The sequence below is a fragment of the Pseudomonas sp. 18173 genome (assembly GCF_050432945.1).
Taxonomy (GTDB): domain Bacteria; phylum Pseudomonadota; class Gammaproteobacteria; order Pseudomonadales; family Pseudomonadaceae; genus Aquipseudomonas.
Genome location: NZ_JBKFTN010000010.1, coordinates 112,885 through 210,090 on the forward strand (window position 1 = coordinate 112,885; position 97,206 = coordinate 210,090).

Annotated in this window: 79 protein-coding genes and 3 pseudogenes (1 of these 82 only partly in view); 42 read left to right on the plus strand and 40 right to left on the minus strand. The window is 61.2% G+C overall.

What is annotated here, in order from left to right; all coding sequences use genetic code 11:
• Nucleotides 1-3,102, plus strand: partial view of a hypothetical protein gene (locus ACLD1X_RS13615; RefSeq protein WP_429368362.1) — the 3' portion only. It extends 477 nt beyond the left edge of the window; 3,102 of the gene's 3,579 nt are visible here — the last part of the coding sequence; its start codon lies beyond the left edge, outside the window; its stop codon occupies nt 3,100-3,102.
• A 250-nt stretch (nt 3,103-3,352) separates the two neighbouring features.
• Nucleotides 3,353-4,684 carry an IS4 family transposase gene (locus tag ACLD1X_RS13620; protein WP_429368364.1) on the plus strand — a complete coding sequence of 444 codons (1,332 nt, stop codon included), beginning with the start codon at nt 3,353-3,355 and terminating at the stop codon, nt 4,682-4,684.
• A 45-nt stretch (nt 4,685-4,729) separates the two neighbouring features.
• Here the strand turns inward: ACLD1X_RS13620 and ACLD1X_RS13625 are convergent, their stop codons facing one another.
• Together ACLD1X_RS13625 and ACLD1X_RS13630 are read right to left on the minus strand one after the other, a co-directional pair.
• Complete coding sequence (locus ACLD1X_RS13625; protein ID WP_429368366.1) at nt 4,730-5,497, minus strand: SDR family oxidoreductase; 768 nt, start codon at nt 5,495-5,497, stop codon at nt 4,730-4,732.
• A gap of 125 nt (nt 5,498-5,622) precedes the next feature.
• A complete protein-coding gene (locus ACLD1X_RS13630) occupies nt 5,623-6,690 on the minus strand; it encodes a phosphotransferase family protein (RefSeq protein ID WP_429368368.1) in 1,068 nt (355 codons plus the stop codon).
• A gap of 190 nt (nt 6,691-6,880) precedes the next feature.
• Between ACLD1X_RS13630 and ACLD1X_RS13635 the strand changes: the two genes are divergently transcribed.
• Entirely contained in the window at nt 6,881-7,276 is a 396-nt protein-coding gene (locus ACLD1X_RS13635) for a DUF4280 domain-containing protein (RefSeq protein ID WP_429368370.1), read from the plus strand.
• An 81-nt stretch (nt 7,277-7,357) separates the two neighbouring features.
• Here ACLD1X_RS13635 and ACLD1X_RS13640 read toward each other — a convergent pair whose 3' ends face one another.
• The 11 genes from ACLD1X_RS13640 to tssB all read right to left on the minus strand — a co-directional run bounded on the left by ACLD1X_RS13640 (nt 7,358) and on the right by tssB (nt 19,720).
• Nucleotides 7,358-7,900 (minus strand): toxin-antitoxin system YwqK family antitoxin, encoded by a 543-nt coding sequence (locus tag ACLD1X_RS13640; RefSeq protein WP_429368372.1) that lies wholly within the window; start codon nt 7,898-7,900, stop codon nt 7,358-7,360.
• A 13-nt stretch (nt 7,901-7,913) separates the two neighbouring features.
• Nucleotides 7,914-9,923, minus strand: a complete 2,010-nt coding sequence (gene tssI / locus ACLD1X_RS13645) for a type VI secretion system tip protein TssI/VgrG (RefSeq protein ID WP_429368374.1) — start codon at nt 9,921-9,923, stop codon at nt 7,914-7,916.
• A gap of 85 nt (nt 9,924-10,008) precedes the next feature.
• Nucleotides 10,009-10,677 (minus strand): hypothetical protein, encoded by a 669-nt coding sequence (locus ACLD1X_RS13650; RefSeq protein ID WP_429368376.1) that lies wholly within the window; start codon nt 10,675-10,677, stop codon nt 10,009-10,011.
• A gap of 81 nt (nt 10,678-10,758) precedes the next feature.
• Nucleotides 10,759-11,235, minus strand: a complete 477-nt coding sequence (locus ACLD1X_RS13655; RefSeq protein WP_429368378.1) for a hypothetical protein — start codon at nt 11,233-11,235, stop codon at nt 10,759-10,761.
• 86 nt (nt 11,236-11,321) lie between these two features.
• Nucleotides 11,322-13,865, minus strand: a complete 2,544-nt coding sequence (gene tssH / locus ACLD1X_RS13660; protein WP_429368380.1) for a type VI secretion system ATPase TssH — start codon at nt 13,863-13,865, stop codon at nt 11,322-11,324.
• Between the two features lie 2 nt (nt 13,866-13,867).
• Nucleotides 13,868-14,893 carry a type VI secretion system baseplate subunit TssG gene (tssG, locus tag ACLD1X_RS13665; protein ID WP_429368382.1) on the minus strand — a complete coding sequence of 342 codons (1,026 nt, stop codon included), beginning with the start codon at nt 14,891-14,893 and terminating at the stop codon, nt 13,868-13,870.
• Nucleotides 14,857-16,650: a type VI secretion system baseplate subunit TssF gene (gene tssF, locus ACLD1X_RS13670; RefSeq protein ID WP_429368384.1), complete on the minus strand. Its 1,794-nt coding sequence runs from the start codon at nt 16,648-16,650 to the stop codon at nt 14,857-14,859. Before tssF ends, tssG begins: the two co-directional genes overlap by 37 nt.
• Nucleotides 16,634-17,077: a type VI secretion system baseplate subunit TssE gene (tssE, locus tag ACLD1X_RS13675; RefSeq protein ID WP_429368386.1), complete on the minus strand. Its 444-nt coding sequence runs from the start codon at nt 17,075-17,077 to the stop codon at nt 16,634-16,636. The genes tssF and tssE overlap by 17 nt, the downstream gene beginning before the upstream one ends.
• Before the next feature lie 15 nt (nt 17,078-17,092).
• Nucleotides 17,093-17,590 (minus strand): Hcp family type VI secretion system effector, encoded by a 498-nt coding sequence (locus ACLD1X_RS13680; protein WP_007906301.1) that lies wholly within the window; start codon nt 17,588-17,590, stop codon nt 17,093-17,095.
• Between the two features lie 77 nt (nt 17,591-17,667).
• Nucleotides 17,668-19,149: a type VI secretion system contractile sheath large subunit gene (tssC, locus tag ACLD1X_RS13685; RefSeq protein ID WP_046037251.1), complete on the minus strand. Its 1,482-nt coding sequence runs from the start codon at nt 19,147-19,149 to the stop codon at nt 17,668-17,670.
• 28 nt (nt 19,150-19,177) lie between these two features.
• Nucleotides 19,178-19,720 (minus strand): type VI secretion system contractile sheath small subunit, encoded by a 543-nt coding sequence (gene tssB / locus ACLD1X_RS13690; RefSeq protein ID WP_429368390.1) that lies wholly within the window; start codon nt 19,718-19,720, stop codon nt 19,178-19,180.
• Between the two features lie 226 nt (nt 19,721-19,946).
• Between tssB and ACLD1X_RS13695 the strand changes: the two genes are divergently transcribed.
• The 5 genes from ACLD1X_RS13695 to tssA are packed head-to-tail and all read left to right on the plus strand — an operon-like array spanning nt 19,947 to nt 27,471.
• Nucleotides 19,947-20,396: a type VI secretion protein gene (locus ACLD1X_RS13695; protein WP_429368392.1), complete on the plus strand. Its 450-nt coding sequence runs from the start codon at nt 19,947-19,949 to the stop codon at nt 20,394-20,396.
• Between the two features lie 54 nt (nt 20,397-20,450).
• Entirely contained in the window at nt 20,451-21,782 is a 1,332-nt protein-coding gene (tssK, locus tag ACLD1X_RS13700) for a type VI secretion system baseplate subunit TssK (RefSeq protein ID WP_429368394.1), read from the plus strand.
• 18 nt (nt 21,783-21,800) lie between these two features.
• On the plus strand, nt 21,801-22,568 hold the full coding sequence (locus tag ACLD1X_RS13705) for a DotU family type IV/VI secretion system protein (protein ID WP_429368396.1): 768 nt from the start codon (nt 21,801-21,803) through the stop codon (nt 22,566-22,568).
• Nucleotides 22,565-26,386: a type VI secretion system protein gene (locus tag ACLD1X_RS13710; protein WP_429368398.1), complete on the plus strand. Its 3,822-nt coding sequence runs from the start codon at nt 22,565-22,567 to the stop codon at nt 26,384-26,386. The genes ACLD1X_RS13705 and ACLD1X_RS13710 overlap by 4 nt, the downstream gene beginning before the upstream one ends.
• Nucleotides 26,383-27,471: a type VI secretion system protein TssA gene (gene tssA / locus ACLD1X_RS13715; protein ID WP_429368400.1), complete on the plus strand. Its 1,089-nt coding sequence runs from the start codon at nt 26,383-26,385 to the stop codon at nt 27,469-27,471. Before ACLD1X_RS13710 ends, tssA begins: the two co-directional genes overlap by 4 nt.
• Here the strand turns inward: tssA and ACLD1X_RS13720 are convergent.
• From ACLD1X_RS13720 to ACLD1X_RS13730, 3 genes are all read right to left on the minus strand, one after another.
• Nucleotides 27,468-28,439 carry a 2-hydroxyacid dehydrogenase gene (locus tag ACLD1X_RS13720; RefSeq protein WP_429368402.1) on the minus strand — a complete coding sequence of 324 codons (972 nt, stop codon included), beginning with the start codon at nt 28,437-28,439 and terminating at the stop codon, nt 27,468-27,470. The genes tssA and ACLD1X_RS13720 overlap by 4 nt on opposite strands.
• 187 nt (nt 28,440-28,626) lie before the next feature.
• The gene (locus ACLD1X_RS13725; RefSeq protein WP_429368404.1) at nt 28,627-29,214 is read right to left on the minus strand and encodes a TetR/AcrR family transcriptional regulator; all 588 of its coding nucleotides are present in this window, start codon (nt 29,212-29,214) and stop codon (nt 28,627-28,629) included.
• Nucleotides 29,215-29,243: 29 nt separating this feature from the next.
• Nucleotides 29,244-29,627 (minus strand): tautomerase family protein, encoded by a 384-nt coding sequence (locus ACLD1X_RS13730; RefSeq protein ID WP_429368406.1) that lies wholly within the window; start codon nt 29,625-29,627, stop codon nt 29,244-29,246.
• A 382-nt stretch (nt 29,628-30,009) separates the two neighbouring features.
• Here ACLD1X_RS13730 and ACLD1X_RS13735 point away from each other — a divergent pair, with 382 nt between their 5' ends.
• Entirely contained in the window at nt 30,010-31,290 is a 1,281-nt protein-coding gene (locus ACLD1X_RS13735; protein WP_429368408.1) for a serine/threonine transporter, read from the plus strand.
• Nucleotides 31,291-31,624: 334 nt separating this feature from the next.
• On the plus strand, nt 31,625-33,268 hold the full coding sequence (locus tag ACLD1X_RS13740) for a SulP family inorganic anion transporter (RefSeq protein WP_429368410.1): 1,644 nt from the start codon (nt 31,625-31,627) through the stop codon (nt 33,266-33,268).
• A gap of 369 nt (nt 33,269-33,637) precedes the next feature.
• Here the strand turns inward: ACLD1X_RS13740 and acnB are convergent, their stop codons facing one another.
• Complete coding sequence (gene acnB, locus ACLD1X_RS13745; protein WP_429368506.1) at nt 33,638-36,238, minus strand: bifunctional aconitate hydratase 2/2-methylisocitrate dehydratase; 2,601 nt, start codon at nt 36,236-36,238, stop codon at nt 33,638-33,640.
• Nucleotides 36,239-36,695: 457 nt separating this feature from the next.
• Here acnB and ACLD1X_RS13750 point away from each other — a divergent pair, with 457 nt between their 5' ends.
• Entirely contained in the window at nt 36,696-37,166 is a 471-nt protein-coding gene (locus tag ACLD1X_RS13750; RefSeq protein ID WP_429368412.1) for a DUF1289 domain-containing protein, read from the plus strand.
• Between the two features lie 254 nt (nt 37,167-37,420).
• Here the strand turns inward: ACLD1X_RS13750 and ACLD1X_RS13755 are convergent, their stop codons facing one another.
• Nucleotides 37,421-38,284 (minus strand): universal stress protein, encoded by an 864-nt coding sequence (locus tag ACLD1X_RS13755; protein WP_429368414.1) that lies wholly within the window; start codon nt 38,282-38,284, stop codon nt 37,421-37,423.
• A 160-nt stretch (nt 38,285-38,444) separates the two neighbouring features.
• Between ACLD1X_RS13755 and ACLD1X_RS13760 the strand changes: the two genes are divergently transcribed.
• Complete coding sequence (locus ACLD1X_RS13760; RefSeq protein ID WP_008017540.1) at nt 38,445-39,053, plus strand: tRNA-(ms[2]io[6]A)-hydroxylase; 609 nt, start codon at nt 38,445-38,447, stop codon at nt 39,051-39,053.
• A gap of 39 nt (nt 39,054-39,092) precedes the next feature.
• Here the strand turns inward: ACLD1X_RS13760 and ACLD1X_RS13765 are convergent.
• Nucleotides 39,093-39,230: pseudogene (locus tag ACLD1X_RS13765) on the minus strand (GFA family protein); the annotation flags it as partial.
• A 230-nt stretch (nt 39,231-39,460) separates the two neighbouring features.
• Between ACLD1X_RS13765 and ACLD1X_RS13770 the strand changes: the two are divergent.
• From ACLD1X_RS13770 to ACLD1X_RS13780, 3 genes are all read left to right on the plus strand, one after another.
• Complete coding sequence (locus ACLD1X_RS13770) at nt 39,461-40,345, plus strand: LysR substrate-binding domain-containing protein (RefSeq protein WP_429368416.1); 885 nt, start codon at nt 39,461-39,463, stop codon at nt 40,343-40,345.
• 100 nt (nt 40,346-40,445) lie between these two features.
• The gene (aguA, locus tag ACLD1X_RS13775) at nt 40,446-41,570 is read left to right on the plus strand and encodes an agmatine deiminase (protein WP_429368418.1); all 1,125 of its coding nucleotides are present in this window, start codon (nt 40,446-40,448) and stop codon (nt 41,568-41,570) included.
• A gap of 2 nt (nt 41,571-41,572) precedes the next feature.
• On the plus strand, nt 41,573-42,670 hold the full coding sequence (locus tag ACLD1X_RS13780) for an extracellular solute-binding protein (protein ID WP_429368420.1): 1,098 nt from the start codon (nt 41,573-41,575) through the stop codon (nt 42,668-42,670).
• A 114-nt stretch (nt 42,671-42,784) separates the two neighbouring features.
• Here ACLD1X_RS13780 and ACLD1X_RS13785 read toward each other — a convergent pair whose 3' ends face one another.
• From ACLD1X_RS13785 to ACLD1X_RS13805, 5 genes are all read right to left on the minus strand, one after another.
• On the minus strand, nt 42,785-43,402 hold the full coding sequence (locus ACLD1X_RS13785; RefSeq protein WP_429368422.1) for a DNA-3-methyladenine glycosylase family protein: 618 nt from the start codon (nt 43,400-43,402) through the stop codon (nt 42,785-42,787).
• A 4-nt stretch (nt 43,403-43,406) separates the two neighbouring features.
• Nucleotides 43,407-44,219 carry an isocitrate lyase/PEP mutase family protein gene (locus tag ACLD1X_RS13790; RefSeq protein ID WP_429368424.1) on the minus strand — a complete coding sequence of 271 codons (813 nt, stop codon included), beginning with the start codon at nt 44,217-44,219 and terminating at the stop codon, nt 43,407-43,409.
• Nucleotides 44,220-44,253: 34 nt separating this feature from the next.
• The gene (locus ACLD1X_RS13795) at nt 44,254-45,336 is read right to left on the minus strand and encodes a bifunctional transcriptional activator/DNA repair enzyme AdaA (RefSeq protein WP_429368426.1); all 1,083 of its coding nucleotides are present in this window, start codon (nt 45,334-45,336) and stop codon (nt 44,254-44,256) included.
• A 187-nt stretch (nt 45,337-45,523) separates the two neighbouring features.
• Complete coding sequence (locus tag ACLD1X_RS13800; RefSeq protein WP_429368428.1) at nt 45,524-46,144, minus strand: LysE family translocator; 621 nt, start codon at nt 46,142-46,144, stop codon at nt 45,524-45,526.
• Between the two features lie 91 nt (nt 46,145-46,235).
• The gene (locus ACLD1X_RS13805) at nt 46,236-47,132 is read right to left on the minus strand and encodes a DMT family transporter (RefSeq protein ID WP_429368430.1); all 897 of its coding nucleotides are present in this window, start codon (nt 47,130-47,132) and stop codon (nt 46,236-46,238) included.
• Nucleotides 47,133-47,221: 89 nt separating this feature from the next.
• Here ACLD1X_RS13805 and ACLD1X_RS13810 point away from each other — a divergent pair, with 89 nt between their 5' ends.
• Together ACLD1X_RS13810 and ACLD1X_RS13815 are read left to right on the plus strand one after the other, a co-directional pair.
• Nucleotides 47,222-48,553 carry a PLP-dependent aminotransferase family protein gene (locus ACLD1X_RS13810; RefSeq protein ID WP_429368432.1) on the plus strand — a complete coding sequence of 444 codons (1,332 nt, stop codon included), beginning with the start codon at nt 47,222-47,224 and terminating at the stop codon, nt 48,551-48,553.
• A 91-nt stretch (nt 48,554-48,644) separates the two neighbouring features.
• Nucleotides 48,645-49,232, plus strand: a complete 588-nt coding sequence (locus ACLD1X_RS13815) for a LysE family translocator (protein ID WP_429368434.1) — start codon at nt 48,645-48,647, stop codon at nt 49,230-49,232.
• An 8-nt stretch (nt 49,233-49,240) separates the two neighbouring features.
• On the opposite strand, the gene ACLD1X_RS13820 is transcribed toward ACLD1X_RS13815, so the two are convergent.
• Together ACLD1X_RS13820 and ACLD1X_RS13825 are read right to left on the minus strand one after the other, a co-directional pair.
• The gene (locus tag ACLD1X_RS13820) at nt 49,241-50,074 is read right to left on the minus strand and encodes a helix-turn-helix domain-containing protein (protein ID WP_429368436.1); all 834 of its coding nucleotides are present in this window, start codon (nt 50,072-50,074) and stop codon (nt 49,241-49,243) included.
• A 33-nt stretch (nt 50,075-50,107) separates the two neighbouring features.
• Nucleotides 50,108-50,611, minus strand: a complete 504-nt coding sequence (locus ACLD1X_RS13825) for a VOC family protein (protein WP_429368438.1) — start codon at nt 50,609-50,611, stop codon at nt 50,108-50,110.
• Nucleotides 50,612-50,963: 352 nt separating this feature from the next.
• On the opposite strand from ACLD1X_RS13825, the gene ACLD1X_RS13830 reads away from it, so the two are divergent.
• The 6 genes from ACLD1X_RS13830 to ACLD1X_RS13855 all read left to right on the plus strand — a co-directional run bounded on the left by ACLD1X_RS13830 (nt 50,964) and on the right by ACLD1X_RS13855 (nt 57,640).
• On the plus strand, nt 50,964-52,118 hold the full coding sequence (locus ACLD1X_RS13830) for an NnrS family protein (RefSeq protein ID WP_429368440.1): 1,155 nt from the start codon (nt 50,964-50,966) through the stop codon (nt 52,116-52,118).
• A gap of 245 nt (nt 52,119-52,363) precedes the next feature.
• Nucleotides 52,364-52,819 (plus strand): (2Fe-2S)-binding protein, encoded by a 456-nt coding sequence (locus ACLD1X_RS13835; RefSeq protein ID WP_429368442.1) that lies wholly within the window; start codon nt 52,364-52,366, stop codon nt 52,817-52,819.
• A gap of 7 nt (nt 52,820-52,826) precedes the next feature.
• On the plus strand, nt 52,827-54,995 hold the full coding sequence (locus tag ACLD1X_RS13840; protein ID WP_429368444.1) for a molybdopterin cofactor-binding domain-containing protein: 2,169 nt from the start codon (nt 52,827-52,829) through the stop codon (nt 54,993-54,995).
• Nucleotide 54,996: 1 nt separating this feature from the next.
• Nucleotides 54,997-55,578 carry a hypothetical protein gene (locus tag ACLD1X_RS13845; RefSeq protein WP_429368446.1) on the plus strand — a complete coding sequence of 194 codons (582 nt, stop codon included), beginning with the start codon at nt 54,997-54,999 and terminating at the stop codon, nt 55,576-55,578.
• A gap of 74 nt (nt 55,579-55,652) precedes the next feature.
• A complete protein-coding gene (locus ACLD1X_RS13850) occupies nt 55,653-56,234 on the plus strand; it encodes a GGDEF domain-containing protein (RefSeq protein ID WP_429368448.1) in 582 nt (193 codons plus the stop codon).
• Nucleotides 56,235-56,401: 167 nt separating this feature from the next.
• Complete coding sequence (locus ACLD1X_RS13855; RefSeq protein ID WP_429368450.1) at nt 56,402-57,640, plus strand: hypothetical protein; 1,239 nt, start codon at nt 56,402-56,404, stop codon at nt 57,638-57,640.
• 68 nt (nt 57,641-57,708) lie between these two features.
• Here the strand turns inward: ACLD1X_RS13855 and fabI are convergent, their stop codons facing one another.
• From fabI to gloB, 8 genes are all read right to left on the minus strand, one after another.
• Complete coding sequence (gene fabI / locus ACLD1X_RS13860; RefSeq protein ID WP_057715039.1) at nt 57,709-58,503, minus strand: enoyl-ACP reductase FabI; 795 nt, start codon at nt 58,501-58,503, stop codon at nt 57,709-57,711.
• Between the two features lie 19 nt (nt 58,504-58,522).
• Nucleotides 58,523-60,133, minus strand: coding sequence for an ABC transporter ATP-binding protein (locus ACLD1X_RS13865; RefSeq protein WP_429368452.1), 1,611 nt, complete (start codon nt 60,131-60,133; stop codon nt 58,523-58,525).
• A gap of 1 nt (nt 60,134) precedes the next feature.
• Entirely contained in the window at nt 60,135-61,154 is a 1,020-nt protein-coding gene (locus ACLD1X_RS13870; RefSeq protein WP_223461820.1) for an ABC transporter permease, read from the minus strand.
• Between the two features lies 1 nt (nt 61,155).
• A complete protein-coding gene (locus tag ACLD1X_RS13875) occupies nt 61,156-62,229 on the minus strand; it encodes a microcin C ABC transporter permease YejB (RefSeq protein ID WP_429368455.1) in 1,074 nt (357 codons plus the stop codon).
• Nucleotides 62,230-62,233: 4 nt separating this feature from the next.
• Nucleotides 62,234-64,075, minus strand: coding sequence for an extracellular solute-binding protein (locus tag ACLD1X_RS13880; RefSeq protein WP_429368457.1), 1,842 nt, complete (start codon nt 64,073-64,075; stop codon nt 62,234-62,236).
• A complete protein-coding gene (locus tag ACLD1X_RS13885) occupies nt 64,072-65,892 on the minus strand; it encodes an extracellular solute-binding protein (protein ID WP_429368508.1) in 1,821 nt (606 codons plus the stop codon). Before ACLD1X_RS13885 ends, ACLD1X_RS13880 begins: the two co-directional genes overlap by 4 nt.
• Nucleotides 65,893-66,167: 275 nt before the next feature.
• On the minus strand, nt 66,168-67,598 hold the full coding sequence (locus ACLD1X_RS13890) for a transglycosylase SLT domain-containing protein (protein WP_429368458.1): 1,431 nt from the start codon (nt 67,596-67,598) through the stop codon (nt 66,168-66,170).
• Between the two features lie 99 nt (nt 67,599-67,697).
• Nucleotides 67,698-68,465 carry a hydroxyacylglutathione hydrolase gene (gene gloB, locus ACLD1X_RS13895; protein WP_429368510.1) on the minus strand — a complete coding sequence of 256 codons (768 nt, stop codon included), beginning with the start codon at nt 68,463-68,465 and terminating at the stop codon, nt 67,698-67,700.
• A gap of 65 nt (nt 68,466-68,530) precedes the next feature.
• Between gloB and ACLD1X_RS13900 the strand changes: the two genes are divergently transcribed.
• From ACLD1X_RS13900 to ACLD1X_RS13920, 5 genes are all read left to right on the plus strand, one after another.
• Nucleotides 68,531-69,289, plus strand: coding sequence for a methyltransferase domain-containing protein (locus tag ACLD1X_RS13900; protein WP_429368460.1), 759 nt, complete (start codon nt 68,531-68,533; stop codon nt 69,287-69,289).
• Between the two features lie 92 nt (nt 69,290-69,381).
• A complete protein-coding gene (rnhA, locus tag ACLD1X_RS13905) occupies nt 69,382-69,834 on the plus strand; it encodes a ribonuclease HI (RefSeq protein WP_108215886.1) in 453 nt (150 codons plus the stop codon).
• Nucleotides 69,835-70,047: 213 nt separating this feature from the next.
• A complete protein-coding gene (gene dnaQ, locus ACLD1X_RS13910) occupies nt 70,048-70,806 on the plus strand; it encodes a DNA polymerase III subunit epsilon (RefSeq protein ID WP_429368462.1) in 759 nt (252 codons plus the stop codon).
• 123 nt (nt 70,807-70,929) lie between these two features.
• Nucleotides 70,930-73,185 carry an Orn/Lys/Arg decarboxylase N-terminal domain-containing protein gene (locus tag ACLD1X_RS13915; protein WP_429368464.1) on the plus strand — a complete coding sequence of 752 codons (2,256 nt, stop codon included), beginning with the start codon at nt 70,930-70,932 and terminating at the stop codon, nt 73,183-73,185.
• A 14-nt stretch (nt 73,186-73,199) separates the two neighbouring features.
• Complete coding sequence (locus ACLD1X_RS13920) at nt 73,200-73,814, plus strand: GNAT family N-acetyltransferase (protein WP_429368466.1); 615 nt, start codon at nt 73,200-73,202, stop codon at nt 73,812-73,814.
• Here ACLD1X_RS13920 and ACLD1X_RS13925 read toward each other — a convergent pair.
• Entirely contained in the window at nt 73,780-74,673 is an 894-nt protein-coding gene (locus tag ACLD1X_RS13925; protein WP_429368468.1) for a LysR substrate-binding domain-containing protein, read from the minus strand. The two genes, ACLD1X_RS13920 and ACLD1X_RS13925, sit on opposite strands and share 35 nt — an antisense overlap.
• An 88-nt stretch (nt 74,674-74,761) precedes the next feature.
• Nucleotides 74,762-74,989 carry a hypothetical protein gene (locus ACLD1X_RS13930; protein ID WP_429368470.1) on the minus strand — a complete coding sequence of 76 codons (228 nt, stop codon included), beginning with the start codon at nt 74,987-74,989 and terminating at the stop codon, nt 74,762-74,764.
• A gap of 175 nt (nt 74,990-75,164) precedes the next feature.
• On the opposite strand from ACLD1X_RS13930, the gene ACLD1X_RS13935 reads away from it, so the two are divergent.
• Entirely contained in the window at nt 75,165-75,725 is a 561-nt protein-coding gene (locus ACLD1X_RS13935; protein WP_429368472.1) for an NADPH-dependent FMN reductase, read from the plus strand.
• Nucleotides 75,726-75,750: 25 nt separating this feature from the next.
• On the opposite strand, the gene ACLD1X_RS13940 is transcribed toward ACLD1X_RS13935, so the two are convergent.
• Complete coding sequence (locus ACLD1X_RS13940) at nt 75,751-76,410, minus strand: TetR/AcrR family transcriptional regulator (RefSeq protein ID WP_429368474.1); 660 nt, start codon at nt 76,408-76,410, stop codon at nt 75,751-75,753.
• 54 nt (nt 76,411-76,464) lie between these two features.
• On the opposite strand from ACLD1X_RS13940, the gene ACLD1X_RS13945 reads away from it, so the two are divergent.
• On the plus strand, nt 76,465-77,568 hold the full coding sequence (locus ACLD1X_RS13945) for a DUF2855 family protein (RefSeq protein ID WP_429368476.1): 1,104 nt from the start codon (nt 76,465-76,467) through the stop codon (nt 77,566-77,568).
• A gap of 169 nt (nt 77,569-77,737) precedes the next feature.
• Here ACLD1X_RS13945 and ACLD1X_RS13950 read toward each other — a convergent pair whose 3' ends face one another.
• Nucleotides 77,738-78,688, minus strand: coding sequence for a DUF1853 family protein (locus ACLD1X_RS13950; protein WP_429368478.1), 951 nt, complete (start codon nt 78,686-78,688; stop codon nt 77,738-77,740).
• Between the two features lie 117 nt (nt 78,689-78,805).
• On the opposite strand from ACLD1X_RS13950, the gene ACLD1X_RS13955 reads away from it, so the two are divergent.
• The 8 genes from ACLD1X_RS13955 (at nt 78,806) to ACLD1X_RS13990 (ending at nt 90,071) form a co-directional block, all read left to right on the plus strand.
• A complete protein-coding gene (locus ACLD1X_RS13955; RefSeq protein ID WP_008016128.1) occupies nt 78,806-79,696 on the plus strand; it encodes an NAD(+) kinase in 891 nt (296 codons plus the stop codon).
• Nucleotides 79,696-80,667 (plus strand): metallophosphoesterase, encoded by a 972-nt coding sequence (locus tag ACLD1X_RS13960; RefSeq protein WP_429368480.1) that lies wholly within the window; start codon nt 79,696-79,698, stop codon nt 80,665-80,667. Before ACLD1X_RS13955 ends, ACLD1X_RS13960 begins: the two co-directional genes overlap by 1 nt.
• Nucleotides 80,664-81,533 (plus strand): rhomboid family intramembrane serine protease, encoded by an 870-nt coding sequence (locus tag ACLD1X_RS13965; RefSeq protein ID WP_429368482.1) that lies wholly within the window; start codon nt 80,664-80,666, stop codon nt 81,531-81,533. Before ACLD1X_RS13960 ends, ACLD1X_RS13965 begins: the two co-directional genes overlap by 4 nt.
• 32 nt (nt 81,534-81,565) lie before the next feature.
• The gene (locus ACLD1X_RS13970) at nt 81,566-81,826 is read left to right on the plus strand and encodes a YeaC family protein (protein WP_060540507.1); all 261 of its coding nucleotides are present in this window, start codon (nt 81,566-81,568) and stop codon (nt 81,824-81,826) included.
• A complete protein-coding gene (locus ACLD1X_RS13975; protein ID WP_429368485.1) occupies nt 81,823-82,653 on the plus strand; it encodes a DUF2797 domain-containing protein in 831 nt (276 codons plus the stop codon). Before ACLD1X_RS13970 ends, ACLD1X_RS13975 begins: the two co-directional genes overlap by 4 nt.
• Nucleotides 82,654-82,663: 10 nt before the next feature.
• Complete coding sequence (gene pepN, locus ACLD1X_RS13980; protein WP_429368487.1) at nt 82,664-85,321, plus strand: aminopeptidase N; 2,658 nt, start codon at nt 82,664-82,666, stop codon at nt 85,319-85,321.
• Nucleotides 85,322-86,605: 1,284 nt separating this feature from the next.
• Entirely contained in the window at nt 86,606-87,658 is a 1,053-nt protein-coding gene (locus ACLD1X_RS13985) for a WD40/YVTN/BNR-like repeat-containing protein (RefSeq protein WP_429368489.1), read from the plus strand.
• A 28-nt stretch (nt 87,659-87,686) separates the two neighbouring features.
• The gene (locus ACLD1X_RS13990; protein WP_429368491.1) at nt 87,687-90,071 is read left to right on the plus strand and encodes an efflux RND transporter permease subunit; all 2,385 of its coding nucleotides are present in this window, start codon (nt 87,687-87,689) and stop codon (nt 90,069-90,071) included.
• A 90-nt stretch (nt 90,072-90,161) separates the two neighbouring features.
• Here the strand turns inward: ACLD1X_RS13990 and ACLD1X_RS13995 are convergent, their stop codons facing one another.
• Together ACLD1X_RS13995 and ACLD1X_RS14000 are read right to left on the minus strand one after the other, a co-directional pair.
• A complete protein-coding gene (locus ACLD1X_RS13995; RefSeq protein ID WP_429368512.1) occupies nt 90,162-90,881 on the minus strand; it encodes a FadR/GntR family transcriptional regulator in 720 nt (239 codons plus the stop codon).
• A 177-nt stretch (nt 90,882-91,058) separates the two neighbouring features.
• On the minus strand, nt 91,059-92,795 hold the full coding sequence (locus ACLD1X_RS14000) for an IlvD/Edd family dehydratase (protein WP_429368493.1): 1,737 nt from the start codon (nt 92,793-92,795) through the stop codon (nt 91,059-91,061).
• A 193-nt stretch (nt 92,796-92,988) separates the two neighbouring features.
• On the opposite strand from ACLD1X_RS14000, the gene ACLD1X_RS14005 reads away from it, so the two are divergent.
• From ACLD1X_RS14005 to ACLD1X_RS14020, 4 genes and pseudogenes are all read left to right on the plus strand, one after another.
• Nucleotides 92,989-94,311, plus strand: coding sequence for an MFS transporter (locus ACLD1X_RS14005; RefSeq protein WP_429368495.1), 1,323 nt, complete (start codon nt 92,989-92,991; stop codon nt 94,309-94,311).
• Nucleotides 94,312-94,470: 159 nt separating this feature from the next.
• Entirely contained in the window at nt 94,471-95,463 is a 993-nt protein-coding gene (gene araD1 / locus ACLD1X_RS14010; protein ID WP_429368497.1) for an AraD1 family protein, read from the plus strand.
• A gap of 10 nt (nt 95,464-95,473) precedes the next feature.
• Nucleotides 95,474-96,394, plus strand: a pseudogene (locus tag ACLD1X_RS14015) (aldehyde dehydrogenase family protein); the annotation flags it as partial.
• Nucleotides 96,395-96,511: 117 nt separating this feature from the next.
• Nucleotides 96,512-97,177 (plus strand): annotated as a pseudogene (locus tag ACLD1X_RS14020) (aldehyde dehydrogenase (NADP(+))); the annotation flags it as partial.
• Nucleotides 97,178-97,206: the final 29 nt, after the last annotated feature.

Here is a 97,206-nt window from a genome sequence, read left to right on the forward strand (position 1 = left end):
GATCCTGATGCAACAGGTTGGGTCACACCTTACAACTTCAAGCCAACAAAGGCCGGGACTCACCTCATCAACGTCACTGTGCCGAGCCTCTATTATGAGCAAGGCTACTTCCGTAAAGAGATTCCGGTTCATGCCTTGGCGCTCACCCCGTGGGGCAATGACGCGCTGGTACAGGTCAACGGCAAGACTGAATCCGATGTGCTTGAGCGAGGCGTGGTCTGCACGCGTGGGAAACCGCTGTCACTGAAATTGCTGAATGCAAACCAGTTGCTCAAAGGGGCATCCGTGTCTGTGAAATCTGCAGATGCCAAAGCCCTGGGGCTTACGTTCAGTCCGGATTTGAATGTCGAACGCCTAATAGAGGGCACCGAGCTGACATGGAATCTGACCTCACCCCTCACTGCCAACAGCGGTTTGTTCAAGCTGCAAATGCACTGCTCGAAACTCAAGCGCGACTGGGAAATCACCGGGCATCTGCTTTCTGCGAACCTGAAGGATGAAGTCGCAAAAATCGAGGTGAGCGGACGTGAAGTTTCAGACTTCGGCGCGGTGTTCTTCAGCAAGGAAACGCGTCCGCTCAACATAACCTTTGCAGAGTCCATGCGTGGGCTGAGCGTGGCGCTGGAGGAAACCGGCAACCCGGGCATGACCTATGACCCGCCCCTCAAAACGCTTCGAAAAGTCCCGGATAATCTGAAGCTGCAGTGGCAGGTGACCGGCGGTGATCGTAGTAGTGTGTTTACGTTGCGGGTCGTCTGTGCCGATGTCGAAACACCGTTAACCATCGAAAGTCGGGTGCTGTCGAAAATCACTGCCGATGAAATTCAATCGCTCAAGATCAATGGTCAGCCTGTCGACCTGGCTCGACCTGAGCTGCTGTTCTTTCGTGCAGGCACTTACACAGTAGAACTCGTCCCCAAGGCTGCCAGCTCATTGATTGGGCTGAATGTCGCGTTGAAAAAAGGCAGTGGCGCAGAGTTGGGCATGACGTATAACCCTGCGTTGAACCAGGCACGACCGCTCACACAGGCAGGTTTGCAGTGGACGGTAACCGGTGGGCGAACCCAAAGCGGTTTGTTTGAGTTGCTTGTTGACATTCCCCAAGTGGAGCAGTCGTTGCCGCTGGGGTGTCGGTTGCTGTCGAGCAATCTGGCGGATGAGGCCGACGTGAAGATTGACGGCGTCGCCGTGCCTGCCGGGGGCAATTGGTTTTTCCGGGACAAGCCGCAAACGGTGACGTTGACCCCCAAAACCGGTAGCCCGTTGGCCGGCCTGCCGGTCAAGCTGACCTGCACCATCAGAAGCGGACTGGATAGCACCAACGTGGTGAGCGCACCGGCCTTCGGCAGTGAGCAAACCACGAATTATAGCTGGGCAGTGACCGGGAAAATCAAAAGCGGCACCTTCCAGCTGGCGTTGGCGGGCCAGGGCATGACCACACCGATTACCCTGGCTGACAGCAAGTTGCTGTCGAACAATCTGGCGGATGAGGCCGACGTGAAGATTGACGGCGTTGCCGTGCCTGCCGAGGGCAATTGGTTTTTCCGGGACAAGCGGCAAACCGTGACGTTGACCCCCAAAACCGGTAGCCCACTGGCCGGCCTGCCGGTCAAGCTGACCTGCACCATCAGAAGCGGACTGGATATCGCCAACGTGGTGAGCACACCGGCCTTCGGCATTGAGCAAACCACCTATAGCTGGGCAGTAACGGGGAGGACAAAAAGCGGAAAGTTCCAGCTGGCGTTGGCGGGCCAGGGCATGACCACACCGATTACCATGGCTGACAGCAAGTTGCTGTCGAACAATCTGGCGGATGAGGCTGACGTGAAGATTGACGGCGTTGCCGTGCCTGCCGAGGGCAATTGGTTTTTCCGGGACAAGCGGCAAACCGTGACGTTGACCCCCAAAACCGGTAGCCCACTGGCCGGCCTGCCGGTCAAGCTGACCTGCACCATCAGAAGCGGACTGGATATCGCCAACGTGGTGAGCACACCGGCCTTCGGCATTGAGCAAACCACCTATAGCTGGGCAGTAACGGGGAGGACAAAAAGCGGAAAGTTCCAGCTGGCGTTGGCGGGCCAGGGCATGACCACACCGATTACCATGGCTGACAGCAAGTTGCTGTCGAACAATCTGGCGGATGAGGCTGACGTAAAAATTGGGGGCGTCGACCCAACCATTGGAGGCAGTTGGTTTTTTCACGATAAAACAGAATGGATTACATTGACGCCAAAACCAGGTAGTCCGCTTAAAGGATTACCGATTTCGCTGAACTGTACGATCAAAAGTGGTCTCGATATAGACAACTTGTCGTGTGAGCCGCCTTTCGGTAGTGACATAACAATCTTTGCCTACCTGTGGAAGGTGACGGGGAGAGTAAAACGCGGAACTTTTCAGCTGGAGTTGAAAGCGCAAGGGATGACTAGTCCATTTACTTTTGCGATCAGCAAGTTGCTTTCCAGTAATCTCGATGAAGAAGTAACTATCTTGCTGGATGGCGATCCTATGCCGCAGCATGGGGGGGATTTCATCGCGGGACAGGCTCGAACCCTGACGCTGGGTTACAAAAACTCTGACCTTCTGGTTGGCGCTCCTTTGGCGCTCGAACTAATTCATAAATCAGGACCGCATATAGGTGTTACTTGTGAAAGAGCTTTTCTACAGTTATCCACGGCGCACAGATGGATAGTCACTGGCCAAAATAGCTCACTGGAGCTGGCTGGGAGCTTTATACTTGGCTTGTTTAGTGCTCAAAAAAAAGCGATGCTAAGAACTCCGAGCAACCGATTAGGGCACCACATTTTCAGATTCTGCGATGCGTCGGGTAACTACCTACCCCTACCGTTGGAAGAAGTTCGGTATTCTGTTAACGAGCAGTTCGTTCTTGGCGTTGTGGTGAAATATTCAGATGGAACACCGATAATTAATGCAGATATGCGTTTCGTTGCGCCGGAGCACGAGACCAGAATTATCAAAACAGATTCTAATGGGAAGGCGTCCGTTTCCTTCATTTACAGAACGCCTGGTCTGCGTGACTTTTTCGCGTGGTTATATGTTCCAGAAGGCAGTGCAAGAGTGGATTTAAAGGTGCGCATTAATTGAGTTGAAAGATTGGAGAAGCGTATAATTCACTGTTTCTCTACAACGAAGTGCAACTTTACTGATGTTTGAGTAGTTAGGGAAGTTGGCGTTAAAAACTACAAGATAATTCTGATGCGCAGGAAGCTATCGGGTCAGCCATTCACTGAAAAAAAGGCAGTCAAGGACTAATGCCGATCAGTTAAGCCCTCTCGCTTGACCTTTGGCCGCAAGAAATCAAAATCCGATGCCTGTACTGGCATCGGATTTTTTTATGCGTCTCGCTCGGGCACTGGAACTGACCCACAACATCGCCTCCACCCCCAACTCAATCGAGGGATTGGACTCCTTGCTCGATCCTTCTTTGGTCGAACAGGCGCTGGAGCAGGCAGGCGTAGCGACCCTGCGCAAGCGGCGCTTGCCGTTGGAAATGATGCTCTGGTGCGTGATTTCCATGGCGTTCTTTCGACGCATGTCGGCGTGGGATGTGGTCAGCCGCATGAACATCATACTGCCAGGGCAACGCCCATTGGTGGCGCCCAGTGCTGTGGTTCAAGCCCGTCAGCGGTTGGGCAGCGAGGCTGTCCGACAGGTCTTCCATTTGACTCAACAAAGTTGGCGTGACGCAGCCAGTCATCCGACCTGGGCCGGTTTGCGCTTGCTGGGCGTCGACGGTGTCGTCTGGCGAACGCCCGATACACCGGAAAACCGCGCACGTTACGACTCCGCCAGCAACCAGCATGGCGATACGGGTTTCCCTCAGGTACGCATGGTCTGCCAGATGGAGTTGACCAGCCACTTGCTGATTGGCAGTGCGTTTGACGGTTACCGCAGCAACGAAATGAAACTGGCGGAACAACTGATTGATACCACGCCCGATCACTCGCTGACGTTGTTCGACCGCGGCTTTTACTCCCTGGGTTTGCTGCATCAGTGGCAGCAAGCAGGCACCGAGCGCCATTGGCTGATGCCACTGCGCAAAGGGGCGCAGTACGAAGTAATTCAACGCTTGGGCCGCCAGGATGCTGTGGTCTCGTTGAGCACTTCGCCGCAGGCCCGCAAGCAATGGCCAGGGCTGCCGGAGCGCCTGACTGCGCGGCTCCTGAGCAAAACCGTCAAGGGCAAGGTGTGTCAGATCCTGACCTCGATGGCCGATCCGCTGCGCTTCCCATCCGATGAAATCGTCGACCTGTACAGCCAGCGATGGGAGATCGAATTAGGCTTTCGGGAGATGAAACAGACGTTGCTCAACAGCAGCTGTACGCTGCGCAGCAAGACACCCGAGATGATCGAGCAGGAACTGTGGGGAGTGTTGCTGGGCTACAACCTGTTGCGCTACCAGATGGTGGAAATGAGCCGCCACTGTTCGGGTATATACCCGTGCGAAATGAGCTTTACCGCATGTACGTGGGCAATTTTATGGTTTATCAACGGCGTCTCGGCCGACCGTTCCGGGAACATCCCCAAGTACCTGGCCGAGCTGCATGCCTCAGCCTCGCACTATGTCCTGCCTCATCGGAGAGAGGAGCGTGTTTATCCCCGAGCCATCCGACTCAAATCCCCGAAGTATCCGATTAGAAAGAAAAATGCCAGTCAGCTTAACTGACTGGCATTAGTCAATAGACTGCCTTTCTTTCATTCGGAAACCATGTCAGGACAAGAACCCACCATCCACATTCAACGAAATCCCAGTGGTGTAACTCGACGCATCACTTGCCAAATAGAGCACCGCCCCCGCCATCTCGCTCGGATCCGCCACCCGCTTGAGCGGAATCTGCTGCAACGCAGTATTCAAAATCGCCTCGTTCTTCACCAGCGCCGAAGCAAACTTGGTGTCGGTCAGACCCGGCAACAGGGCATTGCAACGAATCCCGAACTGCGCGCACTCCTTGGCGAACACTTTGGTCATGTTGATCACCGCCGCCTTGGTCACCGAGTAGATGCCCTGGAAGATACCCGGCGAAACACCGTTGATCGACGCCACGTTGATGATGCTGCCGCCACCGTTTTCGCGCATCAGCTTGCCGGCTTCGACCGACATGAAGAAGTAGCCGCGGATGTTCACGTCGACGGTTTTCTGAAAGGCACCGAGGTCGGTGTCCAGCACGTTGCAGAACTGCGGGTTGGTCGCGGCGTTGTTGACCAGGATGTCGAGGCGGCCGAACTGTTCCTTGATGCCGGCGAAGACCTGGCTGATCTGTTCCATTTCGCCGATGTGGCAGGCGACGGCGGTGGCCTTGCCGCCAGCGGCGATGATCGCATCGGCCACGTGCTGGCAGCCTTCAAGCTTGCGGCTCGACACGATCACGTGGGCGCCTTGCTGGGCCAGCAGTTTGGCGATGGCTTCACCGATGCCACGGCTGGCGCCGGAGACGAAAGCGATCTTGCCGTCGAGGTCGAACAACTGAGTCTTGGACATGGGATTTCCTTGTTATCGAGTCGGTAGGGGGCACTGTGTCGGGTCAGTGAGCGCGCGTTATCGTTAGCGATCTTCGCGAGCAAGCTCGCTCCTACAGGGTTCTGTGTAATCGAGCAGTATCAGGTTCACAGGGTGGATTTGTGGATGACCTGCAGGCTCATCTGCTCCAGCAGCTTGTTCATGTGGATGAACTGCGCGAAGCGTTTGTCCTGGGTCTGGCCATGGTAGAAGCGGTAGTAGATCTGCTGCACGATGCCGGCCAGGCGAAACAGGCCGTAGGTGTAGTAGAAGTCGAAATTGTCGATGCCGATGCCCGAGCGTTCGGCGTAGTAATCGACGAATTCGCGGCGGGTCAGCATGCCCGGTGCATGGCTTGGCTGGCGGCGCATCATCTGCACCGGCGCCGGGTCATTGGCTTCGATCCAGTAGGCGAGGGTGTTGCCCAGGTCCATCAGCGGATCGCCCAGGGTGGTCAGCTCCCAGTCGAGCACGCCGATGATCTGCATCGGGTTGTTCGGGTCGAGGATCACGTTGTCGAAGCGGTAGTCGTTGTGCACGATGCTGGAGGTCGGATGGTCGGCCGGCATCTTGTCGTTGAGCCAGGCCTTGACCACTTCCCATTGCGGCGCATCGGGGGTCAGGGCTTTTTCGTAGCGATCGCTCCAGCCTTTGATCTGCCGCGCCACATAACCCTCGGGTTTGCCCAGGTCGCCCAGGCCGTAGGCGTTGTAGTCGACGCGATGCAGTTCCACGAACTTGTCGATGAAGCTCTTGCACAGGGCTTCGGTTTTCGCCGAGTCCAGGCCCAGTTCCGGCGGCAGGTCCGAGCGCAGGATGATGCCGTTGACCCGTTCCATGACATAGAACTCGGCACCGATCACCGATTCGTCGGTGCAGTGCACATAGGCTTTGGGGCAGTACGGAAAACCGTCGCGCAGTTGGTTGAGGATGCGGAATTCACGGCCCATGTCGTGAGCCGACCTGGCCTTGTGGCCGAAGGGCGGGCGACGCAGGACGAATTCCTTCTCCGGGTACTCCAGCAAGTACGTGAGGTTCGATGCGCCCCCCGGGAACTGGCTGATCTGCGGCAATCCGCTCAAACCCGGAATGTGCGCCTTGAGGTACGGATCGATCAGGCTGGCATCGAGTTCTTCGCCGGTGCGGATGCGGGTGGACTGGTCAGTAAGCGCCATGCTTATCCCTTCTGCTTATTTTGGAGGCCAGATATCATTTGCTAATCTAATGCTGAGACAGGCGTGCCACAAGCGTGGCACGGTCTTATAGGTTAGCGTGTTGCCGGATAATCAACGTTCCTGATGTGCGAGAACACGCCCGGCGGACTATGGTTCAGGGGACGCGATACTTCCAGGAAGGAGGTTTGAAATGGGCTGTCCGCAAGTCTGTGCCACCGCCACCCTGCAATGCAGCTTTGGTGCGGCGCCGGCCGTGCTCAACGTGCTGCCGGTCAATCGCACACTGACCGCTGGCCTGCCGGCGGCGAACATCATGGATCACATCCCGCTGGTCAACATCATGCCCTTCGGTGTGTGCACGAGCCTGGCCAACCCGATGGTCGCGGCCGCCACCGCTGCGGCATTGGGGGTGCTGACACCGATGCCTTGCATCCCGGCGACTGCCACGCCATGGATACCGGGCGGGGCACCCACGGTGCTGCTGGGCAACATGCCGGCGATTGACGCCAACAGCACGTTGATGTGCAACTGGGCCGGGGTGATCAAGATTGTCATGCCCGGGCAGATGCAGATGCTCATTCCCTGAGTCCCACAGCGATCACTGTGGGAGCGGCGGTGCGGCGATCCGACTTGCCCGCGATGGGGGCATCTGAGCCAATGCAAGTCTTCAGGCCTCAGCCGGATCATTCCAGCGCCTGAACCACCAACGCACCCTCGAGATCGGCTTGCCCTCGGCGCCCAGCGGTCGCCCATCGGTGGCGAAACCCTGTTCCGGTTCCAGCAACTGACCATTGAGATACCGCGCCTGGACGGCGGTTTTACCGTTGGGGTGAAACCGCTGATAACGCCCCTCGCGCACGCCATCTCGGTAAAACTGAGTCTCGGCCAATTGCCCGTCAGGGAAATAGTTGTTCGCTTCACCGTGAAGCAGGCCCCGGCGATAAGTCGCCTTGCGTTGCAAGCTGCCTTCGGGCGCGAAGAAACTGGCCACGCCGTGCAATTTGTCATGCACATAAGGCAGTTGCGCCGAGACGGTGCCATTGGGGTAATACAGCAGGCTCGTGCCTTGTAGTTCGCCCTGGCTGTAGCTCAGGTTCGCCTGGGGGCGTCCGGCGTCCTTGATGTGCAGCGGGCCTTCCAGCCGGCCTTCAAGCAAGCGCCCGTCGAGGTGGCTGTCGCCACGCTCCAGATCGAGTTTGCCCGATGTCATTGCCTGACCCTCCTCAGTTGACCTTCACCAACCCGCCCTTGATGGTCAGCATGCCGCCGCCGTCGACGGTTTGCTCGGCGGCGGCCTTGTTCACCAGGCTGATCCCGGCATCGTTGGTCAGCGTCGTGCCCGCCTTGTTTTCCAGCGCGGTGCCGGCCTGGTTGCTCAAGGAGGTGCCGGCTTTCTGGCTGACCGAGGTACTGGCCTCGGCGGCGAGGTCCGCGCCGCTCTTGATCGCAAAACTGCCGCCACTTTGCAGGGTCAGGGTGCCGCTCACCTTGATGGTCAGGTTGCCGTCCACGGTCAGGCTGTAGTTGCCGGAGACTGAGTGCTCATAGTTGCCGCCAGTGCTGTGAGTCTGGTCGGCACCGACTTTCACCGTGCGGCTGTCCTTCACTTCAAGGCTGTCGCTGCCGGTCTGGATGGTCACGCTGCGTTTGCCTTTCTCCAGGGTCACGGTCTCGTCGCCTTCCTTCACCGTGCGCGTGCGCGCATTCTGCACCGTCAGGGTTTCGTCGTGGCCGACGGTGGCCGTGGTGTCGTTGAGCACGTTGATCCTGAAATCCTTCTGCGCCTGCAGAAACACTTCCTCGGCATCCTTCTTGTCCTCGAAGCGCAACTCGTTGAAACCGCCGCCGCCCTTGGATGACTGGGTCTTGATCCCGGACTGGGTCTGATTGGCCGGCAGCGCATAGGGCAGGGCGTTGTCGCCGTTGTAGACGCAACCGGTCACCAGTGGCCGATCGGGGTCGCCGTCGATAAAGGTCACGATCACTTCCTGGCCGATCCGTGGCACGAACTGCATGCCGAAACCCTTGCCGCTCCAGGGCAACACCACGCGCACCCAGCAGGAACTGGCTTCGTCGTTCTTGCCGTCGCGATCCCAGGGAAACTGCAATTTGATCCGGCCGTATTCGTCGGTCCAGATTTCTTCGCCGGATTTGCCCACGACGATGGCGGTCTGGGTGTGCATGCGTGGTTTTGGCGTTGTTCGCGCCGGGCGAAATGGCGTGGCCTTGGGGATGGCTACAAAGCGATTGCGATAGTTTTCGTGACTGACCTCATGGGTCACGGACAGCACCACCCAATCGATATTCAGGCTCGCATCATCATGGCCGGCGAGGGTGAACCAATGCCCGGGCACCAGCCAGCGGCAGTCGCTTTCGCCGACAAAGCGTTTCTCCTGACTGCGCAGCCCGTCGACCCTCTGTTTGGTCAACGCATCGCCGCGCGCCTTGGCGTTGTAGCCGCCGGGATGCTCGTAGATCGAACGTGGCCCGGCGACCGCTTCGGCCTGGCTGTAGAGTGAAGTGGTCGATGTCGTGAACTCGTAATCCGTTGCCCGATAAACGCCGGCTACGGCTTGCATGCACACTTGGCCGCTGCGGATGCCATGCAGTTCACGTTCGCCCATTTGCTGGCCGAGATAATTCACCTTCGGCCCGTTCGGGATGGGTGGGAAGGCATCGTTGCTGTCACCCAGCACCAGCGTGTGTTTGCCGTCTTCGTGAGTAAAGAACCAGAAAATCCCTTCCTCTTCCAGTAGCCGCGAAACGAAGGCGAAATCGTTTTCACCGTACTGCACGCAGTACTCGCGCGGGGTGTAGCTGCCGGTGAGTTTCAGCGTGAAATCGGTGAAGCCGTGGGCCTTGAAAATCGTGGTGACGATGTCTGAAGTGCTGAGGTTCTGGAATACGCGGTTGTTACTGGCCAGGGTCAGCCACCAGAGCCACGGCCGTAAAACGAGTTGATAGCGCTCGGCGGTGGCGTCCGCAGGAAGCTGGCGGATTTCGGCGACCAATGCGTCGAAGGGTCGGGTTTTTGCGTCGTTGTGCAGGGTGGTGGTGACGTGGGTGGCGACGGCGGTGGTCAGGGTGAGGGAGGTGCCGTCGTTCAGGCCGTTGAGAGTTTGCGAGCCGAGTGCATTGAGCGTTTCTTCGCCGGACAGCGACTCAGGGTAAAGCGCCGACAGCGAGGTGGCGGTGAGGGAGAGGCTGGTGTTGCTGTCGATGGTGCGGGGCATTGAGCAACCTCAAACAGTGATCAATGAATTTAGGGCGACATGAAATACATCCTCCCTCGACCCCTTTTCCTTTTTCTCCCATGACTTAGATATAGGGATTGTTTCGCAAAACCTTTTCCATGGCTTTTTCCGCAATTTTGTTAGTTGAAGTCTGCCCCGCGACTTCCGCGTCAATCCCAACTGAGTCGGTCAGAACACCGCCAAAGGTTCCGCCCGGGGCGCGGCCATTGAGCCACCCGGGGTTTGCGCTAGCGGTATTGGCCCAAAGTACCGCATCCTGCAAGGTGTCATGCCAGGACACGATGGTGTCGTTACGCATCGTCGCCTCATCATGGGTGGCCACTTTGAAATAGAGGGTGCGTCCCCCTGCATAGGCACCGAGCAGGGCGGTAAGCATGTTGCCGGTATCGGCGAGATTGCAGCAGACATAGCAACGGTAAGCCGCTGCGGCAGGCATGTTATTGCTGAAAAAATGTACCCAATAGGCAGTGCTGCCCGCCGCAAGCCATGCCGCTACGGTTCCCCAGTTGGGGGCCTGAGCAAGGGTGTTTTGATTTTGCGCAATAACAATTCTTGCGTCGACACTGATCGCGCCGGTCACTGCCGCCGCGTAGCCCGCCACGGCAGCTTTCAACCCGACGGTATAGGCCGCGTGGTCATAGGCATCAACATTAGGGTTAGCTGTGATGCGTGCGGCAGTTGTGTTGACTGCAGTATTGAAGCGATGGGATATATCCAGATCGTCGTATGCCATTGTCCACCTCCATCTTTCTTCGTAGGGCTGTCTTGCCAGATTGAAAGGGGGTATCTCTATTTTTGTTACTCTTCTTTCTTTTTAGGGAAGTGCGATATTGAGTGCAGCGAACTGCGCATCAATACCCGCTGCATGTGCAATCTCCATGGTCACCGTGTCCGGATAGAGCCACCACACGGTGACTGCCGGGATGGTTGCTGCGCACCATGCCGCGCAACCATTTTCTCCGGCGCAGGGCGCCAACTCCACGAACATATAGGGGTGATAACCGCCTGCCAGGTTGCCGGCATTATGTGCCTGCCGCTCTGCGTGGTGATCTGGATTGAAAAGGCCTCCAGCTTGTATCGCATCTGAATCGAGTAGATGAGCCTGACTTTGTCCAAATCGATAGTCGGGTGTGCCGAATATAGAGTGGGCAAGTATCTTGATGCTGGCACAACAAGACCCATTACCTACGCCATTTCCAGGACCTCTAATGTCGGCAAACTGATAGATGCACGCCATTGCGAGTTCTCTGGCAATTTCACGATGAATTCCGGCGGTACTGATGTGGGGCATTTGTATCCTCCGTGATTTAATAAAATTGCCTTTGGACATATTGTTTAGCAGATGGAATATTTTCGGATTGATCAGTAAATTCGACTTCACTCCAATACCCACTCCGCCAACTTCCCCGTCACCTGCGTCATCAAGACATTCTCGACATCCCGCGCCCCGGCCGCACTGCACTTGGCCAATACCGCCTGGACAATCCCGGCATCGAACTCAAACTGTTTGCCGGTCGCCGCCTTGTACCGGCCGCGCAGTTTCTCCAGCTTCGCCAACACAATTCCTTCCAGCGTCGCCTCATCCAGCGGTCGATACGCAACCACGGTCATCCGCGCCAGAAAGGCCGGGCGAAAGGCTTGCAGCAGCACCTTGTGCAAGGCCTCGTTAAAGGTATCGGTTCCAAGTTGCGCCACCGGCGTGTCGAGCAACAGTTCGGCGCCTACGTTACTGGTGGCCAGCATCACGGTGTTCTTGAAATCCACCACCAATCCGGTGCCGTCTTCCATCACGCCTTTATCGAACACGTTGTAGAAGGCTTCGAGCACATCCGGGTGGGCCTTTTCGATTTCATCGAGTAACACCACCGAATACGGTTTGCGCCGCACCGCTTCAGTCAGCACGCCGCCGCTGCCATAACCGACGTAACCGGGCGGGGCGCCTTTTAGTTGGCTGACGGTGTGGGCTTCCTGGTATTCCGAGAGGTTGATGCTGATCAGGTTGCGTTCGCCGCCATACAGCGCGTCGGCCAATGCGTAGGCGGTTTCGGTTTTACCGACGCCCGTAGGTCCGACCAGCAGGAACACGCCGACCGGTTTTTGCGGGTCGGTGAGTCCGGCGCGGTAAGCCTGCAGGCGCTGGGCGATGGTGCCGAGCGCGATGCTCTGACCCATCACGCGCAGACCCATGCGTTGGCCGAGGGTGCGCACGGCGTGGGCTTCGTCGGCGAGCATTTTGCCGACCGGGATGCCGGTCCAGCCGGCGATGACGGCGGCCACGGTTTTACCGTCGACCTGTTCCGGCACCAGCGGGTCGTCCTGGCGGATCGCGTCGAGCCCGGCCTCCAGTCGTACCAGTTCGGCGGCCAGATGATCGATGCGACTGTCGATGGCTTCGTCGGGTTTGTCGCTGTCGGCGCGTTCGCTCAAGGTCAGCAATTGGCTGCGGGTTTCCAGCAGTTCGCGCACGGCGACCCGTTCTTCGTTCCAGCGGGTTTCCAGTTCGCGGATGGCCTGCACGTTGCTGGCGGATTCGCTTTCCAGCAGGGTGATGCGCTCGCGGTGATCGAGCCCGGTGGCCTGTTCGCGACGCAGGCGTTCGACCTCGTCCTTGAGGCTGTTCTGCCGGTGACGCAGGCTTTCCAGCGGTGGCGGCACGTCGTGCTGGCCAAGGGCGACCCGGGCGCAGGCGGTGTCGAGCACGCTGATGGCTTTATCCGGTAGCTGGCGCCCGGAGATGTAGCGATGGGACAGTTTCACCGCTTCATGAATCGCCGCGTCGAGCACCTGCACGCCGTGGTGCTGTTCGAGTTTGGCGGCAACCCCGCGGAGCATTTCCACCGCTGTGGTTTCGTCCGGTTCCTCGACTTGCACCAGTTGAAAGCGGCGGGCGAGGGCCGGGTCTTTCTCGAAATATTTTTTGTATTCAAGCCAGGTCGTGGCAGCCAGGGTGCGCAACTCGCCACGGGCCAGTGCCGGTTTGAGCAGGTTGGCCGCATCGCTGCCGCCTTCCGCGCCGCCAGCGCCAATCAACGTGTGGGCCTCGTCAATAAACAGAATGATCGGCTTGTCGGCGCCGCGCACTGCGTCGATCACCCCTTTGAGGCGTTGTTCGAACTCGCCCTTGACCCCGGCGCCGGCCTGCAACAAGCCGAGATCGAGTACACGCAAGCTGACGTCCTGCAAGGACGGCGGCACATCGCCGGCAGCGATGCGCAGGGCCAGGCCTTCGACCACGGCGGTCTTGCCCACGCCCGGCGCACCGACCAGGATCGGGTTGTTCTGCCGACGGCGCAGCAGGATGTCGATGCATTGGCGAATCTCGCCGTCGCGCCCGACGATGGGGTCGATGCGCCCGGCGTGAGCGTCGGCTGTCAGGTCCTGGGTGAACTGGTCCAGCACTGAATCCTGCTTCGGCGTGGGGTTGCCGGCACTCACCGCACGTTTACCGCCGACGTGCTCGCGAGAGCTTTCGGTCCACTCCAGCAGGTTGCTGCGTAGCGCCTCTCGGGGAATCTTCAACAGTGATGACGCGCTGTTGAGCAACAGGCTGCGGCGCTCGTCGCGGTCGATCAAGGCCAGTAGCAGCAAGCCTGAGCGAATGCTCTCCAGCCCCAGCACACTGGCCTGCACCACCGCGTCTTCGAGCAACCCGGTGGTGTGCGACGACAATGCCGGGGTGCGCGTGCTGCCGGACTTGAACAGCTCCAGCGCCTTGTTGATTTCCGCCGTCAAGGCGTCGCGCTCCAGGCCGAAGCGCGGCAACAGATAAGCGAAGTCTCCACCCTCGATGTCGAGCAGCTCCAGCAGCAGGTGTTCGATTTCCACGTAGTGGTGGCCTCGCTGCAGACAGCGTTGCGCGGCCCGTTCCAGGGCGCGGCGGTTGTCCGGGTTGAGGCGTCCGATCAGGCTGGCCAGTTCCATGTTCAGGTGATCTCCAGCTGACGAAGACGGGTTTCGATGCGTTGCACCGCCAGGCTGGTCTGGCGTTGCAGGCCGCCGTTCCAGCTAAGCAGGGGCGGTGTCTGACGACCGAGTCTGATCGGGCCGGCACCGCGTACCAGCAACACCAATGTGCAATCCAGGTCCGGGCCGAAATACAGCGCGCTGAGGCTGGCCAGTACCGGGTGAGATTCGCCATCGGGCAGGAACCGCGCGGCCTGGGCAGAGGTCAGCGGGCCAAGGGTCAGACGAATGCCTGCGTGCTCATCCCAGACCCGGGTGCCGGCCACTGCCGTGCGACCCAGTTGCAGATTGCGACCGCCGGGGATCATGCGGCTGCGACTGGCGGACGGGATCTCTCGCCAGGCACCTTGATAGGCGCTGAGTTCAACCGGCAGTTCGAACTGTTCGCGCACGATCGCGGCAAAACCGGCGAGTGAGCGGCGCCCGTCAGCAAACAGGGCGCTGCACGCCAGCACGGCACAATCGGGTACCGCCTGACGCTCCTGCAAGGCTTTGGGCAGCAAACCGGTCAGGGCCCGCAATTGTGCCTGCACCGCAGACGCACCCGGCGCGGTGAATCCTGCGGCGATCCGGTGCTTGCGCATCACTTTGTACAGCAGGCTCAGCAGCCGGTGCTGAAACAGGTCGAGAAATTCAGCGGGCGCGTAATCCTTGGCCCGCGCGCGTTGCTGCAACCATTCCTGATAGGCGTAGGGCAGCGGGCCGTCGGGCCCGCCGAGGCCAAACACCGGGGTACTGAGGACCGGTTGCTGGCCGGGTTCCTGGGTCAGGCTTTCGATTTCGCTGGCGGCAAACAGCGGCGTCAAGGGGCCACGCAAGCGCAGTGCTTCTGCTTGCGGGGCGGTGCCGCTGCCCAGGGATTGGGCTTGCGGTTGTTCGAGCTCCAGCAGCAACAGCGCCTGCAACAGCTCGAACGCCTGCGGCTCTTTGCGCAGTCGTTGGCTCAGGCTCAGAGGGACAGTGGCATGCCGGCTTGGGGTTGCCATGTCTTCACCTCCCTGTCTGATTGAACCAGCACCGTGCGCACAAAACGGTTAGCGGTGGCATAAAGGGAAAAGAACTGTGCAAGCACCGCTGAAAACAACACGGCGCTGCTACCGACGAAATGCTGCGGGTCGAGTTGCAGGCGCACCTCCAGCCCATTGCGCCAGCCACGCCAGGCGTCTTCGCCGATGTGGGCGATGACGCGTTCGCAAGCGAGGCCGCGCAAGCCTTCGATTTGCCGCCAGGCGCTGGCCTCGTCACGCAGGTTGTGCAACTGGAGAATTTCCTTGAGTGCGTCCAGCGCCTGTGGCCCTTCGACCAGCGACAAATGATTGAGGGTCAGTTGCGAGACCAGGCGCCAGCGCGACTCACCGTCCAGCCGTGGCACGCTTTGCGGGCCCGGCGGGTTGCGCAGTCGTGCCCAGGCCACCGGGCCCGGACGTTCGAAGCCTAACGGTGTACCGGCCGGCAGGCTCTGCGCCAGATGCCGATTGGTGCAGAGCAGTTCGGCGGTGAGGCTGTAGTCGATGGCCTCTGACAATGGTTCGAATCGAGTGTCCACCAGGCTCACCAACAGGTCAGTGCCGAGGCGATTGGGGGTCATGCCGCTGACACGTCGGGCGTGCCAGTAGCACTGTTTATCGGCGTTGCCATGTTGGCTGCCGTAATAGGCCGGCACTCGCTGAACCCCGCGACTGGAAGTGGCACGCATCGCCCGGATGCTATGGATCTCGACGCTGTTTTCCCGGTGGCTGTCGGCGACCAGGCGGTATTCGCTGCGGGTCCCGTCCGGGCGCAGCGGCTCCGAGGTTCGCGGAAACAGATTGATCACTGGCGTGCAGCCCAATGCAAAGTCGCTGGCCTGAAGCTGCAGACGGTTGCCTGGGGCGCGGTCGAAGACGATGTACAGGTACAGCGCCTGACTGTCGCTGGTGGCGCCTGCCAGGGGCAGGTCGAAGAAGTTGAATTTGTCCGGGAAGGCAAAGTACTCGGCGAGCAGGCGCCGCGCCGGGTGCACCCCATCCTCGTCCGGCAGCAAACCCTCATCGCTGGTAAAACCGACGATCTGCGGCAGCCCCGCAAGGGCTTTCGGCACGCTGCCGACGGGGCCGGCCAGGACCTTCACGGCGTGGGCGCCGAGCAGGTCGTAGAGGCAGGCGTTGACCACCGGGGATGCACTGAGGTGCACGCGCAACTGTTCGACGCAAAGCGTTGACCACTGACTGTCACCGAGGCAGCGCAAGCCCAGTCGCAGCGCCGAACGCGCCTGGACAACCCCGGTAAGGGCCTGGGCTTCGTCGCTGCCCAGCAGCAACGGTTCGGTGATTTCCAGCGGCCACAGACGCACGGGTGCACTGGTGCGAAAGTGGATGCTTTCGCCTTTGCCGGTGGTGACGAACAACGGCGTGTCGCGTGGCAATGGGTAGCCGCCGTCGAGATTGCCTTTGCTCGGGTCCGGTTCGAATTGCACGATGGCGCAGGACGGCAGGGGGCGCATCGCCAATGGATAGAGTTGTTCCAGCAGGGCATCGCTGAATTCGGCGTAATCGTCATCGAGCCGGCGTTGCAGGCGGGCCGCCAGCAGTGCAAACCCCTCGAGCAGCCGTTCGACGTGGGGATCGGGGCATTCATCGGGGGACAACTCCAGCCGCCTGGCAACCTTGGGGTAGCGCTCGGCGAAAATACCGCCGGCATGGCGCAGCCAGGTCAGTTCCCGCTGGTAGTAATCAAGCAGTTGCGGGTCAATCGAGTCGCTCATGACGCACCTCAAGGCCATCGCCGGCCCGCTCGATCACAAAGGCCACAGGCCAGTGCTGGCGGCCACTGCGCAGCTCCCCGACCAGTCGAATGCTCAGTTGCTGCGGGCGGCCGGGCACCGGGTCGACCTGGACTTCGCCCAGGCGCAGGCGGGGTTCGAAATGGTTGATGGCTTCGCGCACCTGTCGCGTCAATAGGCGACGGTCATCGCTGCGCTGCTGTTGCAGGGCGGTCCAGTCAGCGATGCCGTAGTCGAGAATGCTCGGCGGGGAGGTGAGCATGTGAGGGCCGCGTCGGGTGTTGAACAGGCGCAGCAACTCCGTGCGGATCGAGTCGAGCAGGTCCTGGAGGTCGAACACGCGCAACGTGTCGACCTCGCTTGCGGCCAGTCGCTCGAACAGCGGCGGGAGGAGGCGGGTGCCTGCCATGGCCGACGCGCCCGGTTACTTGACGAGCTTGTTGGCGGCCATGTCCCAGGTCGAGGCCGCCGTGCCTTCCTTGGTGCCGTCGTCTTTCTGCGCAGTCAGCTCCCACTTGATCTTGGTGAAGTTCAGCGACAGGGTTTCCACGGGCTTGCCACCTGTACCGCCGCTGACGCTGACGTTGGACAGTACCACGTTGGTCAGGGTGTAGATGATGAACGGCATCAGCTGACCACTGCCTTCGGCGGCGTTACGGCCGATGGTGATCTTGGCTTCCGGGATCGGTTTGCCGGCACAGCAGTATTCATTGAGGGAGGGTGTGGAGCTGTCGACGAATTTGGTCAGCGTGAACTCGCCGATGTGCGGCTTGCCGGAGGTCCGTTCCGAGTTACTGACGTCGTTGGTCACCTGCATGGCCACGTTGTGGCTGTAGGACATGACTTCGATCTTGTCCTTGTAGCCCTCGAGCAGACTGTCGCCTTTGATGTCGCCGCCGAGGTCGAGAATGATTGCATCCATCGCATGAGACTCCTGAAGGATATCGCGCTAGATAAACAGGGAGCTCCCGTCGGGCTGGCCGACGGGAGCAGTGCAGGTCAGGCGGCTACCGGTGGCGGCAGGGTGGCCACCAGGCGGATCGAGGCGGTCAGCTCTTCAAGCTGGAAGTGTGGCCGCAGGAATACCGTGGCCTTGTAGGCGCCCGGTTTCCCCGCGACCTCCGTCACATCGACCCGGGCTTCACGCAACGGGTACTGCGCCTTGATCTCTTGCGGCGCGTTGTCGTTGATCAGCACGTAGTCGGCGATCCAGTTGTTGAGGTAGGTCTGCACATTGTCGCGGGTCATGAAACTGCCGACCTTGTCGCGCATGATCACCTTCAGGTAATGCGCGAAACGCGAGGCCGCGAGCACGTACGGCAACATCGCCGAAATCCGCGCATTGGCGTTGGCCTCGTTGGTGTTGTAGAGCTTGGACTTGTTGGTGGTCTGGCCGCCGAAGAACACGGCCACGTCGCTGTTTTTCTTGTGGCACAGGGCGATGAACCCCAGGTCGTTGAGCTCTTTTTCCCGACGGTCGGTGATGGCCACTTCGGTCGGGCACTTGAGCGACAGGTCGCCGGAGGTGGTGCGGAAGGTGTGGGCCGGCAAGCCTTCGACCGCGCCGCCGCCTTCAGCCCCGCGGATCGCCGCGCACCAACCGTATTTGGCGAACGCTTCGGTGATGCGCTGCGACAAGGCCCAGGCGGCGTTGCCCCACAGGTATTTGCCGTGGTCGCTGCCGTTGACGTCCTCGACGTAATTGATGCCCTCCACCGGCGAGGTGTCCGGGCCGTAAGGCAAGCGCAGCAGGAAATGCGGCAGCACCAGCGATACGTAGCGCGAGTCTTCGCTTTCGCGGAAGGAGCGCCACTTGATCAGTTCCTGGCTCTCGAACACTTTCGACAGGTCACGGGGCACGGCCAGTTCGGTGAAGCTGTTCATGTCGAACAACCGCGGGCTGGCGGCGGCAATGAACGGGGCGTGGGCCGCGGCGGCGACGTTCGACAGTTTTTCCAGCAGGCCGATGTCCTGCGGGTGCCGGCCGAAGGTGTAGTCGCCGACGAGCAGGCTGAACGGGTGGCCACCGAAGGTGCCGTATTCCTCTTCGTAGATCTTCTTGAACAGCGCGCTCTGGTCGAACTCGACGGCCTTTTCCAGATCGTTCTGCAGCTCTTTCTGGGTGACGTTGAGCAGGCGCAATTTCAACCGGGAACTGGTTTCGGTGTTTTGCACCAACAGGTGCAGGCCGCGCCAGGAGGCTTCGATTTTCTGCAGCTCGGGGTGGTGCAAAACCTCGTTGAGTTGCGCGCTGATCAACTGATCGATCTGGCTGATGCGGTCGTTGATCATCGCCACGGTATCCTTGTCGATGGCCATGCCTTCGTCGAGAACCTGGGTGGCGAACTCCGCGAGCATGTCGCGGGCATAGTCCTGCTGGCTATCGTCATGGGCCATGCGGCCTTCGGCGATGATGCGGTCAAGCAGGGACAGGCTTTGTGTGGTGCTTTCACTGGTGTTGGCGCTGGCTGAAGCAGGCATGGCGACGTCTCCCTAAGTGAATGAGTGATCAGGCTTGCGGTTCGGCCGGTGCTTCGCTGTCGCCTGTGGGGGCGGCGGTGTCCGGACGGGCAGACTTGATCTCTTGCAGGCCTTCGGTGTTGGCGATGACGTCGCGCAGCAGTTTGTCCAGGTCATCGTTACCGTCGAGCTTGGTCAGCAGGTCGCGCAGACGCTGACGCGCTTCGAACAGGCGTCGCAGCGGGGTCACTTGTTCGACGACCTTGACCGGGTCGAAGTCGTCGATGTGCTTGAAGTTGAGTTCGATGTTGAGCTTGCTGTCATCGCCAGTGAGGGTGTTGGTGACTTGCAAGGTGGCGCGAGGCGCAATCGAGGCGAGCACATCGTTGAAGTTGTCGCGGTCGATCTCGGTGAAGCGTCGCTCATTGAGCTTGGGAAGCGGCTCGAGCGGCTTACCGGACAGGTCGGCCAGAATTCCGACGACCAGCGGTAATTCTTTTTTCTCGATGGCGTTGCCGATTTCGACGTCGTAGGTGATTTGCACCCTGGGTGGGCGGACCCTGTCGAGCTTGTGCTGAGTACTTTCTGCCATGTTGGCTGACTCCGATGCATGAGCGGGCGCAATGCATCGGGAGGCCCGTTCATCGCTTTCCCTTGCTGGACCGTAGGTTAGAAAGGGTGGCAGATGGACCTGTCGTTCCTTTGACAAACCTTCCACATTCGGCATGGGGGGCCGAACTATCCAAGACGCTAGAACAGGTCTATAAAAATGCAAGCGAAAACAATTTTGGACAGACCCGAGAAAAGGACAATTCATTTTGATTGCACGTTTTCTTGCTTTCGCCTTGTTCCTCACCCTCGCCGGGTGCTCGTTTTTCGGGCCACGGGTGGACCTTGATAACCTGACCCTGGATGTCGCTCCCAAGGCCAACGACGACACTCCGATTGCCGTGGATTTCATCGCCGTGAATGATCCGGATCTGCTCAAGCAGTTGTCGGGCATCACGGCGCGGCAGTGGTTCGCCGAGCGCGACCAGTACCAGCGCGACTACCGGCAACTGATGACGGTCTGGGGGCTGGAGCTGGTGCCCGGCCAGTTCATCGACAAACAACCCTTCCCGTTGGGGGGCAAGCGGGCGACTGGACTTTTGGTCTTCGCCAGCTATAACACTCCCGGAGCACACCGGTTACGGCTGGATGACCAGAGCGATGCCTGGCTCAAGTTCGACAGTCGCGAAATGACGCTGGTCAGCAATACTCCGCAATGAACACATTGCCAGGCCGCTGGATTGCGCGGTGACGTAGACGTCGAAGGGAGTCGTATGAGCCTGTTACCTGACGCGGTTTGCTGGCACGAAGGCATGCAGTTGCTGCCCCAGCATTTTCAGTTGCAAGGGCTGCGAGCCGAGGCGTTGGTGGCGCATTTTGCCCAGGCCTGCAATCCCTGGTTCTGGGGCGTGAGCCGCGTCGAGTTCGACCCCGGCGCATTGAGTGCCGGGCTGGTGCGGTTGCTCGATCTGCAAGCGACGCTGCCGGACGGTTTGCCAATCAACCTGCAAGCGGGTGTCGGGCCGGCGTTGGAGCTCGATGTCAGCGAAGCGGTCAACGCGTCGGAAAACGCCACGGTCACGGTGTACCTGGCCGTCAGCCCCTTATGGCGTGCCGGTCAATTGCTGCCGCTCAAGGGACGGCTGCAATCGGTGATCGGCGATGCGCTGCCGGATTTGACCAGCGGCGAGTACCCCGAGTCGATCACGGTGTGGCGTCCGAATCCGCGGTTGTGCACGCAACTGAACAAGGCCGATTCCATCTGTTTGCCACTGCTCAAAGTCCGCAAGGAGGGTGGTGGTTTCCTTTCGTTGCCCTACACACCGCCCACACCGTGCCTGCTGCCCGAGTCGGTGTTGGGCCGCCGGGTGGCCGGGCTGTGCGCCAGAGCGCGGGAGAAATGCATGTTCCTGGCCGGCCGCCTGCGCCAGGCGCAACAGGCCGGCAATCAAGACGATGCGCTGGAAATCCGTCGACAACTGACGGCGCTCTGGGCGCGCCTGCCGGAGGTCGAGGGTACGCTGAACAGCCGATTGGCCACCCCGCAGGCATTGCACGGTTTGTTGCTCGGGCTGGCGGGTGCCTGGTCGGCGCTGGATCCTTTGGCCGGGGTTCCACCGTTCGCCCCACTGGATTTCCTGGAGCTGCAGCGCGGTTATGAACCGGTCCTGGACTGGCTCGAAAGAACCCTCGAACTGATCCGCGCCGGCTATCGCAGCCTGCCGTTTGAACGCAGTGAGCAGAGCTTTTCGATTCAACTGCCGGACGATCAGCCGAGCCAGCGCCTGGTCATCGGTTTGCGCATGCCCAATGGCAGTAGCGAACAGGCTGCCAGCGAATGGCTGAGCGGCGCGATCATCGCTTCGGCGCCGCATGTGCCATTGCTCAGTCGCCAGCGCATGAGCGGTTTACCCCATCAGGCGATGAGCCGTAACGAGCAAGTGGCCTACAGCGTCGGCGATGACACGCGGCTGTTTGTGGTGACGGCCGATGGTCAATGGTTCGACGGGCAATTGCCGTTGCTGATAGTCGCGCCGGCCGCCAAGCCTGCGAGCAGCCCATGGCAAGTGGTGTTGTTTGTGGCCCAGGCCAGTGAAGGTGCCTGATCAAGGAAGGGGCGTCGTATGTTTGAAGGGCATGCCGGGGCAGGTACACGGAGCTTGCGCGAAGCACCGTTGAGCAGTGCATTTCGCGAAGCCTGGTTGCAATGGTCCCGGGAGTGGATCCAGTTGCCCAGGGACGGCGACGACGATGCGCTGGTGGAGGCGGTGGTCGACCTGTCGACGCAAATTTCCCAGCGTCTGTGGCGCACGGCTTTCGCCCGGGTTGGCGAAGCGGCGACCGATCAGGTCAAGGCACTGGTCTATGCCTATGTCGCATTGATCGATGAAACGCTGTTGTTCACGTCGTGGCCGGGCCAGTCCGCCTGGCAGGAAAAACCGCTGGAATCGCGAATGTACGCCAGCCGTCAGGCCGGTGAAAAACTGCCAGCGGCGATCAAAACGTTGCTGGACGAGCAGATTCCCGCCACCCGCGATCTCGCCAATGTCTATTTGCAATGCCTGGTGCTGGGCTTTGAAGGACGGCTGCGCGGCGAGCAGAGTCAGACCCAGCATGAAAAACTGCGCCTGGCGCTGTTCGCGTTTGCCTGGCAGCACGATGCGGAGTATGCCGATGTCAGCGACCGGCTTGCGCAGCCTTCGGCGGTGCCACCGGTGCAGTTGCCGGTGCGGCAGTCGTTGCCGGATGGCTTTCGCCTTGGCCTGGTCATACTCGCCATGGTCATGATTCTGACCGGGCTGGGGCAGTTCTTCTGGCGTGACATTCGCCAGGAGCTCGACCCGGTGTTGCAGATGACCGACCCGGTTGTCACCTCGGAGCAAGACGCATGAGCACGCTGGGGATCGTCGGGCTGGTCATCGTCGTGTTGGTGGTGCTGGCGGTCATCGCGCTGGCGCTATGGTGGTTGCGCACCCAGAGCGGGGCGGCGATCCGCAGTTTTTATAGCGCGGTCCGCCATATGGAGCAGGAGCAAGGCGCTCAGGATCGTTACCAGATTCCATGGTTACTGATGCTCGGCGACGAAACCCAGGGCACCCGGCTGTGCAGCCAATGGCGCTTGCAACCGACGGACAAACCGGCCTGGTTCGGGCGCTGGTGGTCGGACCCCGAAGGTGCGGTGCTGGTGGTGCCACAGGCGTTGTTCTTGCCCGATGAAGGCATGAAACTTCAGCGCGGCGGCTGGTGGCGCTTGTTGAGCTTGATCCTGCGCTTGCGCAGTAAACGGCCACTGGACGGGGTGATCTGGACCGTGCCGGTCAGCTGCCTGGGCAATGTCGAGCAGGCCGCGAGCCTCGGTCTGGCAGCGCGCCGGCGCTTCATCGATCTGTTGCAGCGGTTTGGCCTGAGCCTGCCGGTGTACGTGGTGATCACCGGCATGGAAGAGCTGCCGGGTTTTCAGGAGCTGATCTCGGCGCTCCCGGTCGAAGCCCGCGAACGCACATTGGGTTGGTCTTCACCCTTTGGCCCCGACGCGGCCTGGCAGGCGCAATGGAGTGATCAGGCGCTGGATCAGGTGAATCGTGCCCTGTCGGAATCGATCATCGAAATCGGCGCGTTGTCCGGCCATCTCAAGGGCGAGCTGTTTGGATTGCCGGAACAGATCGAGGCCCTGAGGCGCCATCTGCAAACCGTTCTCGAACCGGTATTCCAGGGCAATGCCCAAGGCGAGGCACCACGTTTTCGCGGGGTGTACCTGACCGCCAGCCAGCCTTCGCAAGACGCCACCGACGAACTCTCGGCGCTTGACAACGGCTTGCAGCAAAGTGCGTTTGCCCGGCAATTGTGGCAACGCCGGGTGGTTGCCGAGCGCGGTCTGGCCCAGGTGGTGCCACGCTTGCTGCGCCTGCGTCAGCGTTGGCAGCGACTGACCGGTGTGGTGGCCCTGGTGGTCGGCCTGGTCTGGGCCGCCAGCATGCTCTGGGTCTGGCAGGACTCGGTCAAGGATGCTCATGAGCTGTCGCGTCTGCTGCAAGGCGCACAGAAGAATTACGTTGCAGTCACCGATGAGTCGCATCGGCTGGAGTCGACTCGGCGCAACGTTCAGGGGTTCTGGCGGGTCCTGGAAAAGGCTCCGCGCTGGAGCTTCACCTCGGTGGTGTTTCCCACCTCCTGGTTCTCGTCGCTGGACAGGCAAGTGGAGGACCAGCTGCGCTTGACTGCCCAAGGCCACATGCTGGAACCGCTGCATGATTTGCTGAAGGCGCAACTGGTGCAACTCAAGGCCATTCGCAACACCGAGCGACGTGGCAACGTCGAAAGCGAAGATCCGGCCCAATGGCAGAACTACGTCAAGGCCAAGGACCTGGTGGAGCGCGCGGTACGCCTCGAACAACAGAATCAATGGTTCAATCAAGCGCTGAACAACCCCAAGGCGCCGCTCGAAGATCTGGCGTTGCTGAGCAATAACGCCCTGTCCCTGAACCTCAATGCCGGTACGTTGCACCGTGCAGGTTTTTACAACCGGGTGTTGCTCGATGCCAATGGCGGTGATCTGAAGCCGCTGGACCTGGTCATGGAGCGTGCGGTCATCGAGGAGAACTTTTCCGGGCTCATGGAGCGTTGGCTTGACCAGTACTTTCTAGCCGACAACTTCGTCCGTCAGGCGGGTTATCTCAAGCTGCATCTGGAGCGGCTGGAGGCCGGCAGCGGCAATTCCCTGGCGGAACTCGAAGACTTGCGCGCACTGATCGACGACCTGCAAGCGCTGATCGGGCTGACCAATTCGGCCTGGAGTCGCGGCAAGGGCCAGGACCTGGTGCCAGGTTATCGCGAGATGATGGACAAGGTGCGCCAGAGCAGCCTGCTCGGCCCGCAGGTCGAGCAGCAGCTGGATCAGCAGGCGTCCAGGCTGCAGCAAAGCTTTCGTGATCAATGGATCGCCCAGGCGGGGGCGCGGGGTAACTTGCTGGTCCAGCAAGGCAGCGGGCAACTGTCCTTGCAAGTGCACGTCAACCAGTTGAACAACGCGGTACAGGCCCTGTTCAAACGCGATTTCGTGGCCATCGCCTTGCGTGCGGATCAGGCTGCCGGTGCCGCTCAGGGTCAGAACGTCGATGGCGATGACCTGAGTACGGCGCTGAACTATTTTGCCAGCTACAAGAGTTATGCCGCCGAGGAGCTGCCGCGCATTCCGCCGGCGTATCGCGATGCGCTGCTTCAGGCGGCTGAGGGCGCGGCGGCCCAGGCCATGTGGTTGAGTCTCAAGGATCAGAATGATCGACCCCAGCCCGACGGTGTGTTCAACGTGCTGGCGCCGCAGGCCGTGGCTTTGCAAAAAGCCTTCGTCGAGGTGCATCGCAGCGATTTGGCCATGCGTGTGCAAAACGCGCTGAATCGCCGGGCCATAGCCCAGGTGGCCAGCGGTCTGGATGAGATTACCGCGCAGCCGTTGTTCAGCGGGCGCAGCGAGATCAGTCAGTGGGACGGCTCGAAAAACCTTGGCCTGCAACTGTACGGCGCCATCGATGTGCAGGATTTGAAGCTCAGCCTCAAGCAGCAATTCAACACCATGCTCGGCATCACCGAACGGCGCACCTCGGCGCTGGAGTGGTTGAAGACCCAGCAACAGAATCTCTCGGCACTGGATTACGAGCGCGTCATGCAGTTCAGCGCGCTCAACGATGAACTGCTCAAGTACAAGGACCAGAATCCCGCCAGCTCGCCGGCCCAGATCGAGCAGTTGGTGAGCCGCGATTTCATTGAAATGGATGCCACATCCTGCGGCCAGATTTTGCAGACAGCCAGCTTGTCGGGCGGGCGCGGGACCTTGGCCCTGCGGGCCCTGGATCTGCAACAGAGCGCGATGCAACGCTGTCAGTTCTTGCAGCAGCAACAGGCAGCGGCGGCATGGGACGACCTGGCCGGCTATTTCAATCAATACCTGGCCGAGCGCTTCCCGTTTGCCAATGGCGTGCAGGCGACCGACGCCGATCCGGCCCGGGTCCAGCACTTCCTCGATCTGATCGACAAACGACTGCCCGTGGCGCAGGCCGGGTTGCAGCAGAGCCAAACGCCGGAGCGTCTGGCTGCCGAGGATTTCCTCAACCGTTTGAAGCTGGCCAGCACCTGGCTTGGTCCGCTGTTTGTGCGGGACAAGAGCGGCATCCTCGGTGTTGAAATGGACGTGCGTTGGCGCACCGATCGCGAGGAGGAGCGCGGCGCCGATCAAGTGATCGCCTGGGGTTTGAATGCCGGCAATCAACAAATCAGTTACCCCGGCGAGCCGCAGCCGAATCTGCGCTGGATGGTCGGCCAACCCGTCCGGTTGACTTTGCGCTGGGCCAGAAACGGCTCGCAACGCCCGGCCAATGATCCGTTGCAGCCCAACCTGATGGTGCGTGACTTCGAAGCCGGTTGGGAGTACAGCGGCCCGTGGTCGTTGCTGCGCCTGATCCGCTCGCATCAGTCGGTGCAGCGTCAGCCGAACATGGACTTCACTGATTTTCCGCTGACATTGCGCTTGCCGGTGACTGCACAGACCAGCGCGACCGGGCAGACACAGATGTTTGTGCGCCTGTCGTTAATGAGCCAGGGCTCGAAATTGCCGTTATCCATTGCGCCGCTGCCCACCCGGGCCCCGCGTTCACCGTTCATGCAAACCAGAACGACCGCGTCTGCGACAGTCATGACTCAGGAGGAGGGCTTGTGAACCTGACTTCACCACCGTTGCCGGAGCTGATTGCCCGATTGCTCGAACCGATCAGCGAACAGGCGCCCTGCGGCGAGGATTTGCGTTACGAGCGTGAGTTTGACCAGGCGCGTGAACTGCGCCGGGAGGACGACACCAGCTTGCCGACGGGGGTCTGGCAGTCTTCGATCAAGCGGGCGCAATGGCCCGAACTGGAAAAGCTGGCCACCACTGTGCTGCTTGAGCGCAGCAAAGACCTGATGGTGTGCGCCTGGCTCGGTGAAGCCTGGTTGCATCAGGACGGCCTGGACGGGTTGCCGGGCAGCCTCGCACTGGTCGCGGGCTTATGCGAGCGCTACCCCGAGCAGCTTCATCCCCGGGCCGAAGACGGTGACCAGTCATGGCGGGTCATTCCCCTGGAATGGCTGGTGCGGCGCTACAGCGAAGTGTTGTTGACGCGGGTGCCGTTGCTCGATCCGCGTCACGGTGAATTCGAAGGTTACTGTCTGGATGCGTGGCGGCGATTACAGCTGCAACAGGTACTGGTCAACGAAAGCAAAGCGGCAAAAACTGCGGCGGAAACAGCACGGGGCGAACAGAAAAAACTCACCGAGCTGATCCGCACCACGCCTCTGTCCCACTGGCTGCACCGTCAGGAGAACCTGATGGCGAGCCTGCAACATCTGCAACGGCTGGAAGCCTGGAGTGATGCTTACCTCGGCGCCCAGTCACCGGGCTTCAAGGGGCTGCAGGATGTGATCGAAGCGTTGTTGACACTGGTTCAGGAGTTCATCGCCATGCAGCCACGACCGTTGACCGGGGGGGCGGTCGAGCCGCCAGCCGCGCAGGTGCCAGGGTCGGCCGAGCTGGCACCAATGCCATCCGCGCCCCAGGTGTTTCGCGAGCCGGCGAGTCGCGACGAGGCCTATCGGCAATTGCTGTTGATTGCCGAGTACCTGACGCGTACCGAGCCCCACAGCCCTGTCCCTTATTTGATTCGCAGAGGGGTGGAGTGGGGCAACAAGCCGCTGAGTGAACTGTTGGGTGAACTGATCTCGGCCGATGCCGAATCCCGTCGACTCTGGACCCTGTTGGGCGTCCTTTAATCGGTGACCGAGTAAGGCGTGGTCGGCATGGGCAAGGCAATCGGCGTCAGCACCGGTTGCCGGGAGAAAAACGCCACGAGGTTCTTGCCCACCAGTTCGACGGTGCCCTGGGTGGCTTCCGGGGACAACCCGGCGACATGGGGCGTGAGGATCACGTTGCTCAGGGTCTTGAGCACATCCGGCACCTTCGGTTCGGCATCGAACACATCCAGTGCGGCACCAGCGATCCGGCGTTGCTCCAGGGCGGTGATCAGGTCGGCGGTGACAATCACGCTGGCTCGGGCGATGTTGACGATAAACCCATTGGGACCCAACGCGTCGAGCACCTGGCGATTGACCAGGTGCTTGGTGCCCAGGCCGCCGGGCGTGGCGACGATCAGGAAGTCCGAGGCGCGTGCCAGTTCGGTCGGGGTCGAGCAGAACGTGTAGGGCACATCGCTGCGATGCTGGCGGTTGTGGTAGCTGATGCTCATGTCGAAACCGGCACCGGCGCGTTTGGCGATGGCCATGCCGACCGCGCCGAGGCCAAGGATGCCCAGGCGCTTGCCGGCGAGGGAAGGGCGCATGATCTTCGGCCACTCGCCGCGCCGTACGGCGGCATCGCAGCGCGGCACGTCGCGTACCAGCGACAGCAGCAGCGCCATGGCATGGTCGGCGACGGACGAGGCGTTGACCCCGGCGCCATTGGTGACGGTGATGCCCCGGTCGGCGGCGGCCTGCAGGTCGACGTGTTCATAGCCGGCGCCGATCACGCAGATGATCTTGAGGTTGGGCAGCGCGGCGATTTCATCGGCATACAGGCCCAATGGGCCACGGGTGAGGACGGCGTCGATCTGCCCGGCGTGCCGGGCGATGGCTTCGGCGCGCTCGGCGGGCGTCGGGGCCAGAATCAGGTGGAAGCCCTGATGTTCGAGGATAGGCAGGTAATCATTGATGGTTTCAACCAGTACCAGAACGGTTACAGGCATGCTTGGCTCCCTGTGGGCATCGAAAAAACGGCTCGTACTTCGCTTGAGATTGCTGATTCAAGGATCGCTTGGCAACCACCAGTGATCGCCGCGTGCGCCAGTTCCTGAGCGATGGCGGGCAGCGCGGTGTGCTCGCCGTCGCGCTCGGTGTAGGGGCTGGCGAAGTATTGCGTGGGTCGAGTTCACTTTACTTCGACGGCGTGAGTACGGCCCGGGCAGCCTCGAGAATTTCATCCGACAGCGGGTCGCCGCGGGTGGCCCGGGACAGCATCAGTGCGCCAAACATCAGCGAATACTGCATCAGTGCCTGCTGCCGTTTACCGGCCTTGTCTTCTGCGTCCAGTAGCGAGCCGTAGGCATCGAGCAGGTTGTTCAGGCCCTGCAAATAGGTTTGGCGCAATCCGCTCTCGGCGGCCTCATGGCACATGTCCCCGGCAAAGGCCACCACCGGGCAGCTGTCACCCGGATTGTCCCTGCTTTCGTTGGACAGGTACGGTTCGACCACGGCGCGGCGGGCAGCGTCCTTGCTGTCATGCTCGGCCACTCGCGCTTGCCAGCGTTGTGCGGCTTGCTTGAAAGCCCGGCCACTGGCCTCTTGCGCCAGGGCTTCCCTGGATTCGAAGTGCCCGTAGAAGCCGCCGTGGGTCAGGCCCGCGGCGGCCATCACATCGACCACACTGATCCCGTGCAATCCGCGTTCGCGAAACAACCGTGTGGCGGCTTCGACGATGATCTCGCGGTTGAGGTCGGCTTGTTTGCGGGAAACTCGGGGCATGGGTCACTCTCGGGTCTACAGGTTGAACATCAGAGGGCGTATTGGGCAATCCCGTTGCCGAACGACCAGTTCTCTTTTTTCACTTCCACCAGATTGATGAAAACGTCCTCCAGGCGCACGGCCAGCTCTGCATGAAGGCTTTCGGCGATGGTCTTGTAGAGGAGTTTTTTCTGCTCCAGGGTTCGCCCTTCATTGAGGGTGATCTGGATGACGACCAGGTTATCGGTGCGATTGATGCCCAGATACTCGGGATCAAAGATGAAATGCTGTTCGTCGTGTTCGGCCAGGATCTGGAAGTTGTCGTGTTCCGGTACGCCAATGGTCTGGCGCATGGCGGCATAGATCAATTGGCCGATGCGCTTGGCGTGGGTGGGGTCCTGATGTTTTTTGATGTCGACGCGAACCAGTGGCATGGGAAGACTCCGGAAAGATACAGGTCAGTTAAAAATACATGACGTTTAACCTTTATCAAGTAAGGATTGGTACTTGCTGATGAAATGCCGATGAAGATCCTGAAAGTAACGTAGAAACCTGTGGGAGCGGGCTTGCCCGCGAAGGCGGCGGCACATTCATCATGGATGTGACTGACACACCGCTTTCGCGGGCAAGCCCGCTCCCACAGGTTATGTGTCGCTCACTCTCGCTCAATTGGTACCACCGTCCCTCACCTAAGTCTTTGCTTCTGCTCACTAATCCCCCAGAATGCCGCCCCTGTTTCGGCCGGGCGCTGCCTGTCGGGTATTCCGACGCGTCCTGGCCGGGTGGCAAGTGACCGGAATGTGGAGATCCCACCGGATGAATGATCAGGCCAATAGCGTCAACAAACGCTATGTAGCAGCAACACCCGCGACGCTTTCGAGCTGGAATCGCCAAGACACCACCTGGATGCTGGGCCTGTTTGGCACGGCGATTGGTGCGGGTACCCTGTTTTTACCGATCAACGCGGGTCTGGGCGGATTCTGGCCGCTGCTGGTCCTGGCGTTGCTGGCGTTCCCGATGACCTTCTACGCACACCGCGGGCTAACTCGTTTTGTGCTGTCCGGGCGCGAAGGCGCCGACATCACCGAGGTGGTGGAGGAGCATTTCGGCATCAAGGCCGGCGCGCTGATCACCTTGCTGTACTTTTTCGCGATTTTCCCGATCCTGCTGATCTACAGCGTGGCCCTGACCAACACCGTGGGCAGCTTCCTCGAGCATCAACTGCATATCATGCCGCCACCGCGCGCCGTGCTGTCGCTGGTGCTGATCCTCGGCCTGCTGGCGGTGGTGCGTTGCGGTGAGCAGCTGATCGTCAAGGCCATGAGCCTGATGGTCTACCCGTTCATCGTCGCCCTGCTGTTTTTGGCGGTGTACCTGATTCCCCACTGGAATGGCGGCATCCTGGCCACCGCCAGCGATGTGCCGGCGCCTTCGGCGTTGCTGCACACCTTGTGGCTGGCGATTCCGGTGATGGTGTTCTCGTTCAACCATTCGCCGATCATTTCGGCGTTCGCCGTGGACCAGAAGCGTCGCTACGGGGAGCACGCCGAGGAGCGCAGCTCGCAGATCCTGTCCCGCGCCCACCTGCTGATGGTGGTGATGGTGCTGTTCTTCGTCTTCAGTTGCGTGCTGACCCTGTCGCCAGCGCAACTGGCGGAAGCCAAGGCGCAGAACCTGTCGATCCTGTCGTACCTGGCCAACCACTTCAGTAATCCAACCATCGCCTTTGCGGCGCCGTTGATTGCCTTCGTGGCCATTTCCAAGTCGTTCCTGGGGCACTACATCGGTGCCAGCGAAGGCCTCAAAGGCTTGATCGTCAAGAGCGGCAAGCGTCCGTCCGCCAAGACCCTGGACCGTATGACCGCTGCGTTCATGCTGGTGGTGTGCTGGATCGTCGCTACGTTGAACCCGAGCATCCTCGGCATGATCGAGACCCTGGGTGGTCCGGTGATTGCGGCGATCCTGTTCCTGATGCCGATGTACGCCATCCGCAAGGTGCCGGCGATGGCGCGTTATCGTGGTCAGGCGTCCAATGTCTTCGTGACGGCGGTGGGGCTGGTGGCGATTTCGGCGTTGGTTTATTCGCTGAGTGCGTGATTGCTGTTTGATGGGGTGAGTGAATGACGGCTGATCCGGGTTTCGGGTTGGCCGTTTTTTTTGGAGGGTGGACATATCCATTGTTGTGGTAATGGCCACTATTGGTTCCGCCCTGACAGCGGGTTACTTGGAGAAGCCTGTAGGAGCGAGCTTGCTCGCGAGGGGTGTCAGGTGACCAGCGTCATCGTTGACGACCATCGCGAGCAGGCTCGCTCCTACAGGGGGAACGCGTTCACTTCAGCTTCGCCACAGGCGGCGATCTTTTGCTTTTGAGCTACAGTGGCGGCTGTGCGTATCACACGCGCAGCGGTTTTTTTCGCCTGGAGACACCGGATTGTCGAGCGCCTTACCGCCCAACCCCGTTGAGCCGTCCAATCGCTGGCAGGACCTGCTCGCCGGTTTGTCGATTGCCGGCCTGTTGCTGCCCGAGGCGGTCGCTTATTCGGGCATCGCCGCACTGGCGCCCCAGGCCGGGGTGATCGCCTTGTTTGCCGGATTGCTGTGTTATGGCCTGTTCGGCACCAGCCGTTTCGCCATTGTCTCGGCTACCTCATCTTCCGCCGCCGTGCTGGCCGCCGCGACCGCCACCCTGGCCAATGGCGACCCGCAACTGCGCTCGACCCTGGCCTTCGGCCTGGTGCTGGTGACCGGGGCGTTTTTCCTGCTGGCCGGGCTGTTCAAGCTCGGCAGCGTGACGTCGTTCATCGCCAAGCCGGTGCTGCGCGGTTTTGCCTTTGGCCTGGCGCTGACCATCATACTCAAGCAGGTCGCCAGCGTGGTCGGTGTGCATTTGACCGATGCCAACCTGGTGCGCTTTCTGCCGCAACTGCTGGAACAGTTGCCGCACTGGAACTGGGCGGCGGCTGGCGTCGGCGCGGTGGCGTTGACGTTGTTATGGCTGTTCGCACGGTTTCGACACCTGCCAGGTGGTTTGCTGGTAGTGGTCATTGGCATTGCGGCGGGGCAGTGGCTGGACCTGCCGGCTTATGGCGTGAAGCTGATCGGCGTGATTGACCTGAGTCTGGAGGTGCCGAAACTGCCGGTACTGCCGTTTGCCGACTGGCTGCGCCTGGGTGAATTGGCGTTCGCCATGGTGATGATCCTGTATGCGGAGTCCTATGGCTCGATCAGTGCCTATGCGCTCAAGCATGGCGATCGTGTCACTTCCAACCGCGACCTGCTGGCGCTGGGGGCTGGCAATCTGTTGTCCGGCCTGTTCCACGGCATGCCGGCCGGCGCGGGGTATTCGGCCACGTCGGCCAATGAGGCGGCAGGTGCCACTTCGCGCCTGGCCGGTATCGTGGCGGCGCTGGTGGTGCTGGTCATTGTCCTGACAGTGCTGCCTTACATCGCCCTGACCCCGGAGCCGATTCTCGCCGCCATCGTCATCCATGCCCTGGGGCGTGGCTTGAGCCTGCAGCCGCTGGGGCGGTATTTCATCTGGCGCCGTGACCGTTTGCTGCTGGTCTGCGCCGTGGGTGCGGTGTTGGTGCTGGGGGTGCTGGACGGCTTGCTGGTGGCGGTGGCGATCAGTGTGTTGCTGATGCTCAAGCAGATGTCGGCGGCGGATATCCAGATTCTGGGGCGCATCGATGGCGGTCACGACTTTGTCGACCTGCAACGCCATCCGGCGGCGCAAACCGTGCCAGGCGTATTGATTGTCCGGCCGGGGGAGGCGTTGTTCTTTGCCAACGTCGAGCGGATTCTTGGCGGCGCCTTGCGGCTGGTCCGGCACTCAGAGGAGCCTGTTCATTCAGTGATTCTCAGTCTTGAGGAATCCCCTGACCTGGATGGCACCAGCATCGAGGCGTTGCAGGCGTTTTTCGTGCGGGTGCACCAGGAGGGCAAGCGCCTGATTCTGGCGCGTCTGAAGGACGACGCGCAAACGGCGTTGGCGCAGGTGCAATCCAGCGGTGTGATTCTGAGTGGTTTGAGTGTGGATGGGGCGGTGCAGCAGGCCCTCCAGTTGAATGCATGACCCCCCTGTGGGGGGGGGGGGGGGGGGGGGGGGGGGGGGGGGGGGGGGGGGGGGGGGGGGGGGGGGGGGGGGGGGGGGGGGGGGGGGGGGGGGGGGGGGGGGGGGGGGGGGGGGGGGGGGGGGGGGGGGGGGGGGGGGGGGGGGGGGGGGGGGGGGGGGGGGGGGGGGGGGGGGGGGGGGGGGGGGGGGGGGGGGGGGGGGGGGGGGGGGGGGGGGGGGGGGGGGGGGGGGGGGGGGGGGGGGGGGGGGGGGGGGGGGGGGGGGGGGGGGGGGGGGGGGGGGGGGGGGGGGGGGGGNAGTGGTCCATCGTGGGCATAAAAAAACGCCGCTCATCTCACGATGGGCGGCGTTTTTCATTGCGTTGCAACGTTAGGCTTGAACGACCGGGATGTTGGCGTTCGCAGCAGCTTCACGGAACTCGGCGATCTGGTCGAAGGACAGGTAGCGGTAGACATCGGCCGCCATGCTGTCGATCTTGCCAGCGTACTCCATGTACTCCTCGACGGTCGGCAGGCGACCCAGGATGGAGGCTACGGACGCCAGCTCGGCCGAAGCCAGGTAGACGTTCGCGCCGTCACCCAGACGGTTCGGGAAGTTACGGGTCGAAGTCGACACCACGGTGGAGTTGGCTTCTACACGTGCCTGGTTACCCATGCACAGCGAGCAGCCTGGCATTTCCATGCGAGCGCCGGCCTTGCCGTAGATGCCGTAGTAGCCTTCTTCGGTCAGCTGGTGAGCGTCCATCTTGGTCGGTGGCGACAGCCACAGACGGGTTGGCAGCTGACCCTTGACCTGTTCCAGCAACTTGCCGGCAGCGCGGAAGTGACCGATGTTGGTCATGCACGAACCGATGAACACTTCGTCGATCTTCTCGCCAGCAACGCTGGAGAGCAGGCGAGCGTCGTCCGGGTCGTTCGGCGCGCAGAGCACAGGCTCCTTGATGTCGGCCAGGTCGATCTCGATGACTTCGGCGTATTCGGCGTCCTTGTCGGCTTCCAGCAGCTCAGGGTTGGCCAGCCAGGCTTCCATCGCTTGGGCGCGACGTTCCAGGGTACGAGCATCGCCGTAGCCTTCGCCGATCATCCAGCGCAGCAGGGTGATGTTCGATTGCAGGTACTCGGCAATCGACTCTTTGGACAGCTGGATGGTGCAACCGGCAGCCGAACGTTCGGCCGAGGCGTCGGACAGTTCGAACGCTTGCTCTACGGTCAGTTTAGGCAGACCTTCGATCTCCAGGATGCGACCGGAGAAGGCGTTCTTCTTGCCTTTCTTCTCTACGGTCAACAGGCCTTTCTGGATCGCGTAGTAAGGAATGGCGTGAACCAGGTCACGCAGGGTGACGCCTGGCTGCAGTTCGCCTTTGAAGCGAACCAGGATCGACTCAGGCATGTCCAGCGGCATGACGCCGGTGGCAGCGGCGAACGCGACCAGGCCGGAACCGGCCGGGAACGAGATGCCGATCGGGAAACGGGTGTGGGAGTCACCACCGGTACCGACGGTGTCCGGCAGCAGCATGCGGTTCAGCCACGAGTGGATGATGCCGTCGCCCGGACGCAGGGAAACGCCGCCGCGGGTCATGATGAAGTCAGGCAGGGTGTGGTGGGTGGTCACGTCGATCGGCTTTGGATAAGCCGCGGTGTGGCAGAAGGACTGCATCACCAGGTCGGTCGAGAAGCCCAGGCACGCCAGGTCTTTGAGTTCGTCACGGGTCATTGGACCGGTGGTGTCCTGGGAACCCACGGTGGTCATCTTCGGTTCGCAGTAGGTGCCCGGACGAACGCCGGTCACGCCGCAAGCCTTGCCGACCATTTTCTGCGCCAGGGTGAAACCCTTGGTGCTTTCAGCCGGTGCTTCAGGCTTCTTGAACAGGGTCGAAGGTGGCAGGCCCAGTTCGGCGCGAGCCTTCTCGGTCAGGCCACGGCCGATGATCAGCGGAATACGGCCGCCAGCGCGAACTTCGTCGAGCAGGACCGGGGTCTTCATTTCGAAGGTGGTCAGGACTTCGTCGGTGCCGTGCTTGCAGACTTTGCCAGCATGCGGGTACAGGTCGATCACGTCGCCCATGTGCATGTTGGATACGTCGAATTCGATTGGCAGTGCGCCAGCATCTTCCATGGTGTTGTAGAAGATCGGGGCGATCTTGCTGCCGAAGCAGAAACCGCCGGCACGCTTGTTCGGCACGTAAGGAACGTCGTCGCCGAAGAACCACAGTACCGAGTTGGTTGCCGATTTACGCGAGGAACCGGTACCGACCACGTCGCCGACGTAGGCGATCGGGAAGCCGGCATTGCGCATTTCTTCGATCTGCTTCATCGGACCGGTGACGCCTTGCTCGTCCGGAACGATGCCGTCGCGAGCCATTTTCAGCATGGCCAGGGCGTGCAGCGGGATGTCCGGACGGGACCAGGCATCTGGAGCAGGGGACAGGTCGTCGGTGTTGGTTTCGCCGGTGACCTTGAACACGCGCAGGCTGATCTTGTCGGCCAGGGTCGGGCGCTTCACGAACCACTCGCCGTCAGCCCAGGATTGCAGCACGCCCTTGGCGTGAACATTACCTTTCTTGGCTTTTTCAGCGACGTCGTGGAAGGCATCGAACATCAGCAGGGTGTGCTTGAGTTCTTCGGCAGCTACTGGTGCCAGTTCGGCGTCGTCCAGCAGGTTTACCAGAGTCACGATGTTGTAGCCGCCCTGCATGGTGCCGAGCAGTTCAACAGCGCGCTTCTTGTCGATCAGGGGGGATTTGGCTTCGCCTTTGGCGATGGCGGACAGGAAGCCGGCCTTGACATAGGCTGCTTCGTCCACGCCTGGCGGAACGCGATTGGTGATCAGGTCAACGAGGAATGCTTCTTCGCCAGCCGGGGGATTTTTCAGCAGCTCGACCAGGCCTGCAGTTTGTTCGGCGTTTAGCGGCTGGGGAACGATACCCAGTGCTGCGCGCTCTTCGATATGTTTGCGGTAGGCTTCAAGCACAGTTATTACCCTCATCAGTGGTCCCAAATGGGTGTCCGGGACGCTCATCCCGAAATTGCCGTACTCATGCGCTGCATGGCGTTGTGAGCCACTTAGCCAGAATTACCGACAATTCCTTACAGAAGCTGCTTTCAAAGTTTTACGCCTGCAGAACGGGAGCTGATGAGGGTTGGCGCCGGATTTTTCCCCGCTGGAAAAACCCTTCGCCAACACCGCTCTGAAGGAACGACTGTGCTCGTGACGCTTTGAAAACAGCTTCTAACGGACATTGGCGCCTAAAAAGGCAGGCTGATTCTACGGCAAAAAAAAATTAAAGGTAAGTCAGGTTTTATTGGACTTTGGTGGAGGCGGCCGGCAAACCCCGAATCACCCCGGGCCCTGAACTTTGAGGGGTGATCAATGGCGGACAAAGGGCTAACATGACCGCTTGTCCTGCTTTTTCGCGTTTTGCCTATCTATGCCCAATCAGACCATCAAGACACCCTGCGTCGGCCTCTGCTCCACTGTTTACGGTGACCTGGTGTGCCGTGGCTGCAAGCGATTCCACCACGAAGTGATCCACTGGAACGGTTACAACGAGGAAGAGAAGCGCGCGGTATGGCTGCGTCTTGAGCAGTTGCTGTCGCAGGTGATGGCCGCCAAGGTGGAAATTTTCGACCCGGCTGTGCTCAGGAAGCAACTGGAGCAGCGCAAGATCCGCTTCGTGCCCCATCAGTCGGAATACTGCTGGGCCTACCAGTTGATCGCGCGGGGCGCACGGGTGATCAACAACCTGGAAGCCTACGGCATGGTATTGCTGCCGGAGTTTCGCGACTGGAACCTGCCGGAATTGCGCGATGCCATTGATCGGGAATTTTTCCTGCTCTCCGAGGCCCATTACCAGCGCTACATTGCGCCGGGGTTCCTCAAGGATGCGTTTGGCGGGTAGTTTTCAAAGCTTCGCGAGCAGGCTCGCTCCCACAGTTGAAATGCATTCCCTTGTGGGAGCGAGCCTGCTCGCGAAGACGGCCTCAACAGCAACACAAATCCAGGAACTGTCATCAACCTCGACTAGGCTCAGCCAGTTCAATCTCCGAGCCCTCGCCATGCCAAAAGGCTTGTCCCTCATTTTCCTGCTGTTGCTCAGCGTCACGGCCCGGGCCGAATACTGGCCCTCCGAGCAANCTGACAGGCGCTACGAACTCAATGCTTGCTGGCAATCTCCTCCAGATGGTCCTCGATCTCCTGCGGCTTGAGCACCAGCACATCGCTCTCGACCGCATCCAGCACCACTTCCGCGGTATTGCCGATCAGGGTCCCGGACAAACCGCTGCGGGCCACGGTGCCGATCACCGTCACCGCCGCCTGCAGCTTGTGCACCATGAACGGAATCAGCACATCCGCCGGGCCTTCCTCGATGTGCAGGTGCTCATCGTCGATGTCGAATTCGGCCTGGAACGACTTGCATTGCTCGCGGTAGCGCGCCTGGATGGTTTCACTGAGTTGAAACGTCGGGTCGGCCGACGACAGCATCGGCGACGGATGGGCGCTGATCACGTGCAAGTGGGCCTTGGCCAGGGTTGCGATGTCATAGCCATGATCAATGATGGTGTCGTGCAGATGGCGATGTTCGCCGTCGGAATTGCCCACGTCGATCGCCGCCAGGATCACTTTGTCTTTCCATGAACCGGCGGTTTTCACCAGCAGTACCGGGGAAGGGCATTGGCGCAGCAGTTTCCAGTCCTCGGGTGTCAGCAGGGCCTTTTTCAGTGCGCTGTCGGGAAAGTGCTGCTTGACCACCAGTCCGCAGCCTTCGGCTTGCTGCACTTCGATGATGGTTTGATGCAGGCTGTGATTCCAGGCCTGTTCAGTGGTGACGTTATAACCGTCTGCCAGCAAAGCGGCCTTGAGCACACCCAACATCGCGCTGTGATCATGCTTGGGGTCGCACACCAGCAGGTGCAGATGCGCCTGGGTTACGCCTGCAATCAATTTGGCCCGTTTGAGCGCCAGGCTTTCGGAGTGTTCGGGGTCGATGACCACCAGAATGCTGCGTACGGCTTGCATGATCGGGATCTCCTGAAATGAAAAAGCACGGCGTTGCACAACTATAGTTGCTGCCTGCGATTCGGGGACTTGATGCATATCAACGGTTGGCGACTGGTGGTCTGCGGGCAGGCCGGTATAATCGGCGCCCTTCGTTTGAACCTATTTTTCCGTGAGCCCCATGATCCTTCCCGAAATTCACGAGTTCCTTGGCTGCCGCACCCCCGACGGCTGGGTTCAAGCCGCGCTGGCCGATCAGGAAACCCTGCTGATCGACCACAAGAACTGCGAATTCAAGGCCGCCAGCACGGCGCTCAGCCTGATCGCCAAGTATCACTCCCACGTCGACCTGATCAACATGATGTCGCGCCTGGCCCGGGAAGAGCTGGTGCACCACGAACAGGTCATGCGCCTGATGAAACGCCGCAAGATCGCGCTGCGCCAGCTGTCTGCCGGGCGCTATGCGTCGGGGCTGCGCAAGGTGGTACGCAGCCACGAGCCGGTGAAACTGGTGGACACGTTGGTGGTGGGGGCATTCATCGAGGCCCGCAGTTGCGAGCGTTTCGAAGCGCTGGTGCCGCACCTGGACGAAGAACTGGGCAAGTTCTATTTCGGCCTGCTCAAGAGCGAGGCCCGGCATTTCCAGGGGTACCTGAAACTGGCCTACCAGTACGGGGACGCCAAGGACATTGCCCAGGTGATCGACAAGGTCCGTGCCGCCGAGCAGGAACTGATCGAGTCCCCGGATGTGGAATTCCGCTTCCATAGCGGCGTACCGGCCGCGGCGTGAGCTTCCGGTAGCGCTCAAGACAGTGTCGCGCAGAACCTGGCGACTCAAACCCAGGCGTTCATGCCATTGCGCAATGGACTCTTCGGGGTACAGATCGAACTGTTGATCCCCGGATTGCGCCTGAACCTCCACCCACGGTGCTTTTGAGCCGAGCATCAGGTGCGTGTGTTCCGGCGGGTCTCCGGTGGCTCAAGTGATACAGATCAGCCTAGAAGACAGGGATCAGCAGTGCCGACGCCATCGCTGGCAAGCCAGCTCCCACAGGTGATGTGCCGGGCACAAGTTTTCTGTTCGCCTGCAATCCTTGTGGGAGCCGGCTTGCCAGCGATGAACGATAACGCGGTGCCACTGGACGCACACTAACGGCCCGGTCAGCATGAGCGCCTCGAAACCGGGATTTGAAACCCATGCGACGACTACCCTCCCTGGCAGCCCTCAGAACCTTCGAATGCGCCGCCCGCCACGCCCATTTCGGTCGGGCGGCAGCGGAGCTGTGCGTGACCGACAGCGCGGTCAGCCACCAGATTCGCCAGCTCGAAGAGCAGCTCGGCGTGTCGCTGTTCGTGCGCGAAGGCCGGCAGATTCGCCCGACCCTGGCCGCCGGGCGCCTGATGCAAAGCCTGCAACAGGCCTTCGAATTGATTGGCGATGCCTGCGATGAACTGCGCGATCCTTCATCCCTCGCGGTATTACGCCTGGCGGTCACCGCCGAGCTGGCGCAAAAGTGGCTGATGAGTCGTCTCTCGGATTTCTACGCACGCTATCCGCACATCACCCTGCATCTGTACGAACAACCGATCGACGCCACGGCGCCCGGGGAAGACATTGACCTGGCGATCACCTACGGCACCGGCCCGGTGGACAGCTCCGCGTATTTCGTCCGGCCGCTGCCGGCGTTGCAGTTCTTCCCGGTGTGCAGCCCCGGCCTGTTCAACCAGGGCACCCTGAAAGCCCCGAAGGACCTGGCCCGCCATTGCCTGCTGCACGACGACCAGGACGGCAAGACCTGGACCGCCTGGCTCACCAGCCATGCCGGCGACCAGCGCCCGGACCGCCAGTTGTATTTCGCCCATGCCGGGTTGGCGCTGGAAGCCGCCGCTCAAGGGCAGGGCGTGGCCATGGGCGACAACCTGACAGCCCAGGAAGACTTGCTCAGCGGTCGGCTGGTGCGGCCGTTCACGTCGAGCATGACCGCCCTGGGCCAATACGCGCTGGTGTGCGAGCGGGTGCGGCTGGAGCGTCCGGCGGTGGCGCAGATGCTGGAATGGTTCAACGATCAGTGGCTCGACTGATGAGTTGAATTCAACTATTCCGAAATAATCATCGTTGGCGAGCCTGTCGCCAACGCCCTTAGCCTGTGGTCATTCCAATCCCCGCTGAAGAGGTTTGACCATGGCACGTTTGCTCGACACCACTCCCAAACAGGACGGTTTCCGTCTGCCCGGCGAATTCGAAGCCAAGTCCGGTTGCTGGCTCGGCTGGCCGGAGCGCACCGACGTCTGGCGCAACGGTGCCAAGCCGGCGCAGAAAGTGTGGGTGCAGATCGTCACCGCCATTTCCATGAGCGAGCCGGTCACCGTGTGCGCCTCGGCGGCACAGTTCGCCACCGCGCGCCGCCAGTTGCCGCCGCAGGTGCGTGTGGTGGAAATGACCTGCAATGACACCTGGTTCCGCGACAGCGGCCCGTGCTTTGTGGTCAATGACCAGAGCGGCGAAGTGCGCGGCGTCGACTTCGAATTCAATGCCTACGGCGGGCTCGACGGCGGCCTGTACTACCCGTGGGACAAGGACGACCAGATCGCCAGCAAGATCCTCGAAATCGAACGCTTCGACCGCTATCGCGCGCCGTTGATTGCCGAACTGGGAGGCATCCAGAGCGACGGCCAGGGCAGCATCCTCACCACCGAGCAGTGCTTGCTCAATCGCAACCGCAACCAGCATCTGGGCAAGGATGAAGTGACCCGTCGTCTGACCGATTACCTCGGCGCCGAACAGGTCATCTGGCTTCCGCGGGGCTGCAAGTTCGACGAAACCGATGGCCATGTCGACGACCTCGCGTGCTTCGTGCGCCCTGGTGAAGTGGTGTTGCAATGGACCGACAACCGCGACGACCCGCAGTGGGAAATCTATCAGGAGGCCTACGACATCCTGCGCAGCACCCGCGACAGTCGCGGCCGCGAGTTGATCGTGCACAAGCTGCCGCAGCCGGATGTGCTGGAGTGGACGGCCGAAGAGGCCGAGGGGCTGGACCAACAGGACAGTACCCATACCCGCCAGGCCGGGACGAAAATCTGCGCGTCGTACATCAACTACTACGCCGGCAACCGTTCCATCGTGGTGCCGCTGTTTGGTGATCGCAACGACAACGTGGCGCTGGCGACCCTGGCCGAGCTGTTCCCGCAACACAGCATCGTCGGTATAGAAAACTCCCGGGAAATCCTTCTCGGTGGCGGCAACGTCGCGTGCATCACCATGCCGCAGTACGCCGCCACGACCGCAAGCAAAAAGGGAGCGTGACCGTGGGCCTGCACAAACTGACTCAAGCAATACTGCTGGTGCTTGCACCCCTGTGTGTGCAGGCCGCCGACACTGCCACACCGGTGGTTAACCTGTACATCTGGGGCGAGTACCTGGCCCCGGACACCTTGAAGAATTTCGAGGAAAAAACCGGTATCCATGTGGTGGCCGACCACTTCGATTCCCTGGAAACCGTCGAGACCAAGCTGCTCACCGGCCGCAGTGGCTACGACCTGGTGCTGACGGCGGGACAGCATCTGTCCCGGGCCATCGAGAGTGGTGCGGTACAGACGGTGGACAAACAGCAACTGCCGCATTTCGCCGGCGTCGGCGAGGAGTTCCGCCAGCACATGGCGGTGTTCGATCCGGGCAACCGCTATGCCGGGATCTACGCCTGGGGCACCACGGGCGTGGGGTATCAGCAAGAGGCCGTGAAACAGCGCCTGCCCGACGCGCCGACAGACAGTTGGGCGATGTTGTTCGATCCGGCCGTAGTCGCGAAATTCGCCGATTGCGGGGTCAGCCTGCTCAACGATCCCAACGAAGTGTTTGCGGCGGTCATGAAATACATGGGGCTGGACATCAACCGCCAGAATCTCGACGACCTGAAACTGGCCGAGCAACAACTGGCGAAGATTCGGCCGTACATTCGTTACTTCGACAACGACCTGAACATCAGCGACCTGGCCAACGGCAACACCTGCGTGGCGATGTCGTGGAACGGTAACGTGGGTATCGCGGCGGGCCAGGCCCAGGCAGCGGGCAAACCGTACTCGCTGACGTACCGCATTCCGAAGGAGGGTACCTTGATCTGGTTCGATGCCATGGTCATTCCCAAGGATGCGCCGCATCCAAAGGCCGGTCTTGCGCTGATGGACTATCTGATGACCCCGGAGGTGATGGCGCCGATCACCGACACCATCCACTACGCCAATGCGATCACGGCGGCGGACGGCTTGATCGACCCGGCGATCCGCAATGATCCGGGGACATATCCGCCGGCGGCGGTCAGGGCTTCGCTGTACAGCAAGAATGACAATGGCAAGGCGTTCAACCGGGCGTTGGTCCGGGCGTTCAGCCGGTTGAAGTCGGGGTTGTGACAGGTCGTTGATGTTGTGTTGACTGGACTGACGTCTTCGCGAGCAAGCCCGCTCCCACAAGGATCAGGCGAACCCTGTGGGAGCGGGCTTGCTCGCGAAGAACGATTACGCGGTCTACCGCCCGGGCACCCGCCATAAATACCAGGAGGCCACCGTCCGGTAAGGGCTCCACCCCAACCCGATCTCGATCATCTGCTTGCGCGTCGGCTGCACCTCCAGGCCCTTGAGTCGCTTGTAGCCCTCGCGCACGCCAAAGTCATCGGCCGGCAGGATGTCCGGCCGCTCCAGGCTGTAGATCAGCAGCATCTCCACGGTCCAGCGGCCCACGCCGCGCAACGTGATCAGGCGTTCGATCAGCGCTTCATCGTCCATGGCCAGCGCCGTGGCGTAATCCGGCACCACGCCGTCCAGCGATGCCTGGGCGATGCCCTGAATGGTCGCGATCTTGCTCGCGGAAAACCCGCAACTGCGCAACCTGTCGAAATCTGTCGCGACGATCTGTTCAGGCCTGGGGAACGAGCCCGAACCGAACAGCGCCAGCAGCCGGCCGACAATCGCATCGCCGGCCTTGGCATGCAGTTGCTGGTAGGCAATCGCCCGCACCAGCGACTCATACGGATCACGCGCCGCATGCGGCTGGTGCAGGCACGGGCCGATGGCGTCGATGTGGCGGCGCCAGTCGTCATCGATGGCGGCCAGGAACTCACTGGCCGCCTGATAGCCGTCAGACATGGGCTCAGGGTTTCCCGGACGGTTTCAACAGGGCGTTAATTTCGCCATAGGTGAAGGCCTTCAGGTCGTGGGTATCGAACTTGCCGGTTTGCAGAAAGCTTTTGGCAATGCCGGCCATGGCACCGTAGAGGAATTCGGCGATGCCCGAACCTGCGGACAGGCGGCGCACGCCCAGTGCCTCAAGCGCTTCGGGCGACGGCAGGCCCGGGAAGCCCAGCACATTCAATGGCAGCGAGGTGCCGTGGCACAGCGCCTTGATCTCGTACTCGGCGGTAACGCCGGCGGCAAACAGGCCATTGGCGCCGGCCGCCTGATACAGCGCGGCGCGCCTGAGGGTTTCGGCGACGCGATCCTCGGCAGGCACCAGGCCCCGCAGGTAGACGTCGGTGCGCGCATTGATGAACAGGTTCACCTGACGGCGATCGGCAACCCGGCGCGCGGTTTCAATCTTGCTTGCCAGCAAATCCGGCGGCGAAGAACCGTCCTCGATATTGATCCCGACCGCGCCGGCGGCGATCACTGCGTCAACCACCTCTGCCACCCGTTCCAGGTCATCGGAATAACCCGCCTCGATGTCCACGGTCAGCGGCACCGAAATGACCCGGGCAATCGATTCGACGGTCGAGACCAGGCGCTCAAGGGGCAGGGTGTTGCCGTCCGGGTAGCCATGCACCCAGGCCACCGCCGCGCTGCTGGTGGCCACGGCCTTGTTGCCCAGTTGCTCCACCAGTCGCGCCCCGGCGGCATCGGCGACGTTGGTGAGGATCAGCAAACCATCGTGATGCAGCTGGTGCAGGTGATTGTCGAGCCTGTCCATCGAGTTTCCTTCCGTATGAAAAGCCTGTGGGGGATCAGAACGCCAATGGCTCCGTGAGCTGTACCGCTGCGTTTTCCAGCCTGAGCAGAAACGCCTTGCGCGGCTGGCCTCCAGCGTAGCCGGTCAATGAACCGTCGGCGCCGATCACCCGGTGGCACGGCACGACAATCGATAAGCGGTTATACCCGTTGGCGAGGCCCACCGCACGGCTGGCACCAGGCTTGCCCAGCGTCGCCGCGATGGCACCGTAGGTGGTGGTCTGGCCGTAAGGGATCTTTTGCAGTTCCGCCCAGACCCGGCGGGAGAACTCGCTGCCAGGCATGTGCAGGGCAACGCTGAACGCCGTCAATGTGCCGGCGAAATACGCGGACAACTGCGTTTCGATCTGTTGCAAATGCAGGTTGTGTCCCGGTACCACGGCATAACCGAAACGGTTTTGCAGCGCCTCGATCGAAGGGTTCAGCGATGCCTGATCGAGAAACGCCAGCAACACCAGCCCACGCTGCTCAGCCATGGCGATCATCGGCCCCAGTGGCGTGGTCAGGCGGGTGAACAGCAGCGGCTCGCTGTTGGCCGCGCGGCCCGGAGTAATGTGAAACGACTTCTGAAAGGCATCGCGAAAACCGCTCAGGGATTCGTAGCCGGAATCGAATGCGACGTCATCGATGGAGTCGCCCTGTTTGATTCCGCCCAACGCCATGCCCAGGCGCCGGGCGCGCAGCCACGCGTGGAAGGTCATGCCGAAATGCTGCTTGAACCAGCGACGCAGTTTCAGTGGCTCGATGCCTTCGGCCAGTAGCTGGGCATCGGTCCAGCGCTGCTCCGGGGCGGCGTCTACCGACTTGAACAGTTTCTGCACCCAGTCCGGCGCGCTGGCGGCGCTGTCCAGTGGTTTGCAGCGCAGGCAGGCGCGATAGCCCGCCGCCAGGCATTGTTCGGTGTTGGCAAAGAACTCGACGTTCGCAGGCTTCGGGCTGCGGGCGGTGCAACCGGGGCGGCAGAAGATGCGAGTGGTCTTGACCGCCGTGAAAAACACCCCCTCGTAGGAGGTGTCTCGCTCGAGCATGGCGCGAACCATCTCGGCACGGGGCGGCAACAGCGTTTTTTGTAGGTTCATGGGCGCAGCATAGATCGCGTCATGGGTGGCCTCCACCGGAAAATCGACAGCGAATTTCCAGTCGAAAGGTGATTCCAATCTGTGGGAGCGGGCTTGCCCGCGATGGCGGCGTGTCAGGCGCCATAAATACTGAATGTGCCAGCCCCTTCGCGGGCAAGCCCGCTCCCACAGAAAAGAAGCAAAGCCTTCAGGCTCGACGCGCCATCAGCAACACCGAAGCCGCCGCCGACAGCAACCCGGCGCAGCAGCGGTTGAATATCCGCTTGCCCGACGGCCTGGCGAACCAGCGGCGCATGTGCAGGCCCATGTACGCATAGGCGCCGATGGCAATCCATTCCAGCACCAGAAACAGCGCGCCCAACACCACGAACTGCGGCGCAATGGCGTGGGTCGCGTCGACGAATTGCGGCAGGAACGCAGTGAAAATCAGGATGGCCTTGGGGTTGCCGGCCGCTACCAGGAATTCCTGCCGGGCCAGCGCCAGGGTGCCCACGGGTGCTGTGGTCACCACGTTTTCGACGCCAGGGTCGGCGCGCCACAATTGCCAGGCGAGGTAGAACAGGTACGCCGCGCCGAGGATCTTGATTGCGTAGAACAGCAACTCGGAGGTTTGCAGCACCACCGCCAGCCCCGCCGATGCGAGGGCGATCATCCCGGCAAACGCCAGCAACCGGCCGATGCCGGCCACACAGGCGGTGCGGTAGCCATAGCGGGTCGAATTGCTGACCGACAGCAGGTTGTTGGGGCCGGGTGCCATGTTGAGGGCGAAGCAGGCCGGCAGAAACAGGGTGAGGGTGGCGAGATCCATGCTGGGCTCCTGAAGCAAGAGCGCTATTTTTATCACAGCAACGCGGTGGCCAGACCCATACAGTGACAGGCGTAAACCACCGTACAAGGGGCTATCTGGCGAATTTTTTCGCCCCGGCGACGCAGAGGATCACGGCGACGGTGACACCCAGCATGCCGAGGCTGACCTGTTCATGCAGCAGGGTGGCGGCCAGGGTCAGGCCGAAAAACGGCTGCAGCAGCTGCAATTGCCCCACAGCCGCAATGCCGCCCTGTGCCAGGCCGCGATACCAGAACACGAAACCGATCAACATGCTGAACAGCGAGACGTAAGCCAGGCTGAACCAGGCCGGCGTGCTGATGCCGCTGAACGCAGCCGGTATGCGCATCCAGCTGAGCAGCGCCACGACCGGTAGCGACAGCACCAGCGCCCAGCAAATCACCTGCCAGCCACCGAGCGTGCGCGACAGCTTCGCGCCTTCGGCATACCCCAGGCCGCAGGCGAGGATGGCCAGCAGCATCAGGATGTCGCCTTGCGGGGAGGCGGTCAGCCCTTGGGACAGGGCAAACCCGACCACCAGCAAGCTGCCCAGCACCGAGAAAATCCAGAACGCCACCCGTGGCCGCTCGCCGCCGCGCAGAACGCCAAACACCGCCGTCGCCAGGGGCAACATGCCGACGAACACGATGGAGTGTGCGGACGTCACGTATTGCAGGGCCAGCGCCGTCAGCAGAGGGAAACCGATGACCACGCCCAGGGCGACGATCATCAGCGGTATCAGTTGAGCGCGTGCCGGCCGTTTTTCCTTGAATAACAGCAGCAGGCAAAGCGCCAGGACCGCAGCGATGGTTGCACGCGCGACCGTGAGGAACACCGGATCAAACTCCAGCACCGCCACCCGCGTTGCCGGCAGCGAGCCACTGAAGATCACCACGCCGATCAGGCCGTTGATCCAGCCGCTGCTGCTGTGTTGCAGCGTCCGGTGTTGCAGGTTCGAGGTCCGTTCCATTTGGCTCACGCTCATTGTCTGATTGCACTGAGCTGATCGTATGAGCGACTATCGATACAATCAAAAAATTGTCATGGATACATCTCGACATGCCTCGATCGCGCTACAAAACGCTGGTGGATGCCTTTGCCGCTGACATCCGTGCCGGGCGTTTGCCACCCGGTACGCGCCTGCCGACTCACCGGCAACTGGCCACTGAGCACGGCCTGGCATTGGTTACCGCCAGCCGGGTGTATGCCGAGCTGGAGGGCATGGGCCTGGTCAGTGGCGAAACCGGACGCGGGACTTTTGTCAGGGAAACCTCGCTGCCACCGGGCCAGGGCATCTCGCAGCACGTGGTGGCAGCAGGGATGATCGACCTGAATTTCAACTATCCGTCATTGCCAGGCCAGGCCGACCTGCTGCGCAATGCCTTGCGTCAGTTGGCGTTGTCCGGGGACCTGGAATCCCTGCTGCGCTATCAGCCCCACGCGGGGCGCCTGCATGAGCGGGCCTCGGTCGCGCGCCATCTGCTTGAACGCGGGTTGAGCGTGCCGGCCGAACAGGTGTTGATCGTCAGCGGTGCCCAGCATGGGCTGGCGGTGGCGATGATGACGGTGCTCAAGCCAGGCGATGTGATCGCCGCCGATGCGCTGACTTACCCCGGTTTCAAGACGCTCGCCGAAACGCTGCACCTGGAAGTCTTGGCCATTCCGGTCACGGATATCGGGCCCGATCTGCCCGCCCTGGAAAAACTCTGCCGCAGCCGGTCGGTACGGGCCCTGTACTCGATGCCGACCTTGCATAACCCGCTGGGCTGGGTGATGGACGCCGGTCAGCGCGAGCAACTGGTGGCGATAGCGCGCCGGCATGACCTGATGATCATCGAGGACGCCGCCTACGCGTTCCTGGCCGAAAACGTACCGCCGCCGCTGGCCGAGCAGGCGCCTGAGAGAACGGTGTACGTGTCCGGTATGTCGAAGAATGTCGCCACCGGGCTGCGCGTTGGCTTCATGGCCGCACCCACGCAATGGGTCGCCGCCTTCGAGCGCACCATCATGGCGACCACCTGGAACACCCCGGGCGTGATGACCGCCATCGCCACGGCCTGGCTCGACGACGGCACCGTCAGCCAGCTGGAAGCGCAAAAACGGGCGGACGCCCGGGCCCGGCAAGCCCTGGCCCGGGAGGTGCTGGCGGGGCTCAGGACGATCAGCCACCCGAACTCCTACTTCATCTGGCTGCCGTTGGCCGAAGACGCCCGGGCCGACCAGATCGCCATGGCGCTGATGCGCGAACAGGTGTCGGTGTCGCCAGCCGAACCCTTTGCGGTTTCTGCCCATGTGCCGCACGCGATACGCCTGGCGTTGGGCTCGGTGGACATGGACTCGCTGCGCATTGCCCTGAACAAAGTGAAAAGCGTCGTCGACTATCACTCATAGCGAGACCGGGCAGGGCAGTTTTGTTCAATACGCGAGTTGGTCGGCGCTTTACCTTGAGGACCTTGTTCAATTCAACGCAAGAAGGTGTGCAATGAGTCTGATGATGTCCATGGCAGCGTTTGCGCTGGTCGCGTCCATCACCCCGGGGCCAGTCAACATTGTTGCGTTGAGCTCTGGTGCGCGGTTCGGCCTGCGGGCCAGCCAGCGTCACGTGGCCGGCGCCACCCTGGGGTTTGTCTTGCTGCTGGTGCTGATGGGGTTGGGCCTGCATGAGTTGTTGCAACAGTGGCCCGCGCTGACGCAAGGGGTGCAATGGGCGGGCGTGGCCTTTCTGTTGTACATGGCTTTCAAGCTGGCGGCTGACAATGGGCAGGTGCAAACCAGTGAATCGGCACAGGCCCCGTCGATGCTGTATGGCGCCATCATGCAGTGGCTCAATCCCAAGGCCTGGCTGGCCTGCGTGGCCGGAATGGGTGCGTTTGTCGCCGATGGCGAGGCGTGGCTGGTGTGGCAGTTCGCCGCGATTTATCTGGTGATCTGCTACGTGTCGGTCGGTTGCTGGGCCTATGCCGGGACGTTTCTGCGCGGCTTTTTGAACAACCCGGCCGGCATGCGCCTGTTCAATCGCGCCATGGCGTTGTTGCTGGTGGTGAGTGCGGTGTATCTATTGCTGCCGTAACGGCAGATTCACCCCCGATACTGCCCCGGCGTCGCCGCCAAATGCTGTTTGAATGCCCGTTGAAAATGCGCCTGATCGGCGAACCCCGCTTCCAGCGCCACGTCGGCAATCAGCTTGCCGCTGCGCAATCGATCCTGGGCGAACTGGATGCGCCGGTTCACCAGGAAGGCGTGGGGCGTCATGCCGTAATGCTGTTTGAACGCGCGGATCAGGTAGGACGGTGACAGTTGCGCCGCCTCGCAAATATCTTCGAGCTTGAGGGTTTGCGTGCAATGGTCGCGGATGTAGTCGGCGGCGCGCTCCAGCTTGAAATTGGCTTCGCGCAGCGGTGGGTCGATCGGGTTCAATCGCAGCTGTACATCAGTGAAAAACTCCACCGCCACGCTGTGTTTGCGCAGCACATCCTGTAGCGGGTCGACCAATACTTCATACAAGCCCGCGAGGCCGGCAAACAGGTGGGTGTCCCGCGTATGGGTCAGCGAAAAGCGGCGAAACGCCGAGTCATCGCTGAACCCCAGCTGGTGCTGCAAATCGGTCAGCCACGGCGTATCGACGTACAGCATCAGGTACGACCAGGGCTGGTCTTCGATCGGGTTGCAGGCGTGGACGTCGCCGGGGTTCATCAGCACGACCGTGCCGGCGCAGACCTCGAATGCGCATTGCTCATGGATGTAAGTACTGCGCCCGGCGGTGATCGCCCCGATGGAAAAGTGCTCGTGGGCGTGCCGGGTGTAGCAGACTTCGCGCCCGTCGGCGATGGAGCGGGCTTCGATGAAGGGCAGGGCATCATCGCGCCAGAAGCGCGGAGCCTTGTCGGCGTTCTTGGCAACGGCGTGCTTCATGCTCACTCCTCGGCAGGTCAGGCCCCGAGTGTATTAGCTCTCGCCGTCAAAGGCTCGTTGCAGTTCGGCGATATCGAGTTTTTTCATCTGCATCATCGCCTGCATGGCCCGTTGCGATTTTTTCGTGTCGGGGTTTTTGATCATGTCCATCATTGCCACCGGGACGATCTGCCAGGACACGCCGAATTTGTCCTTGAGCCAGCCGCATTGCTGTGCCTCGACCGGCCCGCCGGCGCAAAGGTGTCCCCAGAAATGGTCGACTTCCTCCTGGGTCTGACAGTTGACCTGGAACGAGATCGCTTCGTTGAAGGTGAAGTTCGGGCCACCGTTAAGACCGGTAAAGGTCTGTCCGTCGAGTTCGAAGCTGACCGTCATGACCGAACCGACTTCCCGGCCATGGAACTCTTTTCCGGCCTCGCCGTAGTGAGTGATGGCGGTGATTTTCGCGTGATCGAAGATCGCACAGTAGAACTTGGCGGCCTCTTCGGCCTGACCATCGAACCATAGGCAGGGTGTGAGTTTTTGTACGTGCAGCATGGTGCCAACTCCTCTGCAGATTGCGCATGTCCCGGACTTTCAGCGTAGTCAGCCTCTGGTCGTCTGGCCGCACCGTAGATCGAGAAAATTGCAACAGGGTTGCGAAGATGTAGTCTGAATGACTTTCAATGGAGTCTAAATGACTATTTACAGGATGAGTCGTTTTGACTCGAGTTCGCACAAGTGCCTGGATCTGAAGGGGTAAAACGCTGGCACGGAACTTGATCGGGTAAACGTACAACTGAACGCCTTCAGGAGTACGCAAAATGCTCAACTGCTTCAGCAGCCCTCAGAACGTTCTTCATTTGTCGAGCCGTGTGCTCGGTGCTGGCCTGGCCCGGGTGCTGGCTTGATGCGCCGGCTTGCCGTTGCACCTGTCTTCAGTCTGGGCTTTCGGCCGTTCTTTCTCGCCGGTGCAGGGTTCGCCGCCATCGCCGTGGCTATCTGGGCCTTGTGGCTGTACGGGCGTTTACCCGGCGCGCAACCGCTGGGCGGCATGCTCGCCTGGCATCGGCATGAGATGCCCTTCGGATTCGCCTCGGCCATCATTGCCGGGTTCCTCTTGACCGCAGTGCCCAACTGGACCGGCCGACCGGGGCTCAGGGGCTGGCCGCTGATCGGCCTGGTGCTGGTGTGGCTGCTGGCGCGGCTGGTGTGGTTCCTGCCAATACCGGCGCCCTTGCTGCTGGCCGTGCAAGTGCTGTTTCTGCCGCTGCTGGTGTGGGGGTTGGGGCGCGATCTGCTGGCCGCGGGCAAGCGCGAGAATTATCCGATTCTGTTGATGGTGTCGCTGCTGGCCGGGTGTCAGGCATTGACGTTGCTGGGGTTTGCCGTTGATGACGCCAATCTGCAGCGCCGTGGCGTATTGGCCGCTTTGTGGCTGGTGGGCGCGCTGATGAGCGTGATCGGCGGGCGGGTGATTCCGTTCTTCATCCAGCGCGGTTTGAACCGTCCCGTAGCGCCTGCGGCCCATCCGATGCCGGGCAAGGTGTTGCTGGTCAGCGCCCTGCTGGCGGCGGTGTCTTTTGCCGTCGGTTTGAACGACTTCCCGCGTGTGTGGCTGGCGGTGTTGTTTGCGTTGATCAGCGCTTTGCACCTGTTGCGGTTGTGGCGCTGGCATGACCGCGACCTGTGGCGCGTGCCGCTGCTGTGGTCGCTGTACCTGGCTTACGCCTGGCTCGCGGTGGCGACGCTGGCCATGGCGCTGTGGCATCTGGGCGTAATGCCGCAACAAAGCCTGGCCACCCATTCGCTGGCCGTCGGAGGTATCGGCGGGTTGGTCCTGGCAATGATCGCGCGGGTCAGCCTGGGGCATACCGGGCGGCCGTTGCTGCCTTCGAAAGCAATCGTTGCGGGATTTGCCCTGGTGCTGGCGGCGGGTGTGTCACGGGTGTTGTTGGTGCCGTTTTCCGGGTGGGGGTTGGCAATGTCGGCGCTGCTATGGTGTATGGCGTTCGGGCTGTTTCTATCGCGTTACACCGGTATTTTGCTCAAGCCGAGGGTGTAGGAGCGAAGCTTGCTCCGGGCGGCGATCCGACGACGGACGTCAACGATAACGCACCCTGTCTGAATGACCGCGTTGTACTGACGTTTTTCGCGAGCAAGCTCGCTCCTACAGGTGACCGGTGGTCGATGCGCCACGACCTGCCGGCAAATTTGCGCTTAGCTGAAGGGATAGCCCGAGGCGTGCGCAGGTTGTACAGGACTGCAGCGACGCCCCTTCAGATCATCGTGAGTCTGAGGAACTGCGCCATGCTGACCCTGAACATCAATGGCCAGGATCAGGAGCTGGATGTCCCCGCCGACATGCCGCTGCTCTGGGTCTTGCGCGATGTCGCCCACCTCACCGGCACCAAATTCGGCTGCGGCATCGCCCAATGCGGGGCCTGCACCGTGCACGTCGACGGCGCGCCGCTACGTTCCTGTATCACCCCGGCCACGGCTGTGGCCCAAGGGCAACGGATTCTCACCATCGAAGGCCTGTCCGCGGACGGTTCGCACCCGGTGCAACAGGCCTGGGCGGAGCTTGACGTGGTCCAGTGCGGCTACTGCCAGTCCGGGCAGATCATGTCGGCGGCGGCGTTGCTGGCGAAGATCCCGAAACCGACCGACAACGACATTGATCAGGCACTGTCCGGCAACATCTGCCGCTGCGGCACTTATCCGCGGATTCGCGCCGCGGTCAAGCGCGCCGCCGAGTTGGGTTGAGGTCGCCATGAGCAGCATCAACAGGTTATCGCGCCGTGGTTTTCTCAAGGGCAGTGCCTGGCTGGGCGGTGGACTGGTGGTCGCGTTTGTCATTCCCGGCGCGCATCGGTTCGCCATGGGCGCGCAGGCCCAGGGCAGTGTGTTTGCGCCAAACGCCTTCCTGCGCATTGGCAATGACAACAGCGTCACCGTGTTGCTCGGGCACTCGGAAATGGGCCAGGGCATCTGGACCGGCCTGACCATGCTGATTGCCGAAGAACTCGACGCCGACTGGTCGAAAATCCGTGTCGAGCATGCTCCTGCATCGGCCGCCGATTACGGGTTGGCCGGGTTTGGCGGGATGCAAATCACCGGTGGTTCGACCTCGACCTGGATGGAGTTCGACCGCTATCGCCAGGCCGGTGCGGCGGCACGCTTGATGCTGATCGAGGCGGCGGCCAAGCGTTTCGATGTCGCGCCGTCGCAGATTCAAACCGAGTCGGGCGCGGTCATCGCTGGCGAGCATCGGGCCACCTATGGCGAATTGGCCGATGACGCCGGGCAGTTGCCCCGGCCGGACCCGGCCTCGATCAAACTCAAGGACGCCAAGGACTGGCGGCTCATCGGTAAACCCACCAGGCGCCTGGACACGCCGGAGAAAATCACCGGCCGGGCAAAATTCGGCATGGATGTGCAGTTTGACGGGTTGATGACGGCGATGGTCGCCCGTTCACCCACCTTCGGCGGTAGCGTCAAATCCTTTGAAGGCGCCGAGGCGCTGGCGATTCCAGGTGTACACAAGGTGGTGCAGGTGCCGACAGGCATCGCGGTGATAGCCGATCATTACTGGGCGGCGAAGCTGGGCCGCGATGCGCTGAAAATCGACTGGAACCCCGGGCCGAATGCCGGGCTCAATAGCCAGGCGCTGCTGGAAAGTTTCCGCAAACTCGCCACCATCCCAGGCCTGAACGCCGGTCAGGCCGGCGATACCCAGGCTGCGCTGGGCAAAGCGGCGAAGACGATCGACGCTGAGTACAGCGTGCCTTATCTGGCCCACGCGCCGATGGAACCGCTGAACTGCACGGTGCGCATCACCAAGGACAAGTGTGAAATCTGGACCGGCACCCAGTTTCAGACCCTGGACCAGATGGTCGCCGGGAAAATCACCGGGCTCAAGCCCGAACAGGTCGAGATCCATACCGAGTTTCTGGGTGGCGGCTTCGGGCGACGGGCCAATCCGACGTCGGATTTCGTCAGCGAAGCGGTGTATGTCGCCAAGGCCGCAGGTGCACCGGTGAAGACCGTGTGGGCGCGGGAGGACGATATCCGTGGTGGCTATTACCGCTCGGCGTTCCTGCACCATGCGCGCATCGGGCTCGACGCCGACGGCCTGCCACTGGCCTGGAAGCATGTGATGGTCGGGCAGTCGATCATGGCCGGCACCTCGCTTGAAGCAAGCATGGTCAAGGACGGGATCGACAAGACCTCCGTCGAAGGCGTGGCCGACAGCCCCTACCTCATGGGGCTGGCCGATCACCAGATCGAACTGCACTCACCGAAGACCGGGATCAGCGTGTTGTGGTTGCGTTCGGTGGGGCACACCCACACCGCGTTTGTCATGGAATCGCTGATCGATGAACTGGCCACGGCAGCGGGCAAGGATCCGGTGGAATATCGGCGCACCTTGCTCAAGGACCATCCGCGCCACCTCGGCGTGCTGAACCTTGCGGTGGAGAAAGCCAACTGGAAGGCGCCGCTGCCGGACGGCCATGCCCTGGGCGTGGCGGTGCACGAGTCGTTCGGCAGTTACGTGGCTCAGGTGGCCGAAGTGTCCCAGGACAATCTCGCCATACACGTGCACCGGGTGGTGTGTGCGGTGGACTGCGGCATCGCGGTCAACCCGCAGAGCATCGCCGCGCAGATGGAGTCGTGCATTGCCTTTGGCCTGGGCTTCACCTTGCACAGCAAGCTGACCCTCAAGGACGGGCAGGTGGTGCAGTCCAACTACCACGACTATCAGGTGCTGCGGCTCAACGAAATGCCGGTGGTCGAAGTGCATATCGTGCCCAGCAGCGACAAACCCGGCGGCATCGGTGAAGCCGGTGTGCCACCTACGGCGCCGGCAGTGGCCAACGCGGTGTTTGCCCTGACCGGGCAGCGCCTGCGGGAGCTGCCGTTGCAGCTGTCGGGGGTGTGAGATGAAGCGACATCACTGGTTGCTTGGGGCGGTGATCCTGGTCTGCCTGATCGCCTACGCATCGCACGTGCTGGCCGATGACAGCGAGGCCTTGCAGGCGTTCGACACCGTGCAGAAGGTCTTCCAGAGCCCCCGTTGCCAGAACTGCCACATTCCCGGTGATTCACCGCTGCAATTCGATGCCGGGGTGCCGCACGCGATGAATGTCGTGCGTGGCATGGACGGCAAGGGCTCGGCCGGGTTGCCCTGTGCAACCTGCCATGCGCGAAGCAATCCGCCGGCCAGTTATGGGCCTCACGCGCCGCCCGGAGCGCCCCACTGGAGCCTGCCGCCGGCGGCGCAGCGGATGGCCTGGATCGGCCTGCCGGCCGACCGGCTATGCGCGATGATCAAGGATCGCTCGAGCAACGGCGATCGGGATTTCGCCGCGCTGATCAAACACGTCAGCGACGACAAGCTGGTGCTATGGGGCTGGAATCCGGGCGGTAACCGCGCGCCGGTGCCGGTGCCCCACGATATCTTCGTCGCCCGGTTCAAGCGCTGGGCCGACGCGGGAGGGCCGTGCCCGGTCTCGGGTAGCTGACCAGCGGCACGCTAACAGGGAGTCAATGCGGGCATGGGCGACTCTAACGTGCATACCTGCAAAAGGAGTGAACGATGTTGATCTCAGGCAAAGCGGGCAAATCGGGTCGGTCCGCCAACCCGTTGCTCACCCCACAGCAAGAACGTGAACGGCTGCGCGATCTGGCGCGCCAGGCCGAGCGATCGTTGGCGGGCGTGCAAATGGCGAGCATGGACGAGCTGACGCTGTTGTCCAACCGCCATGGCTTCAGCGAACTGGCCCGGCTCGGGTTGGACGCTTGCCGGACACTGCAGACGCCGGCGACGCTGCTGTACTTCACTCTCGATGAATTCAAGCTCATCTGCTATCTGTATGGCCGGGCCAAAGGTGACGACGCGCTCAAGACATTCGCCGATGTCCTGCGCATCGGCTTTCGTGAGAACGATGTGGTCGGGCGGCTCGAAGGCGACCGGTTCGTGGCGCTGCTGACCGGTTCCAGTGCCGTGGAGATTGCCGCGATCAAGGCACGACTCAATGAGATACTCGACGAGCGCAATGCTGCGGCGCATCGCAGTTATGACATTCGCTTCAGTGTTGTCCAGGTCGAGTATGACCCTGAGGTTCATGATTCGATCGAGGAGCTGCTGAGTGAGGTCGAGAGTGTGATGAGCCGTTAGTTATTGGGTGGTTTCTTCGCAAGCACCCTGTATGTCATGTGCTGTCAGGACAGTTTTTTGTCTCTTAAAGACAGTTCTACTGTCATTTATGACAGTAGTTTTCATTTCTCCCATTACCTCATAGTGAATTGTCGCTAGATAAAAATGACATTTCAGAGGATGAGAGCATGTCTGCACGAGCTGATATACAACAAATGGCAGGGGAGTTGGATGAGAGCTTTGCCGAAGAGGGTTTGATCAATATTCCAGACTCGCGCAACAGTTCGACTCGATGTGTTGTTGAAACGAGCCAGCAGAAACTTGTTTACGCCGTTTATCAAGGTGGTGCTTGTTGGTTGCGTCGAGCAATGCCTGACGGCTCGGACGATCCCGGGTTCGGGCAACAGGATGGTGTCACTCAATGGCAATTTGAAATAGGTACAGACGCCAGGCCGACACAGCTACTGGCTCAAGCAGATGGAAAGATTTTGTTGATTGGCTCAACAGGTAGAGATCCATTCATGCGGCGCGCAGCTGTAACGCGATTCAATGAAAACGGCACTCCGGATCTGATCTTTGGCACGAAGATTCTCCCGTTTCCGGTTGAGCCCGTTCCCCCGGATCATGGCTTGACCACTTTCACTCCGGTGGGGTGCATCAGTGTTGATGGTCAACTTCTGTTGGCGTCTGGTTATTTGTTGAGTTCCTTTGACGGTTCAGTTCTAGAGGGGGTGGGACTGCTGAATCGATTTGATGCATCTGGCGCGCCCGATTTGAATTTTGGAACACGCAGAGTGCAATTCAAAGGTGAAGAGTCGACGGTCCACAGTGTCAATTTGTTGTCAGATAACCGCATTGTTGTGTTCGGCAGTCTTAATCGTCCGGATCAGGGAAAGGCACACATGAGGTCCGCGTTAGCTTGCTATACATCGGACGGTGAGCTGGATCAGGAGTTTGCGAGTCAGGGGTATTGGGAAGCAGACGACTACAGTCTACTTGGCAAAATGCAGGTGTATGAAGATAAAGTAATTTATGCATCGATTAGTAGGCTCAATGAAGTGCCTTACATTGCAGTGAACCGCTTGCTGGCTGATGGCTCCGCAGATATGTCGTTTAACAGTGGTAAAGAGGTATTGATTGATTTGGAGGTGCCCAGCGTTTTTCCCATGTCCGTTACCGTACAGTCGGACAGGAAAATCGTGGTGGCCGGTCATACCTTTGATGGTCAGCAGTTGTTGTTCTGGCTGCGCATCAGTGACGCGGGTGTGCTCGATGAGAGCTTCGCAGATCAGGGGGTATTCAGATACGTGGACGGCTATTTGAGTGATGGCATTGTTCAGCGTGCCAGTGGCCGAATCATTTTTGCCGCTGACGTGGGGCCACGCACTGGAGCGAAGGATCCTAAAGTCATAGGGGTTAAAAGTTAGTATCAATCGAATGGTTGTCGATAAAAAAACCCGCCGGAAGAGGCGGGTTTTTTTTGGCTGGCCGAAGATTACTCTTCGATGCTGCCCATGGCCGTGGTGTTGAAGCCACCGTCCACGTACATGATTTCACCGCTGATGCCGGACGCCAGGTCCGAGCACAGGAAGGCGCCGGCGTTGCCGACTTCTTCGATGGTGACGTTGCGGCGCAGCGGGGTTTGCGCTTCGTTGGCGGCCAGCATCTTGCGGAAGTTCTTGATGCCGGAAGCGGCGAGGGTGCGGATCGGGCCAGCCGATACGCAGTTGACGCGAGTACCGTCCGGGCCCAGGGAGCCGGCCAGGTAGCGTACGCCGGCTTCCAGGGAAGCCTTGGCCATGCCCATGACGTTGTAGTTCGGCATGGTGCGCTCGGCGCCCAGGTACGACAGGGTCAGCAGGCTGCCGTTGCGGCCTTTCATCATTTCGCGGCCGGCCTTGGCCAGGGCCACGAAGCTGTAGGCGCTGATGTCGTGGGAGATGCGGAAACCTTCACGGGTGGTGGCTTCGGTGAAGTCGCCGTCCAGTTGGTCGCCAGGGGCGAAGCCGACGGAGTGCACGATGCAGTCCAGGCCATCCCACTTCTTGCTCAGCTCTTCGAAGACCTTGGCGATTTCTTCATCGCTGGCCACGTCGCACGGGAAGCACAGCTCAGGGCTCGAACCCCAGCCTTGTGCGAACTCTTCGACACGACCCTTGAGTTTGTCGTTCTGATAAGTGAAGGCAAGCTCAGCGCCCTCGCGATGCATGGCGGCAGCAATGCCGGATGCGATGGACAGCTTGCTGGCGACACCGACGATCAGTACGCGCTTACCGGCGAGAAAACCCATGTGTTGCTCCTCTTTCAGGTTATTGCGCAGTGGCTGGAGCCAGGAAAGCGGCTTCCAGCAACTGCTGTGTATACGGATGTTGGGGGGCGGCAAAAATGCTTTGCGCGTCTCCCTGTTCGACCACTTGGCCATGCTTGACCACCATCAACTGGTGGCTCAGCGCTTTCACCACAGCCAGGTCATGGCTGATAAACAGATACGTCAGGTTGTACTTGGTTTGCAGCGAACGCAAAAGCTCCACTACCTGGCGTTGTACCGTGCGGTCGAGGGCCGAAGTCGGCTCGTCCAGCAAAATCAACGCCGGTTTTAACACCAATGCCCGGGCAATGGCGATTCTCTGCCGTTGCCCGCCGGAAAATTCGTGGGGGTAGCGGTGCCGGGTTTCCGGATCCAGGCCTACCTCCTTCAGTGCTGCAATGATCGCTTGTTCCTGTTCCGCCGCGGTGCCCATCTTGTGGATTCGCAAGCCTTCGCCAACGATCTGGCTCACGCACATTCGCGGGCTCAGGCTGCCGAACGGGTCCTGAAACACCACTTGCATCTCCCGCCGCAGCGGCCGGACCTGTTGCTGCGTCAGGCTATCGAGCGCCTGGCCTTCAAAGCGAATGGCGCCTTTGCTGGCGATCAACCGCAAAATCGCCAGGCCCAGCGTCGATTTGCCGGAACCGCTTTCTCCCACTATCCCCAGGGTCTGGCCCTGGGGCAGGCTGAAATTGATGCCGTCGACCGCCTTGACGTAATCCACCGTGCGCTTGAGCAAGCCTTTCTTGATCGGAAACCAGACTTTCAGGTCCTCGACCGCCAGCAAGGGCGGGCCGATCACGTTGCTTGCAGGCTTGCCGCCGGGCTCCGCTGCCAGCAGTTCCCGAGTGTACGGATGCTGCGGCGCGCGGAACAATTCTTCGCACGATGCCTGTTCGACGATGCAACCTTGCTGCATGACACATACGCGATGCGCAATTCTTCGCACAAGGTTCAAATCATGGCTGATCAGCAGCAGGGCCATGCCCAATCGAGTCTGCAATTCCTTGAGCAATTCGAGGATTTTCAGCTGAACGGTCACGTCCAGCGCGGTGGTCGGCTCGTCGGCGATCAGCAGTTCCGGCTCGTTGGCCAGGGCCATGGCGATCATCACCCGCTGACGCTGGCCGCCAGACAATTCATGGGGCAGGGCCTTGAGGCGCTTGTGCGGCTCGGGGATGCCGACCATCTCCAGCAGTTCCAGCGTGCGTTTGGTCGCGACCTTGCCGGTCAGCCCCTTGTGGATGCCCAGCACCTCGTTGATCTGCTTTTCGATCGAGTGCAGGGGATTGAGCGAGGTCATCGGCTCCTGGAAGATCATCGCGATGCGGTTGCCGCGAATGTGGCGAATGGTTTTCTCTTTCAGGTTCAGCAGGTTCTGCCCGGAATATTGGATGGTGCCGGACGGATGCCGGGCGAGCGGGTAGGGCAGCAGGCGCAGGATCGAATGGGCGGTGACCGATTTGCCGGAACCGCTCTCGCCGACCAGGGCCAGGGTTTCGCCGCGCTTGATGTCGAAGCTGACGCCTTCGACGGCCCGCTGGCAGCGATTGCCGACGACAAAGTCGACGGACAGGTCGCGCACTTCGATCAGATTGTCCTGATTCATTTCACTTCCTCGGGTCGAAGGCATCGCGAGCGGACTCGCCGATGAACACCAGCAAACTCAACATCAAGGCCAGCACCGCAAAGGCGCTGATGCCCAGCCACGGCGCCTGCAGGTTGGATTTGCCCTGGGCCACCAGTTCACCCAGCGAAGGGCTGCCCGCCGGCAGGCCGAAGCCGAGGAAGTCCAGGGCGGTCAATGTACCGATGGCGCCGGTGAGGATGAACGGCATGAAGGTCATGGTCGAGACCATCGCGTTGGGCAGGATGTGGCGGAACATGATCGCACCGTTCTGCATGCCCAGGGCGCGGGCCGCACGCACGTATTCCAGGTTGCGCCCGCGCAGGAACTCGGCGCGCACCACATCCACCAGGCTCATCCACGAGAACAGCAGCATGATCCCCAGCAGCCACCAGAAATTGGGCTGCACGAAACTGGCGAGGATGATCAGCAGGTACAACACCGGCAGCCCGGACCAGATCTCCAGGAAGCGCTGCCCGGCCAGGTCCACCCAGCCGCCGTAGAAACCCTGCAAGGCCCCGGCGATCACGCCGATGATCGAGCTGAGCACGGTCAGGGTCAGGGCGAACAGTACCGAAATGCGGAAGCCGTAGATCACCCGGGCCAGCACATCGCGGCCCTGATCGTCGGTGCCCAGCAGGTTGTCCGTCGACGGTGGGGCCGGCGCCGGTACTTTCAGGTCGTAGTTGATGCTCTGGTAGCTGTAGGGAATCGGCGCCCACAGCACCCAGGCGTCCTTGGCCTTGAGCAGCTCGCGGATGTACGGGCTCTTGTAGTTGGCCTCCAGCGGAAACTCGCCGCCGAAGGTGGTTTCCGGGTAGCGCTTGAGCGCCGGGAAGTACCAGTTGTTGTCGTAATGCACCGCCAGCGGCTTGTCGTTGGCAATCAGCTCGGCGCCGAGGCTGGCGCCGAACAGGATCAGGAACAGCCACAGCGACCACCAGCCACGCCTGTTGGCCTTGAACAGTTCGAAGCGTCGGCGATTGAGGGGGGACAGGTTCATCTCAATGCTCCCGGCTTTCGAAGTCGATGCGCGGATCGACAAGGGTGTAGGTGAGGTCGCCGATCAGTTTCACCACCAGCCCGAGCAGGGTGAAGATGAACAGCGTGCCGAACACCACCGGGTAATCGCGGTTGATCGCCGCTTCGAAACTCATCAGGCCGAGGCCGTCGAGGGAGAAGATCACCTCCACCAGCAATGAGCCGGTGAAAAAGATGCCGATCAGGGCCGAAGGGAAACCGGCGATCACCAGCAGCATGGCATTGCGGAACACGTGGCCGTACAGCACGCGGTGATTGGTCAGGCCCTTGGCCTTGGCGGTGATCACGTACTGCTTGTTGATCTCGTCGAGAAAGCTGTTCTTGGTCAGCAGGGTCATGGTCGCGAAGTTGCCGATGACCAGCGCGGTCACCGGCAGCGCCAGGTGCCAGAAATAGTCGAGGATCTTGCCGCCCATGCTCAGTTCATCGAAGTTGTTCGAGGTCAGCCCGCGCAACGGGAACCAGTCCAGGTAACTGCCGCCGGCAAATACCACGATCAACAGGATGGCGAACAGGAACGCCGGGATCGCATAGCCGACGATGATCGCCGAACTGGTCCAGACGTCGAAGTGGCTGCCGTGCCGCTTCGCCTTGGCGATGCCCAGCGGGATCGACACCAGGTACATGATCAGCGTGCTCCACAACCCGAGGGAGATCGAGACCGGCATCTTTTCCTTGATCAGGTCGATGACCTTGGCGTCGCGGAAGAAGCTGTCGCCGAAATCCAGGGACGCGTAGTTCTTGACCATGATCCACAGGCGTTCCGGCGCCGACTTGTCGAAGCCGTACATGTGCTCGATTTCCTTGACCAGCGCCGGGTCCAGGCCCTGGGCGCCGCGATAGGCCGAGCCGGCCACCGACACTTCGGCACCGCCGCCGGCGATGCGGCTGGTGGCGCCTTCGAAGCCTTCGAGCTTGGCGATCATCTGCTCCACCGGCCCGCCGGGAGCGGCCTGGATGATCACGAAGTTGATCAGCAGGATGCCGAACAGGGTCGGGATGATCAGCAGCAGTCGCCGAAAAATGTACGCCAGCATCTGATTACTCCGTGCCCGCAGGTTCGGCCTGCAATGTGGTTTCGACTTCTATCGCCGGCTTGATATCAGGCTTGACCCACCAGGTGGCCGTGCCGATGTCGTATTTAGGCGAGACCTTCGGATGGCCGATGTGGTTCCAGTACGCCACGCGCCAGGTCTTGATGTGCCAGTTGGGTATTACGTAATAGCCCCATTGCAGAACGCGGTCCAGCGCACGGGCATGGGCCACCAGGCTCTTGCGCGAATCGGCGTTGATCAGTTGCTCGACCAGCTGATCGACCACCGGATCTTTCAGGCCCATGGAATTGCGGCTGCCGGGTTTGTCGGCGGCGGCCGACATCCAGAATTCCCGTTGCTCGTTCCCCGGCGAGTTGGATTGCGGGAAGCTGCCGACGATCATGTCGAAGTCCCGGGAACGCACGCGGTTGATGTATTGCGAGACGTCGACCCGGCGAATCACCAGGTCGATCCCCAGGTCGCTGAGGTTGCGCTTGAATGGCAGCAGCACCCGTTCGAATTCGGTCTGGGCCAGCAGGAACTCGATGACCACCGGTTTGCCGGTGGCGTCGACCATCTTGTCATCGACGATGCGCCAGCCGGCCTCCTGCAGCAGTTGATAGGCTTCGCGTTGCTGGGTGCGGATCATGCCGCTGCCGTCGGTGCTCGGGTTCTGGAACGCCTCGCTGAATACCTGCGGTGGCAGCTTGCTGCGCAACGGATCGAGGATCGCCACCTGATCGGAATCCGGCAGGCCGGTGGCGGCCATTTCCGAGTTCTCGAAATAACTGCGGGTACGCGCATAGGCGCTGTTGAACAGCTGCTTGTTGGTCCATTCGAAGTCCAGCAATAGCGACAACGCCTGGCGCACGCGCACATCCTGGAATACCGGGCGGCGCAGGTTGAACACGAACCCTTGCATGCCGGTCGGATTGCCGTTGGGAATCTGCTCCTTGACCAGGCGGCCTTCGGTGACCGCCGGAATGTTGTAGGCGTTGGCCCAGTTTTTCGCGGTCATTTCCAGCCAGTAGTCGAACTGTCCGGCCTTCAATGCTTCCAGGGCCACGGTGTTGTCGCGGTAGTAGTCGGTGGTCATTACGTCGAAGTTATAAAAACCCCGATTGACCGGCAGGTCCTTGCCCCAGTAATCCTTGACGCGCTCATAGCGTACCGAGCGCCCGGCCTTCACTTCGCTGACCTTGTACGGGCCGCTGCCCAGCGGAATCTCCAGGTTGCCCTTGTTGAAGTCACGGTCGGCCCACCAATGCTTGGGCAGCACCGGCAGTTGGCCAAGGATCAGCGGCAGCTCGCGGTTGTTGGTGTGCTTGAACTTGAACAGTACGGTGAGCGGATCTTCAGCGACCACCTCCGCCACGTCGTTGTAGTAGCCGCGGTACATCGGGGCGCCGTCCTTGGTCAGCATCTGGAAGCTGAACACCACGTCTTCGGCGCGTACCGGATGGCCATCATGGAAGCGCGCTTCGGGGCGCAGGTAGAAGCGCACCCAAGCGTTGTCCGGGGCCTTTTCGATCAGCCGGGCGATCAGGCCGTACTCGGTGAACGGTTCGTCCAGGCCTTGCTTGGCCAGGGTGTCGTAGATCATGCCGATGTCGTCCGCCGGCACGCCTTTGCTGATGAACGGGTTGAGGCTGTCGAAGCCGCCGAAACCGGCCTGGCGGAATATCCCGCCCTTGGGCGCGTCCGGATTGACGTAGTCGAAGTGCTTGAAGTCGGCCGGGTATTTCGGCGGCTCGTTGTACAGGGTCACGGCGTGTTGCGGGGCGGCGCAGGCCAACCCGGCGAACAACAGGCCGCTGGCCTGCAGGAGCAGGGTGCGGATGGGCTTCATTGATCTTTCTCCGAAGATTTCAGCCACCACGCGTTCAGGCCCAGGGTATAGGGCGGCGTGGTGACGAAGGCGAGCCGGTTGCGGTACGCCAGACGGTGATAATCGAGGTACCAGTTGGGAATCATGTAGTGCTGCCACAGCAGCACGCGGTCGAGGGCCTTGCCGGCGGCGACTTGCTCATCCCGGGTCCGGGCGGCCAGCAGCTGTTCGAGCAGATGGTCGACCACCGGGTTGGCGATGCCGGCGTAGTTCTTGCTGCCCTTGACCCCGGCCTGGCTGGAGTGAAAGTACTGCCACTGCTCCAGGCCCGGGCTGAGGGTCTGGTTGAGGGTCATCAGGATCATGTCGAAATCGAACTGGTCGAGGCGCTGCTTGTATTGCGCGCGATCGACCGTGCGCAATTGCGCATCGATGCCGATGCTGGCGAGGTTCTCGACGTAAGGCTGGAGGATGCGTTCCAGGTTCGGGTTGACCAGCAACAGCTCCAGCCGCAAGGGTTGCCCGGCGGCGTTTTGCAGGCGCTGGCCATTGAGCTTCCAGCCCGCTTCGGCGAGCAGGCCGAGGGCTTTGCGCAAGGTCTCCCTGGGGATGGCGCGCCCGTCGGTCTGCGGCAGGCTGAACGGTTCGGTAAAGAGCCTGGCCGGCAGCTGTTCACGATAGGGCTTGAGCAACAGCCATTCATGTCCGACCGGCAAGCCGCCGGCCGAGAATTCACTGTTGGGGTAGTAGCTCATGGCGCGTTGGTAGGCGCCGCCGAACAGTGTGCGGTTGGTCCATTCAAAGTTGAACATCAGTCCCAGCGCCTCACGGACCTTGGCGTCGGAGAACGTCGGACGACGGCTGTTCATGAACAGGCCCTGGGTCTGGGTCGGGATCTGGTGGGGGATCTGCGCCTTGATCACTTCACCGCGGCGTGTGGCGGGAAAGTTGTAGCCGGTGTCCCAGTTCTTGGCCTGATGCTCGATATAGATGTCGAATTCACCGGCCTTGAAAGCCTCGAACGCCACGTCGCTGTCGCGGTAGAACTCGACTTCCATGCGGTCGAAGTTGTACTTGCCGCGATTGACCGGCAGGTCCTTGCCCCAGTAATCCTTGACCCGTTCGAAGACGATCTGTCGCCCTGGCGTGACCGACGTGATGCGATACGGTCCGCTGCCCAGTGGCGGCTCGAAGGTGGTGGCCTTGAAGTCGCGACCTTTCCAGTAGTGCTGCGCCAGCACCGGCATTTCGCCCAGGCGCAGGATCAGCAGCGGATTGCCGGCACGCTTGAACACGAAACGGACCCGCTGCGGGTTGAGGATGTCGACCCGCTGCACTTCCTGGAGGCTGGTGCGGTACAGCGGATGACCTTCCTTGAGCAGCAGGCGATAGGAGAACGCGACGTCGTAGGCGGTGATCGGCGTGCCGTCATGGAAGCGTGCTTCGGGACGCAGGTTGAACACCACCCAGCTGCGGTCCTCGCTGTACTCCACCGATTGGGCAATCAGGCCATAGCTGGACGCGGGCTCGTCACCCGAAGGCGCGTACTGCCCGGTGCCGACCATCAGCGGTTCGTTGAGCTCATTGATACCGTATTGCAGGAAGTTCGGTGTGGTGACCGGGCTGGTGCCCTTGAAGGTGTACGGATTGAGCGTATCGAAGGTGCCAAACGCCATTACCCGCAACGTACCGCCTTTGGGCGCTTGCGGGTTGACCCAGTCGAAGTGGGTAAATCGGGCCGGATACTTGAGCGTGCCGAACTGCGCATAACCATGGCTTTCGCTGATCGTCGCGCTTGCGGTGGAGCTCAAGGCCAGGCTGATCAGGAGCAGTGGCAGGGGACGCTTCAAATAGGGGATCCGATCCAGGCCGCTTGGGCATTATGGATCGTACAGTAACAGCTTGTATGGACAGGAAAAAGACGGGGGCAAGTGCGCAATATCGGTCGACGACAATTCTGTGGGAGCGAGCCTGCTCGCGAAGAGGCCGGTAGAACCGACGCATTTTCGTGACTGAATCATCGCTTTCGCGAGCAGGCTCGCTCCCACAGTTGTTTTGTACTCACCAAAACGACTGTGCAGACATGAAAAACCCCTGAAGTCAGGGGTTCTTTTTAATGCGGGTTGGCCACCGTCAGCATCTGTCCGGGCTTCAGCGCCTGGCCGACGCGCGGGTTCCAGCGCTTGAGGTGCTGCATCTCTACGTTGAAGCGCTTGGCCACGATGTACAGCGAGTCACCTTGCTGGACCTTGTACTTGGTCTGCTGCTTCTTGGTATTGGCCGCAATCACGGTGTTGACCCGACCGGAACTGCGTTTGCTGTTGTCCTGCATGACCAGGGTCTGGCCGGGCTTGAGGTTCTTGCCGGTCATTTTGTTCCAGCGTTGCAGGTCCTTCACGTCAACGTTGTTGGCCTTGGCGATGGAGCCGAGGTTGTCACCCCGTTTGACCCGGTAGGAACGCCTGGCGCTGGCGACCTGGGTGTCGTCGGCACCTTCGAAGACCGGCTTGAGCGATTTCTTGCTGATCAACTCTTCAGGGCGCATGGTCTGCAGGCTGCTGGTCAGCAGTTGCGCCTTGGAGGTCGGCACCAGCAGGTGCTGCGGGCCGTCGATGGTGGTGCGTTGCTTGAAGGCCGGGTTGAGCTGGAACAGTTCGTCTTCGTCGATATTGGCAACTTCAGCGACCTTGGACAGGTCCATGCGCTGATTGATTTCGACGACCTGGAAGTAGGGTTCGTTGGCGATCGGGTTGAGGTTCACGCCGTAGGCTTCCGGTGCCATCACCACTTGCGACAGCGCCAGCAGCTTCGGTACGTAGGCCTGGGTTTCGGCCGGCAGCGGCAGGTTCCAGTAGTCGGTCGGCAGGCCGAGACGCTCGTTGCGCTCGATGGCCCGGCTGACGGTGCCTTCGCCGGCGTTGTAGGCCGCCAGGGCCAGTAACCAGTCGCCGTTGAACATGTCGTGCAGACGGGTCAGGTAATCCATCGCGGCGGTGGTCGACGCGGTGATGTCGCGACGGCCATCGTAGAATCGGGTTTGACGCAGGTTGAAGTAGCGCCCGGTGGAGGGGATGAATTGCCAAAGACCCACCGCGTCGGCCCGGGAATAGGCCATCGGGTTGTAGGCACTTTCAATCACTGGCAGCAATGCCAGTTCCAGCGGCATGTTGCGCTCTTCAAGGCGTTCGACGATGTAGTGAATGTAGAGGCTGCCACGTTCGCCGGCGTTTTCCAGGAACGATGGATTGCTGGCGAACCACAGGCGCTGTTGCTCGATGCGCGGGTTGACGCCCAGCCCGTCCTGCAGCTGGAAGCCCTGCCGCATGCGCTCCCAGACGTCCTGTGGAATTTGCGGACTGGGTTTTTCGCTCAGCCAGATCGGCTTCTGCTTGGCGCGCGCGGCGACGTTCGGCGTGTGCGCCGCATCGGTCTGCGGCGCATGGCTGGAACAGCCCGCCAGGGTGGCGGACACAGCCACCGCTATGGCTTGAGCCAAGCGGGTCAATGCGTCGGAACTGATGGCTTTGCGAATAGGTGACGACATTGGCTGGAAGTAAGTTCCGGGCAAAAATGTCGGGCGATTCTAGAAAGCGCACCCTGTGCGGTCAACCTTTCAGAATTGTTGCAACCTTTTGAGCTCCCTTTAGAACCTGTCTTTCCAGGCTCGAATTGCAGCAAAAACCATATCGGGCGCCGAGTTATCGGTGCCGGTCCGTTCGTCCGCTTTTTCTTTAACAGATGTTTCGGTGGCACGCAAAAACGGGTTTGTGAGCTTTTCCAGTGCCAGTGTCGATGGCAGCGTCATGATCCCGGACTCCCGTTGGCGGATGACTTTGGCCAGGCGCTCGGCGGTGTGCGTATTGTCCGGTTCGACGGCCGCCGCAAATTTCAGGTTACCGAGAGTGTATTCGTGGGTGCAGTAGACCAGCGTGTCTTCCGGCAGCGCCGCGAGGCGTGTCAGCGAGCTGTGCATTTGTTGTGGCGTGCCCTCGAACAACCGCCCGCAGCCCGCGGCAAACAGGGTGTCGCCACAGAACAGCAAACCGTGATGGTAATAGGCGATATGCCCCAGGGTGTGGCCAGGGACCGCGATGACGTCGAAGTCCCAGCCGAGCACGCTGACCTTGTCGTTGTCCTTGAGCGCGACGTCCCGTGCCGGGATCGTTTCGCTGGCCGGGCCATAGACTTTCGCGTTTGTCGCTTTCTTCAGCAACTCGACGCCGCCGACGTGGTCATGATGGTGGTGAGTGATCAAAATATCACTCAGCACCCAGCCCGGATTGGCCGCGAGCCAGGCTTGTACCGGGGCGGCATCACCCGGGTCGACCGCAACGCAGCGTTTGCTGCCGTGGTCTTGTAACAACCAGATGTAGTTGTCGGTGAAGGCGGGCAGGGCAGTGATCTGTATCATCGTCGGATTCGCCAAGCGGAAAACAATGGCGCATCTTAGAACTTCCTGGCGCGTTGGAGAATGCAATGACTGATAAAGCGTTCGCACAAGCCGATCCCGACTGGCTGGCGTTGATCAGCGCCGCCCGCGAGTGGCTGGCGGGCCCGCTCGGGCAATTTCTGCTGGACGAAGAGCGGCGCATGCTCGAAGACGAGCTCGGGCGGTTCTTTGGTGGCTATCTGGTGCATTATGGCCCCTCGGCCCAGCCCCCGCCGTCAGCGCCGCAGGTGCAGCGCAATGTGCGCCTGGGTGCGCCGTTGCCGGGGGTCGAGATCGTTTGTGAAGAGCAGGCCTGGCCGCTGAGCGAGCACGCTGCCGATGTGGTGGTGCTGCAGCATGGCCTGGATTTCTGCCTGTCGCCCCATGGTTTGCTTCGCGAGGCGGCGAGCAGCGTACGTCCCGGCGGGCATTTGCTGATCATTGGCATCAATCCCTGGAGCAGTTGGGGCCTGCGGCATGTGTTTGCCCAGGATGCGCTGCGCAAGGCGCGCTGCATTTCTCCGTCACGGGTTGCGGACTGGCTGAACCTGCTGGGCTTCGCGCTGGAGAAACGCCGCTTCGGGTGCTATCGTCCGCCGCTTGCGTCACCGGCATGGCAGACCCGCCTGGCCGGCTGGGAGCGCAAGGCCGGTGACTGGCAACTGTCGGGCGGCGGCTTCTATTTATTGGTGGCGCGCAAGATAGTGGTCGGCCTGCGACCGGTCCGTCAGGAGCGGCGCGAGCCAATGGGCAAGCTGATTCCATTGCCGATGGCCAAGGTCAACCGTCGCAACATCGAACCCTGATACACACTTTTTATTTGCGGCCGGGTCTGTCCCGGCTTCGGGCGTCGTCGATCAGCGATCGGCGGGCCAACGCATTTTCTGGATAGATTGGCATGAGCGATAGCGTAGAACTGTTCACCGACGGCGCCTGCAAAGGCAACCCTGGCCCGGGCGGCTGGGGCGCACTGCTGGTGTGCAAGGGTGTCGAAAAGGAACTCTGGGGCGGCGAAGCCAATACCACCAACAACCGCATGGAGCTGATGGGCGCGATCCGTGGCCTGGAAGAGCTCAAGCGTCCCTGCGACGTGCTGCTGGTGACCGACTCCCAGTATGTGATGAAAGGCATCAACGAGTGGATGGACAACTGGAAGAAGCGCGGCTGGAAAACCGCGGCGAAGGAACCGGTGAAAAACGCCGACCTGTGGAAGTTGCTCGACGAACAGGTCAATCGGCACAAGGTCACCTGGAAGTGGGTGCGCGGACACATTGGCCATCATGGCAACGAACGGGCCGACCAGTTGGCCAACCGTGGCGTCGATGAAGTGCGCGGGTACAAGCAGGGCTGATTCCGGTATTGCCGATGAACCGCGCCGTGGCCTTCGCGAGCAAGCCCGCTCCCACACTGGATTTGTGTCGTCCACAAAGTTGTGAGCTGACGCCGATTCAATGTGGGAGCGGGCTTGCTCGCGAAGGCGGCGACTCGGTGTATCTGAAACACCCCGGCGAGCGTGTTAACATCGCCGCTTTTGCACGATTGACCGATTGAGAGCTGAGCACTGATGGCCACCAGATCCGTTGTACTCGACACCGAAACCACCGGCATGCCGGTGACCGACGGCCACCGGATTATCGAAATCGGTTGTGTCGAGTTGATCGGCCGGCGCCTGACGGGCCGGCACTTTCACGTGTACCTGCAACCCGATCGCGAAAGTGACGAGGGCGCCATCGGCGTCCACGGCATCACCAACGAGTTCCTCGTGGGCAAGCCGCGTTTTGCCGAAGTGGCCGAAGAGTTCTTCGAGTTCATCAAGGGCGCGCAGCTGATCATCCATAACGCGGCGTTCGACGTTGGCTTCATCAACAACGAATTCGCCCTGATGGGGCGCCAGGACCGCGCGGACATCACGCAGCACTGCTCGATCCTCGACACCCTGATCATGGCCCGGGAGCGTCACCCCGGGCAGCGCAACAGCCTCGACGCCCTGTGCAAGCGTTATGGCGTCGACAACTCCGGCCGTGAACTGCACGGCGCCTTGCTCGACTCCGAGATTCTCGCCGACGTCTACCTGACCATGACCGGGGGGCAGACCAGTCTCTCCCTGGCCGGTAATGCGTCCGATGGCAATGGATCCGGTGAAGGGGCGGACAACTCAGCCACCGAGATCCGCCGTTTGCCGGCGGATCGCCAGCCGACGCGCATCATTCGCGCCAGCGAAGACGACCTGGCCCGCCACGCCGCGCGCCTGGAAATCATCAGCAAATCCGCGGGTGCCCCGGCCTTGTGGGTGCAACTGGCCGAGGCTGAAGCGCAGGCCTGACCCTTTCAAAAAGCGGACACCCTGTGACCCATTTCAGTGCATTCCGCTCGCTACATCCGCTGCAACACTCTACCCTGAGGTGATTGGCAGGCTCTGGTCTGCCGCCTCGGGACACTGAGCCTCATGTATAAAGATCTGAAATTCCCGGTCCTGATCGTTCATCGCGACATCAAGGCCGACAGTGTCGCCGGTGACCGCGTGCGGGGGATCGCCCGGGAGCTGGAGCAGGAAGGGTTCAGTGTCGTTTCGGCGGTGGACTACACCGAAGGGCGACTGGTGGCGTCGACTTACCATGGCCTGTCCTGCATGTTGATTGCGTCAGAGGACGCCAGCACCCATTCGCATTTGTTGCAAAACATGGCTGAACTCATCGGTCTGGCACGAGAGCGTGCACCGGATCTGCCGATTTTCGCCCTGGGCGAAAAGGTGACCCTGGAAAACGCGCCCGCCGACGCCATGGCCGAGCTCAATCAGTTGCGCGGCATTCTTTACCTGTTCGAAGACACGGTGCCCTTTCTCGCCCGACAGGTAGCCCGCGCTGCACGCAAATACCTTGATGGCCTGTTGCCGCCGTTTTTCAAGGCGCTGGTGCAACACACGGCGGATTCCAATTATTCCTGGCACACCCCCGGTCACGGCGGCGGCGTGGCGTATCACAAAAGCCCGGTCGGGCAGGCGTTTCACCAGTTTTTCGGGGAAAACACCCTGCGCTCGGATCTGTCGGTGTCGGTGCCGGAACTTGGTTCCTTGCTCGATCACACCGGTCCGCTGGCGGAAGCCGAGGCCCGGGCAGCACGCAATTTCGGCGCAGATCACACCTTTTTCGTGATCAATGGCACGTCCACGGCCAACAAGATTGTCTGGCACTCGGTGGTCGCTCGCGATGACCTGGTGCTGGTGGACCGCAATTGCCACAAGTCGGTGCTGCACTCGATCATCATGACTGGCGCGATTCCACTGTACTTGTGTCCGGAGCGTAACGAGCTGGGGATCATCGGCCCGATTCCCCTGAGTGAGTTCAGCCGCGAGTCGATCCAGGCCAAGATCGATGCCAGCCCGCTGACCAAGGGGCGCTCGCCGAAGGTCAAGCTTGCCGTGGTGACCAATTCGACCTATGACGGCCTCTGTTACAACGCCGAACTGATCAGGCAGCAACTGGGCAATAGCGTTGAGGTGTTGCACTTCGACGAGGCCTGGTACGCCTATGCCGCATTTCATGAGTTTTTTTCCGGGCGCTACGGCATGGGCACGTCCCGTGATGAAGGCAGCCCGTTGGTGTTCACCACCCATTCCACCCACAAGTTGCTGGCGGCATTCAGTCAGGCGTCGATGATTCATGTGCGCGATGGCGGTGCGCGGCAACTGGATCGGGACCGCTTCAATGAAGCGTTCATGATGCATATCTCGACCTCGCCGCAGTACGGCATCATCGCCTCGCTGGACGTGGCCTCGGCGATGATGGAGGGGCCGGCCGGGCGTTCGCTGTTGCAGGAAATGTTCGACGAAGCCCTGAGTTTTCGTCGGGCGCTGGCTAACTTGCGACAGCACATTGGCGCTGACGACTGGTGGTTTTCGATCTGGCAACCGCCGTCGGCGCAAGGCATCGAGCGGGTCGTCACCGAGGACTGGTTGCTGCAGCCCGATGCCGACTGGCATGGTTTTGGCGGCGTGACCGACGATTATGTGCTGCTCGATCCGATCAAGGTCACGCTGGTGATGCCGGGGTTGACGGCCGGTGGTGCCCTCAGCGAGCGCGGGATTCCGGCGGCGGTGGTCAGCAAGTTCCTTTGGGAGCGTGGCCTGGTGGTCGAGAAAACCGGGTTGTATTCGTTCCTGGTGCTGTTCTCCATGGGCATCACCAAAGGCAAGTGGAGCACGCTGCTCACCGAACTGCTGGAGTTCAAGCGCAGCTATGACGCCAACGTCAGTCTGGCCAGTTGCCTGCCTTGCGTGGCGCAGGAGAATGTCGCACGGTATCAGGGCATGGGCCTGCGGGATTTATGCGATCAGTTGCATGCCTGTTACCGCAGCAACGCCACCGCCAGGCACCTCAAGCGCATGTACACCGTATTGCCGGAAGTCGCGATGAAGCCGGCAGACGCCTATGATCAATTGGTGCGGGGTGAGGTTGAAGCGGTGTCGATCGATGCGCTGGACGGGCGGATCGCCGCGGTGATGCTGGTGCCGTATCCCCCCGGCATTCCGCTGATCATGCCGGGCGAGCGCTTTACCGAATCGACTCGCTCGATCATCGATTACCTGGCGTTTGCCCGTACGTTCGATAGCAGTTTCCCGGGGTTCGTTGCTGATGTGCACGGATTGCAACATGAAGACCAGGGCAGTGGGCGGTGCTACACCGTCGATTGCATCAAGGAGTGAGGACCTTTCCCAGTATGCAGCCAGTTATGAATCCGATTTACCCAGGCTTGTCGGTACGGGTTGCCGATGACGGCTTTGCCGCCTATATCTGGGGCAGCGATTTCAGTTTTGAAGTCGCGGCCTACGGTGCGGCCGAAATAGGTGCGCCAGTGGCACGGTGGCCGGTCACCCCGATCACGCCTTATCGCAAGTGCTACGGCATCGACCCGGAGGAATTCAGCAGCTTTCGCGATGCTGCCGACAGTGCGATTTTCATGGCCTATCTGGATGACCAGCCCGTGGGGCACCTGGTGGTCAGCACCAACTGGAACGGCTTTGCCCATATCGACGAACTGGCGGTGCATGCACCGGCCCGGCGACACGGAGTGGCCAAGGCCCTGCTGGATGTGGCGCAATTCTGGAGCCGCAAGAAAAAGCTCCCGGGCATCATGCTCGAAACCCAGAACAACAACCTGGGCGCCTGCAGGCTCTATGAACGCTGCGGGTACGTGATTGGCGGGATTGACCACCTGCGTTATCGCGGCATCGATCCGAATACCGCCGAAGTGGCGCTGTTCTGGTATCGGCTGTTCGAAAATCCGCTGGAAAGCCCGCTCAGTTCGTCAGCATCGCCGCGGCTTGTTCCGTGACGATGGCCAGCAGGGCCTGAATGGCCGCAGACGGTTCGGCGTTTTTCAGGGTCAGGGCATAGAGACTGATCGGAACGGCGGGCGCCAGCGGGCAGGTGTCCAGCCCCGAGGCTTTGGCGCCGAGGGCGGTGAAGGGGTCGACGATGGCCAGGCCTTCGCCGGCCTCGACCATGCTGCGCATCATCTGATGCGTCTGCACCCGGGTCTGAATCACCGGTGCAGGGCGCAAGCCGTGCAGTTTGTTTTCCAGTGCCGGGCTCAGCGGGTCGTGCCCCTCCAGGCCGATCATTGCCTGGCCGGCCAGATCCTGCAGTGAAATGTATTTCTGTTTCGGTTGCAGCCAGCCATGGGGGGCGAGCAGCTGAAGTTTGCCCTGGGCTATCACCTGGCAATCGAGGTCGGCGTGTTCGGGGTCGTGCAGGCTCAGCCCCAGCTCGCTTTCACGCAGCAGCAGGCTTCTGACGATGTCGCGGGTCGGCTGGCTCAGCAATGTGCAAGGCGCGTCGGGCAGGCGTCGGCGCAGGGCTGCAATGCTGTGTGGCAGCAATTGGTTGGCCAGCGGCGGGGTGCAGATGATGCGCAGCGGCGGCGCCAGGTATTGCCTGAGGCTGTTGGCCAGGCGCTGTACGGGTTCGAGCGCGTCGTAGACCCGGGCAATCTCCACCTGCAGTTCCCGCGCTTCGCGGGTGGCCTGCAATCGTCCGCGCACGCTGGCAAAGAGCATGAAGCCCAACTGATCCTCGGCGTCGCGCAGCAAGCGCTCGACTTCGGTCACCGGCAACTGCAGCCATTCGGCGGCGGTGCCCAGGTGACCGGTCTGCAACAGCGCCTGGATCACTTCGATATGGCGTAAGCGCATGCGTGAAGTCCATGTTCAGCAGGTGGAGGAGTCAGTGGCTGAATCCTACCCCAAGTCCGGGCATATGACTTCTGCTCATAACGACGCGTTATGAAACGCTGATGGTTTGCGGTTCGCGGGTAAGGGTAATGCCGGTTTGCACCAACAGAAACTCGTTATCGTCGACCTTGTTGACACGGTCGCCAATGGCGAGCTTGTAGGTGGTGACAGGCTTTGAACCCTCTACCGCCGGGGTGGATTCCTGGAACTCGTGCACCGAATAAATACGGCCTTCCGCGTCTCTTGCATGGAACTGACCGACGAGTACTGCTGCCATCTGCTTAGAACCTCTGGAGATAAATCACTCAATTTGCGGCTCTGTAGACCGTGCTTTGGTGGGGTAAGTTTTCCTACGGGAAAAAAATAGTCAGGGACGGCGTTTTCAGTCGCCCGCTGCTTGAATCGTCATCTATAACTACAAGCTCTTCATATCGGACAGTCGAGAAATTCCCATGAGCAACGTCTATACGGTCGCCGTCCTGGTCGGCAGCTTGAGAAAGGAATCGATCAACCGCAAGGTCGCACGGGCCCTGGCAGAACTGGCGCCGGCCAATCTCAAGCTCAACATCGTCGAAATTGGCGATCTGCCGCTGTATAACGAAGACATCGATGGCGCTTCACCGCCGGCAGCCTACAGCACTTTCCGGCAACAGGTGAGTTCTTCCGACGCGGTGCTGTTCGTGACCCCGGAATACAACCGATCGGTGCCGGCTCCGCTGAAAAACGCGATTGACGTGGGGTCGCGTCCGTATGGCAAAAGTGCCTGGAGCGGTAAGCCGGGCGCCGTTATCAGCGTTTCGCCAGGGGCCGTCGGCGGGTTTGGTGCCAACCACAACCTGCGTCAATCCATGGTGTTTCTCAATGTGCCACTGATGCAGCAACCGGAGGCCTATCTGGGGAACGCCGGTTCGGCGTTCGACGAGGCGGGCAAGTTGTCCGAGTCGGTCAAGCCGTTCCTGCAAAGTTTCATCAATGCCTACGGGCAGTGGGTCGAGCAGCACAAGAAAGTGTGATGTTCTTTGTGGCCGGCGCTTCGGGCTACGAAGCGCTGGCCAATCGGCTGCAAATCATCGATTCCATTTCCGACAGCCAGGTGGCGGTTTGCTCCGCCGTCGGTTGTACCGTGACGCAATAGCGGCGACCGCCCCAGGCCATGATGACCCAGGCGTCAATCGTCGCTGCCGATGGCTGCATCGGCAAATCGCTACAAGCAGCCAGGGCTTCCCGCCATTTTTGCGACAGTTCTGCGTACACCCTTCGATGATGCTTGGGTTCGGCGATCTGATGCTCGATGAGTGACACGGCATGGTTGAACAGGGGTTGTCGGGCGTCGTCGGGATTGCAGGTCAGGTGTATCAGGCGCTGGATGCGGGTCGGCCAGTCCAGTTCGGTTGCCTGGATGACGTCCTGATCCATTTGCGCCAGCAAGGCATCCAGGCGATGACGGATGTAACCCGAGAGCAAGGCTTCCTTGCTGGGGAAATAGTCATACAGCGTGCCAATCGCCACGCCGGCTTCCAGTGCCACTTCCCGGGTGGTCAGCCCTGACCAGCCGTCACGCTGCCAAATCCGAACAAAAGCCTCGTAAATCGCCTCGACGGTGAAAATCGCCCGAGCCTGGCTCGGCCGTTTCAGTGGCTTGGCGCGGGAATTGAGGGTGGGCAAGCGGCCCTTGGCGTTTCCGAACCCGCTCTTCATTGGCTGTCATTACTCTTGTGTGACCCGCCACTGTGTCGCAGCAGGAGACTGAACATGCAGGACCTCACCACGGTAACACGCCTGATTACCCGTAAAAATGCCCTGGACCAGAGCCGAATAGAGCAGGAGCAGCGCAGCCTGATACCGGCCGCAGGCGAGGTGATCTTGAAGATTGATCGTTGCGCCTTGACCACCAACAACATTACGTACGCGGCTTATGGCGATTCAATGAATTATTGGGGGTTTTTTCCTACAGGCCTGGAGGATTGGGGGCATGTCCCGGCCTGGGGGTTCGCCAACGTCATTGCGTCAACCGTGGCAGGCATCAAGGTCGGCGAGCGTTTCTACGGGTACTTTCCGCTGGCCAGCCACTTGTGGATGCGCCCGGAGCGGGTCACCGAACGTGGCTTTTACGATGGGGCCGAGCATCGGTCGGGGTTGACCTCGGCGTACAACCAATACACGCGTTGCAGTTGGGATGCGTACTACAGCCCTGAAACCGAAAACCTGCAGATTCTGCTCAAGCCGTTGTTCCTGACTTCGTCGATGCTGGCGGACTTCCTGCAGGACAACCGGTTTTTCGGCGCGACCCGCCTGGTGTTCTCCAGCGCTTCCAGCAAAACCGCCTATGGCACGGCCGTGTGTCTGGAGCAGCACCCGCAACTGCAGCGCGTGGCGCTGACGTCCGCCGGCAACAAGGCGTTTGTCGAAAAGCTCGGCTGTTACGAACAGGTGGTGCCTTATGCCGAGCTGGCAAGTCTCGCCGCTGACCGTCCTACGTTGTATGTGGATTTTTCCGGCGACCTGGGACTACGCGATCAGGTTCACCAGCATTTTTCCGGGCAGCTGGTCTACAGCTGCTTCGCCGGGTCTGCGCAAAGTACCGATGAGGCACGGCTGACCGCCATCGAGGGGCCGCAACCGGTGTTCTTTTTTGCGCCGATCCAGATCCGCAAGCGCAATGCCGAATGGGGGCCGGAAGGGGTCAGCCAGCATATCGGCGAAGGGCTGGTACGGTTTTTCCGGCAGCTGGCGGTGAGCGAAAAGCCGTTGCTGGAAGTCGTTGAAAGTCGGGGGTTCGAGGCGGCAAAAAGCGTCATCTCCCGTTTGTTCCATGGCCAGGTTCCACCCGTCGAGGGGCATGTGATTCGCTTGTAGGCGGGGCAGTCTTCGTGCAACTGGGGTTCCTGAGTTAGACCGTGGTGACTTCTTCGCGAGCAAGCCCGCTCCCACATTCGATCTCGGTCGAGTACAGATTTTGTACCCACTGAAGATCCCTGTGGGAGCGGGCTTGCCCGCGAAGGGGCCGGCTCAGGCAATACGAGATTCAACCTTGTCCCGGCACATTCGGCCAAAGATCCGCCACCAGAAACAGACGTTCTGCTTCTTCCCAGTCGCCGCTGGCATTTTCCGTCAGGCGCACCAGCAATTGTGCCGGCGCCAGCGGGTCGAGCTCATCAAGCCACGCCTGCATCTGTTCAGGGTTCCAGGTGTGTTCCGCCGCATAGTGCGCCGGCGCCAGCCAGGCATGGCGGGGCAGGGGTTGCCAACGCCCCGGCGGGCTCTGGGCCGACAACGCCGGCCAATCCCTTTGATGCAGCCAGCGCCCGCGCAAATGTTGCGGATGTGCGCCTGACGGCGGGGCGGCCTGTCCGGGCCACGGGTACAGCAGATATCCCCCCAGCCACAAATGCGCACTGAACGCCTGGATGTCCAGCCCCGCCAGCACTTCACGGCTCTCGGGACGAGCGGAAATCGGTAGTTGATGCTGGCTCAGGTGCGCCAGTTTGCGGTCGAGCCGGTCATGGCACCCCGGACCCAACCACTGGGCAGCGTCGTGTCCGTCGCCGGATTGCGGGCCGAGGTAGAGCTTGATCGCCAGTTCCAGGTGATGCACGCCGTCGCGGTCGCGCAGCAGCATGTCCAGTTCACCCAGGGTGTGCCCCTCGCGCCGGATCGGCATGTTGGCGGCAATCAATTCAATGCCCGGCGCATGCTGCACGGCAAATTGCCAGAGGCGTTCGTAGTACAGGCCCAGGCGCCGGGTGCGGGCCTGGGCCAGCCAGTGCAGCAAGCCATAACTGTCGCGGTCCAGCTGCCGCAGCCAGTGCTCGAGCTTTTGCGGTGCCAGCACCCAGTCGCTACCGGCCAGCGGGTGGCGCTGCGGCCACGGGGTATCGCCCAGCATGGGTGGCGCGAGGATGACCCACGCCAGGTCACGCACTTCAGGATGGCGTAACTGATGGGGCAGGTGGAGCAAATCCGGAAATAGCATCATCTTGCGAGCATAGCGCGAAACCCGGGCACACCCTTGAAGCTGAAAGGATTTTGTCTACGGCCGGCTTTCGCCCATAATCGTGGTTTTCGCCGCCAGACAGATCCCCGCAGGAGCCCCATGGAGCAATTTCGCAATATCGGCATCATCGGTCGCCTGGGCAGTTCCCAGGTGCTGGATACCGTCCGCCGACTGAAACGGTTTCTGCTCGATCGTCACCTGCACGTGATCCTCGAAGACACCATCGCCGAAGTGCTGCCAGGGCACGGCCTGCAAACCTCGTCGCGCAAGATGCTCGGCGAAGTCTGCGACATGGTCATTGTGGTCGGTGGTGACGGCAGCTTGCTCGGAGCCGCCCGGGCGTTGGCAAAGCACAATATTCCGGTGCTCGGCATCAACCGGGGCAGCCTGGGTTTCCTGACCGACATTCGCCCCGACGAGTTGGAAACCAAGGTCGCCGAAGTACTGGATGGCCACTATCTGGTGGAAAACCGCTTCCTGCTGCAGGCCGAAGTCCGCCGCCATGGCGAGGCCATCGGCCAGGGCGATGCCTTGAACGATGTGGTGCTGCACCCCGGCAAATCCACGCGAATGATCGAGTTCGAGCTGTACATCGATGGCCAGTTCGTCTGCAGCCAGAAGGCCGATGGCCTGATCGTCGCCACACCGACCGGTTCGACCGCTTACGCGCTGTCGGCGGGCGGGCCGATCATGCATCCCAAGCTCGACGCTATTGTGATTGTGCCGATGTACCCCCATACCTTGTCGGGTAGGCCGATTGTGGTCGATGGCAACAGTGAGCTGAAAATCGTCGTGTCCAAGGATATGCAGATTTACCCGCAAGTCTCGTGTGACGGTCAGAACCACTTTACCTGCGCGCCCGGCGACACCATTACCGTCAGCAAAAAAGCCCAGAAGCTGCGGCTGATTCACCCGCTCGACCACAACTACTATGAAGTCTGCCGGACCAAGCTCGGCTGGGGCAGCAAGCTGGGGGGTGGAGGCGACTGATGCTCGATCCCGCGCGTAGCTACGACCTGATCGGTGACGTGCATGGTTGCGCTCTGACCCTGGAGCACTTGCTCGACCGACTCGGTTATCACAAGCAGGGTGGCGTCTGGCGACATGCCTCGCGCATGGCGGTGTTCGTCGGCGACATCATTGATCGCGGCCCGCGGATTCGCGAGGCGCTGCACATCGTCCACGACATGGTCGAGGCCGGTCAGGCCCTGTGCATCATGGGCAACCATGAGTTCAATGCACTGGGCTGGAGCACGCCGGCGCTGCCGGGCAGCGGCAAGCAGTTCGTGCGCGAGCACACGCCGCGCCATGCCCGCCTGCTGCATGAAACCCTGACCCAGTTCGAACATCATCCCGGTGACTGGCACGACTTCCAGCAATGGTTCTATGAGCTGCCATTGTTCGTTGATGCCGGGCGTTTTCGCGTGGTCCACGCCTGCTGGGATGCCGGGCTGATCGAGCCGTTGCGGGCATTGTTCCCCAACGGTTGCATCGACGAGCCATTTCTCCAGGCGTCGGCGCAGTCGGGTTCGTTTGCCTGCACCGTGTTCGACCGGCTGCTGCGCGGCACGGACATGCGCTTGCCCCATGGCCTGACCATGACCAGTGGCGATGGTTTGGTGCGTTCGTTCTTCCGCACCAAGTTCTGGGAAGACGATCCGAAAACCTACGGCGACATCGTGTTCCAGCCGGATGCACTGCCGGAACCCGTGGCCCGGACGCCGCTGACGTCCACCGAAAAGAACAGCCTGCTGCGCTATGGCATCGATGAGCCACTGCTTTTCGTTGGCCATTACTGGCGCAGCGGCAAGCCGGCACCAATCCGGCCGAACCTGGCCTGTCTGGATTACAGCGCGGTGCTGTACGGCAAACTGGTTGCCTATCGACTGGATCAGGAAACCTGCCTGGATCCGCAAAAATTCGTCTGGGTCGATGTCGAGCGGCCGGAGGTACTGCAATGAGTGCTGTAGCGGTATTGCGTCTGCCACTGGCGGTGGACCTGAGCGGGTTCGTCACGCTGCTCAAGCGCATGCAAGTGCCCCATCGGGTCAGCGAGGAAGCGGGCGAGCAGGTGCTGTGGGTGCCAGACAACATCAGCGAAGACGTGCGCGCGCTGTACGAGCGCTTTCCGGCGGGCGATCCCGACCAGCAACTGGACATCCCGGTGGCGCAAACCATCAAGCGTCCGGGGTTCGTCGAACAATTGAAATACGCCAGGGCCACCGCACTGGTGCTGCTGCTGAGCCTGATCGTCGGTGCAGTGACGTTGCTTGGCGACAACCTTGAAACGATGCGCTGGCTGACCTTCCTCGAGTTCCGCGTGGTCGGTGAATACCTCCACTTCACGCCACTGGCCGATAGCCTGGCGGCGGGGCAGTGGTGGCGCCTGTTCACGCCGATGCTGATCCACTTCGGCATCCTGCACCTGGCGATGAACGGCATGTGGTACTGGGAACTGGGGCGGCGCATCGAGTCGCGCCAGGGCAGTATCAACCTGATCGGCCTGACCTTGCTGTTCAGCCTGGTGTCCAACTTCGCCCAGTATTTCTTCAGCGGCCCGACCTTGTTCGGTGGCTTGTCCGGCGTACTGTATGGCCTGCTCGGGCATTGCTGGATCTTCCAGCTGCTGGCGCCGAACCCGGCTTATCGCCTGCCGCGCGGCGTGCTGGTGATGATGCTGGTGTGGTTGCTGCTGTGCCTGTCCGGGCTGGTCTCGATGATCGGCTTCGGCGAAATCGCCAACGCGGCCCATGTCAGCGGGTTACTCATCGGATGCTTCACCGGTTTGTTGGGCGGTTTGTATAACCGCCGTAAACTGGCCGCCTAATTCAGACACGCAATAAAGAGCACGGAGACCTGATGTCCTCTTTTAACGAAATGATCAAAAACATCACCCCCGATATCTACGAGAGCCTGAAGCTGGCTGTGGAAATCGGCAAGTGGTCCGACGGTGGCAAACTCACCGCCGAACAACGCGAGCTGTCGTTGCAGGCGATGATCGCCTGGGAAATCCAGAACCTGCCAGAGGACCAGCGTACCGGCTACATGGGGCCGCAGGAATGCGCCTCGAAGTCGATCGAAGTGCCGAATATCCTGTTCAAGTCGGATGCCATCCATTGATCGAGATTGGCCGCGGTGCAATCAGCAAAATGTCGGCGCGCCTTGACGGGGCGAACGTGCAATACGCTTTCCGCCTGGGCGAAACCGAGGTCCCGGTCAATCCGTTGATCGGCACCACGGTGCGCCTGGAATACCTGGGTGCGATTCACTGCATCCATTGCGGACGCAAGACCAAAACCAGTTTCAGCCAGGGTTACTGCTACCCCTGCATGACCAAACTGGCCCAGTGCGACGTGTGCATCATGAGCCCGGAGCGCTGCCACTTCGACGCCGGCACCTGCCGCGAGCCCGAATGGGGCGAGAAGTTCTGCATGACCGATCACGTGGTGTACCTGGCCAACTCGTCGGGGGTGAAAGTCGGGATTACCCGCGCCACACAGTTGCCGACCCGCTGGCTCGACCAGGGCGCGAGCCAGGCCTTGCCGATCATGCGCGTATCGACCCGGCAACAGTCCGGTTTCGTCGAGGACCTGTTCCGTAGCCAGGTGGCCGACAAGACCAATTGGCGTGCTTTGCTCAAGGGCGACGCGGCGGCCGTGAATCTGGCCGAGATCCGCGATCAGTTGTTCGACAGCTGCGCCGAAGGCCTGTTGGGGCTGCAGCAACGATTTGGTTTGCAGGCGATCCAGGCGGTTACCGATGTCGAACCGCTGGAAATCCGCTACCCGATCGAGCACTACCCGGCGAAGATCGTCAGCTTCAACCTGGACAAGAACCCGATTGCCGAAGGCACACTGATGGGGGTCAAGGGCCAGTACTTGATCTTCGACACCGGCGTGATCAACATTCGTAAATACACGGCTTACCAGCTCGCCGTGCATCAGTAAGGACTCCAGCATGCGCACCGAACAACCGAAGATGATCTACCTGAAGGACTATCAGGCACCCGAGTACCTGATCGACGAAACACACCTGACCTTCGAGTTGTTCGAGGACCACAGCCTGGTCCATGCGCAACTGGTGATGCGCCGCAATCCCGAGCGTGGCCCGGGGCTGCCGCCGCTGGTACTGGACGGCCAGCAGCTGGAGCTGTTGTCGGTCACTTTGGCCGACCAGGAGCTTTCTGCCTCGCAGTACCAGCTGACCGAGAATCACCTGACCCTGCACCCGACCAGCGCCTCCTTCACGGTCGATACCAGCGTCAGGATCCACCCGGAAACCAACACCGCGCTGGAAGGCCTGTACAAGTCCGGCACGATGTTCTGCACCCAGTGCGAGGCCGAAGGCTTTCGCAAGATCACCTATTACCTCGACCGTCCGGACGTGATGAGCACGTTCACCACCACGGTCGTCGCCGAGCAACACAGCTATCCGGTGCTGCTGTCCAACGGCAACCCGATTGCTTCCGGTCCTGGCGAAGACGGCCGGCACTGGGCGACCTGGGAAGACCCGTTCAAGAAACCGGCGTACCTGTTCGCGCTGGTGGCCGGTGACCTGTGGTGCGTCGAAGACAGCTTCACCACCATGAGCGAGCGCACTGTGGCGCTGCGCATTTACGTCGAGCCGGAAAACATCGACAAGTGCCAGCACGCCATGAACAGCCTGAAGAAGTCCATGCGTTGGGACGAAGAGGTCTACGGTCGCGAGTACGACCTGGACATCTTCATGATCGTCGCCGTGAATGACTTCAACATGGGCGCCATGGAGAACAAGGGCCTCAACATCTTCAACTCCAGCGCCGTGCTGGCCAAGGCCGAAACCGCCACCGATGCCGCGCACCAGCGGGTCGAGGCGATCGTCGCCCACGAATACTTCCACAACTGGTCGGGCAACCGCGTGACCTGCCGCGACTGGTTCCAGCTGTCGCTCAAGGAAGGCTTCACCGTGTTCCGCGATGCCGGTTTCTCCTCGGACATGAACTCGGCCACGGTCAAGCGCATCCAGGACGTGGCGTACCTGCGTACCCACCAGTTCGCCGAAGACGCCGGCCCCATGGCGCACGCCGTGCGCCCGGACAGCTTCATCGAGATTTCCAACTTCTACACCCTGACCGTGTATGAAAAGGGCTCGGAAGTGGTCGGCATGATCCACACCCTGCTCGGCGCCGAAGGCTTCCGCAAAGGCAGTGACCTGTACTTTGAACGCCATGACGGCCAGGCGGTGACCTGCGATGATTTCATCAAGGCCATGGAAGATGCCAATGGCGTCGACCTGACCCAGTTCAAGCGCTGGTACAGCCAGGCCGGTACACCGCGTCTGGCGGTGAGCGAGTCCTATGACGCGGCGGCGAAAACCTACAGCCTGACCTTCCGCCAGAGCTGCCCGCAAACCCCGGACAAGGTTGAAAAACTGCCGTTCGTGATTCCGGTCGCTCTGGGGCTGCTGGATGCCAAAGGGGCCGCGATTGCCCTGCGTCTGTCTGGTGAAGCCAGTGCGCAAGGCACCTCGCGGGTCATTTCCGTGACCGAGGCCGAGCAGACCTTCACCTTCGTCGATATCGCCGAACAGCCGCTGCCGTCGTTGCTGCGTGGTTTCTCGGCGCCGGTGAAACTGAGCTTCCCGTACAACCGCGACCAGTTGATGTTCCTGATGCAGCACGACAGCGACGGCTTCAACCGCTGGGATGCCGGTCAGCAACTGTCGGTGCAGGTGCTGCAAGAGTTGATCACCCAGCAGCAGAAGGGCGAAGCGCTGGTACTCGATCAGCGCCTGGTGTCCGCGCTGCGCACGGTGCTCGCGGATGAGTCGCTGGATCAGGCGATGGTGGCGGAAATGCTGTCGCTGCCGAGCGAAGCGTACCTGACCGAGATTAGCGAAGTGGCGGATGTCGAAGCGATTCACACCGCCCGCGAGTTTGCCCGCAAGCAACTGGCTGACGCGTTGTTCGATGGTCTGTGGCTGCGTTATCAGGCCAACCGCGAATTGTCGAAGCAGACGCCGTATGTGGCCGAGGCCGGGCATTTTGCCCGTCGTGCCTTGCAGAACATCGCGCTGTCGTACCTGATGCTCAGCGGCAAGCCGGAGGTTTTGGCGGCGACGCTGGAGCAGTTCGAGGCGTGCGACAACATGACCGAGCGCCTGACTGCACTCGCCGTGTTGGTCAATTCGCCGTTCGAAGCCGAGAAAGCCAAGGCACTGGCCAGCTTCGCCGAGCACTTCAAGGACAATCCGCTGGTCATGGATCAGTGGTTCAGTGTCCAGGCCGGCAGTGTGTTGCCGGGTGGTCTGGAGCGGGTTCGTCAGTTGATGCAGCATCCTGCGTTCAACATCAAGAATCCGAACAAGGTGCGGGCGCTGATCGGTGCGTTTGCCGGGCAGAACCTGATCAACTTCCATGCCGCCGATGGTTCGGGGTATCGCTTCTTGGCCGACCTTGTGATCGAGTTGAACGGGTTTAATCCGCAGATTGCTTCTCGGCAGTTGGCGCCTTTGACTCGCTGGCGCAAGTATGACGATGCTCGTCAGGCCTTGATGAAGGGGGAGCTGGAGCGGATTCGGGCTTCGGGGCAACTGTCTAGCGATGTGTTTGAGGTGGTCAGCAAGAGTTTGGCTTGATTTTGGCTTTTGACCTTGGCGGCCTTTGGGCCGACCAGGTTCTTGGTTGACTGTGTACATATCCGTTTCTTTGGTAACGGCCACTTATGGTTTCGCCCTTACGGCGCCTCACTTTTTTTGACAAGCGCCTCAAAAAAAGTAAGCAAAAAAAACGCTCGCCCCGAACGTCCGGCCCCTCGCCGAGGCTCGGGGTTCCTTCGCTCCGGCATTCATCCGGGTGCATTGCCCTACGGTGTGCTTCGCGGCACCTCCCTGCAATGTTTGCGGCTTCGCCACACGGCGCTACGCGCCATTCCCCGGATGAACACCTCCACTCAGCCTGCCGAGGGGGCGGGTGGCTCACGATCAAGAGCGGCAGGCGAGCTAACGCTCGGCCTGTTGAGTGGTGAAAAGCGTGGGTGTTCGCCGGTCTGCTTCGCTCTGCTTTTGCTCTTCTGTGGGAGCTGGCTTGCCAGCGATGGCGGCCTGACAGTCGACCTGAATTGCGCGGGGGTACTCAGTCCTCTGTAGGGGCGCGCTTGCTCGCGATGGACGTCAACGATGACGCGGGCTGTCTGACTGCCCGCGGTGTCCCGGCGTTTTTCGTGAGCAGGCTCGCTCCTACAGGGGGAACGCATTCATTTGTCGTCAGGTCGGCTGTCAGGCCGCCTCGGGTTAGCCGCTTACGGCCGGGGATGGCCGATCGCGGCGGGCCCAGTAGGAGCGAGCTTGCTCGCGATGGACGTCAACGATGACGCGGGCTGTCTGAATGCCCGCGGTGTCCCGGCGTTTTTCGTGAGCAGGCTCGCTCCTACAGGGGGAACGCATTCATTTGTGGTCAGGTCGGCTGTCAGGCCGCCTCGGGTTAGCCGCTTACGGCCAGGGATGGCCGATCGCGGCGGGCCCAGTAGGAGCGAGCTTGCTCGCGATAAACGGCAGAACACCGCGGGGTGTCAGGCTGCCAGCGTCATCGTTGACGACCATCGTCGGAACGCCGCCCGGAGCAAGCTCGCTCCTACAGGCTTTTCCAAGTGACCCGCCGCAAAAACGGATATGCACACCGAACCCGCAATCACCCCACCTGATACCCAATCATTCAGAACACCCCCCATCCCCCCTCGGTTAACAAAACATAACGTGGCGTCGATTGTCAGACATTAAAAAACACCGATAGGATAAGCCAGCTTCCGAAGGGGCTCTGGATTGCGGGTTTCAGGACTATGCTCTGAAACAGCGATGCAGACACGCACCCTTGCGGCGCCCAGAAAGGTTGAACGACCTAACAATAATAATGGGGGAAGGTCTATGAGTGAGCCTGTCATGGGTGTGGGTATCTGCCGCCCGCCGGCACTGCGCAAATTCGCGTTGCTGGCCACAGCGCTCTCGCTGTTGGGCTCTGCCATGCTGTCGGCACCTGCGCTGGCCGCTGCAGCGCCAGCATCCGACGTTGTTTATTCCATTGAATCTGCCAAGGCTTCCAAAAGCCTGATGCTCGATGTCGTCCACGCCGGCAAGCGCCTGGTGGCGGTCGGGGATCGTGGGCACATCCTGTATTCCGATGACCAGGGTGCCACCTGGACCCAGGCCAAGGTCCCGAGCCGGGCCCTGCTCACGTCGGTGTTCTTTGTCGATGACAAGCACGGCTGGGCCGTCGGCCATGACGCGCAGATCCTCGCCAGCGAGGACGGCGGTACGACCTGGACCCGTCAATTCGAAGATCTGAAACGCGAATCGCCGCTGCTCGATGTCTGGTTCAAGGACGTCGACAGCGGCTTTGCCGTGGGCGCTTATGGTTCGTTGATGGCCACCACCGATGGTGGAAAAAACTGGGAAGACGTCAGCGACCGCCTGGACAACGAAGACCAGTACCACCTGAACGCGATTGCCGCGGTCAAGGACGCCGGGCTGTTCATCGTCGGCGAGCAGGGCAGCATGTTCCGCTCCGCCGACTGGGGTCAGACCTGGGAGAAACTCGAAGGTCCGTACGAAGGCTCGCTGTTTGGCGTGATCGGCACGGCACAGCCCAATACGCTGCTGGCCTACGGACTGCGCGGCAACCTTTATCGTTCCACGGATTTCGGCAGCACCTGGGAGCAGGTCGAGCTCAAGGCCGAGCGGGGCGACCTGGAGTTCGGGCTGTCCGGCGGCACGCTGCTCGACGATGGTTCCATCGTGATCGTCGGCAACGGCGGTTCGGTGATTCGCAGCAGCGACGATGGCGAAACCTTCAAGGTGGTCAACCGTCCGGACCGTATTTCGGTTTCGGCAGTGACTGCGGCAGGCAATGGCAATCTGGTTCTGGCCGGGCAGGGCGGCGTTCGCGTCACTTCGCCGAGCGGCACCGAGTCGGGCAAATGAGCCGGGTTAATAATAAGAAGGCGGGGCTATGACTTCCTTGAGTACTCATCACCAGGACAAGGCGACGTTCCTCGAGCGCCTGATCTTCAACAACCGCCCGGCAGTGATCACGATCTGCCTGCTGGTCAGCATTTTCCTGTTCTGGCAGGCCACGCTGATTCGTCCGTCCACCAGTTTCGAAAAGATGATCCCGCTGGAGCATCCCTTCATCCAGAAGATGATGGAGCACCGCAATGACCTGACGAACCTGGGCAATACCGTGCGGATTTCGGTGGAAGCCACCGATGGCGACATCTTCTCCAAGGAGTACATGGAGACCCTGCGTCAGATCAACGACGAGGTGTTCTACATCTCCGGTGTCGATCGTTCCGGCCTCAAGTCGCTGTGGAGCCCCAGCGTACGCTGGACCGAAGTGACGGAAGAGGGCTTCGCCGGCGGTGAAGTGATTCCGCAGAGCTACAACGGTTCCCAGGCCAGCCTCGACCTGCTGCGCAACAACGTGCTCAAGTCCGGGCAGATCGGGCGGCTGGTGGCCAACGACTTCAAGTCGAGCATCGTCGATATCCCGTTGCTGGAGTCCTACCCGGACCCGCAAGACCAGGGCAAGCTGCTGGCGCTGGACTATCGCAAGTTCTCCCACGAGCTTGAAGACAAGATCCGCACCAAGTTCGAAGTACAGAACCCCAACGTGAAGATCCACATCGTCGGTTTCGCCAAGAAAGTCGGCGACCTGATCGATGGCCTGGTGATGGTGGTGATGTTCTTCGGAATCGCCTTTGTCATCACCCTGATCCTCCTGCTGTGGTTCACCAACTGCCTGCGCAGTACCGTCGCCGTGTTGAGCACGACGTTGGTGGCGGTGGTCTGGCAACTGGGGTTGATGCACTTCTTCGGTTTCGGGCTCGACCCCTATTCGATGCTGGTGCCGTTCCTGATCTTCGCCATCGGTATTTCCCACGGCGTACAGAAGATCAACGGCATCGCCCTGCAATCGAGTGAGGCGGACAACGCCCTGACGGCGGCACGGCGGACGTTCCGTCAACTGTTCCTGCCAGGGATGATCGCGATCCTCGCCGATGCCGTGGGTTTCATCACGCTGCTGATCATCGATATCGGCGTGATCCGTGAACTGGCGATTGGCGCGTCCATCGGCGTGGCGGTGATCGTGTTCACCAACCTGATCCTGCTGCCGGTGGCGATTTCCTATGTCGGCATCAGCAAGCGTGCCGTGGCCCGCAGCAAGAAGGACGCAACCCGCGAACATCCGTTCTGGCGCCTGCTGGCGAATTTCGCCAGCGCCAAAGTCGCACCGGTTTCCATTCTGCTGGCGCTGATCGCCTTTGGCGGCGGCCTCTGGTACAGCCAGAACCTGAAGATCGGCGACCTCGACCAGGGTGCCCCGGAGCTGCGTCCGGACTCGCGCTACAACAAGGACAACAACTTCATCATCAACAACTACTCCACCAGTTCCGATGTGTTGGTGGTGATGGTCAAGACCAAGGCCGAAGGGTGCTCGCGCTACGAAGCCATGGCGCCGATCGACGAGTTGATGTGGAAGATGCAGAACACCGAGGGCGTGCAGTCGGCAATCTCGCTGGTGACCGTGTCCAAGCAGATGATCAAGGGCATGAACGAGGGCAACCTGAAATGGGAAACCCTGTCGCGTAACCCGGATGTGCTGAACAACTCCATTGCCCGCGCTGACGGCCTGTACAACAACAGCTGTTCCCTGGCGCCGGTGCTGGTGTTCCTCAACGACCACAAGGCCGAAACCCTGGATCGCGCAGTGCATGCGGTGCAGGAGTTCGCCAAGGAAAACAACAAGGAAGGCCTGGAGTTCATCCTCGCGGCCGGTAACGCCGGTATCGAGGCGGCCACCAACGAGGTGATCAAGAAGTCCGAGCTGACCATCCTGATCCTGGTGTACATCTGCGTTGCAGTCATGTGCATGATCACCTTCCGCTCCTGGGCGGCGACCCTGTGCATCGTGCTGCCGCTGGTGCTGACCTCGGTACTCGGCAACGCCCTGATGGCCTTCATGGGCATCGGCGTGAAAGTCGCGACCTTGCCGGTCGTGGCGCTTGGGGTGGGGATCGGCGTGGACTACGGCATCTACATCTACAGCCGCCTGGAAAGCTTCCTGCGTGCCGGCCTGCCGCTGCAAGAAGCGTACTACCAGACGCTGAAGTCCACCGGTAAAGCAGTGCTGTTCACCGGCCTGTGCCTGGCCATCGGCGTGTGCACCTGGATCTTCTCGGCCATCAAGTTCCAGGCCGACATGGGTCTGATGCTGACCTTCATGCTGTTGTGGAACATGTTCGGTGCACTGTGGCTGTTGCCGGCACTGGCGCGGTTCCTGATCAAGCCTGAGAAGCTGGCGGGGCAGAAGGGCAACTCGTTGTTCGCCCACTGATCGAGGCTGAAATGAAAAAGCCGCAACCTCAGGGTTGCGGCTTTTTTGTGCCTCGAATTTCACTCTGACCCTTTGTGGGTTGTTCGACGGTCAGGAAGGATCGCTACCCAGCACCACATTCAACGCACTGCGCGCATCATCCAGTTGCACCAGCGTCGCATGCCGCGCGCCGAGGGCGTCGCGGTTTTCGATGGCGGTCAGGATCGCCTTGTGCCGGGGCAGCGCCAGTTCATGCAGGTTCGGTCGCTGGTTCGAGTGCTTCAGGGCTTCGGCGATGGCCACCGAGAGCATGTTGCACAAATTGGCCAGCAAGTCGTTGTGCGTGGCATCGGCGATGCGACTGTGGAAGTCCAGGTCAGGCTGCAACAGCGCCTCCGGCGTCGGCGCGGCTTCCATGCGCTGGTAGGCTTCAGCGATGGAGGCAATGTCCGCTTCGGTGGCGAACTGTGCGGCGAGGGCGGCAGCGGCCGGTTCGATGATGCTGCGCACACTGGTCAGCAGGTCGAAGAACTGATTCTGTGGACTGCTCTGCATCAGCCAGTGCAGCACGTCCGGATCGAGCATGTGCCAGTCCTTGCGGGGCTTGACCACGGTGCCGACGCGCGGGCGGGAATACACCAGGCCCTTGGCAACCAGTACCCGGGTGGCTTCTCGCAGCACCGGTCGGCTGACCGCATATTCTTCGCACAACAGCGCTTCGGCGGGCAGTTTGTCGTCCGGCAGGAAACGCCCCGAGACGATCTGCATCCCCAGTTCCTGGACGATGCGCGAGTGCATGCTTTTGCGGTCGGAAGGTTTGCGGTAATCCATGGGGAACGGCGCGGTCCTGTGCAATGAGGTGTCGCGCATGATAGCAGGCGCGGCGAGTCGACTGTAGGAGCGAGCTCGCTCGCGATGGACGTCAACGATAACGTGGGGAACCTGACACCCCGAGGCGGTCTCGGGTCCATCGCGAGCAAGCTCGCTCCTACAGGGGGGGCGGTGGGGTTAGTGGGAGTGGCGCGGCACTTCGGCGCCGCGGCAGCCGACCAGGAAGTCGAAGTCGCAACCCTGGTCCGCCTGCAGCACGTGGTCGATGTACAGCTGGCGGTAGCCACCCACCAGCAACTGCTGTGGCGGTTGCAGGTCGGCCATGCGCGCGGCCAGTTCGGCATCGGGTATGTCCAGGTGCAAGCGGCCGCTGGCGCAATCGAGTTCGATCCAGTCACCTTCCTTCACCGCGGCCAGCGGTCCGCCGGCGGCGGCTTCGGGGGCGACGTGCAGGACAACGGTACCGTATGCAGTGCCACTCATGCGCGCATCGGAAATCCGCACCATGTCGGTCACGCCCTGGGCCAGCAGCTTGGCCGGCAAGCCCATGTTGCCCACTTCGGCCATGCCTGGATAACCCTTCGGCCCGCAGTTTTTCATCACCAGGATCGAGTCGGCATCCACGTCCAGTTCCGGGTCGTTGATTCGCGCCTTGTACATGTCGAAGTTCTCGAACACCACCGCGCGGCCGCGATGCTGCATCAGTTCGGGGGTGGCGGCGGACGGCTTGAGCACAGCGCCCAACGGTGCCAGGTTGCCGCGCAGCACACAGATGCCACCATCGGCGCGGATCGGGTTGTCGAGGGTGCGGATCACTTCGTCCTCGCCATAGATCGGTGCGTCCCTGGTGTTCTCGCCGATGGACTTGCCGTTGACGGTCAAGGCGTTCGGGTTCGGGATCAGATTGGCCTCGCCAAGGCGGCGCAGCACCGCTGGCAAACCGCCGGCGTAGTAGAACTCTTCCATCAGGAAGCGCCCCGACGGTTGCAGGTCGACGATGGTCGGCATGCCGCGACCGATACGGGTCCAGTCATCCAGGTCCAGCTCCACGCCGATGCGCCCGGCGATTGCCTTGAGGTGGATCACTGCGTTGGTCGAACCGCCGATGGCGGCGTTGACCCGAATGGCATTTTCGAAGGCTTCCTTGGTGAGGATCTTCGACAGTTTCAAGTCTTCGCGCACCATCTCCACGGCACGCATGCCGGACATGTGCGCCAACACGTAGCGGCGCGCATCCACGGCGGGAATCGCCGCGTTGTGGGGCAGGGAGGTACCGAGCGCTTCGGCCATGCAGGCCATGGTCGAGGCGGTGCCCATGGTGTTGCAGGTGCCGGCCGAACGGGACATGCCACCCTCGGCCGCAAGGAAGTCATCGATGCTGATGGTGCCGGCCTTGACCTGTTCGCTGAGCTGCCAGACCACGGTGCCGGAGCCAATGTCCTTGCCCTTGTGCTTGCCGTTGAGCATCGGCCCGCCGGTGACGACGATGGCCGGTACGTCGCAACTGGCGGCGCCCATCAATAGCGCCGGGGTGGTCTTGTCGCAGCCGGTCAGCAGCACGACGCCATCGATCGGGTTGCCGCGAATGGCTTCCTCCACGTCCATGCTCGCCAGGTTGCGGGTGAGCATGGCGGTCGGGCGCAGGTTCGATTCGCCGTTGGAGAACACCGGAAACTCCACCGGGAAGCCCCCGGCCTCGATCACTCCGCGTTTGACGTGCTCGGCAATCTGGCGGAAGTGCGCGTTGCACGGGGTCAGTTCCGACCAGGTGTTGCAGATGCCGATGATCGGCTTGCCATGGAACTGGTGGTCGGCGATGCCCTGATTCTTCATCCAGCTGCGGTACATGAAGCCGTTCTTGTCGGCGGTGCCAAACCATTGGGCCGAGCGCAGGGTGGGTTTCTTATCAGACATGATCGATTCTCTTATTGTATGACTATATTGTTCGTGGTTGGCGTAACATAAGCGCAAATTGCACTGTTTGGAAGTGTTGTTGAGTAAATAGTATTACTATATAGTCCGCTCAAACGGAGGGATGGTCCTGGTGAACATTTCGCGAGAGGCGTCCCCCGAGGTTCCATAACAACAACAATCGGAGACCGATCTCATGAGCCAGGAACTGCGGCTTATCCGTCGCATCACGCTGAAACTGATTCCCTTCCTGATCCTGCTGTATCTGATCGCCTATGTGGACCGCTCCGCCGTGGGGTTTGCCAAGCTGCACATGGGTGCCGACATCGGCCTGGGCGATGCGGCCTACGGCCTCGGCGCCGGGCTGTTCTTCATTGGTTACTTCCTGCTGGAAATCCCCAGCAACCTGATGCTCGACCGCTTCGGCGCCCGACGCTGGTTCGCCCGGATCATGGTCACCTGGGGCGCCATCACCATCGGCATGGCGTTCGTCCAGGGGCCGAACAGCTTCTATGTGATGCGTTTCCTGCTCGGTGCAGCCGAGGCCGGGTTCTTTCCGGGTGTCCTGTACTACATCACCCAATGGTTCCCGGTACGTCATCGCGGCAAGATCCTCGGGTTGTTCATCCTGTCGCAACCCATTGCGATGATGATCACCGGCCCGGTGTCCGGTGGCTTGCTGGGCATGGACGGCGTGTTGGGGCTGCACGGCTGGCAGTGGCTGTTCATCGTCATCGGCACCCCGGCGATCCTGTTGACCTGGCCGGTGCTGCGTTACCTGCCGGACGGCCCGCAACAAGTGCAGTGGATGGACCAGGCGGAAAAGGACTGGCTCAGTGGCGAGCTGAAAAAGGATCTGGACGCGTATGGCCAGACCCGCCACGGCAATCCGCTGCACGCCCTCAAGGACAAGCGCGTCCTGCTGTTGGCGCTGTTCTACCTGCCGGTGACGTTGAGCATCTATGGCCTGGGCCTGTGGCTGCCGACCTTGATCAAGCAGTTCGGCGGCAGCGACCTGGTGACCGGTTTCGTTTCCGCGGTGCCGTACATTTTTGGGATCATCGGCCTGCTGATCATTCCGCGCAGTTCCGATCGTTTGAATGACCGCTACGGCCACCTCGCCGTGCTTTACGTACTGGGTGCGATCGGACTGTTCCTCAGCGCCTGGCTGTCGGTGCCGGTGCTGCAACTGGCGGCGTTGTGCCTGGTGGCATTCGCGCTGTTCTCCTGCACGGCGGTGTTCTGGACCTTGCCGGGCCGCTTCTTTGCCGGCGCCAGTGCGGCGGCGGGGATCGCCTTGATCAACTCGGTGGGCAACCTCGGCGGCTACCTCGGTCCGTTCGTGATCGGCGCACTCAAGGAATACACCGGCAACCTGGCGTCGGGCCTGTACTTCCTGTCCGGGGTGATGGTGTTCGGGTTGGTGTTGACTGGTGTGGTGTATCGCTTGCTGGAACGCAAACACGTTCTGCCAGCCGATGAGTTTGCGGCGAGTGCGCGTGGGGCGTCGCGTACCTGATTCTGAGATTCAACACCGATCAACTGTGGGAGCGAGCCTGCTCGCGAATGCAATTGGACATTCAGCATTGATGTTGGCTGCCACACCGCTTTCGCGAGCAGGCTCGCTCCCACATGGGTTTTGCATTGATTTGAAGTTTTGGTTTACAGGAGAAAATTCATGCGTTTGGTTCAGTTCGAATTGAGTAACGGCGAACGCCGTGTCGGCGTTGTCGAGGCCGGCCTGGTGCGTGAAGTGCAGGACGCGCGCACGGTTCGCGACCTGGCATTGGCGGCGATCGAGGCCGGCGCCAGCCTTGAGCAACAGGTGCAAGGTCTGGGGCTGGGCATCAGCCATGACTATGCCGAGCTGCTGACGAAACAGCGCATCCTGCCGCCGCTGGATCATCCGGACCCGGCGCACATGCTCATCAGCGGCACCGGCCTGACCCATCTGGGTAGCGCGTCGGCGCGGGACAAGATGCATCAGCAAGGTGGCGACGAAGCGGCGATGACCGACACCATGCGCATTTTCAAATGGGGCGTGGAGGGCGGCAAACCGGCGGCGGATGAAGCAGGTGTGCAACCGGAATGGTTCTACAAGGGCGATGGCAGCATTGTCGTAAGGCCGGGCCAACCCTTTGCACTGCCGCCATTCGCCGAAGACGCCGGTGAAGAGCCCGAGATCAGTGGCCTGTACGTGATCGGTCGTGACCGCAAACCGTATCGCCTGGGCTTTGCCGTGGGCAACGAATTCTCCGATCACGTCATGGAGCGCAAGAACTACCTGTACCTGGCTCACTCGAAGCTGCGCAGTTGCAGCTATGGCCCGGAACTGCGGGTCGGCGAACTGCCGCAGCATCTGGCGGGCACCAGTCGCATCCTGCGCGACGGCCAAGTGCTGTGGCAGAACGAGTTTCTCAGTGGCGAGGCGAACATGTGCCACAGCCTCGCCAATCTGGAATTCCACCATTTCAAGTACAGCCAGTTCCTGCGCCCGGGGGATGTGCACGTTCACTTCTTCGGCACCGCGACCCTGTCTTTTGCCGATGGCATTCGCACGCAACCGGGTGACGTGTTCGAGATCACCCAGGCCGAATTCGGCGCGCCGTTGATCAACGGCATCGCACCGGTCGCAGCGGCTTTCGAACCCGGCACCGTCGGCACACTTTGAGGACTTACCCATGACCCGGATTCTTGGTCACAACTACATCGGCGGCCAACGCAGCGCTGCCGGCAGCATCAAGCTGCAGAGTGTCGATGCGACGACGGGCGAGGCCTTGCCCCACGATTTTTATCAGGCGACAGCGCAGGAAGTCGCTGCGGCGGCCACTGCTGCGGCGTCCGCGTATCCGGCCTATCGCAGCCTGAGTGCGGAGCGACGGGCGCAGTTTCTCGATGCGATTGCCGATGAGCTGGATGCCCTCGGTGATGATTTTGTCGCTGTGGTCTGCCGCGAAACGGCGTTGCCCGCAGGGCGGATTCAAGGCGAGCGTGGACGTACCAGCGGGCAGATGCGCCTGTTTGCCAAAGTGCTGCGTCGCGGTGATTTCTACGGCGCACGGATCGACCGGGCCTTACCGGAGCGTCAACCGTTGCCGCGTCCGGACCTGCGTCAATACCGTATCGGCCTCGGGCCGGTGGCGGTGTTCGGTGCCAGCAACTTTCCGCTGGCGTTCTCCACCGCTGGCGGTGATACCGCATCGGCGCTGGCCGCCGGGTGCCCGGTGGTGTTCAAGGCCCACAGCGGTCACATGGCCACGGCCGAGCAGGTGGCCGACGCAATCGTTCGTGCCGCGGAAAAAACCGGTATGCCGGCAGGCGTGTTCAACATGATCTACGGCGCGGGTGTCGGCGAGGCACTGGTCAAGCATCCGGCGATTCAGGCCGTGGGTTTCACCGGTTCGCTCAAGGGCGGTCGAGCCTTGTGCGACATGGCCGCGGCACGTGCGCAACCGATTCCGGTGTTCGCCGAGATGTCGAGCATCAACCCGGTGATCGTATTGCCCGAGGCGTTGCAGGCGCGGGCGGATACGATCGCCCGGGACCTCACGGCGTCGGTGGTTCAGGGCTGCGGGCAGTTCTGTACCAATCCCGGTTTGGTGATCGGCATTCGTTCNATCGTATTGCCCGAGGCGTTGCAGGCGCGGGCGGATACGATCGCCCGGGACCTCACGGCGTCGGTGGTTCAGGGCTGCGGGCAGTTCTGTACCAATCCCGGTTTGGTGATCGGCATTCGTTCTGCGTCGTTCAGCGCATTTGTGCAGCAAGTAGCCGGGTTGATGGGGGACCAGCCGGCGCAAACCATGCTCAACAGCGGCACCTTGGGCAGCTATGGCCAGGGCTTGCAAAAACTCCTCGCGCATCCCGGCATCAAGCACCTGGCCGGTCATCCGCAGCTGGGCAACCAGGCGCAGCCGCAGCTGTTCAAGGCCGATGTCAGCTTGCTGATCGACGGCGATGAAGTACTGCAGGAGGAAGTGTTCGGTCCGACCACCGTGGTGGTTGAAGTGGCCGATCACACGCAACTGATGGCTGCCTTGAATGGCCTGCACGGCCAATTGACCGCCACCCTCATTGGCGAGCCGGAAGACTTCGAAGAGTTCACCGGGCTGACGGCGATGCTGGAACAGAAGGTCGGGCGAATCCTGCTCAACGGCTATCCGACCGGTGTGGAAGTCTGTGATTCGATGGTCCACGGCGGGCCTTACCCGGCAACCTCCGATGCACGTGGTACGTCGGTGGGCACGCTGGCCATCGATCGTTTCCTGCGACCGGTGTGCTTCCAGAACTACCCCGACAATTTGCTGCCGGATGCGCTGAAGAACGGCAATCCGCTGCGTATCCAGCGACTGGTGGATGGCCAGCCATCGCGTGAGGCGTTGTAACAGACAAACACCATCCCTGTGGGAGCGGG

What these genes read in the sequence shown, in the direction of transcription:
- ACLD1X_RS13620 (WP_429368364.1), top strand. Translation starts at nt 3,353, where the DNA reads ATGCGTCTCGCTCGGGCACTGGAACTGACCCACAACATCGCCTCCACC.
- ACLD1X_RS13625 (WP_429368366.1), bottom strand. Translation starts at nt 5,497, where the DNA reads ATGTCCAAGACTCAGTTGTTCGACCTCGACGGCAAGATCGCTTTCGTC.
- ACLD1X_RS13630 (WP_429368368.1), bottom strand. Translation starts at nt 6,690, where the DNA reads ATGGCGCTTACTGACCAGTCCACCCGCATCCGCACCGGCGAAGAACTC.
- ACLD1X_RS13635 (WP_429368370.1), top strand. Translation starts at nt 6,881, where the DNA reads ATGGGCTGTCCGCAAGTCTGTGCCACCGCCACCCTGCAATGCAGCTTT.
- ACLD1X_RS13640 (WP_429368372.1), bottom strand. Translation starts at nt 7,900, where the DNA reads ATGACATCGGGCAAACTCGATCTGGAGCGTGGCGACAGCCACCTCGAC.
- tssI (WP_429368374.1), bottom strand. Translation starts at nt 9,923, where the DNA reads ATGCCCCGCACCATCGACAGCAACACCAGCCTCTCCCTCACCGCCACC.
- ACLD1X_RS13650 (WP_429368376.1), bottom strand. Translation starts at nt 10,677, where the DNA reads ATGGCATACGACGATCTGGATATATCCCATCGCTTCAATACTGCAGTC.
- ACLD1X_RS13655 (WP_429368378.1), bottom strand. Translation starts at nt 11,235, where the DNA reads ATGCCCCACATCAGTACCGCCGGAATTCATCGTGAAATTGCCAGAGAA.
- tssH (WP_429368380.1), bottom strand. Translation starts at nt 13,865, where the DNA reads ATGGAACTGGCCAGCCTGATCGGACGCCTCAACCCGGACAACCGCCGC.
- tssG (WP_429368382.1), bottom strand. Translation starts at nt 14,893, where the DNA reads ATGGCAACCCCAAGCCGGCATGCCACTGTCCCTCTGAGCCTGAGCCAA.
- tssF (WP_429368384.1), bottom strand. Translation starts at nt 16,650, where the DNA reads ATGAGCGACTCGATTGACCCGCAACTGCTTGATTACTACCAGCGGGAA.
- tssE (WP_429368386.1), bottom strand. Translation starts at nt 17,077, where the DNA reads ATGGCAGGCACCCGCCTCCTCCCGCCGCTGTTCGAGCGACTGGCCGCA.
- ACLD1X_RS13680 (WP_007906301.1), bottom strand. Translation starts at nt 17,590, where the DNA reads ATGGATGCAATCATTCTCGACCTCGGCGGCGACATCAAAGGCGACAGT.
- tssC (WP_046037251.1), bottom strand. Translation starts at nt 19,149, where the DNA reads ATGCCTGCTTCAGCCAGCGCCAACACCAGTGAAAGCACCACACAAAGC.
- tssB (WP_429368390.1), bottom strand. Translation starts at nt 19,720, where the DNA reads ATGGCAGAAAGTACTCAGCACAAGCTCGACAGGGTCCGCCCACCCAGG.
- tssK (WP_429368394.1), top strand. Translation starts at nt 20,451, where the DNA reads ATGAGCCTGTTACCTGACGCGGTTTGCTGGCACGAAGGCATGCAGTTG.
- ACLD1X_RS13705 (WP_429368396.1), top strand. Translation starts at nt 21,801, where the DNA reads ATGTTTGAAGGGCATGCCGGGGCAGGTACACGGAGCTTGCGCGAAGCA.
- ACLD1X_RS13710 (WP_429368398.1), top strand. Translation starts at nt 22,565, where the DNA reads ATGAGCACGCTGGGGATCGTCGGGCTGGTCATCGTCGTGTTGGTGGTG.
- ACLD1X_RS13720 (WP_429368402.1), bottom strand. Translation starts at nt 28,439, where the DNA reads ATGCCTGTAACCGTTCTGGTACTGGTTGAAACCATCAATGATTACCTG.
- ACLD1X_RS13725 (WP_429368404.1), bottom strand. Translation starts at nt 29,214, where the DNA reads ATGCCCCGAGTTTCCCGCAAACAAGCCGACCTCAACCGCGAGATCATC.
- ACLD1X_RS13730 (WP_429368406.1), bottom strand. Translation starts at nt 29,627, where the DNA reads ATGCCACTGGTTCGCGTCGACATCAAAAAACATCAGGACCCCACCCAC.
- ACLD1X_RS13735 (WP_429368408.1), top strand. Translation starts at nt 30,010, where the DNA reads ATGAATGATCAGGCCAATAGCGTCAACAAACGCTATGTAGCAGCAACA.
- ACLD1X_RS13750 (WP_429368412.1), top strand. Translation starts at nt 36,696, where the DNA reads ATGCCCAATCAGACCATCAAGACACCCTGCGTCGGCCTCTGCTCCACT.
- ACLD1X_RS13755 (WP_429368414.1), bottom strand. Translation starts at nt 38,284, where the DNA reads ATGCAAGCCGTACGCAGCATTCTGGTGGTCATCGACCCCGAACACTCC.
- ACLD1X_RS13760 (WP_008017540.1), top strand. Translation starts at nt 38,445, where the DNA reads ATGATCCTTCCCGAAATTCACGAGTTCCTTGGCTGCCGCACCCCCGAC.
- ACLD1X_RS13770 (WP_429368416.1), top strand. Translation starts at nt 39,461, where the DNA reads ATGCGACGACTACCCTCCCTGGCAGCCCTCAGAACCTTCGAATGCGCC.
- aguA (WP_429368418.1), top strand. Translation starts at nt 40,446, where the DNA reads ATGGCACGTTTGCTCGACACCACTCCCAAACAGGACGGTTTCCGTCTG.
- ACLD1X_RS13785 (WP_429368422.1), bottom strand. Translation starts at nt 43,402, where the DNA reads ATGTCTGACGGCTATCAGGCGGCCAGTGAGTTCCTGGCCGCCATCGAT.
- ACLD1X_RS13790 (WP_429368424.1), bottom strand. Translation starts at nt 44,219, where the DNA reads ATGGACAGGCTCGACAATCACCTGCACCAGCTGCATCACGATGGTTTG.
- ACLD1X_RS13795 (WP_429368426.1), bottom strand. Translation starts at nt 45,336, where the DNA reads ATGAACCTACAAAAAACGCTGTTGCCGCCCCGTGCCGAGATGGTTCGC.
- ACLD1X_RS13800 (WP_429368428.1), bottom strand. Translation starts at nt 46,144, where the DNA reads ATGGATCTCGCCACCCTCACCCTGTTTCTGCCGGCCTGCTTCGCCCTC.
- ACLD1X_RS13805 (WP_429368430.1), bottom strand. Translation starts at nt 47,132, where the DNA reads ATGGAACGGACCTCGAACCTGCAACACCGGACGCTGCAACACAGCAGC.
- ACLD1X_RS13810 (WP_429368432.1), top strand. Translation starts at nt 47,222, where the DNA reads ATGCCTCGATCGCGCTACAAAACGCTGGTGGATGCCTTTGCCGCTGAC.
- ACLD1X_RS13815 (WP_429368434.1), top strand. Translation starts at nt 48,645, where the DNA reads ATGAGTCTGATGATGTCCATGGCAGCGTTTGCGCTGGTCGCGTCCATC.
- ACLD1X_RS13820 (WP_429368436.1), bottom strand. Translation starts at nt 50,074, where the DNA reads ATGAAGCACGCCGTTGCCAAGAACGCCGACAAGGCTCCGCGCTTCTGG.
- ACLD1X_RS13825 (WP_429368438.1), bottom strand. Translation starts at nt 50,611, where the DNA reads ATGCTGCACGTACAAAAACTCACACCCTGCCTATGGTTCGATGGTCAG.
- ACLD1X_RS13830 (WP_429368440.1), top strand. Translation starts at nt 50,964, where the DNA reads ATGCGCCGGCTTGCCGTTGCACCTGTCTTCAGTCTGGGCTTTCGGCCG.
- ACLD1X_RS13835 (WP_429368442.1), top strand. Translation starts at nt 52,364, where the DNA reads ATGCTGACCCTGAACATCAATGGCCAGGATCAGGAGCTGGATGTCCCC.
- ACLD1X_RS13840 (WP_429368444.1), top strand. Translation starts at nt 52,827, where the DNA reads ATGAGCAGCATCAACAGGTTATCGCGCCGTGGTTTTCTCAAGGGCAGT.
- ACLD1X_RS13845 (WP_429368446.1), top strand. Translation starts at nt 54,997, where the DNA reads ATGAAGCGACATCACTGGTTGCTTGGGGCGGTGATCCTGGTCTGCCTG.
- ACLD1X_RS13850 (WP_429368448.1), top strand. Translation starts at nt 55,653, where the DNA reads ATGTTGATCTCAGGCAAAGCGGGCAAATCGGGTCGGTCCGCCAACCCG.
- ACLD1X_RS13855 (WP_429368450.1), top strand. Translation starts at nt 56,402, where the DNA reads ATGTCTGCACGAGCTGATATACAACAAATGGCAGGGGAGTTGGATGAG.
- fabI (WP_057715039.1), bottom strand. Translation starts at nt 58,503, where the DNA reads ATGGGTTTTCTCGCCGGTAAGCGCGTACTGATCGTCGGTGTCGCCAGC.
- ACLD1X_RS13865 (WP_429368452.1), bottom strand. Translation starts at nt 60,133, where the DNA reads ATGAATCAGGACAATCTGATCGAAGTGCGCGACCTGTCCGTCGACTTT.
- ACLD1X_RS13870 (WP_223461820.1), bottom strand. Translation starts at nt 61,154, where the DNA reads ATGAACCTGTCCCCCCTCAATCGCCGACGCTTCGAACTGTTCAAGGCC.
- ACLD1X_RS13875 (WP_429368455.1), bottom strand. Translation starts at nt 62,229, where the DNA reads ATGCTGGCGTACATTTTTCGGCGACTGCTGCTGATCATCCCGACCCTG.
- ACLD1X_RS13880 (WP_429368457.1), bottom strand. Translation starts at nt 64,075, where the DNA reads ATGAAGCCCATCCGCACCCTGCTCCTGCAGGCCAGCGGCCTGTTGTTC.
- ACLD1X_RS13890 (WP_429368458.1), bottom strand. Translation starts at nt 67,598, where the DNA reads ATGTCGTCACCTATTCGCAAAGCCATCAGTTCCGACGCATTGACCCGC.
- gloB (WP_429368510.1), bottom strand. Translation starts at nt 68,465, where the DNA reads ATGATACAGATCACTGCCCTGCCCGCCTTCACCGACAACTACATCTGG.
- ACLD1X_RS13900 (WP_429368460.1), top strand. Translation starts at nt 68,531, where the DNA reads ATGACTGATAAAGCGTTCGCACAAGCCGATCCCGACTGGCTGGCGTTG.
- rnhA (WP_108215886.1), top strand. Translation starts at nt 69,382, where the DNA reads ATGAGCGATAGCGTAGAACTGTTCACCGACGGCGCCTGCAAAGGCAAC.
- dnaQ (WP_429368462.1), top strand. Translation starts at nt 70,048, where the DNA reads ATGGCCACCAGATCCGTTGTACTCGACACCGAAACCACCGGCATGCCG.
- ACLD1X_RS13915 (WP_429368464.1), top strand. Translation starts at nt 70,930, where the DNA reads ATGTATAAAGATCTGAAATTCCCGGTCCTGATCGTTCATCGCGACATC.
- ACLD1X_RS13920 (WP_429368466.1), top strand. Translation starts at nt 73,200, where the DNA reads ATGCAGCCAGTTATGAATCCGATTTACCCAGGCTTGTCGGTACGGGTT.
- ACLD1X_RS13925 (WP_429368468.1), bottom strand. Translation starts at nt 74,673, where the DNA reads ATGCGCTTACGCCATATCGAAGTGATCCAGGCGCTGTTGCAGACCGGT.
- ACLD1X_RS13930 (WP_429368470.1), bottom strand. Translation starts at nt 74,989, where the DNA reads ATGGCAGCAGTACTCGTCGGTCAGTTCCATGCAAGAGACGCGGAAGGC.
- ACLD1X_RS13935 (WP_429368472.1), top strand. Translation starts at nt 75,165, where the DNA reads ATGAGCAACGTCTATACGGTCGCCGTCCTGGTCGGCAGCTTGAGAAAG.
- ACLD1X_RS13940 (WP_429368474.1), bottom strand. Translation starts at nt 76,410, where the DNA reads ATGAAGAGCGGGTTCGGAAACGCCAAGGGCCGCTTGCCCACCCTCAAT.
- ACLD1X_RS13945 (WP_429368476.1), top strand. Translation starts at nt 76,465, where the DNA reads ATGCAGGACCTCACCACGGTAACACGCCTGATTACCCGTAAAAATGCC.
- ACLD1X_RS13950 (WP_429368478.1), bottom strand. Translation starts at nt 78,688, where the DNA reads ATGATGCTATTTCCGGATTTGCTCCACCTGCCCCATCAGTTACGCCAT.
- ACLD1X_RS13955 (WP_008016128.1), top strand. Translation starts at nt 78,806, where the DNA reads ATGGAGCAATTTCGCAATATCGGCATCATCGGTCGCCTGGGCAGTTCC.
- ACLD1X_RS13960 (WP_429368480.1), top strand. Translation starts at nt 79,696, where the DNA reads ATGCTCGATCCCGCGCGTAGCTACGACCTGATCGGTGACGTGCATGGT.
- ACLD1X_RS13965 (WP_429368482.1), top strand. Translation starts at nt 80,664, where the DNA reads ATGAGTGCTGTAGCGGTATTGCGTCTGCCACTGGCGGTGGACCTGAGC.
- ACLD1X_RS13970 (WP_060540507.1), top strand. Translation starts at nt 81,566, where the DNA reads ATGTCCTCTTTTAACGAAATGATCAAAAACATCACCCCCGATATCTAC.
- pepN (WP_429368487.1), top strand. Translation starts at nt 82,664, where the DNA reads ATGCGCACCGAACAACCGAAGATGATCTACCTGAAGGACTATCAGGCA.
- ACLD1X_RS13985 (WP_429368489.1), top strand. Translation starts at nt 86,606, where the DNA reads ATGAGTGAGCCTGTCATGGGTGTGGGTATCTGCCGCCCGCCGGCACTG.
- ACLD1X_RS13990 (WP_429368491.1), top strand. Translation starts at nt 87,687, where the DNA reads ATGACTTCCTTGAGTACTCATCACCAGGACAAGGCGACGTTCCTCGAG.
- ACLD1X_RS13995 (WP_429368512.1), bottom strand. Translation starts at nt 90,881, where the DNA reads ATGGATTACCGCAAACCTTCCGACCGCAAAAGCATGCACTCGCGCATC.
- ACLD1X_RS14000 (WP_429368493.1), bottom strand. Translation starts at nt 92,795, where the DNA reads ATGTCTGATAAGAAACCCACCCTGCGCTCGGCCCAATGGTTTGGCACC.
- ACLD1X_RS14005 (WP_429368495.1), top strand. Translation starts at nt 92,989, where the DNA reads ATGAGCCAGGAACTGCGGCTTATCCGTCGCATCACGCTGAAACTGATT.
- araD1 (WP_429368497.1), top strand. Translation starts at nt 94,471, where the DNA reads ATGCGTTTGGTTCAGTTCGAATTGAGTAACGGCGAACGCCGTGTCGGC.